The sequence below is a fragment of the Micromonospora sp. NPDC005206 genome (genome assembly GCF_040608175.1).
Classification (GTDB): Bacteria; Actinomycetota; Actinomycetes; order Mycobacteriales; family Micromonosporaceae; genus Micromonospora.
The window spans coordinates 56,897-169,738 of the sequence record NZ_JBEXHU010000001.1; the positions used below are offsets into that span (position 1 = coordinate 56,897).

General features: G+C 73.4%; 109 protein-coding genes, 2 pseudogenes and 2 riboswitches (2 of these 113 only partly in view). Of the genes and pseudogenes, 59 read left to right on the forward strand and 52 right to left on the reverse strand.

From position 1 onward, the window contains the following. Window positions 1-706, reverse strand: the 5' portion of a protein-coding gene (locus ABZU69_RS00265) for a TerC/Alx family metal homeostasis membrane protein (RefSeq protein WP_354962225.1). It extends 239 nt beyond the left edge of the window; only the first 706 of its 945 coding nucleotides appear in the window; its start codon is at window positions 704-706; its stop codon lies off the left edge, out of view. A gap of 135 nt (window positions 707-841) precedes the next feature. After that, window positions 842-1,375 carry a CBS domain-containing protein gene (locus ABZU69_RS00270; protein WP_354962226.1) on the reverse strand — a complete coding sequence of 178 codons (534 nt, stop codon included), beginning with the start codon at window positions 1,373-1,375 and terminating at the stop codon, window positions 842-844. Between the two features lie 190 nt (window positions 1,376-1,565). On the opposite strand from ABZU69_RS00270, the gene ABZU69_RS00275 reads away from it, so the two are divergent. Both ABZU69_RS00275 and ABZU69_RS00280 read left to right on the forward strand, forming a co-directional pair. Next, window positions 1,566-2,123, forward strand: a complete 558-nt coding sequence (locus ABZU69_RS00275) for a hypothetical protein (protein ID WP_354962227.1) — start codon at window positions 1,566-1,568, stop codon at window positions 2,121-2,123. Window positions 2,124-2,321: 198 nt separating this feature from the next. Further along, window positions 2,322-2,714, forward strand: coding sequence for an FKBP-type peptidyl-prolyl cis-trans isomerase (locus ABZU69_RS00280; RefSeq protein ID WP_354962228.1), 393 nt, complete (start codon window positions 2,322-2,324; stop codon window positions 2,712-2,714). Between the two features lie 63 nt (window positions 2,715-2,777). Here the strand turns inward: ABZU69_RS00280 and ABZU69_RS00285 are convergent, their stop codons facing one another. Further along, on the reverse strand, window positions 2,778-3,164 hold the full coding sequence (locus ABZU69_RS00285; protein ID WP_354962229.1) for an STAS domain-containing protein: 387 nt from the start codon (window positions 3,162-3,164) through the stop codon (window positions 2,778-2,780). A gap of 274 nt (window positions 3,165-3,438) precedes the next feature. On the opposite strand from ABZU69_RS00285, the gene ABZU69_RS00290 reads away from it, so the two are divergent. Further along, window positions 3,439-4,455 (forward strand): SMP-30/gluconolactonase/LRE family protein, encoded by a 1,017-nt coding sequence (locus ABZU69_RS00290; RefSeq protein WP_354962230.1) that lies wholly within the window; start codon window positions 3,439-3,441, stop codon window positions 4,453-4,455. A 123-nt stretch (window positions 4,456-4,578) separates the two neighbouring features. Here the strand turns inward: ABZU69_RS00290 and ABZU69_RS00295 are convergent, their stop codons facing one another. Beyond that, window positions 4,579-5,838 carry an Ig-like domain-containing protein gene (locus ABZU69_RS00295; RefSeq protein WP_354962231.1) on the reverse strand — a complete coding sequence of 420 codons (1,260 nt, stop codon included), beginning with the start codon at window positions 5,836-5,838 and terminating at the stop codon, window positions 4,579-4,581. 647 nt (window positions 5,839-6,485) lie between these two features. Here ABZU69_RS00295 and ABZU69_RS00300 point away from each other — a divergent pair. Both ABZU69_RS00300 and ABZU69_RS00305 read left to right on the forward strand, forming a co-directional pair. Then, window positions 6,486-7,442 (forward strand): sugar phosphate isomerase/epimerase, encoded by a 957-nt coding sequence (locus ABZU69_RS00300; protein WP_354962232.1) that lies wholly within the window; start codon window positions 6,486-6,488, stop codon window positions 7,440-7,442. Window positions 7,443-7,465: 23 nt separating this feature from the next. Next, window positions 7,466-9,568 (forward strand): PQQ-dependent sugar dehydrogenase, encoded by a 2,103-nt coding sequence (locus ABZU69_RS00305; RefSeq protein ID WP_354962233.1) that lies wholly within the window; start codon window positions 7,466-7,468, stop codon window positions 9,566-9,568. Between the two features lie 46 nt (window positions 9,569-9,614). Here ABZU69_RS00305 and ABZU69_RS00310 read toward each other — a convergent pair whose 3' ends face one another. The 4 genes from ABZU69_RS00310 to pdhA all read right to left on the reverse strand — a co-directional run bounded on the left by ABZU69_RS00310 (window position 9,615) and on the right by pdhA (window position 14,980). Then, complete coding sequence (locus ABZU69_RS00310) at window positions 9,615-11,291, reverse strand: right-handed parallel beta-helix repeat-containing protein (protein ID WP_354962234.1); 1,677 nt, start codon at window positions 11,289-11,291, stop codon at window positions 9,615-9,617. A 127-nt stretch (window positions 11,292-11,418) separates the two neighbouring features. Then, window positions 11,419-12,804: a dihydrolipoamide acetyltransferase family protein gene (locus ABZU69_RS00315; RefSeq protein ID WP_354962235.1), complete on the reverse strand. Its 1,386-nt coding sequence runs from the start codon at window positions 12,802-12,804 to the stop codon at window positions 11,419-11,421. Then, window positions 12,801-13,817: an alpha-ketoacid dehydrogenase subunit beta gene (locus ABZU69_RS00320; RefSeq protein ID WP_354962577.1), complete on the reverse strand. Its 1,017-nt coding sequence runs from the start codon at window positions 13,815-13,817 to the stop codon at window positions 12,801-12,803. Before ABZU69_RS00320 ends, ABZU69_RS00315 begins: the two co-directional genes overlap by 4 nt. Further along, window positions 13,814-14,980, reverse strand: coding sequence for a pyruvate dehydrogenase (acetyl-transferring) E1 component subunit alpha (gene pdhA, locus ABZU69_RS00325; RefSeq protein ID WP_354962236.1), 1,167 nt, complete (start codon window positions 14,978-14,980; stop codon window positions 13,814-13,816). The genes ABZU69_RS00320 and pdhA overlap by 4 nt, the downstream gene beginning before the upstream one ends. Window positions 14,981-15,086: 106 nt before the next feature. On the opposite strand from pdhA, the gene ABZU69_RS00330 reads away from it, so the two are divergent. Then, window positions 15,087-15,593 (forward strand): Lrp/AsnC family transcriptional regulator, encoded by a 507-nt coding sequence (locus tag ABZU69_RS00330; protein ID WP_354962237.1) that lies wholly within the window; start codon window positions 15,087-15,089, stop codon window positions 15,591-15,593. A gap of 34 nt (window positions 15,594-15,627) precedes the next feature. On the opposite strand, the gene ABZU69_RS00335 is transcribed toward ABZU69_RS00330, so the two are convergent. From ABZU69_RS00335 to ABZU69_RS00345, 3 genes are all read right to left on the reverse strand, one after another. Then, a complete protein-coding gene (locus ABZU69_RS00335) occupies window positions 15,628-16,617 on the reverse strand; it encodes a DNA primase small subunit domain-containing protein (protein ID WP_354962238.1) in 990 nt (329 codons plus the stop codon). Between the two features lie 96 nt (window positions 16,618-16,713). Continuing rightward, window positions 16,714-17,040: a hypothetical protein gene (locus ABZU69_RS00340; RefSeq protein ID WP_354962239.1), complete on the reverse strand. Its 327-nt coding sequence runs from the start codon at window positions 17,038-17,040 to the stop codon at window positions 16,714-16,716. A 212-nt stretch (window positions 17,041-17,252) separates the two neighbouring features. Continuing rightward, a complete protein-coding gene (locus ABZU69_RS00345) occupies window positions 17,253-17,483 on the reverse strand; it encodes a hypothetical protein (RefSeq protein WP_354962578.1) in 231 nt (76 codons plus the stop codon). A gap of 135 nt (window positions 17,484-17,618) precedes the next feature. Here ABZU69_RS00345 and ABZU69_RS00350 point away from each other — a divergent pair, with 135 nt between their 5' ends. The 5 genes from ABZU69_RS00350 to ABZU69_RS00370 all read left to right on the forward strand — a co-directional run bounded on the left by ABZU69_RS00350 (window position 17,619) and on the right by ABZU69_RS00370 (window position 23,101). Beyond that, window positions 17,619-18,350: a histidine phosphatase family protein gene (locus tag ABZU69_RS00350; protein ID WP_354962240.1), complete on the forward strand. Its 732-nt coding sequence runs from the start codon at window positions 17,619-17,621 to the stop codon at window positions 18,348-18,350. Beyond that, window positions 18,334-19,203 carry an NAD(P)H-hydrate dehydratase gene (locus ABZU69_RS00355; RefSeq protein ID WP_354962241.1) on the forward strand — a complete coding sequence of 290 codons (870 nt, stop codon included), beginning with the start codon at window positions 18,334-18,336 and terminating at the stop codon, window positions 19,201-19,203. Before ABZU69_RS00350 ends, ABZU69_RS00355 begins: the two co-directional genes overlap by 17 nt. A gap of 145 nt (window positions 19,204-19,348) precedes the next feature. Further along, a complete protein-coding gene (locus ABZU69_RS00360; RefSeq protein ID WP_354962242.1) occupies window positions 19,349-20,821 on the forward strand; it encodes a S8 family serine peptidase in 1,473 nt (490 codons plus the stop codon). 174 nt (window positions 20,822-20,995) lie between these two features. After that, window positions 20,996-21,481 carry a hemerythrin domain-containing protein gene (locus ABZU69_RS00365; protein WP_354962579.1) on the forward strand — a complete coding sequence of 162 codons (486 nt, stop codon included), beginning with the start codon at window positions 20,996-20,998 and terminating at the stop codon, window positions 21,479-21,481. Window positions 21,482-21,556: 75 nt separating this feature from the next. Then, a riboswitch (ZMP/ZTP riboswitch) is annotated at window positions 21,557-21,646 on the forward strand. Window positions 21,647-21,664: 18 nt separating this feature from the next. Next, complete coding sequence (locus ABZU69_RS00370) at window positions 21,665-23,101, forward strand: glycine hydroxymethyltransferase (RefSeq protein WP_354962243.1); 1,437 nt, start codon at window positions 21,665-21,667, stop codon at window positions 23,099-23,101. A 179-nt stretch (window positions 23,102-23,280) separates the two neighbouring features. Here the strand turns inward: ABZU69_RS00370 and ABZU69_RS00375 are convergent, their stop codons facing one another. Next, a complete protein-coding gene (locus ABZU69_RS00375) occupies window positions 23,281-23,541 on the reverse strand; it encodes a hypothetical protein (protein ID WP_089020799.1) in 261 nt (86 codons plus the stop codon). 263 nt (window positions 23,542-23,804) lie between these two features. On the opposite strand from ABZU69_RS00375, the gene ABZU69_RS00380 reads away from it, so the two are divergent. Together ABZU69_RS00380 and ABZU69_RS00385 are read left to right on the forward strand one after the other, a co-directional pair. Beyond that, entirely contained in the window at window positions 23,805-24,728 is a 924-nt protein-coding gene (locus ABZU69_RS00380; protein ID WP_354962244.1) for an aminoglycoside phosphotransferase family protein, read from the forward strand. 19 nt (window positions 24,729-24,747) lie between these two features. Further along, on the forward strand, window positions 24,748-25,152 hold the full coding sequence (locus ABZU69_RS00385) for an MmcQ/YjbR family DNA-binding protein (RefSeq protein WP_354962245.1): 405 nt from the start codon (window positions 24,748-24,750) through the stop codon (window positions 25,150-25,152). Here ABZU69_RS00385 and ABZU69_RS00390 read toward each other — a convergent pair. After that, window positions 25,149-25,562: a hypothetical protein gene (locus ABZU69_RS00390; protein ID WP_354962246.1), complete on the reverse strand. Its 414-nt coding sequence runs from the start codon at window positions 25,560-25,562 to the stop codon at window positions 25,149-25,151. The two genes, ABZU69_RS00385 and ABZU69_RS00390, sit on opposite strands and share 4 nt — an antisense overlap. A 343-nt stretch (window positions 25,563-25,905) precedes the next feature. Between ABZU69_RS00390 and ABZU69_RS00395 the strand changes: the two genes are divergently transcribed. Then, window positions 25,906-26,844 carry a sialidase family protein gene (locus ABZU69_RS00395; protein ID WP_354962247.1) on the forward strand — a complete coding sequence of 313 codons (939 nt, stop codon included), beginning with the start codon at window positions 25,906-25,908 and terminating at the stop codon, window positions 26,842-26,844. A gap of 395 nt (window positions 26,845-27,239) precedes the next feature. Here the strand turns inward: ABZU69_RS00395 and ABZU69_RS00400 are convergent, their stop codons facing one another. After that, window positions 27,240-27,578, reverse strand: coding sequence for an antibiotic biosynthesis monooxygenase family protein (locus ABZU69_RS00400; RefSeq protein ID WP_354962248.1), 339 nt, complete (start codon window positions 27,576-27,578; stop codon window positions 27,240-27,242). After that, window positions 27,575-28,741, reverse strand: a pseudogene (locus ABZU69_RS00405) (beta-ketoacyl synthase N-terminal-like domain-containing protein); the annotation flags it as partial. The gene ABZU69_RS00400 and the pseudogene ABZU69_RS00405, both read right to left, overlap by 4 nt. On the opposite strand from ABZU69_RS00405, the pseudogene ABZU69_RS00410 reads away from it, so the two are divergent. From ABZU69_RS00410 to ABZU69_RS00425, 4 genes and pseudogenes are all read left to right on the forward strand, one after another. Further along, window positions 28,731-28,904 (forward strand): annotated as a pseudogene (locus ABZU69_RS00410) (TcmI family type II polyketide cyclase); the annotation flags it as partial. The pseudogenes ABZU69_RS00405 and ABZU69_RS00410 overlap by 11 nt on opposite strands. Window positions 28,905-28,917: 13 nt before the next feature. Continuing rightward, a complete protein-coding gene (locus ABZU69_RS00415) occupies window positions 28,918-30,267 on the forward strand; it encodes an NAD(P)/FAD-dependent oxidoreductase (protein ID WP_354962249.1) in 1,350 nt (449 codons plus the stop codon). A 224-nt stretch (window positions 30,268-30,491) separates the two neighbouring features. Next, window positions 30,492-31,463 (forward strand): hypothetical protein, encoded by a 972-nt coding sequence (locus tag ABZU69_RS00420; RefSeq protein WP_354962250.1) that lies wholly within the window; start codon window positions 30,492-30,494, stop codon window positions 31,461-31,463. A 245-nt stretch (window positions 31,464-31,708) separates the two neighbouring features. Next, window positions 31,709-32,905 carry a low temperature requirement protein A gene (locus ABZU69_RS00425; RefSeq protein WP_354962251.1) on the forward strand — a complete coding sequence of 399 codons (1,197 nt, stop codon included), beginning with the start codon at window positions 31,709-31,711 and terminating at the stop codon, window positions 32,903-32,905. Between the two features lie 57 nt (window positions 32,906-32,962). Here ABZU69_RS00425 and ABZU69_RS00430 read toward each other — a convergent pair whose 3' ends face one another. Together ABZU69_RS00430 and ABZU69_RS00435 are read right to left on the reverse strand one after the other, a co-directional pair. After that, window positions 32,963-33,721, reverse strand: a complete 759-nt coding sequence (locus ABZU69_RS00430; RefSeq protein WP_354962252.1) for an Asp/Glu racemase — start codon at window positions 33,719-33,721, stop codon at window positions 32,963-32,965. After that, window positions 33,718-34,545 carry a hypothetical protein gene (locus tag ABZU69_RS00435; RefSeq protein WP_354962253.1) on the reverse strand — a complete coding sequence of 276 codons (828 nt, stop codon included), beginning with the start codon at window positions 34,543-34,545 and terminating at the stop codon, window positions 33,718-33,720. The genes ABZU69_RS00430 and ABZU69_RS00435 overlap by 4 nt, the downstream gene beginning before the upstream one ends. A gap of 248 nt (window positions 34,546-34,793) precedes the next feature. Here ABZU69_RS00435 and ABZU69_RS00440 point away from each other — a divergent pair, with 248 nt between their 5' ends. After that, a complete protein-coding gene (locus ABZU69_RS00440) occupies window positions 34,794-35,000 on the forward strand; it encodes a hypothetical protein (protein ID WP_354962254.1) in 207 nt (68 codons plus the stop codon). A 227-nt stretch (window positions 35,001-35,227) separates the two neighbouring features. Here ABZU69_RS00440 and ABZU69_RS00445 read toward each other — a convergent pair whose 3' ends face one another. From ABZU69_RS00445 to ABZU69_RS00465, 5 genes are all read right to left on the reverse strand, one after another. After that, window positions 35,228-36,730 (reverse strand): hypothetical protein, encoded by a 1,503-nt coding sequence (locus ABZU69_RS00445; protein ID WP_354962255.1) that lies wholly within the window; start codon window positions 36,728-36,730, stop codon window positions 35,228-35,230. A gap of 173 nt (window positions 36,731-36,903) precedes the next feature. Then, on the reverse strand, window positions 36,904-38,835 hold the full coding sequence (locus ABZU69_RS00450; RefSeq protein ID WP_354962580.1) for an amino acid transporter: 1,932 nt from the start codon (window positions 38,833-38,835) through the stop codon (window positions 36,904-36,906). Between the two features lie 252 nt (window positions 38,836-39,087). Next, window positions 39,088-39,489 (reverse strand): hypothetical protein, encoded by a 402-nt coding sequence (locus ABZU69_RS00455; RefSeq protein WP_354962256.1) that lies wholly within the window; start codon window positions 39,487-39,489, stop codon window positions 39,088-39,090. 396 nt (window positions 39,490-39,885) lie between these two features. Next, on the reverse strand, window positions 39,886-40,656 hold the full coding sequence (locus ABZU69_RS00460; protein WP_354962257.1) for a DUF5995 family protein: 771 nt from the start codon (window positions 40,654-40,656) through the stop codon (window positions 39,886-39,888). A gap of 135 nt (window positions 40,657-40,791) precedes the next feature. Next, complete coding sequence (locus ABZU69_RS00465; RefSeq protein ID WP_354962258.1) at window positions 40,792-43,692, reverse strand: AAA family ATPase; 2,901 nt, start codon at window positions 43,690-43,692, stop codon at window positions 40,792-40,794. A gap of 193 nt (window positions 43,693-43,885) precedes the next feature. On the opposite strand from ABZU69_RS00465, the gene ABZU69_RS00470 reads away from it, so the two are divergent. After that, complete coding sequence (locus ABZU69_RS00470) at window positions 43,886-46,369, forward strand: AAA family ATPase (protein WP_354962259.1); 2,484 nt, start codon at window positions 43,886-43,888, stop codon at window positions 46,367-46,369. Between the two features lie 213 nt (window positions 46,370-46,582). On the opposite strand, the gene ABZU69_RS00475 is transcribed toward ABZU69_RS00470, so the two are convergent. The 5 genes from ABZU69_RS00475 to ABZU69_RS00495 form a co-directional block, all read right to left on the reverse strand. Beyond that, window positions 46,583-47,149 (reverse strand): dienelactone hydrolase family protein, encoded by a 567-nt coding sequence (locus ABZU69_RS00475; protein ID WP_354962260.1) that lies wholly within the window; start codon window positions 47,147-47,149, stop codon window positions 46,583-46,585. A gap of 55 nt (window positions 47,150-47,204) precedes the next feature. Beyond that, a complete protein-coding gene (locus ABZU69_RS00480) occupies window positions 47,205-48,311 on the reverse strand; it encodes a nucleotide disphospho-sugar-binding domain-containing protein (protein WP_354962261.1) in 1,107 nt (368 codons plus the stop codon). 9 nt (window positions 48,312-48,320) lie between these two features. After that, entirely contained in the window at window positions 48,321-48,704 is a 384-nt protein-coding gene (gene paaI / locus ABZU69_RS00485; RefSeq protein ID WP_354962581.1) for a hydroxyphenylacetyl-CoA thioesterase PaaI, read from the reverse strand. 31 nt (window positions 48,705-48,735) lie between these two features. Continuing rightward, window positions 48,736-50,043: a phenylacetate--CoA ligase PaaK gene (paaK, locus tag ABZU69_RS00490; RefSeq protein WP_354962263.1), complete on the reverse strand. Its 1,308-nt coding sequence runs from the start codon at window positions 50,041-50,043 to the stop codon at window positions 48,736-48,738. Window positions 50,044-50,133: 90 nt separating this feature from the next. Further along, window positions 50,134-50,583 (reverse strand): MarR family transcriptional regulator, encoded by a 450-nt coding sequence (locus ABZU69_RS00495; RefSeq protein ID WP_354962265.1) that lies wholly within the window; start codon window positions 50,581-50,583, stop codon window positions 50,134-50,136. Between the two features lie 136 nt (window positions 50,584-50,719). Here ABZU69_RS00495 and ABZU69_RS00500 point away from each other — a divergent pair, with 136 nt between their 5' ends. From ABZU69_RS00500 to crcB, 4 genes are all read left to right on the forward strand, one after another. After that, entirely contained in the window at window positions 50,720-51,940 is a 1,221-nt protein-coding gene (locus ABZU69_RS00500; RefSeq protein WP_354962266.1) for an MFS transporter, read from the forward strand. A 152-nt stretch (window positions 51,941-52,092) separates the two neighbouring features. Next, window positions 52,093-52,851, forward strand: coding sequence for a class I SAM-dependent methyltransferase (locus ABZU69_RS00505; protein WP_354962267.1), 759 nt, complete (start codon window positions 52,093-52,095; stop codon window positions 52,849-52,851). Window positions 52,852-53,038: 187 nt separating this feature from the next. Next, the gene (locus ABZU69_RS00510) at window positions 53,039-53,530 is read left to right on the forward strand and encodes a CrcB family protein (RefSeq protein ID WP_354962269.1); all 492 of its coding nucleotides are present in this window, start codon (window positions 53,039-53,041) and stop codon (window positions 53,528-53,530) included. Then, window positions 53,527-53,889, forward strand: coding sequence for a fluoride efflux transporter CrcB (gene crcB / locus ABZU69_RS00515; protein ID WP_354962270.1), 363 nt, complete (start codon window positions 53,527-53,529; stop codon window positions 53,887-53,889). Before ABZU69_RS00510 ends, crcB begins: the two co-directional genes overlap by 4 nt. 94 nt (window positions 53,890-53,983) lie before the next feature. On the opposite strand, the gene cobO is transcribed toward crcB, so the two are convergent. Together cobO and ABZU69_RS00525 are read right to left on the reverse strand one after the other, a co-directional pair. Beyond that, entirely contained in the window at window positions 53,984-54,595 is a 612-nt protein-coding gene (gene cobO, locus ABZU69_RS00520; RefSeq protein ID WP_354962271.1) for a cob(I)yrinic acid a,c-diamide adenosyltransferase, read from the reverse strand. Between the two features lie 148 nt (window positions 54,596-54,743). Further along, window positions 54,744-54,873, reverse strand: a riboswitch (cobalamin riboswitch). 300 nt (window positions 54,874-55,173) lie between these two features. Then, the gene (locus ABZU69_RS00525) at window positions 55,174-55,509 is read right to left on the reverse strand and encodes a hypothetical protein (protein WP_074310459.1); all 336 of its coding nucleotides are present in this window, start codon (window positions 55,507-55,509) and stop codon (window positions 55,174-55,176) included. A 126-nt stretch (window positions 55,510-55,635) separates the two neighbouring features. Between ABZU69_RS00525 and ABZU69_RS00530 the strand changes: the two genes are divergently transcribed. From ABZU69_RS00530 to ABZU69_RS00545, 4 genes are all read left to right on the forward strand, one after another. Then, window positions 55,636-56,211, forward strand: coding sequence for an RNA polymerase sigma factor (locus tag ABZU69_RS00530; RefSeq protein WP_354962272.1), 576 nt, complete (start codon window positions 55,636-55,638; stop codon window positions 56,209-56,211). Further along, window positions 56,204-56,923 (forward strand): hypothetical protein, encoded by a 720-nt coding sequence (locus tag ABZU69_RS00535; protein ID WP_354962273.1) that lies wholly within the window; start codon window positions 56,204-56,206, stop codon window positions 56,921-56,923. Before ABZU69_RS00530 ends, ABZU69_RS00535 begins: the two co-directional genes overlap by 8 nt. Before the next feature lie 128 nt (window positions 56,924-57,051). Beyond that, window positions 57,052-57,546 (forward strand): hypothetical protein, encoded by a 495-nt coding sequence (locus tag ABZU69_RS00540; RefSeq protein WP_354962274.1) that lies wholly within the window; start codon window positions 57,052-57,054, stop codon window positions 57,544-57,546. Window positions 57,547-57,572: 26 nt separating this feature from the next. After that, on the forward strand, window positions 57,573-58,238 hold the full coding sequence (locus ABZU69_RS00545) for a hypothetical protein (protein ID WP_354962275.1): 666 nt from the start codon (window positions 57,573-57,575) through the stop codon (window positions 58,236-58,238). Between the two features lie 44 nt (window positions 58,239-58,282). On the opposite strand, the gene ABZU69_RS00550 is transcribed toward ABZU69_RS00545, so the two are convergent. Further along, complete coding sequence (locus ABZU69_RS00550) at window positions 58,283-59,179, reverse strand: aldo/keto reductase (protein ID WP_354962276.1); 897 nt, start codon at window positions 59,177-59,179, stop codon at window positions 58,283-58,285. Between the two features lie 73 nt (window positions 59,180-59,252). Continuing rightward, the gene (locus ABZU69_RS00555; protein ID WP_354962277.1) at window positions 59,253-60,518 is read right to left on the reverse strand and encodes an MFS transporter; all 1,266 of its coding nucleotides are present in this window, start codon (window positions 60,516-60,518) and stop codon (window positions 59,253-59,255) included. A 161-nt stretch (window positions 60,519-60,679) separates the two neighbouring features. Here ABZU69_RS00555 and ABZU69_RS00560 point away from each other — a divergent pair, with 161 nt between their 5' ends. Together ABZU69_RS00560 and ABZU69_RS00565 are read left to right on the forward strand one after the other, a co-directional pair. After that, complete coding sequence (locus ABZU69_RS00560; protein WP_354962278.1) at window positions 60,680-61,669, forward strand: LacI family DNA-binding transcriptional regulator; 990 nt, start codon at window positions 60,680-60,682, stop codon at window positions 61,667-61,669. Window positions 61,670-61,780: 111 nt separating this feature from the next. After that, window positions 61,781-62,482, forward strand: a complete 702-nt coding sequence (locus ABZU69_RS00565) for a phospholipase (protein WP_354962279.1) — start codon at window positions 61,781-61,783, stop codon at window positions 62,480-62,482. Between the two features lie 21 nt (window positions 62,483-62,503). Here the strand turns inward: ABZU69_RS00565 and ABZU69_RS00570 are convergent, their stop codons facing one another. Then, window positions 62,504-63,625: an FUSC family protein gene (locus ABZU69_RS00570; protein WP_354962280.1), complete on the reverse strand. Its 1,122-nt coding sequence runs from the start codon at window positions 63,623-63,625 to the stop codon at window positions 62,504-62,506. An 89-nt stretch (window positions 63,626-63,714) separates the two neighbouring features. On the opposite strand from ABZU69_RS00570, the gene ABZU69_RS00575 reads away from it, so the two are divergent. Next, window positions 63,715-64,653, forward strand: coding sequence for an AraC family transcriptional regulator (locus tag ABZU69_RS00575; RefSeq protein ID WP_354962281.1), 939 nt, complete (start codon window positions 63,715-63,717; stop codon window positions 64,651-64,653). 14 nt (window positions 64,654-64,667) lie between these two features. Here ABZU69_RS00575 and ABZU69_RS00580 read toward each other — a convergent pair whose 3' ends face one another. Next, on the reverse strand, window positions 64,668-65,297 hold the full coding sequence (locus ABZU69_RS00580) for a TetR/AcrR family transcriptional regulator (protein ID WP_354962282.1): 630 nt from the start codon (window positions 65,295-65,297) through the stop codon (window positions 64,668-64,670). 66 nt (window positions 65,298-65,363) lie between these two features. On the opposite strand from ABZU69_RS00580, the gene ABZU69_RS00585 reads away from it, so the two are divergent. Then, the gene (locus ABZU69_RS00585; protein ID WP_354962283.1) at window positions 65,364-66,527 is read left to right on the forward strand and encodes an FAD-dependent monooxygenase; all 1,164 of its coding nucleotides are present in this window, start codon (window positions 65,364-65,366) and stop codon (window positions 66,525-66,527) included. A gap of 19 nt (window positions 66,528-66,546) precedes the next feature. Here the strand turns inward: ABZU69_RS00585 and ABZU69_RS00590 are convergent, their stop codons facing one another. After that, window positions 66,547-66,969 (reverse strand): NUDIX domain-containing protein, encoded by a 423-nt coding sequence (locus tag ABZU69_RS00590; RefSeq protein WP_354962284.1) that lies wholly within the window; start codon window positions 66,967-66,969, stop codon window positions 66,547-66,549. Between the two features lie 66 nt (window positions 66,970-67,035). Then, window positions 67,036-67,311, reverse strand: a complete 276-nt coding sequence (locus ABZU69_RS00595) for a hypothetical protein (RefSeq protein ID WP_354962285.1) — start codon at window positions 67,309-67,311, stop codon at window positions 67,036-67,038. Between the two features lie 481 nt (window positions 67,312-67,792). On the opposite strand from ABZU69_RS00595, the gene ABZU69_RS00600 reads away from it, so the two are divergent. The 17 genes from ABZU69_RS00600 (at window position 67,793) to ABZU69_RS00680 (ending at window position 84,690) form a co-directional block, all read left to right on the forward strand. After that, window positions 67,793-68,476 (forward strand): DUF3153 domain-containing protein, encoded by a 684-nt coding sequence (locus tag ABZU69_RS00600; RefSeq protein ID WP_354962582.1) that lies wholly within the window; start codon window positions 67,793-67,795, stop codon window positions 68,474-68,476. Window positions 68,477-68,622: 146 nt separating this feature from the next. Next, window positions 68,623-68,967, forward strand: a complete 345-nt coding sequence (locus ABZU69_RS00605) for a hypothetical protein (protein WP_354962286.1) — start codon at window positions 68,623-68,625, stop codon at window positions 68,965-68,967. Window positions 68,968-68,978: 11 nt separating this feature from the next. Further along, window positions 68,979-69,587, forward strand: coding sequence for a glycine zipper family protein (locus ABZU69_RS00610; protein WP_354962287.1), 609 nt, complete (start codon window positions 68,979-68,981; stop codon window positions 69,585-69,587). Continuing rightward, entirely contained in the window at window positions 69,584-70,282 is a 699-nt protein-coding gene (locus ABZU69_RS00615; RefSeq protein WP_354962288.1) for a carboxypeptidase-like regulatory domain-containing protein, read from the forward strand. The genes ABZU69_RS00610 and ABZU69_RS00615 overlap by 4 nt, the downstream gene beginning before the upstream one ends. 23 nt (window positions 70,283-70,305) lie before the next feature. After that, window positions 70,306-71,544 (forward strand): phage tail sheath subtilisin-like domain-containing protein, encoded by a 1,239-nt coding sequence (locus tag ABZU69_RS00620; RefSeq protein ID WP_354962289.1) that lies wholly within the window; start codon window positions 70,306-70,308, stop codon window positions 71,542-71,544. Window positions 71,545-71,548: 4 nt separating this feature from the next. After that, a complete protein-coding gene (locus ABZU69_RS00625) occupies window positions 71,549-72,031 on the forward strand; it encodes a phage tail protein (RefSeq protein ID WP_089020755.1) in 483 nt (160 codons plus the stop codon). A 1,315-nt stretch (window positions 72,032-73,346) separates the two neighbouring features. Next, complete coding sequence (locus ABZU69_RS00630) at window positions 73,347-73,709, forward strand: hypothetical protein (protein ID WP_354962290.1); 363 nt, start codon at window positions 73,347-73,349, stop codon at window positions 73,707-73,709. Continuing rightward, a complete protein-coding gene (locus ABZU69_RS00635) occupies window positions 73,709-74,674 on the forward strand; it encodes a hypothetical protein (protein WP_354962291.1) in 966 nt (321 codons plus the stop codon). The genes ABZU69_RS00630 and ABZU69_RS00635 overlap by 1 nt, the downstream gene beginning before the upstream one ends. After that, window positions 74,671-76,266, forward strand: coding sequence for a contractile injection system protein, VgrG/Pvc8 family (locus tag ABZU69_RS00640; RefSeq protein ID WP_354962292.1), 1,596 nt, complete (start codon window positions 74,671-74,673; stop codon window positions 76,264-76,266). The genes ABZU69_RS00635 and ABZU69_RS00640 overlap by 4 nt, the downstream gene beginning before the upstream one ends. Beyond that, entirely contained in the window at window positions 76,266-76,604 is a 339-nt protein-coding gene (locus ABZU69_RS00645; RefSeq protein WP_354962293.1) for a hypothetical protein, read from the forward strand. The genes ABZU69_RS00640 and ABZU69_RS00645 overlap by 1 nt, the downstream gene beginning before the upstream one ends. Beyond that, the gene (locus ABZU69_RS00650; RefSeq protein ID WP_354962294.1) at window positions 76,601-77,035 is read left to right on the forward strand and encodes a GPW/gp25 family protein; all 435 of its coding nucleotides are present in this window, start codon (window positions 76,601-76,603) and stop codon (window positions 77,033-77,035) included. The genes ABZU69_RS00645 and ABZU69_RS00650 overlap by 4 nt, the downstream gene beginning before the upstream one ends. Further along, window positions 77,032-79,743, forward strand: a complete 2,712-nt coding sequence (locus ABZU69_RS00655; RefSeq protein WP_354962295.1) for a putative baseplate assembly protein — start codon at window positions 77,032-77,034, stop codon at window positions 79,741-79,743. The genes ABZU69_RS00650 and ABZU69_RS00655 overlap by 4 nt, the downstream gene beginning before the upstream one ends. Next, window positions 79,724-80,251, forward strand: coding sequence for a phage tail protein (locus tag ABZU69_RS00660; RefSeq protein WP_354962296.1), 528 nt, complete (start codon window positions 79,724-79,726; stop codon window positions 80,249-80,251). Before ABZU69_RS00655 ends, ABZU69_RS00660 begins: the two co-directional genes overlap by 20 nt. After that, window positions 80,248-81,177 carry a hypothetical protein gene (locus ABZU69_RS00665; protein ID WP_354962297.1) on the forward strand — a complete coding sequence of 310 codons (930 nt, stop codon included), beginning with the start codon at window positions 80,248-80,250 and terminating at the stop codon, window positions 81,175-81,177. Before ABZU69_RS00660 ends, ABZU69_RS00665 begins: the two co-directional genes overlap by 4 nt. Then, a complete protein-coding gene (locus ABZU69_RS00670) occupies window positions 81,174-81,635 on the forward strand; it encodes a hypothetical protein (RefSeq protein WP_354962298.1) in 462 nt (153 codons plus the stop codon). The genes ABZU69_RS00665 and ABZU69_RS00670 overlap by 4 nt, the downstream gene beginning before the upstream one ends. Before the next feature lie 20 nt (window positions 81,636-81,655). Then, window positions 81,656-82,411: a hypothetical protein gene (locus tag ABZU69_RS00675; protein ID WP_354962299.1), complete on the forward strand. Its 756-nt coding sequence runs from the start codon at window positions 81,656-81,658 to the stop codon at window positions 82,409-82,411. A gap of 50 nt (window positions 82,412-82,461) precedes the next feature. After that, window positions 82,462-84,690 (forward strand): hypothetical protein, encoded by a 2,229-nt coding sequence (locus ABZU69_RS00680; RefSeq protein WP_354962300.1) that lies wholly within the window; start codon window positions 82,462-82,464, stop codon window positions 84,688-84,690. Between the two features lie 12 nt (window positions 84,691-84,702). On the opposite strand, the gene ABZU69_RS00685 is transcribed toward ABZU69_RS00680, so the two are convergent. The 6 genes from ABZU69_RS00685 to ABZU69_RS00710 are packed head-to-tail and all read right to left on the reverse strand — an operon-like array spanning window position 84,703 to window position 90,577. Further along, window positions 84,703-85,554, reverse strand: a complete 852-nt coding sequence (locus tag ABZU69_RS00685; RefSeq protein WP_354962301.1) for a PmoA family protein — start codon at window positions 85,552-85,554, stop codon at window positions 84,703-84,705. Further along, window positions 85,551-86,180 (reverse strand): hypothetical protein, encoded by a 630-nt coding sequence (locus ABZU69_RS00690; RefSeq protein WP_354962302.1) that lies wholly within the window; start codon window positions 86,178-86,180, stop codon window positions 85,551-85,553. Before ABZU69_RS00690 ends, ABZU69_RS00685 begins: the two co-directional genes overlap by 4 nt. Continuing rightward, on the reverse strand, window positions 86,164-87,063 hold the full coding sequence (locus tag ABZU69_RS00695; protein ID WP_354962303.1) for a carbohydrate ABC transporter permease: 900 nt from the start codon (window positions 87,061-87,063) through the stop codon (window positions 86,164-86,166). The genes ABZU69_RS00690 and ABZU69_RS00695 overlap by 17 nt, the downstream gene beginning before the upstream one ends. Continuing rightward, window positions 87,063-88,046 carry a sugar ABC transporter permease gene (locus ABZU69_RS00700; RefSeq protein ID WP_354962304.1) on the reverse strand — a complete coding sequence of 328 codons (984 nt, stop codon included), beginning with the start codon at window positions 88,044-88,046 and terminating at the stop codon, window positions 87,063-87,065. Before ABZU69_RS00700 ends, ABZU69_RS00695 begins: the two co-directional genes overlap by 1 nt. A 31-nt stretch (window positions 88,047-88,077) precedes the next feature. Then, the gene (locus ABZU69_RS00705) at window positions 88,078-89,427 is read right to left on the reverse strand and encodes an extracellular solute-binding protein (RefSeq protein WP_354962305.1); all 1,350 of its coding nucleotides are present in this window, start codon (window positions 89,425-89,427) and stop codon (window positions 88,078-88,080) included. A gap of 19 nt (window positions 89,428-89,446) precedes the next feature. Next, window positions 89,447-90,577 (reverse strand): LacI family DNA-binding transcriptional regulator, encoded by a 1,131-nt coding sequence (locus tag ABZU69_RS00710; RefSeq protein WP_354962306.1) that lies wholly within the window; start codon window positions 90,575-90,577, stop codon window positions 89,447-89,449. 238 nt (window positions 90,578-90,815) lie between these two features. Here ABZU69_RS00710 and ABZU69_RS00715 point away from each other — a divergent pair, with 238 nt between their 5' ends. The 8 genes from ABZU69_RS00715 to ABZU69_RS00750 all read left to right on the forward strand — a co-directional run bounded on the left by ABZU69_RS00715 (window position 90,816) and on the right by ABZU69_RS00750 (window position 101,691). Continuing rightward, window positions 90,816-92,144: a Gfo/Idh/MocA family oxidoreductase gene (locus tag ABZU69_RS00715; protein ID WP_354962307.1), complete on the forward strand. Its 1,329-nt coding sequence runs from the start codon at window positions 90,816-90,818 to the stop codon at window positions 92,142-92,144. 24 nt (window positions 92,145-92,168) lie between these two features. Beyond that, a complete protein-coding gene (gene uxaC / locus ABZU69_RS00720) occupies window positions 92,169-93,602 on the forward strand; it encodes a glucuronate isomerase (protein ID WP_354962308.1) in 1,434 nt (477 codons plus the stop codon). Further along, window positions 93,599-94,903, forward strand: coding sequence for an enolase C-terminal domain-like protein (locus ABZU69_RS00725; protein WP_354962309.1), 1,305 nt, complete (start codon window positions 93,599-93,601; stop codon window positions 94,901-94,903). Before uxaC ends, ABZU69_RS00725 begins: the two co-directional genes overlap by 4 nt. Further along, on the forward strand, window positions 94,894-96,387 hold the full coding sequence (locus ABZU69_RS00730; protein ID WP_354962310.1) for a mannitol dehydrogenase family protein: 1,494 nt from the start codon (window positions 94,894-94,896) through the stop codon (window positions 96,385-96,387). Before ABZU69_RS00725 ends, ABZU69_RS00730 begins: the two co-directional genes overlap by 10 nt. A gap of 54 nt (window positions 96,388-96,441) precedes the next feature. Further along, the gene (locus ABZU69_RS00735; protein ID WP_354962311.1) at window positions 96,442-97,620 is read left to right on the forward strand and encodes a Gfo/Idh/MocA family oxidoreductase; all 1,179 of its coding nucleotides are present in this window, start codon (window positions 96,442-96,444) and stop codon (window positions 97,618-97,620) included. Between the two features lie 213 nt (window positions 97,621-97,833). Next, the gene (locus tag ABZU69_RS00740) at window positions 97,834-99,192 is read left to right on the forward strand and encodes a pectate lyase (protein WP_354962312.1); all 1,359 of its coding nucleotides are present in this window, start codon (window positions 97,834-97,836) and stop codon (window positions 99,190-99,192) included. A gap of 44 nt (window positions 99,193-99,236) precedes the next feature. Next, on the forward strand, window positions 99,237-100,853 hold the full coding sequence (locus ABZU69_RS00745; RefSeq protein WP_354962313.1) for a polysaccharide lyase family 1 protein: 1,617 nt from the start codon (window positions 99,237-99,239) through the stop codon (window positions 100,851-100,853). A gap of 115 nt (window positions 100,854-100,968) precedes the next feature. Continuing rightward, window positions 100,969-101,691, forward strand: coding sequence for an HD domain-containing protein (locus ABZU69_RS00750; protein WP_354962314.1), 723 nt, complete (start codon window positions 100,969-100,971; stop codon window positions 101,689-101,691). A 197-nt stretch (window positions 101,692-101,888) separates the two neighbouring features. Here the strand turns inward: ABZU69_RS00750 and ABZU69_RS00755 are convergent, their stop codons facing one another. The 4 genes from ABZU69_RS00755 to ABZU69_RS00770 all read right to left on the reverse strand — a co-directional run bounded on the left by ABZU69_RS00755 (window position 101,889) and on the right by ABZU69_RS00770 (window position 105,274). Further along, window positions 101,889-102,692 carry a BTAD domain-containing putative transcriptional regulator gene (locus tag ABZU69_RS00755; protein ID WP_354962315.1) on the reverse strand — a complete coding sequence of 268 codons (804 nt, stop codon included), beginning with the start codon at window positions 102,690-102,692 and terminating at the stop codon, window positions 101,889-101,891. Window positions 102,693-103,175: 483 nt separating this feature from the next. Then, window positions 103,176-104,168, reverse strand: coding sequence for a hypothetical protein (locus ABZU69_RS00760; RefSeq protein WP_354962316.1), 993 nt, complete (start codon window positions 104,166-104,168; stop codon window positions 103,176-103,178). 219 nt (window positions 104,169-104,387) lie between these two features. Further along, on the reverse strand, window positions 104,388-104,753 hold the full coding sequence (locus tag ABZU69_RS00765) for a barstar family protein (RefSeq protein WP_354962318.1): 366 nt from the start codon (window positions 104,751-104,753) through the stop codon (window positions 104,388-104,390). Window positions 104,754-104,824: 71 nt separating this feature from the next. Beyond that, window positions 104,825-105,274 carry a ribonuclease domain-containing protein gene (locus ABZU69_RS00770; RefSeq protein WP_354962319.1) on the reverse strand — a complete coding sequence of 150 codons (450 nt, stop codon included), beginning with the start codon at window positions 105,272-105,274 and terminating at the stop codon, window positions 104,825-104,827. Window positions 105,275-105,517: 243 nt separating this feature from the next. Between ABZU69_RS00770 and ABZU69_RS00775 the strand changes: the two genes are divergently transcribed. Then, a complete protein-coding gene (locus tag ABZU69_RS00775) occupies window positions 105,518-106,345 on the forward strand; it encodes a hypothetical protein (protein WP_354962320.1) in 828 nt (275 codons plus the stop codon). A gap of 122 nt (window positions 106,346-106,467) precedes the next feature. Here the strand turns inward: ABZU69_RS00775 and ABZU69_RS00780 are convergent, their stop codons facing one another. From ABZU69_RS00780 to ABZU69_RS00805, 6 genes are all read right to left on the reverse strand, one after another. Further along, a complete protein-coding gene (locus tag ABZU69_RS00780) occupies window positions 106,468-107,034 on the reverse strand; it encodes a hypothetical protein (RefSeq protein ID WP_354962321.1) in 567 nt (188 codons plus the stop codon). Window positions 107,035-107,099: 65 nt separating this feature from the next. Then, window positions 107,100-107,387, reverse strand: coding sequence for a transcriptional regulator (locus tag ABZU69_RS00785; protein ID WP_354962322.1), 288 nt, complete (start codon window positions 107,385-107,387; stop codon window positions 107,100-107,102). Continuing rightward, window positions 107,384-107,860: a hypothetical protein gene (locus tag ABZU69_RS00790; protein WP_354962323.1), complete on the reverse strand. Its 477-nt coding sequence runs from the start codon at window positions 107,858-107,860 to the stop codon at window positions 107,384-107,386. The genes ABZU69_RS00785 and ABZU69_RS00790 overlap by 4 nt, the downstream gene beginning before the upstream one ends. Window positions 107,861-107,927: 67 nt before the next feature. After that, window positions 107,928-108,875 (reverse strand): DUF559 domain-containing protein, encoded by a 948-nt coding sequence (locus ABZU69_RS00795; protein WP_354962324.1) that lies wholly within the window; start codon window positions 108,873-108,875, stop codon window positions 107,928-107,930. A gap of 188 nt (window positions 108,876-109,063) precedes the next feature. After that, entirely contained in the window at window positions 109,064-110,689 is a 1,626-nt protein-coding gene (locus ABZU69_RS00800; RefSeq protein ID WP_354962325.1) for an anibiotic ABC transporter, read from the reverse strand. Continuing rightward, window positions 110,686-111,618 (reverse strand): ABC transporter ATP-binding protein, encoded by a 933-nt coding sequence (locus ABZU69_RS00805; protein ID WP_354962326.1) that lies wholly within the window; start codon window positions 111,616-111,618, stop codon window positions 110,686-110,688. The genes ABZU69_RS00800 and ABZU69_RS00805 overlap by 4 nt, the downstream gene beginning before the upstream one ends. 111 nt (window positions 111,619-111,729) lie before the next feature. Between ABZU69_RS00805 and ABZU69_RS00810 the strand changes: the two genes are divergently transcribed. Further along, the gene (locus ABZU69_RS00810) at window positions 111,730-112,512 is read left to right on the forward strand and encodes a TetR family transcriptional regulator (protein ID WP_354962327.1); all 783 of its coding nucleotides are present in this window, start codon (window positions 111,730-111,732) and stop codon (window positions 112,510-112,512) included. A 38-nt stretch (window positions 112,513-112,550) separates the two neighbouring features. On the opposite strand, the gene ABZU69_RS00815 is transcribed toward ABZU69_RS00810, so the two are convergent. Beyond that, window positions 112,551-112,842: the 3' portion of an ABC transporter ATP-binding protein gene (locus ABZU69_RS00815; RefSeq protein ID WP_354962328.1), read on the reverse strand. It continues 1,502 nt past the right edge of the window; only the last 292 of its 1,794 coding nucleotides appear in the window; its start codon lies beyond the right edge, outside the window; its stop codon occupies window positions 112,551-112,553.

The following is a 112,842-nucleotide window of genomic DNA, read 5'->3' on the forward strand; positions in this document are numbered from 1 at the left end:
ACGCGGTGGCCGTCCAGACCAGGAAGGTGTTCGTGGTGATAGCCAGGATCGCCGCCACCGAGTCGATGGCGAAGACCACGTCGGTGGCCTCGATGGCGACGAGTGTCACCAGCAGGACGGTCGCCATCCGCCGGCCGTCGACCCGGGCGGTGAACCGGTCGCCGTGGTACCGAGGGTCGGTGGGGACCACCCGCCGGAACAGCCGGACCACCGGATTGCGCTCCGGGTCGACGTCCGGCTCCCCCCGCACCGCCAGCCGCCAGCCGGTCCAGATCAGGAAGGCGCCGAGCACGAACCCGGCCCAGGTGAGCCGGTCCAGCAGCTCGGCGCCGGCGAAGATGAAGAACAGCCGGAACGCGAGCGCCCCCACGACGCCCCAGAACAGCACCTTGTGCTGGTAGCCCGGCGGCACCCGGAAATAGCCGAAGAGCAGGGCGAAGACGAAGACGTTGTCCACCGAGAGCGCCTTCTCCAGCAGGTAGCCGGAGTAGTACGCGACCGCCGGGTCGCCGCCGAGGCCGAACCAGACGACCAGGCCGAACAGCAGGCCCGCGGCGATCCAGACGCCGCTCCAGACCAGCGCCTCCCGCAGCTCGATGACGTGGCTGTCCCGGTGCATGAGCACGTCCACCCCGAGCATTACGGCGATCACCGCGCCGACTGCCGCCCAGGCCCACAGCGGCACCGCGACCGTCGCCTCAGCCACCGGCGCCCCCCGCATCGACCCTGCGCACCGCCCGCCCGCACCGCCGGACGGCCGCTCCCGAGCCTAGGCGAGCGGCCGATCCCCCGGCGGCGCTCCGGCGAAGTCGGCACGCGCCAGCCGGGTTGGCGACGGTGCTCAGGCGACCGGCGTCACCTGCGCCGGATCGAAGGCGGTGTCGTCCGCCTCGTAGCCGATCGTGTTGGTCACCTGAACCACGCCGCTCACCTGGGCGGCGAGCCGCCCGGCGAGGTCGACTGCGGAGCGGCGGTCCAGCCGTCCGGCCAGGGTGACCTCGCCGTGGCGGACCTCGACGGTGACCAGGCCGTCCCGCACGGCGAGCACCCGGCGGAGCACCTCCTGCACCACGTCCTCGCGGATCTCGGCGTCCGAGCGCAGATGCACCCGCAGCAGGTCGGCGCGACTGACGATCCCGTCACGTCGGCGACGGCTCTCGAAGACCCGCCGCTGCGCCGGCTCGCCAGCGCGCTCGATCCGGTGCAGCAGGTCGGCCTCGGACACCACGCCCAGCACCCGGCGGAACCCGTCGACCACCGGCACCGCGCTGACCCCGTGACGCACCAGCACGTCCACGATCTCCCGGTACGGGGTCTCGGCCACCACGGTCGCGACCTCCCGGGTCATCACGTCACCCACCTGCCAGGTCCTCATCACGGCCTCCCTCTCGTCGTCCACCTCGGACGTTACGGCCGGACACCCGCCGCGGTCAGGGCCTCCGGGCCACGCCGCAGGGGTCGAAGGTCCCGAGCGGTTGCGGGTCCGTCGGCCCTGCCGGCGACGGCACGACCGGCGTCCAATGGAGATGCCACCGGGGAAGCGCGGTGCGAAGCAGAGAAGGGACGTGGAGACCATGGCCGCGACGATCGAGCGGATCAGCGCCGAGACCACCGCTCCGACGGCGGGCACCCCCCGCGAGAGCGCCGTCCGGTACATCCTGGCCGGCATCCGGCTGGCGCTCGGCTGGATCTTCCTCTGGGCGTTCGTCGACAAGCTGTTCGGCCTCGGGTTGGCCACCGAGTCGAAGAACGCCTGGATCAACGGAGGCAGCCCGACCAAGGGTTTCCTCACCTTCGGGGTCGCCGGTCCCTTCAAGGACGTCTACGCCGGGATCGCCGGGGCCGCCTGGGCGGACTGGCTGTTCATGGCCGGCCTCGCGGGGATCGGCGTCGCCCTGCTGCTCGGCATCGGCATGCGGGTCGCCGCCGTGGCCGGCGGGCTCCTCCTGGTGCTGATGTGGACCGCCGTCCTGCCTCCGGAGAACAACCCCTTCATTGACGACCACCTGATCTACGCCGCGGTGCTGGCGGTGCTGGCGCTGGTCAACGCCGGTGACACCTGGGGCCTCGGCCGGGTCTGGGCGCGGCAGCCGATCGTCCGGCGGATGCGCTGGCTCCGCTGATCCACACCGCACCATCCCCACGGCGGGCGTCACCACCGGTGACGCCCGCCGAGTCGTGCGGTCCGCCCGGCACCCGATGGATCATGGATCCGCCGGGTGTCGCCACGCCGTTGGCGGGTCCGCCGCACATCGGTGGGGTGCGATCCGGCAGGATCGACGGTGACCGGACACATCACCCAAATGGCAGGAGTTCCACGCATGAACCAGGCAGCAGGCGCCCGATCGGGCAAGCCCGAGGTGGGTCCGATCGAGGGTGCGCCGCCGGCCGACCTCGTGATCGAGGACGTCACCGTGGGCGAGGGCCCGCAGGCCCAGCCGGGCCAGCTGGCCAGCGTGCACTACGTCGGCGTGTCGCACTCCACCGGTGGCGAGTTCGACTCGTCCTGGAACCGGGGCGAGGCGTTCGAGTTCCCGCTCGGCGGCGGCCAGGTCATCGCCGGCTGGGACCAGGGCGTTGTCGGCATGCGCGTCGGCGGCCGGCGCCGCCTCACCATCCCGCCACACCTGGGGTACGGCGACCGCGGCGCGGCCGGCGCCATCAAGCCGGGCGAGACGCTGGTCTTCGTCGTCGACCTGCTCGGCGTGCGCTGATCGGTCCTTCAGGGGGGTCGCCGGTTCGGCCGGCGGCCCCCGCCGCCGGGCGGAGGGCGATGGTCAGGCGGCCAGCACCAGGTGCGCGGCCTCGACCTCCGGGCGACGCGCGGCCTCGACCACTCGGGCCGGCTCCAGGATCGGCATCACCCGGTGCAGGGCGGTGGCGCGCAGCACCCGGGCCACCACCGGGGTCGGATCGACCAGGACCAGCTGGCCGCCACGGGCCCGGACCCGCAGATGCGCGGCGAGCAGCGCGCGCACCCCCGCGGCGGAGAGCAGTCGCAGCTCGGACAGGTCCAGCTGGAGCACCGGGCGGGCCGGTGCGGCCCACAGGGCGGAGCGGAACGCGGCCACCGTGGCGATGTCGACCTCGCCGGTCACCCGCACCAGGACCACCTGATCACCCACGCTGACCTGCACGTCGAACCGGTCGCTGCCCTCACCCATGCCCAGAAATCTAGCCCCCACCCCCGACAGTTTCGCCCCTCCACGGAGTGATTCCGGGTACGTCCAGGGTCAGACCCCGAGGCCACCCCGATCCCCCTTACGGCGGAGGCCAGGGGTCCCCCCGGCCCCGCGCCCGACACGACGGGCAACATCGGCCTCGCCGCTCGACGCACGCGCCGACCACCGGGAGCCGGACGCCGTCTGCTCGACCTCCCCCGCGCCGCGCCGCGGTGGTGAGCCGGCCCGGCCGGCATCGGCGGTGGAGAATGGACCGATGCTGATCCCCCGGCCCCGGCCACCCCGGCTCATCCGGCCCGTCCGCGAGCAGGCCACCGTCCCTCCCCCGCTCACCGGGGCCTGGGCGGCCACCGACCGCCGGCTCGACCAGGTCGACCTCCTGCCCCTGCCCGACGGTGCCGTCGGTCCGGAGGACGTGCTGGTCGACCCGACCGGCCGGGTGATCAGTGGGGACGAGGACGGCCGACTCTGGTGGTGGCCGGCCGACGCGCCGCCCGGCACCCGACCCCGCCTGCTGGCCGAGACCGGCGGCCGGCCGCTCGGCATCGAGCTGGACCGGTCCGGTGCGGCGCTGATCGTCTGCGACGCGTACCGGGGGTTGCTGCGGGTCACGCCCGACGGAGCGGTACGCGAGCTGACCGGCACCGCGCCCCCGGTGCACCTGGCCAACAACGCGACGGTGGCCCGCGACGGCACCATCTTCTTCACCGACTCCTCCGACCGGTTCCCGGTCTCACACTGGAAGCGGGACCTGCTGGAGCACCGCCCCAACGGCCGGGTGCTCGCGCACGACCCGGCCAGCGGGCGCACCGAGGTCGTGGCCGAGGGGCTGTACTTCCCCAACGGCATCGCACTGACCCCCGACGAGTCGGCGCTGATGCTGGTGGAGACCACCACCCACCGGCTGCTCCGCGTCGAGCTGGGCGGCGGGGTGCGGGTGCTCGCCGACCTGCCCGCCTATCCGGACAATCTCTCCGCGGTGGGCGACGGAACGTACTGGATCGCGCTGCCCAGCCCGCGGGTGCCGATCGCCGAGCGGCTGCTGCCGCACCCGCGACTGCGCCAGCTCGCCGCCCTGCTGCCCGATGCGATGCAGCCGCAGCCGCGCCGCTACGGGCTGGTCGCGCTGGTCGACGGCGCGGGCACGGTCCGCCGGACGCTGCACGGCCCGACCGGGCACTACTGGATGATCACCGGGGTACGCCAGCACGGCGACCAGCTCTGGCTGGGCAGCCTGATCGGGCCCGGGGTGGCACGGGTACCGCTGGCCTGAACGCCCGGGCCGGCATCGTCCCCGGTGCCGGCACCCGCCGGCGACGTGTCCCCGGGGTTCCCGCACCGGGTCCGGGTCGGCCCGCCGCAATGGCGGGCCGACCCGGGGGCCGTCGGCGGTGTGTCAGCGGCCGCTGACCGAGGGCGCGGGTGCGGGTGACCCGCCGGCCACCGCTCCCGGGTGCGCCGGGGGCACTGGCGCCGGCCGCAGCCCGGGCGGCACCGGCAGGGCGCTGCCCCGGACGAACTCGTCCCAGCTCACGTTCCACGCCGTCCAGCCGTTGCCGGCCTGCAACTGCACCTCGGTGCCCTTCACGGTGACCAGGTCACCGACCTGGGTCACTCCCATCAACCAGTCCGCCGCGGTGGCGGCGACGTTCGTGCACCCGTGCGAGACGTTGGTGCTGCCCTGGTCGCCCTCCGACCAGGGGGCCGAGTGGATGAACTCGCCGCCCCAGGTGAGTCGCTGGGCGTCATCGACGTCGACCACGTAGCCGCCGTCCGGCTCACCCCGGGTGTCGAACGTGGTCCGCTCGTGCTTCTCCATGATCACCATCTTGCCGCTCGAGGTGGGTGTACTCGCCTTGCCCAGGCTGACCGGGATCCGGCGGACCTGCTTGCCGTCGCGCAACACGGTCATCTGCTTGGTGTCGTTGTCGATCTCCAGCGCGACCTGCCGTCCGATCTTCGAGGTCGCGGTCCGCTCGGCGTCGCCGACCCGGTCCTTGCCGATCGGCAGGCCCTGCAGACCGGCCCGGACGCTGATCGTCGTCCCCGGACGCCAGAAATCGGGCGCCCGGTAATAGGCCTGAGTCCCGTCCTCCAGCCACGACCAGGCACCGGGCTGCGGCGGATTGGTCTTCACGAACAACCGTCGCTGCACGTCCGCTCTGGCCTCTTTCGGAATTCCCGGGTCGAACGCCACGGTTACCGGCATCGCCGTGCCGTACGTCCGGTTGCCGACGAAATAGAGCGTGCTGGTGATCTGCGGTTTGGTGGATTTGGCCATCGTGCTGAACGTGGTGGTTCGGGTCGTCGTGGCGCCCGAGTCGCCGGTCGCGGTCACCTCGGCGGTGTACGTCCGCTTCGGTTGCAACGGCGCGCTCGGCACCCAGCCGGAGCCGTCCTCACGGGGCTCGGCCGCGATCTGCTTCCCCTTGTCGTCCGTGAGCCGCACACCGGTGACCCGTCCGCCCTTGACCACGGTGCCCACCTCGGCGCTGACCGGCACCTCCCGCGCCTTGTCGCCCGGCGTCACCGTGAGCTCCGGCGGAGCGGCGTGCCGCTTGCCCGACGCGTCCCGATCCGCGGTGCACCCTCCCACAACCAGTGGTACGGCTGCGATGGTTACCGCCAACAGCGTCAATCGCCGCCTCAACGTCATGTTTCAGTCCCCCCGTTTTCGGCTTCCCTCCGCCATATTCTCGCCGCCTCGATCGGCGTGCCCATCCCATTCGGAAATAATCGGCGGCCCATTTATCGGCGCATTTTCCGGCGCTGAGCCAATTGGCGAAACAAAGGCATGACCGGCCCGGTCTGAGCGACACCGACCGACTCCGGCCGACCCGACCCGGGTCGTCCCGTCCGACCCCGACCACCACGATCTTGCACGTTCTGCCATCGTTGCGCGGGCTTTCGTCCCTGACCCGACGGGCAGGGATCCGGCCGTACGGCACCCGACTGCGCCGGGGTGGCGTCGGCGCAGGGAGGACGAGGTCAGGGCAGGTGACGCATCACGAGGATGGACTTTTGTCGCCTGGAGCGAAACTTCTGCTGATCGAGACGAAGCTTTGCCTTCGTCCGGAGGCAAGGGTAAGGTCGCGAATCAGATAGAAGGTTGCCCATTCGTCGATCGCCTCGCCGCCACCCGCCGGGTCGCCGTGTTCTGCTCCCGACAGGTCCGGGCCGCACCCGCGCGCCGTCCGTCATCGTCCCGCCGGATCCCCGATCCGGCCGGTTCGGCGCGCCCGGAGGCGGCAGCCGGTCGACCTCCGCCGACGGCGTGCCAGCCGTCAGGAAGGGACCACCACCATGGATCAACAGACCAACGGACCGGAGTCGGCACCGGCCTCCGAGCCGGTCAGCCGGCGGGGCCTGCTCCGCGCCGCGACCGTCTCCGCCGCCGCCCTCGGCACCGCCGGCCTGCTCGCCGGCCCGGCCGCCGCCACGCCGGCCGGACATACCCACGGTCGGCGCCGGGTGCCGGTGGACCGGATCAGCATCCAGCTCTACACGGTGCGCGACCAACTCGCCGCCGACCTGCCCGGCACCCTGACCGCACTGCGGCGGATCGGCTACCGGCGAGTGGAGCACGCCGGCTTCGTCGGGCGTACCGCGGCGCAGTTCCGGGCCGCGCTGGACGAGGCGGGGCTGCGGTCCACCTCCGGGCACACCGGCATCCCGCAGCCGTTCGACGCCGCCACCTGGGAACGCGCCCTCGCGGACGCGAACATCCTGGGCTGCAAGAAGATCGTCCACCCGTACTTCGGTCGCGACCCAGAGGGGCGCCCGATCCGGGACCCCGCCGTCTACCGTGCCCTCGCCCGGGATCTGAACCAGGCCGGCCGGCTCGCCGAGCGCGCCGGGCTGGACTTCGGCTACCACAACCACCAACTGGAGTTCGTGCCGCTGACCGACGGGTCGACCGGCTTCGACATCCTCACCCGGCAGACGGACCCGCGACTGGTCCACTTCGAACTCGACCTCTACTGGACCTGGCGGGGCGCACACGACCCGGTCGACGTGATCCGGGCCAACCGCGGCCGGATCCGCCAGGTGCACGTCAAGGACCTCGACGTCGAGGGTGGCTTCGCCGACCTCGGCGACGGCGTCATCGACTTCGGACGGATCTTCGCCCACGAACGGGAGGCGGGCATCGAGGAGTACATCGTGGAACGCGACGACGCGGGCACCCCGCCGCGCGCGCCCGCCGACGCCCTGGACACCGCCCGGGTCGGCTTCGACTATCTCGCCTCACTCCGGTACTGACGACCACCTCGGGGGACGACCTGATGAACAGGACCGCATTCGTGTCCGCCCTGCTGCTGGTGACGGCCGGCCTGGCCGCGCCACCGGCGGCCGCCGCGCCCGCGCCGGCCGCGGCGCCACCGGACAGCAGCTTCCAGAAGGTGACACTGAACGACTTCCCGGGCGAGCCGATGAGCCTCGCCGTCCTGCCCGACCTGCGGGTGCTGCACACCTCCCGCACCGGCGAGGTCCGCATCCACGACCCGCGCACCGGGCTGAACACCCTCGCCGCCGACATCCCGGTGTACGAGCACGATGAGGAGGGGCTGCAGGGGGTCGCCATCGACCCGAACTTCGCCCAGAACAAATGGGTCTACCTCTACTACTCGCCGCCGCTGAACACCCCGGTGGACGACCCGGCCACCCCCGACGTCAACGAGGGGGACGCGCCGCTGGTCGGCACCGAGGCGGACTGGCAGCGGTTCCGGGGGGCACTGCGGCTGTCCCGGTTCAAGCTGGACGGGATGAAGCTGAACCTCGGCACCGAGCAGCAGATCATCGACGTGCCCACCGACCGGGGCATCTGCTGCCACGTCGGCGGTCAGATCGACTTCGACAGCAAGGGCAACCTGTACCTGTCGACCGGTGACGACACGAACCCGTTCTTCTCCGACGGTTACATCCCGATCGACGAGCGGGCCGACCGGAACCCGGCGTTCGACGCCCAGCGCACCTCGGCCAACACGAACGACCTGCGCGGCAAGCTGCTGCGCATCCGGGTGCAACCCGGCGGCGGCTACAAGGTGCCGGCCGGCAACCTGTTCAAGCCGGGTACGGCACAGACCCGCCCGGAGATCTACGCGATGGGGCTGCGCAACGCGTTCCGGTTCGCCGTCGACCGGCGCACCGATGACGTCTACCTGGGCGACTACTCCCCGGACGCGTCCTCGTCCAACCCGGGGCGCGGGCCCGCCGGACACGGCCGGTGGATGCTCATCGACAAGCCGGCGAACTACGGCTGGCCGTACTGCGTGACACCGGACATCGCGTACCGCGACTACGACTTCGCCACCGGCGAGTCCGGTTCGACGTTCAACTGCAAGCGCCCGGTCAACGACTCACCCCACAACACCGGGAAGCGGCAGCTGCCGCCGGTCGAGCAGCCACAGGTCTGGTACCCGTCCGCCGCCGCCGGGGAGTTCCCGCAGCTGGGCACCGGCGGCATCGGCCCGATGGGCGGCCCGGCGTACGACTACGACGGAACCAGCACCTCGCGGACCCGGTGGCCGGCCTACTACGACGGTGTGCCGCTGTTCTACGAGTGGACCCGGGACTACATCAAGGAGTTCCGCCTCGACTCCGACGGCGACGTGAAGGACATCCGGCCGGTGGTGCCGTCGCTGGTGGTGGACAACCCGATGGACATGGAGTTCGGCCCGGACGGCGCGCTCTACGTGCTGGAGTACGGCGACGGCTACTTCGCCGAGAACCCGGACGCCCAGCTGTCCCGGATCGACTTCGTCCGGGGCAACCGGACGCCGATCCCGAAGATCAGCGCGGACCCGACCGCCGGTCAGGCGCCGCTGACCGTGACCTTCTCCAGCGCGGGCACCACCGACCCGGACGGTGACGCGCTGCGTTACGCGTGGGACTTCAACGCGGACGGCTCGGTGGACAGCACCGAGGCGAATCCGGCCTGGACCTTCCAGGAGAACGGCGCGTACACCCCCACGCTGAAGGTCACCGACCGCACCGGACGCTCCGCCGCGGCGACCCTGCCGCTGCTGGTCGGGCCGCGCGCGCCGATCGTCGAGTTCGTCGCCCCGGTGGCCGGGCAACCCTTCCAGTTCGGGCAAACGGTCGCGTACCAGGTGAAGGTCACCGATGACCTGCCGGTGGACTGCTCCCGGGTGAAGGTCACCTACGTCCTCGGCCATGACGAGCACGGGCACCCGCTCTCCTCGGCGACGGGGTGCTCCGGCACCATCGCCACCTTCGTCGACGGTGGGCACGGCGGTGCTGACAACCTCACCGCAGTCTTCGTGGCGGAGTACACCGACGCGCCGACCGAGCCGGGCGTACCGCCGCAGACCGGCACGGCGACGGTCGTGCTGGATCCCGACCCGGTGGCCGGTCTGGCCGGCTGACCGGTCCTGACGACGGCGGCGGCCGGTGCACTCCGGCCGCCGCCGCTCAGCCCCAGTCGCTGTCGTCGTGGTTGTCGCGCCAGCGGCCGCCCACCGGCGGGGTGTCCAGCCGCAGCCCCTCGTCGGCGTTGCCGCCGAGGTCGTTCCCCTCGACCCGGCAGTCGACGCAGCTGCCCCGCTCGGTGATCCACAACCCGTTGGTCTGGGTCCGGCTCTCACGGTTGTCCCAGATCCGGTTGCCCCGGATCGTCGCCGAGTCGCACGCCGCGTCGATGGTGATGCCGGCCCGCCGCGCGGGCGCCGGGGACAGCTCGTACCGGCAGCCCGGCGGCGGGATGTCCCCGCTCCATGCGCTCAAGGCGTCGGGGCGGACCGGGGCGAGGGTGAGCTCGTCGCCGGTGTTCGAGGCGACCAGCGCCACGGATCGTCCGACCCGCAGCACCTTGCCCCGGTGCCCGTCGTGCGGCCAGTCGGCCGCCCGGTCCACCAGGGACCGCTCGCTGTAGCGGACCGTCTCGCCAGCACCGCCGGCCGCCTGCGCGAACTGCCGGCCGTTGTTGCGGATCCGGTTGTTGAGCAGTACCGCGTCGACCATCGGATGGTCGACCCGGACCGCGTCCAGTCCATTGCCCCAGAACTCGTTGCTCTCGATCACCACGTCCCGTGCCGGGCCCTGGTAACCGCGCCCGAGGTCGTGCCCGTGGTAGCCGTTCCGGCCGTTGTCGCTGATCCGGTTGCCCCGGATGGTGTAGGGGCCAGAGGTGTTGCCGATGCTGATCCCGTCGCCGATGTTGCCGTCGATGACGCAGTCGGTGAGCAGCCCACCCCGACCGGCCACGCCCGCGGTGCCCTCGGCCGAGACGTCGAAGCCGGCCTCCAGGTTGTCGGCCATCGTGCACGCGGAGACGATCAGCCCGTCCGCGCCCCAGTCGGAGATGCCGAACCGGTTGCCCTGACTGTGGCAGCCGATGATGCGGTACCCCCGGGGCGGGGACCAGTAGTCCTTCTGGAGTTCCAGGAAGATCCCGTTGGTGCCGTTGGCCAGGGTGGTGGAGTTGACGATGGTCAGCCGTTCCACCGCGCCCCAGCCGCCGATGCCCACGCCGATTCCCGCGCCGCCGATCTGCTCGCCGTTGTCCAGCCGGCCACAGCCGACCACCACCACACCGTCGATCAGGCTGTCCTGCAGGAAGTCGCACCCCAGCCCGGTGGCCGCGGTGTGGTGGATGTAGAGGTTGCGGAAGACACCGCGCACCACGTACTGGAGGCCGAGGCCCTTGGCCAGGTAGTTGTACTCGGCCATCGCCACCCCGGAGCCGTCGATCTCGAAGTCGGCGAAGGTGCAGTCGGCGATGTGCCGGTCCCGGCCCGCGCCGTGCTGCAGGACGGTCCAGTACGCCAACGGGGTCGGGTCGACCCGGTTGCACTCGTTGCTGAGCAGGAACCGGGTCGCCGCCGGCCCGGCCCCGACCAGCGAGACGCCGCTGCGCCACACCGTGCCGGCGTCCCGGATCGAGTAGATGCCCGGTGGGCAGTAGATGACGCGGGCCCGCCCGTCCGCCGCGTAGCCGTCGCCGAGCCGGTCCACGAGGGCAGCCAGCGCCGGCTGGTCGTTGGTTCGGCCGTCGCCGCACAGCCCGTACTCCCGCGCGTCGCAGTGCAGCGGCGCGCCGGCCGAGGCGGGCCGTCGCTCCCGGAACGCGTTGGGTACCTGGTACGCCACGAACCGGCTCCCTTCGACGCGGCGGTGCACTCCGCGGGGCCGACTTCCCGGTGACACGTTGGGGAAACCCCGGGCGTGCGCCGGCCCCGGCGCCGCACGGGCAGCGCCGGGGCCGGGGTACGCCGGGTCAGACGGCGGCGATCAGCAGCGCCGGCCGCTCCACGCAGTCGGCGACGTGCCGCAGGAAGCCACCGGCCACCCCACCGTCGCAGACCCGGTGGTCGAAGGTGAGGCTGAGCTGGGTCACCTTGCGCACGGCGAGCTGCCCGTCCACCACCCACGGCTTGTCCACGATCCGCCCCACGCCGAGCAGTGCCGCCTCGGGATGGTTGATGATCGGCGTGGAGCCGTCCACGCCGAACACCCCGTAGTTGTTCAGGGTGAAGGTGCCACCGGTCAGCCGGGCCGACGCAAGGGTGCCCGCCCGCGCCGCCGCGGTGGTGGCCGCGAGTTCCGCGGCCAGCTCGGCGGTGGTGAGCCGCTGGGCGTCGCGCAGCACCGGCACCAGAAGGCCCCGGTCGGTCTGCGCGGCGATGCCCAGGTGCACCCCGGCGGACTGGACGATCCGCTGGGCCTCGGTGTCGACCCGGGCGTTGAGCTGCGGGAACCTGCGCAGCCCGGAGAGGCAGATCCGGGCCAGCAGGGCCAGGATGCTCACCGGCGCGTCCGGCGTCGCCGCGTTGATCGCGGCCCGGGTCTCCAGCAGCCCGGTGGCGTCCACGTCGACCCAGATGGTCACCTCGGGGATCTCCCGCCGGCTGCGGGAGAGCTTGTCGGCGATCGCCTTGCGGACGCCGGTGAGCGGGACGATCACATCGCCGTCGCCGCCCGGGATCACCGTCGCGTGCGCGTCCGGCACGGCCGCCAGCCGGGGGGCGGGCGCGGCCAGCGCCGCCTCCACGTCCGCGCGACGGATCACCCCGCCGGGCCCGGTGCCCCGCACCGTGCCCAGGTCGATCCCGCGCTCGCGGGCCAGCCGCCGGACGATCGGTGAGATGACCAGGGCGGCCGGGGCGGTCGTGCCGGCCGGGGCGCCGCCGGAGGACGCCTCGGTGCGGCCCGCCGGGCTGCCCGCGGCGGCCGGACCGGAGACATCGCCGGACGCGACGTCGGTGGGCTCGGGGGCCAGCGCCAGCCGGGGTCGGCGTCGGCGTCGGGTCGTCCCGCCGTGCCCGGTGCCGTACCCGATCAGCACGTTGCCGGAACCCGCGCGCTCCTCCTCGCGGTAGGTGGCGTGCCCGGCCGGCTCGGCACCGCCGTCCAGGGGCGCGATAGTGATCAACGGCTGGCCGACCGGACGGACCTCACCCGCCGCGCCGTGCAGGGTGACCACCCGCCCGGCGTACGGGCAGGGCACGTCGACGACCGCCTTGGCGGTCTCCACCTCGACCACGCTCTGGTCGACCGTGACCACGTCGCCGACCGCGACCCGCCACTCGACGATCTCCGCCTCGCTCAGCCCCTCGCCCAGGTCGGGCAGGAGGAAGACCTGCGTCCGCTCGACCGTGGTCATGCCGCGCTGCCCTGCATCGACCAGCGCGGGTCCGGCTGGTCGTCCCACTGCAACCGGGCCACCGCGTCGAGCACCCGGTCCACCCCGGGCAGGTGGGTGTGCTCCAGCATCGGCGCCGGGTACGGGATGTCCAGCCCGGCCACCCGCAGCACCGGGGCGTGCAGCGCGTGGAAGCAGCGCTCCTGCACCCGGGCGGCGATCTCCGCGCCGACGCCGGCGAACCCGGGCGCCTCCTGGATCACCACGCACCGGCCGGTGCGCCGGACGGAGGCGGTGATCGTGGCGTCGTCGAACGGCACGATGGTGCGCACGTCCACCACCTCCAGGTCCCAGCCCTCCTCGCGGGCGGCGTCGGCGGCCTCCAGCGCGACCGGCACCGCCGGCCCGTACGCCACCAGGGTGGCGTCGCGCCCGGGCCGGCGCACGACCGCCCGGCCGAACGGTTCGGTACGCGCCGGCAGCTCCGCGTCGGCGCTGGCGAAGTAGAGCTTCTTGGGCTCCATGAAGACCACCGGGTCCGGGTCCTCGATCGCCTCCCGCAACAGGGAGTACGCGTCCTGCACGGTCGCCGGGGTGACGACCTTCAGACCCGGGGTGTGCGCGTAGTACGCCTCGGACGAGTCGCAGTGGTGCTCCACCCCGCCGATCCCGCCGGCGTACGGCACCCGGATGACGATCGGCACGCTCAGCGCGCCCCTGGTGCGGTTGCGCAGCTTCGCCACGTGCGAGGCGATCTGCTCGAAGGCCGGGTACGCGAACGCGTCGAACTGCATCTCGACCACCGGCCGCAACCCGGACATGGCCAGGCCGACGGCGAAGCCGACGATGCCGGCCTCGGCGAGGGGGGTGTCGAAGCAGCGCTTCTCGCCGAACCGGGCCTGCAGGCCGTCGGTGATCCGGAAGACGCCGCCGAGCTGGCCGACGTCCTCACCGAAGACGACCACCCGCTCGTCGGCGGCGAGGGCGTCGGCGAGCGCGGTGTTGAGGGCCTTCGCCATGGTGGTGGCCATCAGGCGTCACCCTCCTCGTCGTGCGCGGCGGCCAGCTCGGCGCGGACCTGCTCGCGCTGCTCCAGCAGCTGCGGGGTGGGCTCGGCGTAGACGTGGTCGAAGAGGCTCAGCGGGTCGACCGCGGGCTGCTCGTTCATCCGGGTCCGCAGGTCCGCCGCGTACGCCTCGGCCTGCTCGGCGATCTCGGCGACCGCCGCGTCGTCGAGCACCCCGCGCGAGCGCAGGTAGGTCTCCAGCCGGGTGACCGGGTCCCGGTCCCGCCAGGCGTCGACCTCGGCGCCGTCACGGTAGCGGGTCGCGTCGTCGGCGTTGGTGTGCGGCTCCATCCGGTAGGTGTGCGCCTCCACCAGGAACGGCCCCTTGCCGGCGCGGGCGTGCTCCACCGCGCGGGTGAGCACGGCGAGCACCGCGACCGGGTCGTTGCCGTCGACCTGCTCGCTGGGCACGCCGTAACCGACGCCCTTGTAGGCCAGCGACGGCGCCGCGGTCTGCCGGGACAGCGGGACGCTGATCGCGTACCGGTTGTTCTGGACGAAGTAGACCACCGGCGCCTTGAACACGGCGGCGAAGTTGATCCCCTCGTGGAAGTCACCCTCGCTGGTCGCGCCGTCGCCGATGAAGGCCAGCGCCACCGTGTCGCGCCCCTGGTACACCTCGCCGTGCGCCAGCCCGGCAGCGTGCACGCACTGGGTGGCGAGTGGCGTGCACTGCGGTGCGGTCCGCATCGCGGCCGGGTCGTAGCCGCAGTGCCAGTCGCCGCGCAGCAGGGTGAGCACCTCGACCGGGTCGATGCCCCGGGCGACCAGTGCCATCGACTCGCGGTAGGTGGGGAACACCCAGTCGGTGTGCCGGACCGCGAGCACCGCGGCGACCTGGCACGCCTCCTGTCCCCGGGAGGACGGGTAGACGGCGAGCCGGCCCTGCTTGGTCAGCGCCGTCGCCTGGGTGTCGAACCGGCGGCCGAGCACCATCCGGCGGTACAGCTCACGCAGCGCCTCGACGGGCGGCTCCGGGTAGTCGGTGCGGGCGGGCAGCGGGGTGCCGCTCGGGTCGAGCAGGCGGACGGGCTCGGCGTCGGGCAGCAGCGGGCGCGCCGGGTCGGGCGGGGTGGCCGCCCGACGGGTGCGCGGGGATGCCCTGCGGACCGCCTGGGGAGTGGTCGTCACGGCGGAACCTCCTGGGACGTGTGGTGGGCCTATGCTTCCGCCTGTCGGATGATTGACTCAAGATCCAGGTGGAAGGCGGGACGGTTGGCATGCAAAGGGCGCATCAGTGAGCCAGGAAGCCACCGACGGGGCGGGCCGGGCGACCGGATCGGGACGATCGGCCCGACCCCTGGACGAGGTGGACCGGCGGATCCTCGACGAGCTGGTCCGTGACGGGCGGACCTCGGTGCGCACCCTCGCCGAGCGAATCCACATCTCCCGCACCAACGCGTACGCCCGGGTGGAGCGACTGCTCCGCGACGGAGTGATCACCGGTTTCCGGGCCCAGGTGGCGCCCGTGGCGGCCGGCCTGGGCACCTCGGCGTACATCGCGCTGACGATCGAGCAGAACACCTGGCGGGAGGTTTCCGCGGAGCTGGCCCAGGTGCGCTACATCGAGCACGCCGCGCTGCTCGGCGGCGACCACGACGTGCTCGCGCTGGTCCGCGCACCGGACAACGCCGCGCTGCGGGACGTCGTGCTGGGCCGGGTGCAGAGCATCCCGGGGGTGCTGTCCACCCGCACCTGGCTGGTCTTCGAGGAGTTCGACGGGGCGGGCAGCCCCTGGGCGTGAGGTGCAAGGAAGGGTCCCCTATTAACGCCTGGCGTTAATAGGGGACCCTTCCTTGCCGCTCCGGCGAGGCCTCCAGCCCCTCCCGGTCGGCCAGCTCCAGCAGCGGCTCCAGCGAGTGCCGGTCGCCGTCCAGGCCGGCGTGTGGGTCACCCCGCTCCGCGAACCGGGCCGGCACGGAAAGCACGTCGAAGTCCTCCGGGCGGGCGTCGTCCAGCTCCGCCCAGTCCAGCGGCGCCGACACCAGAGCCTGCGGCGTGGGCCGGATCGAGTACGCCGACGTCACGGTGTGGTCCCGGGCCATCTGGTTGTAGTCGACGAAGACCGGCTTGTCCCGCTGCTCGCGCCACCAGGTGGTGGTGACCAGCTCCGGCAGGCGACGCTGCATCTCCCGGCCCAGCGCGAGCACCGCCCGCCGGCACTCGCCGAAGCTCCACCGCGGCTCGATCGACAGGTAGACGTGCAGCCCCCGGCCTCCGGTGGTCTTCGGGTAACCGGTCATGCCCAGCTCGGCGAGGAACGCCCGCACCTCGTGGGCCACCGGCACGACCTGCGCGAACTCGACGCCGGGCATCGGGTCGAGGTCGATGCGCAGCTGGTCGGGGCGCTCCACGTCGGCGGCGGTCACCGGCCACGGATGAAAGCGCAGCGTCCCCAGGTTGGCCGCCCAGATCACCACGGCCAGCTCGCTCGGCGCGACCTCGTCGGCGGTACGGCCACTGGGGAAGGTGATGTGCGCGGTGCGCACCCACTCGGGCGCGCCCGCCGGCAGCCGCTTCTGATAGAACGCGTCACCCCGGTTGGTCTGCCGGGTGGCGATTGTTGCGCCCTCGAAGACGCCGCGCGGCCAGCGTTCCAGCATGGTCGGCCGGTCCCGCAGCGCGCGCAGGATGCCGTCACCCACCGCCAGGAAGTAGCGGACCACGTCCAGCTTGGTCAGCCCGCGCTCGGGGAAGTACGGCTTGTCGGGGCTGGAGACGCGGACCAGCCGCTCCCCCACCTGGATCTCCTCCGCTGCCGTGGCCACGCCCACGAGGGTACGACGCCGGCGGGCTCCTCGCGGTCATCGACCGGAGACGAGCAGGGCGCGACGCGGACCGATCTGCCCGGCCCGCGGGCCCGGTCAGGTGACCAGGAGGACGCCGACCAGGATCAGCGGCAACCCGACGAACAGGAAGATGCCGACGCCGGTGAGCACCCGCCCGCCCCCGGCCTCCTCGCGCTCCGGCGCGAGCCCGAAGGTGGCACGCGGGCCGAGCATGCCGATCCGGCTCAGCGTCAGGTCGCCGGTCACTCCGAACAGCGCGCCCACCACCATCAGCGCGATCCCCAGTCGGCCGGTGTAGTCACCCCCGTCGACCGCCACCCAGACCGCTGCGGCGGCCCCGACCAGAACAGCGGCGATCAGGAACAGCAGCAGCGCTTCGCGCAGACCCCGGACGACCGTCATCGTCGATTCCACCCCTCCGTCTCGGGGCGGCCCGGCCGTCCCGGACGGACATTGTGCCCCATCGACCTCCTGCGGCGCTGTCCCGAACCGGACCGGACCGCGCGGCATCGAGGGGATCGCCTGGACGTGGGTCGATGTGCCGTCGGGGGTCAGCGCGGCGGATGCCGGTCATCGACCGGCATCCGCCCGCACCCGGGCGACATTCGCCGCGGTCAGCGCTTCTCCTGCTGCATCCGGGACATCAGCATCTGCTTGCCCTGCTCACCCGCCTTGCGGCTGTTTTCCTGGATCAGGCGGAACCAGTTGGCCAGTTCACTGTCGCCATGCTGCTCGGCGTCGGCGATGTACGTGTCCATCCGGTACACGTTCTCCAGTGACATCTGCAACGCCCGGATCAAGTCGTAGTTCTTGTCCTTCACCGGGCTGATCTGCTCCTTGACCATCGTCGCCACGGCGCACCTCCCCTGTCGGCTCGCGTTGAAGCCCACGCTTACCCAACCGAGTGGCGTTCACGCCCGACCCCCGACCTGCGCCGGTGGCGCGGTTACCCGGCAGCCGGGCCGGGTAGGGGGTGCCGCATGGCCGAATTGGCAACCTTGTGGATCATCCGACATGGCGAGAGCACCGCGAACGTGGCGGCAAGCGAGGCCGAGTCCTCCGGTGCCGACCTGATCGGGCTCACCCACCGGGACGCCGACGTGCCGCTCTCCCCCACCGGCCAGGAGCAGGCCCGGGCCACCGGCCGCTGGCTGGCCGGGCTGCCCGCGGACCGGCGCCCGGACGTGGCGGTGGTCTCGCCGTACCTGCGCGCGGTCTCCACCGCCGAACTGGCACTGCACGGCACCGGGGTGCCGCTCAGCCGGGACGAGCGGCTGCGCGACCGGGAGCTGGGCATCCTCGACGGGCTGACCGGGCACGGGGTGCGCCGGCGGTTCCCGGACGAGGCCGACCGCCGCGCCCGGCTGGGCAAGTTCTACTACCGGCCGCCCGGCGGGGAATCCTGGACCGACGTGGCGCTGCGGCTGCGGACGCTCCTCGGCGACCTGCGCCGGGACCATGCCGACCAGCGGGTGCTGCTCTTCGGCCACGACGCACTGGTCTTCCTGCTGCGCTTCCTGGTGGAGGGGCTGACCGAGCCGGAACTGATGGCGCTGACCCGCGAACACGTGATCGCCAACTGCTCGATCACCCACTGGTCGGTCGACACCGACGGCCGGCTGGCGCTGGCCGGGTTCAACGAGGTGGGCCACCTACGCCGGCAGGGCGCCCGGCCGACCAGGGAGGACGAGGTCCATGCCGAGCCGGTCTGAGGTGAAGGTGATCACGCCGGGGCTGCTGCGGAACTGGGAGCTGCCGGTCCCGACCGGCGGCAAGGAGAGCCGGGGCACCGTGCTGGTGGTCGGCGGCTCCCGTTTCACCCCCGGGGCGGTGCTGCTCGCCGGGGTCGCCGCGTTGCGCGCCGGCGCGGGGGTTCTCCAGCTCACCGCCGCCGAGTCCACCGCTGCCACGCTGAGCGTCCAGGTGCCCGAGGCGCTGGTGATCGGGCTGCCGGAGACCCCGACCGGCGCGGTCGCCGCGGACCGGGACGGCCAGCTCGGCGAGTTGATCGGTCATGCCGACGTGGTGGCCCTCGGGCCGGGGCTGAAAGGGATCGACGAGACGCGCGAGCTGCTGCACCCGGTCCTGGACGCGGCGGGGCCGCGCACCCCGCTGGTGCTCGACGCGTACGCCCTGGGCGCACTCAGCCACGAGCCGGGCCTGCTGGTCGGCTCGGGGCGACCGGCGGTGCTGACCCCGAACGTCACCGAGGCCGGGCACCTGCTCGGCCGCGACCCGGGCGACGACCTGGACGCCGAGGCGGCCGAGCTGGCCGTCCGGTACGAGGCGGTCGTCTCGCTCTACGGCCACGTGGCCACCCCGGACGGGCGGCGCTGGCGCGAGGAGAGCGGCGACGCCGGGCTGGGCACCTCGGGCAGCGGGGACGTGCTCGCCGGGCTACTGGCCGGGCTACTCTCCCGGGGCGCCGAGCCGGCCCAGGCCGCCTGCTGGGCGTCGTTCGCGCACGCGGTGAGCGGCCAGCGGCTGATCCCCCGGTACGGCCGGATCGGCTTCCTGGCCCGGGAACTGCTCGACGAGATCCCCCGCACGCTGGCCACGGTCTGACACCTTTCGTCCCACCTGCCGGGGTGTGTGTAACGCCACACCGACCGTCCGCGCTCGACTACCAGAGACGGGCATCCCGCCCGCCCTCGGCCGGTCACTCCCCGCCCGGGAGCGCACCGGTTGGTCCCCGCTCCTGGGAGTCCGCGTGAAAAACCTCCGCAACAAGACACTGGCCGCCGCGTCCGCGGTGACGCTCGGGGTCGGTCTCGCCGTCACCGGCGCACAGGCGCCGGCCACGGCCGCCGGCCCGGACACGACGTTCCTGGTTCTCGCCCCGCAGGGCGCGGCGAACGACAGGGCCGCTGCCCGGGTGGCCGCCGCCAAGGGCACCGTGATGGCCAGCTACGAGCAGATCGGTGTGCTCGTCGCCCGCTCCAGCAACCCCGACTTCGCCACCGAGGTGGCGGGAGCCGGGGTCGAGTCGGTGGCCGCGACCACCGGGCTCGGCACCGCTCTCGACGAGGGCGAGACCGTGGAGGTCTCCGCCGCCGACCTCGCCAGCGCCACCGGTGACCCGACCGCCGAGCCCCTGTTCGGCCAGCAGTGGGACATGCCGATGATCGGCGTCCCGCAGGCCCACGCCGTCACCACCGGAAGCGCGGACGTAGTGGTGGGCGTGCTGGACAGCGGCATCTCCTCCAGTCACCCCGACCTGGCCAGCCAGATCGCCAAGGACAAGAGCACGTCCTGCCTTGGCGGCGTCGTCGACACCACCGAGGCGGCCTGGAACCCGACCACATCCGATCACGGCACCCACGTGGCGGGCACCATCGCCGCCGCCATCAACGGCGTCGGCGTCACCGGCGTCGCCCCAGGCGTCAAGGTGGCCGCCGTCAAGGTGGTCAACAACGACGGCTTCATCTACCCCGAGGCGGCGGTCTGCGGCTTCCTCTGGGCCGCCGAGCACGGCATGAAGGTCACGAACAACAGCTACTACATCGACCCGTGGGAGTTCAACTGCCGCAACGACGCGCGCCAGCGACCGGTGTGGCAGGCCGTGCAGCGTGCCATCCGCTATTCGCACAGCAAGGGCGTGCTCAACGTCGCGTCCGCGGGCAACTCCAACGTCGATCTGGCCCACAAGACGGTCGACGCGGGCAGCCCGAACAACGGGACGCCCGAGGTGCGCGACATCAACAGCGCCTGCCTCGACCTGCCGGCCGAGGCGCCGGGCGTGGTGACCGTCTCGGCGGTGGGCCCGACCGGGGAAAAGAGCTACTACTCCTCGTACGGCCAGGGTGTCGTGGACGTCACCGCTCCGGGTGGTGACACCCGGTTCCGCACCCAGGGTGCCCAGTCGACGCTGACCGACGGCATCCTGTCCACCACCTTCAACACGGCGACGCGGACCAACGGCTGGGGCTACAAGCAGGGCACCTCGATGTCCGGCCCGCACGTCGCCGGCGTCGCGGCGCTGGCGGCCTCGGCCCACCCGGACATGTCCCCGGGCCAGCTGGCGTCGTTCCTGGAGCGCACGGCTCGGGCGCAGAGCTGCCCCGCGGGTGTCTACAACCCGGTCCCGCTGCTGGGTGCCGTCTACGACGCGACCTGCTCCGGCGGGGCGCGGAACGGCTTCTACGGCGCGGGCATGGTGAGCGCGTACGGCGTGGTCCGCTGACCAACGGTACGACCAGTGTGGGGCCCGGCGCTTCGGCGCCGGGCCCCACCCGTTCAGGGTAACCCTGTTTCCGCAGTTCATCCCTCGGGTACGGGATCGACACCAGACGAGATCCAGGGAGGTCATGCCGGTGTCGACCGATGCCATCGTCCTGCTCAAAGAGGACCACAAGGAATCGTCCTGCTCAAAGAGGACCACAAGGAGATGCGCCGCCTGTTCAAGGCCTTCCAGGATGCCGAGGAGGGGCCGGCGAGCCAGCGGCAGAAGCTGGTGGGCCAGATCCTGGAGGCTCTGACGGTGCACACCTACCTGGAGAACGAGGTGATGTACCCGGAGATCCGCCGGCTCCTGCCCGACCTGGAGGACGACATCCTCGAGTCGTACGAGGAGCACCACGTCGCCGACCTGCTCTGCTTCGAGCTGGCCAGCATGGACGCCGACGACGAGCGCTTCAACCCCAAGACGACGGTGCTGATCGAGAACGTGACGCACCACGTCGAGGAGGAGGAGCAGGAGTGGTTCCCCAAGGTGCGCGAGCAGCTCGGCCGTAAGCAGCTCCAGGAGATCGGCGAGAAGATGATCGCGCTGCGCGCGGACGCGCCGCGTTCGCCCGGCGAGCCGAAGGCGATCAAGAAGGCGATCGATGCCGTGACCGCTTGAGCGGTGCTCGACCAACCACCCCGGCGGTCGCGTCCGGAGGTCGGCCGGGCGGGCCCGGGCCGGCCCGGTAGGATCGGCGCGGGCCGTTACTGGCGCGTGGGGATGGAGAACCATCGGGGAGCGGCCCCGTCACGAGGACGTTTGCCGAGCGCCTGGGCCTTCCGCACGTCTGTAGGAGGTCGCATGTCGCGCAACGCCGAGTCCACCGCATTCCGGAGTGCCCTTGAGGTGATCCGGGCTGTCGAGCCGCGGGTGGCCGACGCCATCGGCGCCGAGCTGACCGATCAGCGGGAGTCTCTCAAGCTCATCGCCAGCGAGAACTACGCCTCCCCGGCGACCCTGCTCGCGATGGGCAACTGGTTCAGCGACAAGTACGCCGAGGGCACCGTCGGGCGCCGCTTCTACGCCGGTTGCCAGAACGTCGACACCGTCGAGGCGCTCGCCGCCGAGCACGCCCGCGAGCTGTTCGGCGCGGCGCACGCCTACGTGCAGCCGCACTCGGGCATCGACGCCAACCTGGTCGCGTTCTGGGCGGTGCTGGCCGACCGGGTGGAGTCCCCCGCGCTGAAGAAGGCGCAGGTGCGTCAGGTCAACGACCTCACCGAGGCCGACTGGTTCGCGCTGCGCCGCGAGCTGGGCAACCAGCGGATGCTCGGCATGTCGCTGGACGCCGGCGGCCACCTCACCCACGGCTTCCGGCCGAACATCTCGGGCAAGATGTTCGACCAGCGCAGCTACGGCACCGACCCGGCGACCGGCCTGATCGACTACGACCGGGTGGCCGAGGCGGCCCGCGAGTTCAAGCCGCTGATCCTGGTCGGCGGCTACTCGGCGTACCCCCGGAAGGTGAACTTCCGGATCCTGCGGGAGATCGCCGACTCGGTCGGCGCCACCTTCATGGTCGACATGGCGCACTTCGCGGGCCTGGTGGCGGGCAAGGTGTTCACCGGCGACTTCGACCCGGTGCCGCACGCGCACATCGTCACCACCACCACGCACAAGTCGCTGCGCGGCCCGCGTGGCGGCATGGTGCTCTGCCAGCCCGAGCTGGCCGACCAGGTGGACCGGGGCTGCCCGATGGTGCTCGGTGGCCCGCTGCCGCACGTGATGGCCGCCAAGGCGGTCGCCCTCGCGGAGGCCCGCCGCCCCGACTTCGCCGACTACGCCCAGCGGATCGTGGACAACGCGCAGGCCCTCGCGGAGGGGCTGCTGCGCCGGGGCGCGAAGCTGGTCACCGGCGGCACCGACAACCACCTGGTGCTGATCGACGTGTCCGGCTACGGGCTCACCGGCCGGCAGGCCGAGCAGGCGCTGCTGGACTCGGGCATCGTCACCAACCGCAACTCGGTCCCGCACGACCCGAACGGCGCGTGGTACACCTCGGGCATCCGGGTCGGCACCCCGGCTCTGACCACCCGGGGCCTGGGCACCGCGGAAATGGACCAGACCGCGGAGCTGATGCACACGGTGCTCACCCAGACCACGGCCGGCGCCAACGCCGACGGCACCCCCTCGAAGGCCAAGTACACCCTCGACCCGGCCCTCGCCGACAAGATCGCCCGCCAGGCCACCGAGCTGCTGGCCCCCCACCCGCTCTACCCCGCCATCGACCTGGCCTGACGCTCAGGCTGGTCGCCGCGCCGGGCCGCCTCGATCACGGTGGGTAACGCCGTCGGTGGCGCTCGCTCGGACGAGTGCGATACCTCTGAGTCATCGATATGACTTAGAGGTATCGCACTCGCGGAACCGACCTGGCCGACACCGGCCGGCCCCGCACCGGTCTGGCGGGCGGGCGCGCCTCAGGCTAGGGGGCGCTTGAGGTGGTAGCGGTGAACCTCGGTGCTGCCCTGGACGTTGTTCACGTCCTCGGCGGCGGAGACCAGTTCCCAGCCCTCCCGGCCAACCCGATTGAGGTGGGCGATGGCGGTGTCACCGAAGGCGGTGATGTCCCTGCGCGACCCGTCCGGCGCGTACCAGACGAACGAGACGTGAAAATTGCGGCCCTGTCCCTGATAGCGGCGGACGAGCAGGGCGTACTCCCAGGCAACCATGCGGCCCATTATGACCGCCGCCGGCTGCCAGCGCGCAGCTCGGCGGGCGGCCGACCAGCACCTCGGCTGCGCCCAACGCGAGCGCCCGCACCAAGACGTCCACTGTTACCACCACCGTCCGGCAACCCGCCGCGACGACCCGGTCCAGCAGGTCGCGGACCAGTGCCCGCCCACGTCGATGATGGGCTTCGCAACCCGCACCCGCCACCGACCCCAGCCGTCCGGCGTAAAGTCGGTTGCGGACCTAGTCCGGTCCCCGCAGGCTCGGGCGGATGAACGCACAGGACCTCCCCGACGTACCCGACACCGACGACGCCGTGGCCGGCCGGATCGACGAGGCACTGGTCCGCCGCCTGGTCGCCGACCAGTTCCCGCACTGGGCCGAGCTGCCGGTACGCGCGGTGGAGGTCGACGGCTGGGACAACCGCACCTTCCACCTGGGCGACGCGATGACCGTGCGGCTGCCCAGCAGCGAGGGGTACGCCCTCCAGGTCGCCAAGGAACAGCGCTGGCTGCCGGTGCTCGGCGAACGGCTGCCACTGGAGGTGCCCACCCCCCTGGCCCACGGTCGGGCGGGCGCCGGCTACCCGTACCCGTGGTCGGTCTACCGATGGATCGACGGACGGACCGCCCGGCCCGAGCGGATCGACGACCTGACCCGATTCGCCACCGACCTCGCCGGCTTCCTGCGCGCCCTACGGCGCGGCGACGCCACGGGCGGCCCCACCGCCGGCCGGCACAGCGCCTGGCGGGGCGCGCCGCTGTCCACCTACGACGCCGAAACCCGGGCCGCGATCGAAACGCACCGTGACCAGCTACCCGTCGCCGCCGTCAACGACATCTGGCAGGCCGCCCTCGACGCCACGTGGGCCGGGCCGCCGGTCTGGTTCCACGGCGACGTCGCGGCCGGCAACCTGCTGGTCCGCGACGGCCGGCTGGCCGCCGTCATCGACTTCGGCTGCTGTGGTGTCGGCGATCCCGCCTGCGACACCGTGATCGCCTGGACGCTGCTGCACGGCCCGAGCAGGGCCGCCTTCCACGACGCGCTCGACGTCGACGCGGCCACCTGGGCTCGCGGGCGCGGCTGGGCGCTGTGGAAGGCGCTGATCACCCTGGACAATCCGGAGCCGGCCAAGGCGGCCGAAGCCCGACACGTGCTCGGCCACCTGCTCGCCGAGCACACCGTGGCCCGCTGACTCCCCGTACGGTGTGGACATGGCAAGCTGGGAGGACGCCCGCCGGATCGCGCTCGCACTGCCCGGGACCACCGAGCGGGCCTCGTACGACGGGCTGCCCGCCTGGCGGGTGCGGGACAAGGCGTTCGTCTGGGAGAGGCCGCTGCGGCGGGCCGACCTGGCCGCCCTCGGCACCGCCGCGCCCGACGGGCCGATCCTCGGCGTCCGGGTGCCCGACCTCGGCGTCAAGGAGGCCCTGCTCGCCGACGACCCGTCGGTCTACTTCACCACCCCGCACTTCGAGGGCTACCCGGCGGTGCTGGTCCGGCTCGACCGGATCGGCGTGCCCGAGCTGACCGAGGTGATCACCGAGGCGTGGTACGCCCGCGCCCCCAAGCGGCTCGCCGCCGCCCACCGCGCCCAGCAGGAGCCGGCCGGCGGCTAGCTCGGCGGGGTGCGGCAGATGCACGCGATCGTCTTCGACCTGGACGGCACGCTGATCGCCTCCACGTCAGCGGCCGGCCAGGGCCGGGGTGGCGTGTTCGGTGCCGCAGCGCGGGCAGCGCAGCTGGACCTCGGCGGCCCCGGGCGCCCGTAGCCGCTGACCGCAACCGCAGGTGAACACCGGCCGGGCCGCCCGCAGGTACTCGTGAAGGCCAGCAGGGACAGCACGAAGACCGCCCGCACCCCGCCAGGCGCCCAGCGGGCCACGCCGTACCCGCCGCAGCGCGGGCAGTTCGGCGTGGCGCGGTGCGGCACGGACCGCAGCGCCTTCGGTGCGAGCCACTCGACCAGTCGCTTGAGGATCTCCTCGACCATCTTGGTCGCCATGGTCTGGAGGAACGAGCTGAGCACTGACGCCACCTCCGGCCCGCATCGCCACGACTCCGGCCCACCGCAATCGTGACCGGCCGGCGCCATCAACCCGCCCCAGCGCGCCGACGCCGCCGCACGGGCGACATCAATCCGACGGTGCGAGCCACACCCGGCCGGGGAGTTCGTCGCGCGTTCGTCTCGTGGCCGTGCGGGCGTCGGCTGGGGCGGCTAGCGTCGGCCGTCGTCCCCCCGCTCCGGGCCCGTCCGGCCGGCCGGACGGTCGGCGCGGGTCCGGAGCACCGCCGGCACCCGCGGAGCGGGACCGGGCACTGGCCGGCGCCCGGAACGTCCCGCACTCCCCCACGCCAGGAGGCCGCCGCGCATGACGTCGTCACCCACCCGCCGCACCACCGCCGAGGTCACCGCCGTCCACCGGATCGGCGACAGCGCGCCGCACAGCGCCTTCACCGACCTGGTCCGGTACGCCGGGAGCTGGTTCTGCGTCTTCCGGGAGGCCCGGACCCACCTCTCCGGGGACGGCGCGATCCGGGTGCTGACCTCCACCGACGGGCGGTCGTGGACATCCGCGACGGTCGTCCGCCAGCCCGGGACCGACCTGCGCGACCCGCGCTTCGTCCTGCGGCCCGACGGGCGGCTACAGCTGCTGGCGGTGGCGGCCACCGGCGAGACCACCAAGGCGTTCCAGACGGTGACCTGGCTCTCCGTGGACGGGCACGCCTGGGGCGATCCTGTCCCGGTCGGCGAGCCGGGCGTCTGGGTGTGGCGGGCGGCCTGGCACGACGGCGCGATGTACGGCGTCGGCTACGCCACCAGTGAGCCACGGTTCGCCCGGCTCTACCGCAGCGGGAATGGCATCGACCTCCAGCCATGGGCGCCGACGCTCTTCGAGGGCGGCTACCCCAACGAGTCGGGGCTGGTCTTCGACCCGGACGGCACCGCCATCTGCCTGCTGCGCCGCGACGGTGACGCCGCCACCGCGCAGCTCGGCCGCGCCTGCCCGCCGTACCGGGACTGGAGCTGGATCGACCTGGGTGTCCAGGTCGGCGGGCCGACACTGCTCCGGCTGCCCGACGGGCGGCTGCTAGCTGGGCTGCGCCTGCTCGACGGCGAGGTGCGCACGGCGGTCTGTGCCGTGGACCCGGAGCGGGGCGAGCTGACCGAACTTATCGCGCTGCCCTCCGGCGGCGACACCAGCTACCCCGGCCTGGTCTGGCACGACGACCTGTTGTGGGTCAGCTACTACTCCTCCCACGAGGAGCGGACCTGCGTCTATCTGGCCGAGGTCAGCCTGACGGGCTGAGCGACCGCTCGGCCAGGCTGTCGCCCGCCTGGCGGTCGGGGCCGGGTGGTCGACCCGGTGCAGCGGGCCGTTCACTGCGTGGCTGCCGAGGGCAGCGCGTCAGCCGAGCGGACCACCTTCCCGGTGGTGGTGCGGGGCGACTGGTCGAGCGGGCGCGTGATCACCGCCCAGCGTCGAGACCGTCACGTACACCTGTCAGGGTGCTGCGAGGAACTTTACGACGCCTATCGAACGCATTGCCAGATGCAAGTGGCTGGATCGAACCGACGGCTGGCAGGATTGCCGGCAGGCCGTTCCACCGGCAAGATCGGCCGCGTATGTTGCCAGGGCGTCACCGCCGGTTGACGCAGCGGCAGACACCGCGCCACGCCATCGCGGCCACGGACCGAGCGCGCTCATCCCGGCGACGCTGGAGCCAGGGCGGGGGTGGGGGTCTCGGCGTGGATGTGGAAGCGCAGCGAACGGGCGTCGGTGAAGCACTCCCGCATCGGGCGCACCAGGTCCCGGTGCTCGTGGCTGCGCTCCCAGTTCTCGAAGTCGGCCAGGCTCGCCCACTCGCTGGTGATCAGCCACTGCTCCGGGTCCGTCGACGAGCGGCAGACCTGGTCGACCAGATGCCCCGGCACCCCGCCGGCGACCAGATGCCGGACCGCCTCGTACGCGGCGAGGAACTGCTCGGTGCGTGGCGCCGGCACCCGCACCAGGAACACCACCCGGGCCCGTTGCTCAGTCATGGCGTCTCTCCCCTCATCGGCGCGGCCCCGCGCAGGACCAGCGCGCTGTTGAATCCGTCGAAGCCCCGCGCGCAGACCAGCGCCAGCCGGCTGCGCGGCCGGCGGTGCTCACGGAGGAAGTCCAGCTCGCACCCGTCGGCCACCTCGTCCGGGCCGGCGGAGGCGGGCAGCGTGTCGCGCGCGAAGGCGAGCAGGGCGGTGGCCACGTCCAGCGCGGACCCGCCCTGGTACGCCCGCCCGGTCAGCGGCTTCTGGGTGGTGACCGGGGGCGGCCGATCGGCGAACACGGCGCGCAGCGCCTCGGCCTCGCTGCGGTCGTAGCGGGGCACACCGAGCGCGTCGGGCAACACCACGTCGATCCCGGCCGCCGCGACGCCGGCCCGGTCCAGGGCCAGCCGCATCGCCCGGGCGTACTGGGCCGGGTCGCCGGCGCTGTCCGCGGTGGTGTGCGCGGCGTCGTGGGTGGCGCCCCAACCGCTCACCTCGCCGTAGACCCGGGCGCCCCGGGACAGGGCGTGCCCCAGCTCCTCCACCACGAACACCGCGCCCCCCTCGGCGGGCAGGTAGCCGCTGGCCGCGGCGTCGAACGGCCGGTACGCCCGCTCCGGGTCCGCGACGTCGCTGAGCAGTCCGGAGCGCAGCTGGCAGGCCAGCGCGTACGGGCTCAGCGGGCACTCGGTGGCACCGGCGATCACCACCGGCGTGCCCCGGCGCACCGCGCGGGCGGCGTGCGCCAGGCTGTCCAGCCCGCCGGCGGTCTCCGCGACCAGCACCCCGCTCGGGCCCTTGAACTGGTGGTGGATGGAGAGCTGCCCGACGCTGGCCGCGTAGAACCAGGCGATCGACTGGTACGCCCCGACGGTGCGCGACGGGCCGCCCCACAGCCGTTGCAGCTCCCGCTGGCCGAACAGGTTGCCCCCCGACGAGCTGGCCAGGGTCACCGCGTAGCCGTACGGGTCGGGAGCCCGCTCCGGCAGCCCGGCGTCGGCCAGCGCCAACCGGGTGGCGGCGAAGCCGAGATGCGTCCACCGGTCGGTCTGCACCAGCTGCCGGCTGTCGGCGTACCCGTCGGCGGCGAAGTCCGGCACCTCCCCGCCGAAGCGGGTCGGGTAGCCGGACGGGTCGAACAGGGTGATCGGCCCGGTCCGCCGGGTGGACCCCCTCGCCGCCGCCCGCAACCACCCGCTCTTCCGGCAGGTCAACGAGCGGCTCTCCGCACACACCTCGCCGTACCTGCCGACCTGGCGCTCGCCCCGGGACGCCATCGCCGGTTGCTTCTATCGCTGGGACGCCGCCGAGGCCCCCGCGGCGCACCCGGCCGGCTGAGCGGACGGTCGACGTGTCCGCGCCGCCACCGCACGTCCTGATCATCGGCGCCGGCACCGGCGGGCTGTGCCTGGCACACGGGCTGCGCCGCGCCGGGATCAGCGTCGCCGTCTACGAGCGACACCGCCACCGCGCCGAGGGACTGCTCGGCTATCGGGTGGGTATCGGTCCGACCGGTAGCCGGGCACTGCGGGAGTGCCTGCCACCGGAGCTGTTCGCCACCTTCCTGGCCACCTGTGCCCGGCCGCCGCGCTACTTCAACGTGGTCACCCAGCGGCTGCGCCAGACCGCGTCGTTCGAGCTGCGACCGGACGCCGACCCGGTGCACACCGAGCACTCGGTGGCCCGGATGGTGCTGCGCCAGGTGCTGTTGACCGGCCTGACCGACGTGGTGCACTTCGACAAGACCTTCGTCGAGTACGAGCAGCGCGACGACGGGACGGTCACCGCGTACTTCGCCGACGGCAGCAGCGCCACCGGCGACCTGCTGGTGGCGGCGGACGGCACGCACTCGGCAGTGCGCCGCCAGTACCTGCCGCACGCGGCCACCCGGGACGCCGGCACCATCAACATCGCCACCCGGATCCCGCTGACCGCGCAGACCCGCGACCTCGTCCCGGAGCGGGTGCGCCAGGGCATCTCGCTGATCTTCGGCGCCGGCGGGACGATGGGCGTGCTGCACGTGATGGAGTTCAAGTGGGACGCCGAACGGGCGATCAAGCCCGGCGTCGACGACGCCGACGCCGCGCTGCTGCGGAACTGGCCCGGCCTGTCCCACGACACCACCACCGACAACATCAACCTGATCATCTGGAGCGCCGCCCGCCGGTTACCGGCCGACGTCATGCAGCGCCGTGGCGAGGACCTGGTGCGGGTAGCCCTGGACCTCACCCCGAACTGGCATCCGCATCTGCGCGAGCTGTTGACCCGCGGCGACCCGGACAGCGCCCTGCCGATCAGGGTCGCCACGTCCGAGCCGGTACCGCCGTGGAAGAGCAGCACGGTCACCCTGCTCGGCGACGCCATCCACACCATGACACCCGGTCGCGGGGTGGGCGCGAACACCGCGCTGCGCGACGCCCGACTGCTCTGCCAGCAGCTCACCCGCGCCGTCGCCGGCGACAAGACGCTGTTGCAGGCGGTGGCCGACTACGAGGCGGCGATGGTGCCGTACGGCTTCGCGCGCGTCAGCGGGTCGCTGAACCGCAGCGGCACCAACGGCGACGACCGGATGTACCGCCCGGTGGTGGGTCGGCTCGCGCTGCTCGGCGCGCGCGGCTACTTCGGGGTGACCAGCCGGGTACCACCGCTGCGTCGCCGCTTCGTCGACGACTTCCACACCTACGAGGGCGACCAGGACTGATCGCGCACCGCCCCGGTCCCGCCGATCCGGGCCCGGCGTTCCGACGCCGGCCCGGATCCGTCGCATCCGCCGCGACACTGTGTCACCCGCCGGGCACCCGGCGCAGAGACCGTCCCACCAGTACCGCCCCCGACCGAGCCTCCCTGTCGTCGTCAAAGCGCATGTGCAAAGCTGCGGCGAGTTTTTCTCGTGACTTTTCCGACGAGGTGAGAGGGAGGTTCGCCGTGGAGTGGTCTATCGGACACTCGCTGATAGTGGTACTGGCGCTGTTGCTGGGCCTGGCCGCCGGGCGGTTGCTGCGTGGCCGGCAGGGCGTACGGGCCAGCGGGCAGGGTCCGTCGATCGTGGACGGCGACCCCGTCGCCGGCCTGGCCGTGGTCACCACGCCGCCGCCGGCGGCCACCACCGACGAGGCCCGGCCAGCGGCGACCGTCGACCCGGCGCCGGCCGCGGTCGCCGACGAGCCGGCCCCGGTGGACACGGTCAGCGCGCCGGCCGCGGTGACCACCGACGCCACGCCGGACGGTCCCACCCCGGCCGACGCCCCGAGCACCACCGACCCGGCCGACATGGCGCTGACCGACGCCCCACCGGCCAGCCCTGCCGCCGACGCGGACGACCTCCGGCCCGAGCCCAGCGCAGAGCCGGAGCCGGTCGCGGTCGAGGAGCAGCCCGCCCCGGCGACGGTGATCGCTCCCCGCCAGCCGGGGGACGACGACGTCCGACCCACCGACGCGCCGCACGCCGACACGACGCCGGCCGAGGCCGTGGACACCGAGGTCACGGCTGTCGACACGACGTCGGCGGAGGCGCCGGTGACCGGTGCGCCGGCCGACGTCGACGCGGAGCCGGTCCGGGCCACGCCGCCGGTCCGGCCGACCGCCACCGCCACCCGGCCGGTCCGTCCGGTGGCCGACACCGCGCCGAGCGGCGCCGACACCGACCAGGAGGGCCCGGCCGACGACTTCCGCCGGATCCAGGGGGTCGGGCCGAAGATGGCGGCCGCGTTGCAGGCGGCCGGCGTGCGCACCTACGGCCAGCTCGGCGAGTTGGACGAGCCGGCGTTGCGCGACCTGATCCGGGCCGCCGGCCTGCGGGCCGCGCCGGGCCTGGCCAGTTGGCCGCAGCAGGCCCGGGTGCTGGCCGGCGCCGGTGACGAGATGGCCGCCGTGCTGCCGGGCGACGCCCGGGGCTGACCACGGATACCGGGCCCCGGCGGGCCGTCCTCGCAGGACGGCCCGCCGGGGCCTGATTCCTCCTCGGCTTCCAGAAAACCGGCCTGTCCCCGCGACCGGGACGCCCCGACTTCGCGGAAACCGAGTCGATCGCCCCGGTCGGGGGAAGACCGGACGATCGGCGGGTGACGTCGTCGGCTGCTCGCTACCGTCGGTCAGGTTGGGCCGGACGGCCCGCCACGTCGACGGCACCGCAGGAGCAACCCGTGCACTTCGCCGCGCCGGGGCCCGGGTCCCGCCCCCCGATGCGCGACCCGGAGGCCCCGCGCCGGGTGACGCTGCTCGAACTCTTCTTCGACCTGGTGTACGTGGTGGCGCTCGCGCTCATCTCCCGGACCATGGTCATCGGCCTCGACTGGCAGCGCGCCGCGGAGGCGCTGATCCTGCTGTCCGCCGTCTGGTGGACCTGGGCGATCACGACCCTGGTCACCGACATGTACGACCCGGAACGCAACGAGATCAAGTTGCTGATCACCGCGGTGATGTTCGGCGCGCTGCTGATGACCACCGCGATCCCGGAGGCGTTCGGCGCCCGGGGGCTGGTCTTCGCCGTCACCTACGTGGCGATCCACCTCGGCCGGGGGCTGTTCCTGATGCCCATCGTGCGCCGCGAACCGCAGACCCAGCGTCGGGCGGAGCGGATCTTCGTGTGGTTCGCCGTGTCGGCGATCCCCTGGATCATCGGCGGGTTCGTCAGCGACAACGCCCGGATCCTCTGCTGGGCCCTCGCGCTCGCCATCGACTACGGCGGTTTCCGGCTCGCGTACCCGGTGCCCGGCCTCGGCGTGGTGCCGGAGCAGCAGCGCAACGTCACGGCGGAGCACCTCTCCGAGCGCTACCAGCAGTTCTTCATCATCGCCCTCGGCGACGCCATCCTGACCATCGGCACCATGTTCAGCCTGGCGCACTCCGAGGTGGTGAACATCGGGGCCTTCGCGGTGGCGTTCCTGACCACCCTGCTGCTCTGGCGGATCTACGTGCACAAGTCCGGCGAGCTGCTGCCGGTGGCCATTCAGGCGTCCAGGGAACCGAGCAAGTTCCTGTTCACCGCCCCGTACACCCATCTGCTGATGGTCGCCGGGGTGGTGACGACGGCCGCCGGGTTCCACCTGGTGCTGCACGAGCCGCCCGGGCGCACGCCGCCGGCCTGGCTGGCGGTGATCCTGGGCGGCCCGGCGCTGTTCCTGGCCGGCCGGGCCTCCTTCGAGTACGAGGTGTTCAGCCGGGTGTCGCTGTCCCGCCCGGGCGGTCTGCTGGCGCTGCTGACCATCGCACCCGCGGCGCTGTTCGTGCCGCCGGTCCTCGCCTCCCTGGGAGCCATGCTGGTGCTGGCCGGCGTGGCGTACGCGGATTTTCGGCGCAGCCGTGGGAAGCCGCCGGAGGCCCCCGCCCCGCCGCACTGAACCGACCGCTCGGCGGTACCGCCGGCGCGGCCCGGTCGTCGGATGGTGGGGTTCCGGTCAGCGCGGCACCGCCCCGGCCAGCAGCCGACCCGCGTCCGGCACGTACGGCTCGACGCCCAGGCCGGTGAGCAGTTGATGCACGGTGGCGGTGGCCGCGGTGAGCACCGGGCGGACGAGACGGGCCTCGACCTGCGGCACCGCGGCCAGCGACGGCAGCTGCACACAGGCGGAGAGGACCACCGCGTCCACGTCGGTCACGTCCAGCCGGTCGGCCAGCTCCACCAGTTGCTGGGTGGGGATGCGGCCCACCGCGACGTTGTCCGGCTCGCTGAGGCTCACCGCCTCGGTCACCCGCACACCGTGCCCGGCGAGGTAGCCGGCGACGGTCGCGGTCAGCGGGGGCAGATACGGCGCGATCAACGCCACCCGGCGGGCACCCAGCGCGCGCAGCCCGGCGACCAGCGCGCCCGCACTGGTCACCACCGGCATGCCGTGCCCGGCGCGGCCGGCCGCCCGACCCAACCGCTGCTCGGCACGCTCGTGCGCGCCGGGACCCTCGCACATCACCGCCACCAGGCAGGCGTACGCGAGCACGTCGCAGCGGGCGTCGGCCAGCTCGGCGGCGCACCGGACCGCGGAGCGGTTCATCCGGGCCAGTTCGTCGGGGGTCACCTGGTGCAGCCGTACCCGGCTGGCGTGGGTGGTGAAGTGGACCGTCGGGTCGACGGTCTCGCGTCGGCGCAGCATCACCGGGATCTCGGTCTCCATGGTGGTGTTCGAGCTGGGCACCACCAGGCCGATCCGGTAGCTGCTCACACCAGCGCCCCGGCGTACCCCCGGACCTGCAACCGCTGCCTGGCGGCGTCGCCCAGACGCACCTGGAGGCCGAGCGGCGCGGCGGCGCGGCGCACCTCGTCCAGGTGCAGCGAGCCGTGCCGGTCCACGGTGAGCACCGGCGGTTCCTCCAGTTCGCCCTCGGGGGCGTGGAAGGAGAGCAGGGTGACCGACGTGGTGAGGTACCCCGGGTAGGCGGCACGGGCCGCCGCCTCGTCCCGGTGGGCGAGCACCACCAGGTCGTCGAGGTGGGCGAAATCGGCGGCGAGGCCGCCGGCCTTCCAGTGCGCGGGTTCCTCGGCCGCGCCGGTGAGGTACCGGGACCGGTTCGCCGAGGTGATGTAGAGGTGGTCCGACCCCGTCTCCGCGAGCGCTCGTTCGAAGAAGGCGTTGGACGGGCAGGTCAGGCCGGGCGCGATGACCTGGGTGGTGCGCAGCCCCTGGTCGAGCTGGGTGAGGTGTTCCGGCAGGCGGTCCGCCGCCGGGCCACGGAAGCCGAACGGCCCGGCGCCGTAGAGGGCGTCCATCAGGGCCCGCACCCGGCCGACCGGCAACCGGGGTGAGATGCGGGACCAGTCGAACATCGCCGGGATCCGGCCGACCGCGGTGGTGATGCTGCCGACCTGGTGGACAGGGCGGCCCTTGGCCAGGTTGACCCGGCGCACGGTGGCCGCGTCCGGACGGGTCACGATGACGTAGAAGTTGGCGAAGGCCGCCGCGACGACCGCGCCGCCGGCGAGCGCGCGGGCAGCGACCGCGACGTCCTCGGGGCGGTCCAGGTACAGGGGCGGTGTCGGGGCGTCCATGAGTCCTCCTCGGCGGGGGCCGTGAGGCAGTTCTACGTCGGAGGACCGGTGTGACGGCCGGTCCGTCGTCGATCCGATAGCCGGCTCGCCCTACCCGGTGCGGGTGACCGATGCCAGGGCTGTACCGACGGCGGCCGGTATCGGCCGGACGGACGATCCGCAGGGTCATCCGTCCGGCAGTTAGCGGCTCGGCCCGATTGGGTACAACGCCTGCACCTCGAACCACCACATTCCCTCAGGAGGCAGCGATGCGCGGCACCTCGATACTCGGAGTCATCGTCGTGATCTGGTTGTTGATCGGCGCGATCGCCGCCGGCCAGCGGGGCTACTACGGCGGCGACGACACCAACTGCGCCGAAGCCGGCACGATTCTGGTCACCATCGTGGCCGGACCCCTGAACTACATCGGCGCGAACCCCAAGGTCGACTGTGAGTTGCCCGAGCCGTCCAAGTAGGACTGGACGTCGGCCCGCGCCCCGTTGGGGCGCGGGCCGTTCGCTGTCCGGGCGGCCGTGGGGGTCGGTCCTCCCCCGGCTGTCCCGTCGCGCGTCGGGCGGAGCACACCACGTACCGCATCCTAGGAGGCTGGTTTGCACGCGGTGAGCGGATGACACCGGCCGCCCGGACGATCGCGACGATCGTCCGGGCGGCCGGCTGCGCACGGTGTGCGCGCGGTCCCGACTCAGCGGAAGCAGTGCGCGATCGGTACCGCGCTGCCCTTGCAGTTGGTCGGCTCGTTCTCGACGACCACGCTCTCGTCGTCGATCTTGACCTGGGCGTGCTCCCCGAAGATGCCGCCCGGCTTCACCGTGGCCGCGTTCCGGGTGACCTTGCTGGTGTAGATCGCCACCGAACCCTGGGTGGCGTAGACGCCGCCCTTGGACGTCGCGCCGACCGCCTCGTTGGCGGTCACGTCGCTGCCGCGCACCAGCAGATTCGACTTGGCGGCGTAGATGCCGACGCCGATGCCGTGGGTGGTGTTGCCGTCGACGACGCTGTCGTCGAGCGGCAGCAGGCCCTGCACCGTCGAGATGCCGCCGCCGTTGACGGTGGCGGTGTTGCCGCGGATGGTCATCCTTCGCATCACCAGCACCGCGTCGGAGTTCGCGGCGCCACCGCCGATCTGTGCGGTGTTGTTCAGCAGCTCGGTGTCGGAGACCTTGGTCCGGGCCGAGAAGCTGGCCAGGCCGCCGCCCTGGCTGGCGCTGTTCTGCGCGAAGGTGGTGCTCTCCACCTCGGCCGCGCCCCGGTAGTTGCCGAGCCCACCGCCGTAGCCGTTGGCGCTGTTGCGGTGGAACTCGGAGCGCTTCAGCGTCAGCACACCGCCGTTGAGCAGGCCCCCGCCCTTGCCCGCGGCGCCGGACGCGCTGTTGCCGATGAACGTGCAGTCGGTGACCACCATGTTGCCGTCGTTGAAGATCCCGCCGCCGCCGCCCTCGGGAGACAGCGACGTGCTCTGCGTGACGGTGACCCGCTCCACCACGGCGGTGGCGCCGTGCACGACGTGCACGCTGCCGCCCTCGATGGCCGAGCGGCCGTTGTGCAGCTCCACGTCGCGCAGGGTCAGCTCGCCGCCGTCGCGGACGGTGAAGAAGCGGAACGCCGCGGCCTGGGCGTCGCGGGCGATGGTGGCGCCGGCGCCGTCGATGGTGATGGGTTGGTAGATCACCGGCGGGCCGGCGGTGTCGTCGGCCGGGTTGTGCGGCGGCGCGTCGGCGTCGCCGGGGGTCTCCGCGGCGTCCGCCGTCTCCCGCGCGTCGCGGATTCCGCCGTCGTACTGGTCGGTCTCGTGGAACGCCTCGGTGAGGGTGTACCGGCACTTCGGCGCGAGCCGCAGCTCCGCGCCGCCCTCGGCGTTGGCCGCCACCAGCGCCGCCACCAGCTTCGCCGCGTCGCAGGGCACCGACACCACGCCGGCCTTGCCGGTCCCCGGGGTGTCCGGACGGGCGGGCTCAGCTCCGTCGCGGCCCTCCTCGCGCTCCGGCGCGGTCCGGTCGTCGTCCCGGGACGCCGCGGTCAGCCGGCCCAGGCCCGGGAGGGACATGTCGCGGTCGGCGGCGGCGGCGACGCCGGCCACGCCGGCCGCTCCCACCACCAGGCTCCCGGCCAGGAACCCGCCGGCTACGAACCATCGGGACCGCCGTCTGGGTCGTGCCGAACGATCTCCACCTCGGTATGTGGACATCAAGGTGCCTGCCTTCCTGGCTGCGTGAACGTGACCGCGCGCCGATTCGGGCGCGGGGGGATCGACGCGCCGTCGACCACCAAAGGCCCCAATAACGCCGCAATACGGACAGGCAGGTGTGAACGTGAAGAATGCCGCCATTCATCTTCAAAGTTCGCCGGATCGCGCCTCGATCACCCGCCGACGTGGATGCCGGGCCGGCGCAGCGGGTCCGGCTCGGTACGCCGGATGATCTCCCGTACCACCGGCGGGGTGTCCCCACGGCCGAGGATCAGATACCGCAGCAGGTGCGCGATGGGGCTCCCCTCCGACCACTCGAAGTGCGCATGTGGCCGGACCCGGGTGGCGTCACGCAGGGCCAGCAGGATGGCGGCGATCGCGTTGGGCGCGGCCGGACTGCTGGCCCGCAGCACCCGGAAGCCACCCACCTCGACCCCGTGCACCCGCAACACCTGACTGAACTCCGAGGGGTCGACCACGTCGATCTCCAGGAACAGCACGTCGGCGGCGCCGGGCACCGGGTTCATCCCGCGCTGCGCCCGTTCCTTGACGGTGTACTCCTTCACCGAGCCGCTCTGCCGCTTGTTCGCGATCAGGTGCAGCTGCCCGTCGTGGGCCAGCGACTCGGTGATGAACCGGCGGGCCGGCTCGTCGAACTCGATCCGCTCGGCGCGCAGCTCAGTGGTCCGGGTGACCCGGGAGACCAGCGAGACCCCGATGATGCCCAGGATGAACAGCGCCGAGATGGTGATCCCGTCCGGCTGCTCGATGACGTTCTCCACCAGCGCGTACAGCAGCACGAGGGTCAGCACGGTGAAGCCGACGGCGGCGGTGCGCCGGTGGCGGCGGACCGCGGAGATGGTCACCGCCACCGCGCCGGAGACCATCATCGCCAGGATGCCGGTGGCGTACGCTCCGGCCTGGGCGTTGACGTCGGCCCGGAAGGCGATGGTGAGGGCCACGCTGACCAGGGTGTAGACGATCACCACCGGGCGCACCGCCCGCGCCCACTCCGGGGCCATGCCGTACGAGGGCAGGTAGCGGGGCACGATGTTGATCAGGCCGGCCATCGCCGAGGCGCCGGCGAACCACAGGATGAGCACGCTGCTCACGTCGTAGACGGTGCCGAAGAGCTCACCCAGGTAGGTGTGCGCCAGGAAGGCCAGCGCACGGCCGTTCGCGGCGCCGCCCGGCCGGAACTCCTCGGCCGGAATGAGCGCCGTGGTCACGAAGGTGGTCGAGATCAGGTACACCGACATGATCAGCGCGGCGGTGGTGAGCAGCCGGCGGGTGTTGCGGATCCGCGCGGCCAGCCGGGCCTGCGGGTCCGGCCCGTGGGCCGCCACCAGCGGCATCATGCTGACCCCGGTCTCGAACCCGGACAACCCCAGCACCAGCAGCGGGAAGGCCAACGCGGCGGTGAGCAGCACGCCGCCCGGCCCGCCGCCGTCCGCGGTCACCGCGGTGGTCCAGTCCGACACGATGCCCGGGTCGGCCACGATCCGGGTCAGCGCGACCAGCACGATCACCGCGTTGAGCAGCAGGAAGATCGCGACCAGCGGGATGGCCACCACCACCGCCTCGCGGAAGCCGAGCAGGAAGACCCCGCCGAGGATGAGCAGCAGCGCCACGGTGACCACCACCGGGACGAAGCGGCCGTGCAGGGCTTCCGGCAGGTACGGGTTCTGCAGCAGGTGCACGGTGGCGTCGGCCGAGGAGAGGGTGATCGTGATGATCCAGGAGGTGGCCACGAAACCGAGCAGCACGAGCACGAAGATCTTGCCCCGCCAGAACGGCAGCAGCCGCTCCAGGATCGCCACCGAACCCTGTCCGTTCGGGCTCTCGTGGGCGACCCGCCGGTACATCGGGAGCATGCCGAGCAGGGTGAGCGCGACGATCAGCAGCGTCGCCAGCGGCGAGAGCGCCCCGGCGGCCACCGCCGCGATGCCCGGCAGGTACGACAGGGTCGAGAAGTAGTCCACGCCGGTCAGGCACATCACCTGCCACCAGGCGTGCGCCCGGCTCTGCCCCTCGATCGCCTCCGGGCCGGGCGGCTGCACCTGGTGCTGAAAGAGCCACCGGCGCAGCGGGCTGGCCGGCGGCATCGGCCGGACCGGGCTGGCCACCCGTTCGGGCACCACGACACCTTGCCGGCCGCCCCGGTGCGGACGGGCCGGGTCGCGGGCCGCGCGCAGCGCCGGGTCCGGGCCGGTGGCCTGGTGGCGGCGCCCGCTCCAGCGTCGCGGTTTCCCCCGGTGCTCGTCAGCCATCGCCCGTCCCACGCTCGCAGGTCCTGCTCAGACGGTAGGCGGTACCGCGCGGCGGGACCGGCGGAACCGGGCAGGCCGGTGGCCTGCTCAGGGCAGGTCCGGGCCGGCGAGCAGCCGAGCCAGGGCGGGCGGATCGGTGATGGTCACGGTGGCCGCCGGATGCCGGGGCCACCCCCCGGGCGCGATGGCCGGCACCGGTACGCCGAAGCGGAGGCAGACCCCGCCGGCGGTACTGCTGCCGAAGCTCACACCGCCGTCTGCCAGCGACACGTGCGGGCCGATCGCCCGCCACCAGCGGTACGGGCCGCTCACCTCGACGCCGGTCACGTTGGCCCGGTCGGTGTACAACCGCCACGGCCCGTACCGAATCAGAAGATCCCGGTCGGTGACGGTGACCCAGGCCGTCGCCGGCCGGACGCCCAGCAGCGCCAACGCCGGGCGGAACACCGGGTCGAAGCGGAACGGGAACCGGGTCGCGGGGCCGGTCATGGCGCACCGGGACGGACGGTGGGTCGCGGCACCGGGCCACCCGGCCTCAGTGGGCCGGGCCGCGCGGGCCGGGGTCGGGCGGCGGGCCGGCGCCGGGCCAGGACGGTCATGGCGCGGGCGTACCCCGTAAAGGCTCGGCGACACCCCCCGTCCGGACGGATCTCCCGCCACCGGCGACGCGGCCCCTCCCCGCCAGCTCCCCCACCGCCGGCCGACACCCCCCGGGCCGGCCGACGACGGCAGACGGTCGACACCCCCCGGGGTCGGCCGGCTGTCACCCGGAGCCGACCGCATTCCGCAGGCGGCGTCGCGGGGTGGGTGGAGCTGGCGGGGCGGGACGCGTCCCCGCGCTCCGCCGCCCCCCATCGGGCGGAGCGCGGGGACCCCCCGTCCCGGCTACTGCAGGAACGCCCCCAGGGGCGAGAGCAGCAACCGGCCGAGCGCCGCGGCGTTGTCGTCCAACCGCGTGCGCTCACACTCGCGGGCGTCCGGATCGTGCCGGCACCGCCAGATCTTCTGCGCGTTGCGCCAGGCGACATCGCGGGTGTACTCGACCAGTTCCCCCTGGTACCAGTCGTCGATGTCCCCGTTGAGCATGTCGATGAGCAACTGCCACCGCTCCAGGTAACCCCGACGAAGGCCGGGGATCTTGTCGGCGAAGATGTTGTTGATCTCGAGGTAGTCGTGGTGCTGGTCGCTGCCGTCGACCGGCTCCGATTCCAGGTGGTCGAACGTGGTGACCAGGGCGAACGGCAGATCGAAGTTGATGTGCGCGTTCACACCGGCCGCAGCCGACGGCAGCGGGCGGGCGTCCGGCCCGCGCATCCGCTCGAACAGGCACGACCACGCCCTCGGGGTGCCCGGGCTGGAGTCGGTCCACAGTCGCATCGCGTCGAAATACCGCGCCGCGAACTCGACGTCCAGCCGGGAGAGGAAGACCGGGTCGACGAAGCGGTCGTCGTACAGCCCGTCCAGGACGCTGCTGGTGATGGTCAGGTAGAGCTTGTTGAAGTCGGCCAACGGGCAGCTCTCCTCCAACGGAGGCAGCCGCACCAGCAGGTCCTGGAGCTTGGTGAGGTGATCGACAACGGCCGGCACGTCCGCCGGATGGTCGGCGAGCAGGTCGACGATATCCCGGTGCACGGGCCCCCAGACCGGTTCGGTCATCTCTCCTCCATGGTGGTCCGCGGCACCCCCGTGCCGCCGTCGACGGTGCTCAGCCTTTCAGCCGACATCGACCGCCGGATCAGTAGAACGACGTATCCCGGCGCGCACAGGCGCGCCGACTGACCGACCGGTCGATCAGCCGCGCCGACCGCGCAACTGGATGGCGGTGGCCTGGACACGGCTACGGACCTGGAGCTTGTCGAAGATGTGCGACACGTGCACGCCGATGGTCCGCTCGCTGATGAACAGCCGCTGCCCGATCTCCTTGTTGGTCAGTCCCTCGGCGACCAGGACGAGCACCTCCCGCTCCCGCGCGGTGAGCGCCGCCAGCTCGTCGTCGACCGGCTCGGCCGCGGCCGCGCCCCGCGTACGGTCGGTGGCCTCGTGCTCCTCCAGCGACACCCGGGCCCGCCCGGCCAGCTCGCGGATCTCGGAGGTCAGCGGCACCGCGCCCAACCCCTGCGCCACCCGGTACGCCTCGCGCAGCAGCTTGGCGGCCGTGGCCACCCGACTGCGCCGCGCCAGCAACGCCTCGGCCTGCCGCAGCCGCGAGTACGCCGCCGGGTAGGGGTGGTTGCGCCGTTCCCACTCGGCGACCGAATTGGCCCACAGCTCCGGGTCGCTGCCGTCGAGTCGGCTCACCTCGGCGGCGCAGAGCGCCAGGAAACCGTCCACCACCGATCGCACCGGACGGGCCGCGGACGCGCTCTTGCGCGCCACCCGCTCGGCGACCTCCCGCAGCCGGCGCACCGCCGTCGGGTCGACCGCCACCGTGCGGCTGGCGTGCGCCTCCGCCTCGGCGCGCAGGCCGTGCCAGACCAGCGCGGAGAGGATGGTCACGTCGTCCGAGCGGCTCTCGGTCAGGCCGCGCTGCACCGCCTGCCGCGCCACGTCGTGCCGGCCCTCCCACATCGCCAGCCCGGCGCGCAGGGTGAGCAGGGGGATGACGTGCCGGGCCCCGCCGCCGGCGAGCACGGTGGCCACCGCGTCGAGGTCCCGGTCGGCGGCGTCGATGTCGCCGTAGCCCACCGAGAGCCGGCACCGGGCCAGCAGCAGCTCGACGGCGTCCGCCCCGGACGGGCGGTGCCGGAGCGCGGCGGCGACGACCTTCTCGGCCTCGGCCCACTGGCCCACCCGGAACAGCCCGTTGGTGGCGATGGCCAGCAGCCGGGTCTCCCAGGTGCGGCCCAGCCCCAGTTCCGCCACCCGTTCGGCGCCCCGGCGGGCCACCACCACCCCCTCCTCGAGGATGTTCAGCGGACCGGTGAGCAGCTCGGCCAGGTGCAGGTACGCGCAGGCCACGTCCTCCGGCCGGCCGGCGCGCTCGGCGGTGTCGAGCGCCTGGCGCATCACCGCCAGCCCGGCGTCCGGGTCTTCCAGGTAGGCGTCGCTGAAGCCGAGCGCCGAGCTGGCCAGCACCACCTCGGTGGTGGATCCCTCCACCGTGGCGGCCAGCGCCAGCGCCTCCCGGGCCCGCCGGCCGGCGTCCGCGTACCGACCAAGGTGCAGCAGCAGCTCGGCCAGGTGCGCGGCGGCGGTGGCCCGCTCACCCGGGGAGCAGTCGGCCGCTTCCAACGCCCGCTGGTACTCCTCCTCGGCCAGCGCCGAGCGCCCGGCGGCGGCCAGGTAGCGGGCCCGGCGGATGTGCAGCGCGCAGCTCGGCTCGCCGCCCCGCACCACGGCCAGCTCCTCCAGCAGGGCCAGCGCCCGGGCGTGCTCCCCACAGTGGTGGGCCGCCTCGGCGGCGTGCCCGAGCAACTCGACCCGGTCCACACCCGGCGTGCCGGGGTCGCCGGCCAGTTGCAACGCCGCCGACCAGTGCCGGTGCGCCTCGGCGTAGCCGTGCAGCCGCTCGGCCTCCTGCGCGGCGGCCACCGCCGCCGGCAACGCCCGGCCCGGCTCGCCGGCCAGCCGCCAGTGGTGCGCCAGCCGGGCCTGGTGCAGCTCGGCCGGCGCGGCGGTCAGCGCCTCGGCGTAGCGACGGTGCAACCCGGAACGCTCGGCCGGCAGCAGCTCGTGCGCCAGGACCTCAGCGACGAGGCGGTGCCGCAGCCGGTAGCCGTCGTCGGCGCCGACCAGCAGCCGGTGCGCCACGGCGGCGCGGGCCGCCTCGATCAGCTCCTCCTCGGGCAGCCGGAGCACCTGGGCCAGCAGCCAGTGCTCCACCGGCTCGACGCCGGCGGCCACCGCGTGCACCACCGCGTGCGCGTGCTGGGGCAGCGCGTCGACCCGGGCGAGGAAGATCTCCCTCAGCGTCTCGGACAGCCCGTCCCGGCCGTCGCGCAGGTCGCGGGCCAGCTCCTCGATGACGAACGGGTTGCCGCCGCTGCGCTGCCACACCTGCTCGGCCGCGTCGGCGGTGAGCTCCCGGCCGACCACCGCGGCGGCGAGCCGTTCGGTGCCGGCGCGGTCCAGCGGGGACAGGTCGAGCACCCGCACCGTACGCAGTCGACGCAGCTCGGTGAGCACCCGGCGCAACGGGTGTGCACCCTGCAACGACTCGGCGCGGACCGCGGCGAGCACCGAGAGCTGGAGGTCGCCGAGCCCAGCCAGCAGGTAGAGCAGCAGCTGACGGGTGCTCCGATCGACCCACTGGAGGTCGTCCAGGATCAGCACCAGCGGACGGCCCTCGGCGATCAGGTGCAGCCCCCGGGAGACCCGTTCCAGCAGCGCGCCCGCGCCGTCCGGGCCGGCGGTCTCGTCGGCGAACATCTGCAACAGCCCCCGCACAGCCGAGGACGTGCGGGCGTGCGAAGTGGACAGGTCAGCGTCGAAGCGCCGCAGTGCCTGCAACAACGGGTGCAGCGGGGAGGCGTCGCCGATGTCCAGGCAGCTGCCGGTGAGCACCAGCGCGCCCTGGTCGCGCAACCCGGCGCCGATCTCGCCGAGCAGCCGGGTCTTGCCCACACCGCTCTCACCGGTCAGGAAGACGGCGGCGGTCTGCCCGTGCGCGACGTCACCGAGCAACGCGGACCGAACCGTCTGCACCAGCTCGGCCCGGCCCACGAGCGGTGCGGTGTCCACATCGCTGGCCATGGCACGCAGCCTAATCACACGCCCCCGTAACGTTCTACGGCCATCTGCCGCTTGTGGTACTCCTCGCGTCGACATTGCGACTAAAGGTTGCGGGTGGCCGACATACGTCGTTCTGCCGATCCCCCGTCAGCCCAGGAATGCCAATCTCCGAGGGTCGTCAGCCAGCAACGGGAGAAGGGCCGGTGCGATACCCATGACCACCATCATCACGCAGCGGACCATCGCCCCGCACTGGCCGGTGCCGGAGGAGCGACGCACGGTGACCGTCCTCTTCGTCGACATCGTCGGCTCCACCGCACTGGTCGACCGGCTGGACCCGGAAGACGTCCGAGCGCTGCAACGGGCCTACTTCGCCACCGTCGCCAGTGTGCTACGCCGCTGGCACGGGGTGGTCGAGAAGTATGTCGGCGACGCGGTGATGGCTCTGTTCGGCGCGCGGCACTCCGACGGCTTCGACGCGTACCGGGCGGTCCGCGCCGGGCTGGAGATCCAGGCCGCGCTGGACCGCCGCCCGGTGATCGGTGACATCGCGCTGCGGGTGCGTGTCGGCGTGGCCACCGGCGAGGTGGTGGTCGACCTGGGCAGCGCCGTCAACGGCGGTCACGGCGTGGCCAGCGGCGCGGTGATCACCGCGGCGGCCCGCCTGCAGGAGTACGCGCCACCCGGCGCCGTCGCGCTCTGCGCGGCCACCGCCCGGGCCACCGCCGGCCTGATCGCCCAACGCCAACTGGCACTGGTGCCGGTCGCCGGGCGGGTGCCGCCGGGCCCGGTCTGGCACGCCGTCGGTCCCGTACGCCCGAGTGCCGACCCGCACGACGGCCCGCTGATCGGCCGCCGTCGCGAGCTGGCGACCGTGCGGGACCAGCTGAGCCGGGCGGTCCGCGAGCACAACCCGCGCTGGGTGTCCCTGGTCGGTCCGACCGGAAGCGGTCGTAGCCGGCTGCTGCACGAGCTGACCACGTCGCTGACCACGGTGGACGGGGTGGCGGTGCGCTGGTGCGTGGCGACCTGCCAGCCGTACCCGGACCAGGTGCTCGCGCCGGTCGCGGACCTGCTCCGCGGGCTCACCGGGATCCGTCACGGTGACGGCCCGGCGGTGATCCGCGACCGGTTGACGGCGACCCTGACACCGTTGCTCCCGCCGGCCCGGGTCGCTGCGGCGGTCCCGGCGCTGGAACGGCTGCTGGCCGCCCCGGACGGCTCGGTGGCCGCGCTGGCCGGCGCCGCGTCCTGCCGGGACGCCCTGCTGCGCCTGGCCGCCCATCGGCCGCTGATCGTCGCCGTGGACGACCTGGACCGGGCCGCACCCGCGGTGAGCCGGTTCCTGCACGCTCTGTTCACCGCCGCCACGGCACGCGGGTTGCCGCTGGCCGTGGTCACCCTGCACCAGCCGCACTGGGCCGACACCCGACCCGGCGCGGCCCGCCGGGTGGCGGTCCGGCCGCTGGCCACGGTGCAGAGCGGCCGGCTGCTGCGTCTCCTGCTGACCCGGGCCGGGCAGCCGGTGGCCCTTGTCGACCGGCTGCTGCCGGTGGTGGGCGGCCGTCCCGGGCACGCGACGGCGTACGTGCGTTCCATCGTCGACGGCGCGGACCCGGCTGCGCTCCCGCTGCCCGACGACGTGCGCCGGGCGGTCGGCGCGGAGCTGGACCGGCTCGACGGCGAGCGACGGGCGGTGCTGATGGCCGCTGCCACCCTGGGCGGCGTGGCCACCGGCGCGGCGGTGGACCGGGCGCTCGGCTGGACGCCGGGGCGGTCCGCGCCGGCGCTGCGCGGGCTCGTCGCCGCCGGGCCGCTGATCCCCCGCCGCGCCGGCGGGTACGCGTTCGCCGCGCCCGCGCTGCGCCGGGTCGCCGCCGAGCGGCTGCCCCGGGCGCTGCGGGCCGTCTTCGCCCGCCGCGCGGCCGACGGCGCTCATGCCGACGTCACCTACCCCGACGCGATCGAGCAGAACGCCGGCTCCGCCCCCGACCGGCCCGCCGCGGTCGGCGCCGCCTCCGCCGCACGCCACGCGGACGCCCCTGCTTCCGCCGCACGCCACGCGGACGCCCCTGCTTCCGCCGCCCACCACGCGGACAGTCCCGCTTCCCCCGCACAGCGCGCGGACAGCCCCGGCTCGGCCGCACGCCACACGGACACCCCTACCTCCGCCGCACACCGCACGGATGCCGCCGGCCCGGTCGCCGGCCGCGCCAAGATCGTGCCCCTCGATGCCGCCCGATCCCGGACCCACCGCCTCGACGCCGCCGTCGCGGCACTGACCGTGACGCGGCCGGCCGCCGCAACCCACCCGGCGGGGCCGCGCCGGCATCCCGGCACGCCGGCGACGGCCCTGCCGCCCCGGGTCGGCCGTCCGGCGCCCGCGCGGCGGTTCCGGACGACCGCCCCGGCGGGCGACGTGCCGCCGGTCCGATCCGCCGCCGCCCTCGCCCCGGCCCGCGCGGGGCGGGCGAACGCGCCGACGCCGCGCTCCATCGCGCGTGGTGACCGGAGCCCGGAGGTGGGCCGGACGCTGGCACCGGTCCGCGCGGCACCCGCCGCACCCGAGTCGTCCGGGCTGCGGCCCACGCGCCGGCGCGGCGCGCTGACCGTCGTCCGTGCTGCGCCCGGCGTGGCGCGCGCCGTACCCCGCCCGCCGTTGATCCATCCGCTGGGCGGCCTTGCCGCGTCCGCGTGACCGTTCTGGCGACGATTGCGCAAGGGCCCTCGCCAGGCCTCGCGATCCAGCCGACGACCACCGTCGTGCCGCCCGCCCACTGGCCGCCACACCGCCTGCCCGGCGGCGCCGGCAGCCGTCGACGTCTGGGGTGACCTGGGCAACGGTGCCTCAGCGGGAGTGCCCTGGCCACGAAGGTGCGCAGCTGGGTCGCCGCGCCGACGGGTCCGACGCTCAGGCCGTGGCGAGGAAGGCCAGCACCCGCGGCCAGGTCGCCGCGGCGGCGTCCGGGGCGTACTCGGCGAGGTCCGGGTCGGTGAACAGGTGCCCCGCGCCCGGGTAGCGGAACACCGTCAGGTCGGCGCCGACGTCGGTCATCTCCCGTTGCCACTCGTCGACCTCGTCCGGCGCGTCGTACGGGTCGGGGTCGGCGAGGTGCAGCTGTACCGGCAGCCCGGCGCGGGCGGCTTCCGGCGCGCCACCGGTGCCGTGCAGCAGGAGCAGACCGGCGGTGTCGGGGCGCTCGGCCAGCAGCGCCCCGGCCACGCCGGCGCCCATCGAGAAGCCGGCGAGCACGGTCTCCGCCGGCAGCTCCCGCAGCGCCGCGCGGGCCCGGTCGAGCACCACCTCCTGGCCGATCTTGTCGAGCAGCGCGAAGCCCTCCTCGACGGTGTCGGTGGCCTGGACGCCGTAGAGGTCGGGCGTGACGACCCGGTGCCCGGCGGCACGCAGCCGGTCCGCGGCGGCGCGCACGGCGGGCCGCAGCCCGTACACGGAGTGGAACAGCACGACGTGTCGCATCCGGTCATCCTGCCCCAGCTGGGCGGGCGTGCGAGGTGGGCACGCGGGGCGGCCGTCAGACCAGCGCGGCCAGCCGGGCCACCAGTTCGGACGGCGGCGGCATCGCGGCGATCTCCCGGCCGACCTGCCCGGCCGCGGCCCGCAGGCCGTCGTCGGTGAGCAGCCGGGTCAGCGTCCGCGGGGTGATGTCGCGGGGGCGTAGTGCCAGGCCGGCGCCTCGACGGGCCACCAGCTCGGCATTGTGCCGCCGGTCCCCCGGACCGACGGTGGCCAGCTGCGGCAGGCCGGCGGCGAGAGCGCCGAACGCGCTGCCCGCCCCGCCGTGGTGGACCAGCGCCGCGCTCGCCGGCAGCGCCTCGTCGAGCGGGATCCAGTCGACCACCCGGACGTTGCCGGGCAGCGCACGGGTCGAGCGCGGGTCCGGCCGGACCAGCACGATTTCGGCGTCCACCCGGGCGGCGGCCGCGACCACGGCAGGCATCGGCCCCCGGTCGCCGGGGCCGGTGAGGGTGCTGCGGGTGACCAGGATCCGGGGCCGCTCACCCGGCTCCCGCAGCCAGGCCGGGAGCTCGCCGCCGCCGACGTAGGACGTGTACCGCATCGGCCAGCCGTCCTGCCTGGTCACGCTGGGCGGGGCGACGGCGAGGGCCGCGGCGGGCGGCGGCAGCTCGGTCAGGTCGTGCCGGCGCAGCGCGGCGCCGAGTCGGGCGGTGGTGGCGCGGACCAGGTCCCGTCCGTCGAAGAGGGCGTTCTCCTGCCGGACCGCCGGCACGCCCAGCCGGGCGGCGGCCACCGCGCCGGCCACCGCGAACGGCTCGTGCAGCACCAGATCCGGACGCCACCGGGTGGCCAGCGCGACGATCGGGTCGGTGAGCTGGTCGTTGAGCGCCCCGAAGAGCAGGCCGGCGCCCCGGGTGCCGGCCGTGCCGGCCAGCTCGGCGCGGGCGACGAGCGGGTGGCGCGGCAGCACGCGCAGCGCGATCCGGCCGAAGTCGAAGCCCGGCGCGATGTCGTGTACCGGCAGGCCGGCGTCGGCGGCGGCCAGGCCGCCGCCACCGGTCGCCAGCAGCACGTCGTGGCCGGCGTCGCGCAGCGCGACGGCGAGCGGCACCAGCGGGAAGACGTGGCCGACGAGCGGCGCGGAGACCACCAGGACACGCATGGGCGGATCCTATGTCGACGGTGGCGACGCCGGTGTCCGGCTGCGGCCCCGGAACTCGGCGACCACCTCGCCGTCGTCCCGGGTGACGGTGACGTCGTAGATGCCGCTGCGGCCGTAGCGGGTGCGCTCGGTGGCGCGGGCGGTGAGCAGATCACCGGCGCCCGCCGGCCGGACGAAGGTGATCTCACCGCCAGCCGCGACGGTCACCGGGCCCCGGCTGTTGCAGGCCAGCGCGAACGCGGTGTCGGCGAACAGGAAGACGAAGCCGCCGTGGGCGATCGCATGACCGTTGAGCATCCCCTCGGTCACCCGCATCCGGGCCACCGCCGCGCCGTCGCCGGCCTCGACCAGCTCGATGCCGAGACCGCGCGAGGCCACGTCGGCGGCGAACATGTCGTACGCCGGGTTGCGCTGTTCCGCCACGTCAGCCGGCCCGCCGCTGGTCGACGATTCGCCGCATCTTGCCCACCGAACGCTCCACCGCGTCCGGGGCGAGCACCTCGACCGCCACGCTCACCCCGATGGTGTTCTTCACCAGCTCCACCAGGGTCGCGCCGGCGCGCTCGGCGGCGTCCACGGCGACCTCGGCCCGCCGCTCCACCCGCACCGTCAGGGTGTCCAGCCGGCCCTGCCGGTCGAGTACGCACTGGAAGTGCGGCGACAGCTGCGGGGTCCGCAGGATCAGCTCCTCGATCTGGGTCGGGAAGAGGTTCACCCCGCGCACGATCATCATGTCGTCCGTCCGGCCGGTGATCTTCTCGATCCGGCGCATCGGGCGGGCGGTGCCGGGCAGCAGCCGGGTCAGGTCCCGGGTCCGGTAGCGGACGACCGGCATCGCCTCCTTGGTCAGCGAGGTGAGCACCAGCTCGCCCTGCTCGCCGTCGGGCAGCACCGCGCCGGTGAGCGGGTCGATGATCTCCGGATAGAAGTGGTCCTCCCAGAGGTGCAGCCCGTCCTTGGTCTCGACGCACTCGGTGGCCACACCCGGGCCCATCACCTCGGAGAGCCCGTAGATGTCGACCGCGTGGATGTCCAGCCGGTGCTCCATCTCCCGGCGCATGTCCTCGGTCCACGGTTCCGCGCCGAAGATGCCCACCCGCAGCGAGGTCGCCCGGGGGTCGAGGCCCTGGCGCTGCATCTCGTCCACGATGGCCAGCATGTAGCTGGGCGTGACCATGATGACCTCGGGTTCGAAGTCGCGGATCAGCATGACCTGGCGTTCGGTCATGCCGCCGGAGACCGGGATGACGGTGCAGCCCAGCTCCTCGGCCCCGTAGTGCGCGCCGAGCCCGCCGGTGAACAGCCCGTAGCCGTACGCAACGTGCACGCGGTCGCCCGGACGGCCGCCGGACGCGCGGATCGACCGGGCCATCAGCCGGGCCCAGGTCCGCAGGTCGTCGCGGGTGTAGCCGACCACAGTCGGCCGGCCGGTGGTGCCGGAGGAGGCGTGCAGCCGGGCGACCCGCTCGCGGGGCACGGCGAACATGCCGAACGGGTAGTTGTCCCGCAGCTCCGCCTTGCCCGTGAACGGGAAACGGGCCAGGTCGTCGAGGTCGCGGCAGTCGTCGGGATGCACCCCGGCCGCGTCGAACGCCCGACGGTAGTGCGGCACGTTGTCGTACGCGTGCCGCAACGACCAGCGCAGCCGCTCGCGTTGCAGGGCGCGCAGCTCGTCGATGCCGGCGCGCTCGATCGGCTCCAGCTCCTCGGGACGAGGGGTGCGATCCTGCATCGCCTGCCTCCTTCGTGCGACGGGCCCGGCCGGGCTCCGGGTACCGTACGCCCGGCCTGGTGGGCCGACCATCGCCGCCCCGGAGTGGAGTCAGCGGGCGGTGGGCAAGCGGTGCAGCGCGGCCACCAGCGGGGCCAGCTCCGGGGTGGCCTCCCCTTCGGCCAGTGCGGACGTCAGCACCTCGTCGTGGGTGGGTCTGGCGTGAGCGAGCAGCTCGGAGCCGGCCGGGGTCAGCTCGGTGTAGATGCCGCGCCGGTCGTCGGCGCAGAGGATCCGGGTGAGCAGGCCGCGCTGTTCCAGACGGGTGACCAGGCGGGTGGTCGCGCTGCTGGAGAGCGCGGCGGCGCGGGCGAGTTGGCTCATCCGCATGTGCCAGCCGTCCTGTCGGGAGAGCGCGTCGAGCACCGTGTACTCGACGACGGACAGGTCATGGGTGGCCTGCAACGCCCGCTCCAGGGACGTCTCGATCAGCCCGTGCAGGGCGGCGAGGGTGCGCCAGCCCTGCGCGCGGATCTCGACCGCGTCGTCGGCGATGCCCATGACGGCCTCCTGGGATGTGATCTGACCGGCCCCAGGCTACCACGCTTGCGCCTATATGAAGCGCGTGCAACTATCTCGTTGTTGGCGCGGGTAGTTGCACGCGCCGAATATCTGACCCCTCCCCGATGGGAAGACCATGCCCGTACGCCCCACGTCCATGCCGCCCGGCCTGATCGCGCTGGCCCTCGGCGCCTTCGGCATCGGGCTCACCGAATTCGTCATCATGGGTCTGCTGCCCGAGGTGGCCGCCGACTTCGCGGTCACCGAGCCGGTGGCCGGCTGGCTGATCTCCGGCTACGCCCTCAGCGTGGCCGTCGGCGGGGTGGCCCTCACCGCCGCGGTCACCCGACTGCCCCGCAAACCGGTCCTGCTCGGGCTGATGGTGCTCTTCATCATCGGCAACCTGCTCTCCGCGGTCGCCGGCGACTACGGCGTGATGATGGCCGGCCGGATCGTCGCCGCGCTCTGCCACGGCGCGTTCTTCGGCATCGGCGCCGTGGTGGCCGCCGGACTGGTCGCGCCGGCCCGCCGGGCCGGCGCCATCGCGCTGATGTTCGCCGGGCTGACCATCGCGAACGTGCTCGGCGTCCCCTTCGGCACCCTCCTCGGCCAGCACGTCGGCTGGCGTTCGACGTTCTGGGCGATCACCGGCATCGGGGTGGTCGCGCTGATCGGGCTGGCCCTGCTCATCCCCGGCCGCGGCACCGTCGACGCCCAACGCCCGGCCGGTGGGCTGCGCGGCGAACTGCGGGCCTTCACCCACCCGCAGGTCTGGCTCTCCCTGGTGATCACCGTGCTGGGCTTCGGCGGCATGTTCGGCGCGTTCACCTACATCGCCTACACGCTCACCGAGGTCAGCGGCTTCGCCACCAGCGCGGTGCCATGGCTGCTGGTCCTCTTCGGCGTAGGGCTCTTCGTCGGAAACCTCCTCGGCGGCCGGGCGGCGGACGTGTCGCTGTCGCGCACCCTGATCACCGTCCTGGCCGTACTCACCGTGGTGCTCGTCGGGTTCGCCCTGACCGCGTCGAGCCCGGTGCTGACCGTCGCCTCGCTGGTGCTGATGGGCGCGTTCGGCTTCGCGACCGTCCCGCCGCTGCAGATGCGGATCATGCGGTACGCGCACCAGGCGCCCACCCTCGCGTCGGGCGCGAACATCGCGGCGTTCAACCTCGGCAACGCGCTGGGCGCCTGGGTCGGCGGGGTGACCATCGCCGCCGGGCTCGGCTACACCGCACCGATCTGGGCCGGCGCCGCGCTCACCCTGGCCGGCCTCGGTGTCCTACTCGGGGCGCTCCGGCTGGCCCGCCGCAGCGGGGCGCCGACGGCCGACGCGGACCTGGCACCGACCGCGGCCTGACCCGCGGCGGCAGTCGCGCGAGAGGAGAGCCGGGCCGCGCGGATGACCGACCCGGCTCCCCTGTGATCATCGCTCTGCCATGTTCTCGCAATTGCAAGTTATGTGCAACAAGGTCTGGACAAGTGTCTCGTTCGGTAACTAGCCTGATCCATATGACTCCTTACATCACGGATCCGTCGGCGTGGCAGGAGAGCTGGGACCGCCAGCAGGAGGCGTACCTACCGGACCGGGAGCACCGGTTCGCCGCCATGCTCGACGCCGTCGACGCGGTCCGCGACGGCCGGCCGCCGCGCGTGCTCGACCTGGCCGGCGGCACCGGCACCATCTCGCTGCGGGCGTTGACGCGTTTCCCCACCGCCGAGGTGACCCTGCTGGACCTCGACCCGGCGCTGCTGGCCATCGCCCGCGCCTCGCTGAACGACCGGGCCACCGTCGTCACCGCCGACCTCGGCGCCCCCGAATGGCGATCCGCCCTGCCTCACGACGAGTACGACGCCGTGCTCACCGCCACCGCGTTGCACTGGCTGCCGGCCGAGCGGCTCGGCCGGCTCTACGGCGAGGTCCGCGATCTGCTGCGGCCGGGCGGGATCTTCGTCAACGCCGACCACATGCCCGACGACACCCTGCCGGAGCTGACCAAGCGGCTGCTCGACCGGGCGCGGGACCGGCGGGCCGCCCGGTACGCCGCCGGGTCCGTGCTGTCGTGGTCGGACTGGTGGGACCGGGCCGGCGCCGATCCGGTGCTCGCCCCGCTGGTCGCCGAGCGGCACGCCATCTACCCGACCGGGCACAGCCCCGAGTGGAACCCCCCGGCCTCCTGGCACCTGGCCGCGCTGACCGCGGCCGGCTTCAGCGAGGTCGGCACGGTGTGGCGCGGCGGCACGGACGCCGCGGTCGCCGGGGTGCGCTGACCCACCAGCCCCGCCGGCCGGCGTCTGCCGCGCCGGTCGGCCCGGCGCTCGGTGGGTGGACGATATGCTGACGCCGGAGCAGGAGCGCTCCCGGCGGTGGGGCCCGCCGTCCCGGGGACACCGGGAGAACCGCGACGCCGCTCGCCAACGGTCCCTGCCAGTGACACCGTGCTGGTGGGGAGGCATCATGTCCGGACCGCTCGACCCGCGTACCGACCCCGACGTCGACCTGCGCGTCCCCGTCGACCGTGGCGAGCTGAAGGCTCATCCCGCGGCGGTGCTCGCGGCGATCGCGGCGGGCGGGGTGCTCGGCGCGCTGGCCCGGGCCGGCCTGCAACACGCCCTCCCCCACGCGCGGACCGGTTTCCCGTGGGCGACCTTCGGCATCAACCTGACCGGCTGCCTGCTGATCGGCGTCCTGATGGCGGTGCTCGGGCACGTCGGCGGCGGTCGACCGCTGGTCCGCCCGTTCCTCGGGGTCGGGGTGCTCGGCGGGTTCACCACCTTCTCCACCTACGCCGTGGACGTGCAGCAGGCGGTGGTCGCGGGCGCCCCGGTCAGCGCGCTGGCGTACCTGGCCGCGACGGTGCTCGGCGCCCTGGTCGCGGTGTGGCTGGGTGACGCCGCCGCCGCTCGACTGCTCGACCGGGACCGCGACGACGGGCGGGCCGTCCGGTGACCGTGCTGCTCATCGTGCTCGGGGCGGCCGTCGGCGCGCCGCTGCGCTACCTCACCGACCGGGCCGTGCAGGCCCGGCACCACTCGGCGTTCCCGTGGGGGACGTTGACCGTCAACGTGTTCGGATCGCTGCTGCTCGGCGTACTCGTCGGGCTGCCGGCCGGCCCGGCGGTCAGCGCGCTGCTCGGCACCGGCTTCTGCGGCGCGCTGACCACCTACTCCACCTTCAGCTACGAGACGCTGCGGCTGACCAGGACCGGCAACCGGCTCCTCGCGCTGGCCAACGTGCTGGGCAGTGTGACCGCCGGGCTCGCCGCCGCGACCGTCGGCTACGTCCTCGCCCGGGCCCTGACCGGCTGACCCGTTCCCGGCCAGCGGAGACCGCTGCGGCCGTCCGGGCCGGCGCGGTCGTCGCCCATCGGGCGGGGCAGCGGCCACGACTCGGCGGCGGCGCTCACCACTCGATGCCCTTCTGGCCCTTCTGGCCGGCGTCCATCGGGTGCTTGACCTTGGTCAGCTCGGCCACCAGGTCGGCGGCGGCCACCAGGCGCGGGTCGGCGTCCCGGCCGGTGATGACCACGTGTTGGAAGCCGGGACGGTCGGCCAGGGTGGCCACCACCTCGTCGACGTCCACCCAGCCCCACGTCATCGGGTAGGTGAACTCGTCCAGCACATACAGCCCGTAGCGCTCGGCGGCCAGGTCGCGTTGGATCTGCCGCCAACCCTCCAGGGCGTCCGCGGCGTGATCGGCGTCGCCGCCACGCTGGATCCAGGACCAGCCCTCGCCCATCTTGTGCCACGCCACCGGCGCGCCGTGACCGGTGCGCTCGTGCACCTCGCCGAGGGCCCGGAAGGCGTTCTCCTCCCCCACCCGCCACTTGGCGCTCTTGACGAACTGGAACACCCCGACCGGCAGGCCGGCTGCCCACGCCCGCAGCGCCAGCCCGAAGGCGGCGGTGGACTTTCCCTTCATCTGTCCGGTGTGGACCATCAGCAGCGGCCGGTGACGTCGCTGCCGGGTGGTCAAACCGTCGGCGGGCACCGTGCTCGGCTTTCCCTGCGGCATCAGGCGGTACGACCGGGGCCGGGTGCGGCGGTGGGTGCGGCGGAGCGCCCGCCGAGCGGATCATGACGGTGTCCGTCAATGAAAGAGACGCCGTGCGTCATCGGGTCCTCCTCGGGTGTCCACGCCCTGGGGTACATCCCGACGGCCGAAGTATCCTGGCTTCCGAATCGACGCTCTCCCCCGGCCTTCCAACCGCAGACACGCGGCCGTGACTCACGAGGGGGGATCGCTCCCCGGTGACAGTGGCGGGACCGCGTCGGAATCACACCGACTTCCTTCACTGCCGTCAGGCCGCGAATGCTGCCACACCCGTCCGTCGCCGGTCAACGCCGACCCCGGCCTGGCCAGGCGAATGACTCTCATCGATATCTGGCGGTTGAGGCGTGCTCGGACGCCGCATCGGAACGCCCCGGGTCAATGCGACGCGTCCTTTGCTCTGCTTCAGCCAGCGCAACAGTGACGACGCCTTTTCGTTGCGCCCGGGTAAGCAGAGCAAAGGGTGCGCACACGTCCTCTGGCCTGCCCCGATCGCCCGGTGGGACGGCGGCTCACGGCCACCTCGACGGACGCGGCCACGCTCACCGGGCGTGGCGTTCCGGGTGGGCACGGCTCCAGGTGCGCATCCGTTCCGGGTAGCCGGTGCGGGCCGCCTCGTACAGCGGCACCGCGTGCTTGCGGGCGATGGCGCCCGCCGCACGCGGGGTGCCGGTACGGCGACGGATCCACTCGCCGTCGTGGGCGATCGCCACCACCGTGGTGTCGGTGGCGGTGGTCTCCGGCTCCAGGTAGAACTCCACCCCCCGCCGGCTGGCGATGAACGCCTCGAGCGCGGCGAGGTCGTCCCGGGTCGCCTCCCGGTCCAGCTTCGTGGGGGTCGCCTCGGCGCCCCGGGCCCGCCGACTGAACCAGCCCATGACCGACTCCTCTCCTCGACGCCCATCCAGTGCACCACCGTTTCCTGGCAATACGCTGCACGCCGGGTGAGAGTGGGCTGACCGAGCCGCGGCTGGAACCCGCAGCGCGTGAGCGGTGTCATGAAGGTGACCCAACCGGAGGTACCCCTGGACGACGACGTGCTCGTCACCCGCGCTCGGGCAGGTGACCTGGAGGCGTACGACCTCCTGGTCGCCCGGCACACCGCGTCCGCGTACCGGACGGCGGTGCTACTCGGCGCGGGCTCGGACTCCGAGGACGTCATCCAGGAGGCCTTCGTGAAGGGGTACCGAAAGCTCTCCCGCTACCGGGCGGAGTCGTCGTTCCGCTCGTGGCTGCTGGCGATCGTCGCCAACGAGACCCGCAACCTGCACCGGTCACGCACCCGCCGCGACGGCCTCGTCCTGCGGGCCGCGGCGGCGAACCCGGCTTCGGAGATCGCCGAGGACGACGCGGTCGGCGCGGTCCTCGCCGGGGAGCGCCGCGCCGTGCTGGTGGACGCTCTGCGCCAACTGCCGGTACGCGACCGTGAGGTGATCGTCTGCCGGTTCTTCCTCGATCTCAGCGAGGAGGAGACGGTGGCGACGTTGGGCTGGCCGCGGGGCACGGTGAAGTCGCGGACGTCCCGGGCATTGGCGAAGCTCCGCGGCTTGCTCGACCGCGAGGAGGTCCGGAGTGGATGACCTCGAGAGGGAGCTGCGTGGCCTCTCCACCTGGCTGGAGACACCCGACGCGCCCGACGTGACCACGCGCGTACGCGCTCGGCTCACCGAGCCCCCGTCCCGGCGGCGTCGGTGGCGCGCCTACGCGGCGGCGGCGCTCGTCGCCCTGCTCGTGGCGGTGCTGCCACCGGGACGGGCGGCCCTCGCCGACGCCGTCGCGGGGCTGCTGCGCTTCGCCGGAGTCACCGTTGTCACGTCGCCCGACCCGGTGCTGCCCACCGGCACCCCGTCGCCGTTGCCCGCGCAGCGAACCGCGGCCCTGGATGAGGCGCAACGGGCGGTGCGCTTCCCGATCCGCCTACCGGCGAAGCTCGGTCCGCCCGAGCGGGTGCTGGTCGCCGATCCCGACGACACGGGCGCCTACCGGGTGGCCACGCTGCTCTACCACGGGGGCGCGCTGCGCATCGACGCCTTCGATGGTCGGCTCGACCTGGCGTTCCACAAGCAAACCAGCCGGCCGGGAGCGGAGTGGGTCCAGGTCGACGGCGACTTCGCCGTCTGGGTCGGCGGCCCGCACGTCCTGGCCTACGTGGATCGCACCGGACAGGTCCGGATGGAGACCGCCCGGCTCGCCGCCTCGACCCTGATCTGGCAGGGGGCCGACGCGAGCTACCGGCTGGAGGGCGACCTCACGAGGGCCGAGGCGATCGAGATCGCCGAATCGCTGGACTAGGCGTACTCCCAGGAAAGCTCGGACGGGGAACTTGGCGGGCGCGTCCGGTGTCTTGATGGTGCGAGGACGTTCTGACTCATCGACAGGTATTCGGAAGGGGCGAGATGGGTGCATGGGGCAGGTTGCTGATGGGGTCGGTGCTCCTGCTGACGGCGTGCACGACGGCCGGCCGGTCGGCCACGCCGGTCGACGCGCCGACCAGCACGACCTCCGCGACCGCAGCGACGGGTTGCGGCCCGCGGATCGAGACGGGGTCCCTGCCCGACTGGGCGGACGCCGGGTTCAGCGGGGACGCCCGGGTCCCGCACGTCTTCGGCGCGAAGGGCGACATCGTGGCGGTGCTGTTCGCTCACCCGCTCGCTCAGGTCAGACAGGACGGGTCGAACAACAAGATCCTCTGGGTCTCCCGCCCTGCCTCGACATCGTCCGAGACGACGTCGCCGAAGGCCCTGGCGATCACCGCGACGCTGTACGGCACCGACACCAGGGTGACCCGCGAGGTCGCCGGCGGTCCGGGTCCGTCGATCATCGACATGCCGCACGCGGGTTGCTGGAAACTCGAACTCCGCTGGTCCGGGCACACCGACACGATGGATCTGGTCTACACCGACCGGCTGCCCTAGACACGTCGCCCCCTAGGCTGCGGGACGTGCCCAAGGACGTGCGGGAGGCGGCGGCCCGTAACAACGCCGAATGGTGCGACGTGGTCTGCGGCAGCCACGGGCTGGCCGGCCGGACCGACGCGGACGCCTGGTCGGTCCCCCGCCGCTCCCCAACCTGGTACCCGGACGCGGTCACGCTGCGCCCCGGCGTCGACGTCGATGCCCTGCTGGCCCGGATCGACGCCAGGCCCGGCGCCTCGGTGAAGGACAGCTTCGCCGACCTCGATCTGTCCCGGTACGGCTTCCGGGTGCTCTTCGACGCACAGTGGATCCACCGACCACCGCTGGATCCGCCCACCGGCGCTCCGCTGACCCCGGTCACCACGCCGACGGAACTCGCCGTCTGGGCGGCGGCGCACGGCGGCGGGTCGCTGTTCCGGCCGGCACTGCTGGCCGACCCCGGGGTACGGATACTGGCCCGGTACGACGACCGGGGCACGGTTCTGGGCGGCGCGGTGGTCAGCGGCGACAGCGCGTACGGGGTCTCCAACCTGTTCTCCCACACGGTGGACCCCCGCGAGATCTGGCACGGCGTCCTCGCCACCGTGCCCCGGGTACCACTGGTCGGCTACGAATCCGGCCCTGACCTGACCCCCGCCCTGACAGCGGGCTTCACCCAACAGGGCCCCCTCCGAGTCTGGCTCCGCGACTGACCCACCCCTCCCCCACCCCCCGGTGATCATGGAAGACGGCGGGGTCAGCCGAGCAGGGTCAGGTCTTCGGGGGTCAGGTGGAGGGCGGCGGCCGCCACGTTCGCCGTGAGGTGCGCCGGGTCGCCGGTGCCGGGAATGGCCAGCACGTGCGGCCCCTGGTGCAGGGTCCAGGCCAGGCGTACCTGGTGCGGGGTGACGCCGTGGGCCCGGGCGACGGCGTGCACGGCCTCGCCCTGCTCGGCGCTCGCGCCCGCCTCCCGGCCGGTGCCGGCCAACGCGAAGAACGGCACGTAGGCGATCCCCCGCTCGCCGCAGGACCTGACGAACTCGTCCTGTTCCCGGTAGGCGTCCACCCCGTAGTTGTTCTGCACGCAGACCACCGGCGCGATGTCCGCCACCTCCTCCAACTGCCCGGGCCGGACGTTGGAGAGCCCGAGGTGCCGGATCAGCCCGGCGGCGCGCAGCTCGGCCAGGGCGCCGAAACGCTCGGCCAGCGGCACCGGGCCCGGTCCCCGGCCGAGCCGCAGGTTCACCACGTCCAGGCGGTCGAGGCCGAGCCGGCGCAGGTTCTCCTCCACCTGGGCCCGCAACCGCGCCGGGGTGACCGCCTCGGTGAAGCCGCCCACCGGGTCGTACCCGAAGCCGACCTTGGTGGTGATCACCAGATCCTCGGGGTACGGGGCGAGCGCCGCCCGGATCAGCTCGGTCGCGTAGCGCGCCGGGCCGGTGCCAACCCCCAGGGTCCCGCCGGGCGAGACATAGAAGGCGGCGGTGTCGATGTGGTTGACGCCCAGCTCCACGGCGCGGCGCAGCAGCGCGATCGCTCGGCCGCGGTTCGGGTTCGCGGTGATCCGCATGGAGCCGAAGCCCATCCGGTGCACGGCGCGGTCGCCCAGGGTCCAGCTGCCCGCCGCGGCGGCGGTGATCAAGTCGGTTGGCATCGGGCGACCGTAGCCAGCCGGGGCGCGCGGCGCAGTCGGCCATGCGCCCGATACCGCTCGGCGGCGTTCCGGGTTAGATTTTCTGTGCTGGCGAGGTCGGTCCGGCGGCGCCCGGCGGGCGCAGCACCGGCACCAGCGCCAGGGTCGGCAGCAGCAGCAACGGCACCACCAGCAGCGCCTGCAGGATGCCGACCCGGTCGCCGAGCAGCCCCAGCAGCGGTGGCCCACCCAGGAACGCGGTGTAGCCGATCACCGCGACCACGCTCACCCGGACGGGCGCGTGCGCCTCCTCGTCGGCCGCCGCGCTCATCCCGACCGGGAAGCCCAGCGACGCGCCGAGCCCCCAGAGCGCGACGCCGACGATGGCGACCGGCCCCGAGCCGGCCAGCACGGCCAGGCCCGCGCCAAACGCGGCGAGCAGGACGGTGCTGGTGAGCACCGGCACGCGACCCCACCGGTCCAGCGCGACCGTGCCGGCGGTGCGACCGAGGGTCATGCCGACGACGAAGACGCCGAAGACCACCGCGCCGGCCGCCTCGCTCAGGTCCCGGCCGTCGACGAAGGCCACTGCCAGCCAGTCGTTGGCGCTGCCCTCGGTGAACGCCGCCACCAGCACGAAGAGCCCGATCAGCAGGGTGCGCGGCTCCCGCCAGGCGGCGAGCTGGGCGCGGCGGCGAGCGCGCGGGCTGGCGTCCGCCGTACCCTGCGCCTCGTCGACGACCGGCTGGGGCAGGAACGACCGGGCGCCGAGCACGGTGCCGGCCAGCACCACCACCGCCACACCGGCGAGATGCGCGCCGACGGGCAGGTCGAACCGGGCCGCCCCGGCCCCGAGTGCCGCGCCCGCCACCGATCCGAGGCTCCACGCCGCGTGGAAGCGGGGCATGACGGTACGCCCCAGGCGCCGCTCCACCGCCGCACCCTCGACGTTCATCGCCACGTCGCAGGCGCCGGAGCCGTAGCCGAACGCGGCCAGGCCCACCGCGACGACGACGACCGAACCGGCCACCGTGGCACCCAGCCCGGCGACGGTCAGGCCGACCGCGACCAGCACGGTGGCCAGCGTCACGGTGCGGGCCGCGCCGAGGCGCTGGGCGAGCAGGCCGGAGGTGGGCATGGCGAGCAGCGCGCCGATGCTCATCGCGAGCAGCAGCAGGCCGAGCCGGCCGGCGGAGAGGTCCAGCGCCTCGCGGACCGCCGGCACCCGGGAGAACCAGCTGCCGACCGCCAGCCCGTTGAGGGTGAAGACGACGGCCACGCCGTTGCGGGCGGTCCGCACGGCCCGGGAGGGCGCCGGGGCGGTGGCCGGGGGGACGGGCGGACTGGTGGCGGCGCTCACGGGGACGGTTCCTCTTTCTCGGGGTGATCTCCTGGCACGATCGCACACCTGAGAGCGCTTCCACCACAACCGGGGTGACCGCCCTTACCGCCGGTGGCCCAGCCGGGGCATGATGCCGGGCAGGCGTCCGTCCGCCGGACGGCTGGTCGGGGGAGGAAACCATGACGGCAGCCGCGCACCGGCCGGCCACGCTGGAGGACGTCGCGCGGGCCGCCGGGGTGTCCCGGTCCACGGCGTCGCGGGTGATCGCCGGGACCGGGTTCGCCTCGCCGTCCGCCCGGGAGCGGGTCGCCGCGGCCGCCGACCAGCTCGGCTACGTGCCCAACCCGGCCGCCCGGGCACTGGTCCGCGGCGGGGGCGTACGGCTGGTGGTGGCGGTCGCCGGGCGCAGCGCGGCGGTGCTGGACGACCCGTACGTGCACCGGGTGGTCGGCTCGGCGGCCCGGGTCTGCGCGCCGGCCGCCATCGGGGTGGCGCTGCACTGGCTGCCGCTGGGCGAGCCGAACAGCCTGGACCAGCTCGCCGGCGACGGCAGCGTGTGCGGGGTGGTGCTGGTGAACACCACCGAGGATCTGCTGGACGCCGTGCCCCGGTCGCTGCGCGGCCGGGTGGCCTCGATCGGCATCGGCTCGGCCACCGTCCCGTCGTTCGACGTCGACAACGCCGCCGGCGCCGAGGAGGTGCTGCGCCACCTGTACGCCGGCGGTCGCCGCCGGATCGCCATGGTGGCCGGCCCCCGGTGGCTGCCGTGCTCGCAGCGGCCGGTGCAGGCGTACCGCCGGCTGATGCGCCAGGCGGGGCTGCCGGAGCGGGTGCTGCCCGGTGACTTCACCGCGGCGCGCGGCCGGGCGGCGGCCGACGAGGCGTTGCGGCGCTGGCCGGACCTCGACGCCGTGTACGCGATCAGCGACGAGACCGCGTTCGGGGTGATCGCGGCGCTGCGCGAGGGTGGGGTGCGGGTGCCGGGCGACGTCGCGGTGGCCGGCTTCGACGACATCCCGCTGGCCGGGATGACCGCCCCCGCGCTGACGACCGCGAGCCACCCGGTGGGCCGGATCGCCACCGCCGCGGCCACGGCCGTGCTGGACCGTCGTCCGACCGCGCCGGTGACCCTCTTCCCGTCCGCCCTGGTGGCCCGCGACAGCGCCTGACCCGATCCAGGCCCTTCGCGCCGGCGGCACCTGACCCACTGCGGGCGGTTAACCGGTGGCGGGCCGGGTAACCGCGGCGCACACCCCGCCGACAGCGAGGAACGGTGACCCGTGTCCGAACTCAGGCCGCCGCGGCAGGAGCCGGCGGGCGTTTCCCGCCCCGGCCGGTTGACCGCCCGCGCCCACCCGCCGGTGGCGCCGGCGCCCGCCGGGCTGGTGCCGCTGAGCGCCCCCGGCGGTGGGCTGTTGGCGATGGTGTACGCCCCGGAGCCCGCCGCCGACGACGCCGCGTACCGGCTGGTGGTGCTGCTGCACGGGGCGGGCGGCTCCGCGCGGCAGGGGCTGGACCTGCTGCTGCCGGTCGCGGACGCGCACCACCTGCTGCTGGTCGCCCCGCAGGCGGCCGCCAGCAGCTGGGACCTGATAGCCGGGGGCTTCGGGGTGGACGTGCGGCGCATCGACGAGCTGCTGGCCAGCGTCTTCGACGGCTACCCGGTGCGCGACGTGACGTTCGGCGGGTTCTCCGACGGCGCCTCGTACGCGCTCTCGCTGGGCCTGACCAACGGCGACCTGGTCGACGCGGTGCTGGCCTTCTCCCCCGGTTTCGCCGCGCCGCCGGCCACGCACGGCCGGCCGCGGATCTTCGTCGCGCACGGGGTGGACGACCGCGTCCTGCCGATCGACATGTGCAGCCGCCGGCTCGTCCCGCACCTGCACGACCTGGGCTACGAGGTCACCTACGAGGAGTTCCCCGGCGGCCACGAACTGCCCACGTCGATCCGGCGGTCCGCCACCACCTGGCTGACCACCTGACCCCGACCGCTCGGGTGCGGGTCAGACCGGGGGAAGACCGAGGGCGTCGTCCACCCGGGTGAGGACGGCGACGTCGTCGTCGGGGTTGACGCCGCGCAACAGGTCGATGGCCGTGGCCCGGACCTGGCCGATGATCATGGCGAGTGGGAGGGTCTGGGTCGGACCGAAGAGCTGTCCGACGGTGCGCACCGCGGCCAGCGCCGACTCGTCCGCCCGGCTGGCGTGCCGGTCGGCTGCCTCGTCCCGCCCGTCCAGGTCGGCGGCGAGGGCCGCTCCGGCCTCCCGGACCGCCTCGGCCAGCGCACGTAGCGCCACGCCCAGCTCGGGCGGCGCCGGGGACTGCAGCCGGCTGAGCGTCACCCCGGCGCGGGCCAGCACGCGGACGTTGCGTACCGCGTAGTCAATCTGCCGGATCGACTCGTCCACCGACCGCAGCCGGCCGATGTGCCGGCGCCGGCGCACGTTGAGCCGCAGCGCCTCGCCGGCCGCGAGCACCCCGTCGCGCAACCCGTCGACCCGGGCGTCCATGCCCCGCGCCCGGACCAGCGCGGCGACCGCGCCGGGCTCGTCGCGACGATCCAGCGCGTCGGCGATCCCGTCCAGCAGCCCGGCCAGTTCGTCGAAGGTCCGCCGCACCTCGGCGACCAGCGGGGCCAGCGGGTGCCGGGCGTCGACCAGCAGGCTGACGGCGAGCGCGACCGCGCCGCCGATCAGCGCGTCGACGAAGCGGAACGGCACCAGCGACCCGTCCGGCGGTGCGACCACCACCAGGTAGAGCGCCGAGACCGCGGCCTGCACCAACGTCACACCGGTGGCGCCGAGGGCCGCCGAGAGCAGGATGGTGAGCAGGATGACGGTGAACACCGTCCAGGTGGTGCCCGGGCCCAGCGCCTGCACCACCAGATCCGCGACCAGCACCCCGGCGGCGACACCGAGGACGACCTCGACGGCCCGCCGGATCCGTTGTCCCCGGGCCTGGCCGAGGACGATGAGCGCCGCCGCCGGAGCGAAGAATGGCTGCGGGTGCCCGACCAGCCGGGTGGCGAGCAGCCAGGCCACGGTCGCCGCGACGGTCGTCTCCAGCACCGGCCGCCAGTCCCGCCGCAGCCGGTCCCCGGCGACCCGCAGCCCCCCGAACCGCACCTTCGCCCACCTCCCGCACCCGGTCACCGGCACCGCGCCGGCGTCTGGCGGCCGCCGGAGCGCCCCTCGCGATCGTCTACCATCGCGCCATGGACCCCCTCACCGGGCTGCTCGACGGTCCCCGGGCCCGGGGCGCCTTCCTACTCCGCTCGGTGCTCGACCCGCCGTACGCGCTACGGATCGAGGACCGGGCGCCGCTCACCGTCGTGGCGCTGGTCAGCGGCACCGCCTGGCTCGTACCCGACGACGCCGCCGCGGCGGCGCTGCGCCCCGGCGACGTGGCGGTGCTGCGCGGGCCGGACGGTTACCTCGTCGCCGACGACCCGGCCACCCCACCGCAGGTGGTGATCCACCCCGGTCAGCGCTGCACCACCCTGCGCGGCGAGCCGCTGACCGAGTCGATGGCGCTGGGCGTACGCACCTGGGGCACCGGCCCACGCGGATCGACGGTGCTGCTGACCGGCACGTACCAGTTGCCCGGCGAGGTGAGCCGACGGCTGCTCAGCGCGCTGCCACCGCTGCTGGTGGTCCCCGCCGACGAGTGGCGCAGTCCGCTGGTCCCGCTGCTGGCGCAGGAGGTGACCCGGGACGCCCCCGGCCAGGCGGCGGTGCTGGACCGGCTGCTGGACCTGCTGCTGATCGGCGCGTTGCGTACCTGGTTCGGCCGCGGCGACGCGGCGCCCGGCTGGTACCGGGCGGCCGGCGACCCGGTGGTCGGCCCGGCCATGCGGCTGCTGGAGAACGACGCCGCCCGAGGGTGGACGGTCGCCGCGCTCGCCGCCGAGGTGGGCGTCTCCCGGGCGGTGCTGGCCCGCCGGTTCACCGAGCTGGTCGGTGAGCCGCCGATGGCGTACCTGACCGGGTGGCGGCTGACGCTCGCCGCGGATCTGCTGCGCGAGCCCGACGCCACGCTGGGCGCGGTGGCCCGGCGGGTCGGCTACGCCACCCCGTACGCCCTGAGCACCGCGTTTCGTCGGGTCCGCGGGATCAGCCCGAGCCAGCACCGGATCGGCGCCACCGCCGGCTGATCGCGCCAGCGGGGTCAGCTGCCGGTCAGGGCGTGCAGCAGGGTGCGAACGGCGGCGGTCAGGTCGGCCCGGCTGGCCGGGCTGCCGGGCGCCGGGGCGGTGAGCGCGCCGGCGCCGACCAGCCGGTCGAAGAGCAGCCCGTCCACGAACGCGACGAACTGGTCGCCCTGCCGCTGGGGGTCGGGGGCGCCGGCCCGGGTCAGCAGGTCGCGGGCCTGGACCCGCAGGCCGGTGCCGTGGTGCAGGATGCCGCGCAGCTCGGGGCGGTGCACCGCCTCCAGCAGGCAGGCGTAGCGGGCCAGGGTCCGGCTGCGTCCGGTGCTCAGCCAGCGGTCGAGCACCTCGGCGACGCCGGCGGCGAGCCGGTCGAGGTCGTCACCGTCGAGCCGGGGGCCCGGCGTCGGGGGTGGCGGGCCGGTCGGCAGGTCGTACACCTCCAGGTCGGCCCGGTCCCGTTCGGCGAGCCGTCCCACCACCGCCTCGATCAGCGCCTGCCGGGTCCGCAGGTACGCGGACGTGGTGCCGGGCGGCATGTCGGCGCGACCGTCCACCGCCCGGTGCGTCAGCGCTCGCATGCCGCCGTCGGCGATCAGCTCGATGGCCGCGTCGGCCAGCAGCGCGATCCGGTTCGTCCGGGCCGTCACGCACCTCCCCCTTCCGGTGGTCCGCAGGTAGTATCACTCTTCTACAACTGTAGAAAGGTGGTCGACATGGACGACCCGCACGCGGTGGTGGTCGGCGCCGGGATCGGCGGGCTCAGCGCGGCGCTCGCCCTGCACCGGCACGGATGGCGGGTCACCGTCCTCGAGCGCGCCGCCGAGCTGCGCGAGGTCGGCGCCGGGCTGACCCTGATGGCGAACGCGCTGCGCGCGCTGGACGCACTCGGCCTCGGCCCGGCCCTGCGCCGTGGCGAGCACGCCGAGGCGCCCGGCGGCATCCGCGACCGGCACGGCCGGTGGCTGTCCCGGGTGGACGCGGCGGAGATGACCCGCCAGCTGGGCACCACGGCGCTCGGCGTACACCGGGCCACCCTGCACCGCATCCTGCGCGAGGCGCTGCCGGCCTCGTCGCTGTTGACCCGGGCGGAGGTGGAGCACGTCGAGCCCGGCCCGGACCGCGCCGAGGTGCGCTACCAAGGGCCCGCCGGCCTGCAGACGCTCGCCGCCGACCTGGTGGTCGGCGCCGACGGCCTGCGCAGCCGGCTGCGCGCTCAGCTCTGGCCGCAACACCCCGCCCCGGTGTACGCGGGCTCGACGGCCTGGCGGGCCGCCATCGCGTTCCCCGACCCCGTCCCGGCGGCGATCAGTTGGGGCCCGGCGGCCGAGTTCGGGATGGTGCCGCTCGGCGCCGGCCAGGTCTACTGGTACGCCGCGCTCACCGCCCCGCCCGGCGGCCACGCCCCGGACGAGTTGGCGGTCGTCCGGGAACGCTTCGGCGACTGGCACGCGCCCATCCCAGCGCTGCTGGCGGCCACCCCACCCGGGGCCGTGCTGCGCAACGACATCCACCACCTGGCCACACCGCTGCCCTCCTACGTGCGGGGGCGGGTGGCGCTGCTCGGCGACGCCGCCCACCCGATGACGCCCAACCTCGGGCAGGGCGCCGGCCAGGCGATCGAGGACGCGGTCGTGCTCGGTGCGGTCTGCGCCGGCGGCGCCGAGGGGCTGCCGGCCGCCCTGGCGGCGTACGACCGGCAGCGTCGTCCCCGTAGCCAGGCCATCGCCCGGGCCGCCTTCCGCGCCGGCCGGTACGGCCAGCAGCTCCGCAACCCCCTCGCCGTGGCGGTGCGGGACGCCGCGTTGCGGCTCACCCCGGCCCGGGCGGCACTTCGGGGCATGGCCCGGTACGCCGACTGGCGGCCTCCAGGGGGCTGAACCGGTCCCGGCGGTCGTTTCAGCCGGCGGTGGCCGCGCCCGCGTACTTGGGTGAGGCGAGGAACCGGGTCAGCACCTCGACGGTGCCCGGTGTGTAGGGACGGCCGTCGAGCACCTCGTCGCGGGGCACGAAGACCATCGCTGCCCCCTCGCCGAGCACCACGTCCTCCTGCCGGGCCCGGGTGCCGCCGATGAAGTAGTGCTTGACCCGCTCCAGCTCCGGCAGCGGCTGCACCGCGAACGGGCGCAGCGGCCCGTCTGCGCGCAGGCCGGTCTCCTCCCACAGCTCCCGCTCGGCGGTCTGCTCCGGCGTCTCCCCCGCCTCGCCATGCCCGCCGGGCAACCCCCACACGTTGGGGTGGTAGCGGGCGTTGCCGTCGCGCAGTTGCAGCAACAGTTGCCCGTCGGGATCCACCAGCAGCACGCACGCGACCACCGTCATCCAGTCAGCGTAGACCCGGGCCGGTGGCCCTGTCGGGTAGGCGCTCGCGCGGTGGAAGGTGTCCGATCATCGACGGCCTTCGCGACCGGTTGTAGCGCCGGGACGAGTCCCGTAGGCCCGCTCCCCCACCGCCACCAGCCGCGCGGGTGGCGGCATCGCCGAGCATTCCGCGCAGGCCGAGGCGTACGCGGTCGCGGCGTCCACGCCGAGCCGCCCGGCGAAGGCGTACTCGTCGGCCAGGGTGATGTCGAAGATGGCCGGGTCGTCGGTGGGCGAGCACGTCCGCCCAGCCGGCCAGCCCGAGCCGCTCCTCGGCGTCCACGATGGGCTCCAGGTGGACATGCAGCTCGATCTTCGGGGTGTGGAGCTGGGCTGGCGTCATCGTGGTGCTCCCGGGTCCGGTCGACGGGGCACCCAGCCTGTCGCACCCCGGCCCCGGCCGGCCTCCCCCACAGAGGGATCTCCGGCGTGAAAACCGCGATGGGCCCAAAACTCCAGGGTAATCATTTCTGCCGCCGCCGGCCTCGGCCGAACATGACAGCACGCCGGTAATATCGGCGACTGCGTTGTGACTGATCGCTGACTGCTCATGGTGAACGCGATCACACACACTGAGCGCATGAACAGGAGAGTCAACCGCGGTAAGGCACTCCGCGTCGCGGTGTGTCTCCTCCTTCTCGCCGTTCTGAGCGGCTGCATTCAGGACGGTCGAGGGCGCAGTGACCTCGTCCGGCACGCACCGCCAACGCCCGATATCGTTCTACCAGTATTTCCGGGACTAGAACGACCCGTGTTCACCCGATTCTGGGCCGCTCAACTCAACATGGGGCTCACCGTCAACACCGACGACACAGTCGACGGGCAGCTGCTGCTGACTGCTCACAGGTCCCGGCTGGTCGCCTGGAACAAGACCATGCCGGCGGCCATCGCCGAGTTGCGCCAGAACATCCCCGCGCTGCCGCCCGGCGAGGAGTCCGGCTACGAGGACAGCAATCTCTTCGGCACCCAGATCAGTTACCGCAAGGCGCCGCTGGCGACCTTCGACAGCGAGAGCGTCAAACTGGTCCGGGACGGCGATTTCTACCGATTCACGTTGCCGCTCGACCCGAAGAAGTACGGCGGAAAAATGGCCGAGCAGAATCCGCAACAGCAACAGGCTTTCCTCAAGTTGATGTCGTTCGAGATCTCGGTGACATTTCCCGGCCGGGTGATCGATTCCAACGGCACCGTCAACGGCCGGTCGGTCAGCTGGAAGGTGGACTCCAACCAGGACAAGCCGACCGAGCTGCGGGCCGTCGCCGAGGCGCCGCCCCGACCGTCGGCCTCGCCGGTCGCCGCCGCCGACGGAGGCGGGTTCCCCTGGCTGCTGATCGTCGGCGGGTTGCTCCTCCTGCTGCTGCTCGCCGCGGTGGGCGTGTTCCTGCTGCGTCGCCGCCGCCCGGCGGCGCCGGCCGCACCCGGCCCGACCTCGCCGGGCCCGCCCGCCGGCGCGCCCGGGCCCGGCTGATCCATCCGGTGGCCGGCCCCGCCGGCCACGCCCGGCACCGGCCGCCCCGCCACGACGGCGACCGGCCCCGGTGCTCCCACCACGGGAGCACCGGACCTCACCACCACCACATCCCGGTCGCACCATCGCAGAAAAGGGGGATCGCCATGAACGATCTCTTCACCTGGGCCGCACTGGGCAGCCTCGCCGGCGCGAGCGCCGCCACCCTGCTGGCCACCAACGTCATCGGCGGGCTGATCGGCCCCAGCGGCGACAAGCTCCGCAAGTGGATCGCCATCGGCATCGCGCTCCTGCTGTCCTACGTGACCGCGGCGTTCGCCGACGACGCCGGCGGCGAGAAGTGGATCATCGCGTTCTTCAACGCGCTGGTCATCTTCTCCGCCGCGCTCGGCGTCAACCAGATTCCGCCCGGCAACCGGCAGGCGACCCAGGCGTCGCCGACCCAGCTCGCGCAAGGTCGTGAGCCCCGCATCCTCCGCTCCTGGGTCTGAGGAGTGACATCATGATCTTCGGAATCATCAGCGCGGCCGTCCAGGTCGGCTTCGGCGCCCTGTTCGGCCTCCTCGTCGGCGGCCCGATCGGCCTGCTGATCGGCGCCGTCGTGGGCCTGCTGGTCGGCGCGGCCTTCGGCTGGGCGGTGGCCTCCGCCGGGGTGTACGCGGCGGACGCCCGCGGCGTCTTCCTCTTCGTCGTCGACCACACCTGGAGCCTGCTGAACACGGTCGTCGGGGCCATCTACCTGGCCGTGCACCTGCTCTTCGGGCACTCGCTGGACCGGCCCACCTCGCAGGGCAGCGGCCGGGTCAGCGTGGTGGAGGGGGTCTCGCCCCGCTACGCCACCACCATCGGCACCGTCTGCGCCGGCTCCAGCTCCGGCATCCAGCGGCACGAGGACGTGCACATCTTCCAGGGTCGCCTGCTCGGCCCGCTCTACATCCCGCTGGTCCTGGCGAACTACGTGCTGTTCACCATCGCACCGGTGTGGCTGCTCTACCACGACCACACCAACGCGCCGATCAACCGGTTCACCCGGTACTTCGAGATCGGCGTCTACCCGCACGTGTGGAACGAGGCCATCGCGTACCGGATCCAGGGGACGCCGCCGCGATGAGCACCGACGGGCGCGGACCGATCGAGACGGCGACCGCCGAGTTGGCCGCCTGGCTGACCAACGCGGCCGGGGAAGCCGTCCCGATCGGCCCGCCCCGTACCGACGGCGACGCCGCCGGGCTCACCCTCTGGCCGATGGAGCTGCGCCCGGCGCGGCAGACCCGCTCCAGCGGCGCGGTCCGCGAGCCGTACCGGTTCACGGTCCGCTACCTGCTCTGCGTGACCGGTCCGGCCGGGCTGGACCGGCTCGACCGGGTGCTCACCGCCGCGACCCGCGACGGTCGCTACCCGGTGGTGCTGGAGGCCGGTGCGGCGCCGCTGTGGACCGCGTTCGGCACCGCGCCACGCCCCGGGCTGCTGATCGACGTGCCGACGCAGGTGGATCACCCGACCCCGGCCGCGCCGCCGGTGCTGCACCCACTGCGGCTGAGACAACTGGAGTCCCGCACGCTCACCGGCCGGGTCGTCGGCCCCGAGGAGCAACCCCTCGCGGAGATGCGGGTCGAGCTGCCCGGCACGTCGTCCGTCACCCGCACCGATCCCGACGGCCGGTTCCTGATCGTCGGCGTACCGCACGACCCCGAGCACCCGGGCCCGGTCCGGCTCCGGCTGACCGGGCGCGGGCTCGTGCTCACCGCCGAGGTCGACCCCGCCGAACCCGACATCGTCATCGTCTGCGCGCCACCGACCCGCTGACGCCCACCCGCACAGGAGGACCGATGCCCAGCTACTTCTCCCCCGGCATCTACGTCGAGGAGGTCCCCAGTGGCGCCCGACCGATCGGACCGGCGAGCACCAGCATCGCCGCCTTCGTCGGCATCGCCCCGGACCGCTCCGCCCAACTGGGCAAGGCGGTGCCGGTCAACAACTGGACCGAGTTCCTGCGGCTCTTCGCCGGCGGGGAGCAGGCGGAGAGCACCGCGCTGGCCCGGGCGGTCTTCGGCTTCCTGGACAACGGCGGCGCCCGCTGCTGGGTGGTCAACGTCGGCGAGGGCGGCGCGATCACCGGCACCGGGCAGCGGCGCGGCGGCCTGCAACTGCTGGAGGCGATCGACGAGATCTCGATCATCGCCGCCCCCGGCTTCAACGACGTCGTGGCGCACGAGGCGCTGCTGAGCATGGCCGAGCGGACCCGCACCATGGTGGCGATCTGCGACCCGGCGCCGGACATCGACGACATCTCCGCGTTGACCCGCGTCGCCACGCCGTCCTCCGGCAAGCCCCCCAAGCCTGCCGACGGCGCGGGCAGCGGCTCGGGTGGTCCTGGTGGCTCGGGCGGGCACGAGGGTGCGGCGTACCGGCCCCGGCAGTCGGAGTTCGGCGCCTTCTACTACCCGTGGCTGCGCGTACGCGACCCGATCAGCGGAGAGCTGGAGCTGACCCCGCCGAGCGGTCACCTGGCCGGCATCTGGGCCCGCACCGACGCGCTGCGCGGCGTGCACAAGGCGCCGGCCAACGAACCGGTACGCGGCGCCGTCGACCTGGGCTACCTGGTCACCCGACCGGAGCACGACGTGCTCAACCCCAAGGGCGTCAACGTGATCCGCTACTTCGCCGGTGAGGGCATCCGGGTCTGGGGCGCCCGTACGCTCGCCGCCGAGGCCAGCGAATGGCGCTACCTCAACGTGCGCCGGCTCAGCATCGCCATCGAGCAGGCCATCGCCAACGGCACCCGGTGGATGGTCTTCGAGCCCAACGACTTCACCCTCTGGCGCTCGATCCGGCGCGACATCGGGGCGTTCCTGACCCGGGTGTGGCGCGACGGCGCGCTGCTCGGACGCAGCCCCGAGGAGGCGTTCTTCGTCAAGTGCGACGAGGAGACCAACCCGCCGGACGTCCGCGACGCGGGCATGGTGATCGCCCACATCGGCATCGCCGTCGTCAAGCCCGCCGAATTCGTGGTGTTCAAGCTGAGCCAGTGGGCCGGCGGCACCGAGACCGAGATGATCGGAGGCTGACGACATGCCCACCACAGCCACCCCGCAACCGGGTGCCCCGGTCGACCCGTACCGGGCGTACAACTTCCGGTTGCTCATCAACGGCGTCACCAACGGCCACTTCACCGAGATGAGCGGTCTGGAGGTGAACATCCCCGGCCAGCCGTACCGGGAGCACGGGCTGGGCCGGATGCGGATGGTGCCGGGTCAGGCGGAGTACGAGCCGGTGACGCTGCACTTCGGGCTCACCGCGTCCCGGGAGCTGTGGGACTGGGTGCACGCCACGGCCCAGGGCACGCTCAACCGCCGCAACGTCTCGGTGGTGCTGCTGGACTCCGTCGGGACCGCCGAGGTGCTGCGGTGGAACCTGATCGACGCCTGGCCCACCCGGTGGCGCGGGGCGCACCTCAACACGCTCAGCCACGAAATCGCCATCGCATCGCTGACCCTGCGCTACGAGGGCCTGGAGTTGGAGACCGGCGGTGCCACCGCGCCGACGCCCGCGTAGCTGGCTGGCCGGCCGGCTGCGCTCGGCGGCCGGGGCGGTGCAACGCCTGGCCGGGCGCGTCGAATCGGCCGGCGCGACCGGGCACCGGCCGTCGGACGTCCGTGCGGATGCGCCACGCCGCTTCGGGGAGCCACCCCAGCACTGGTTGGACCTGGTGGCCGCACACGCCCCCGGTCTGCTGCAGGACCTGGACCTCGACGGGCCGCCGGCCGGGCACACCTCGACCGGCCCGCCCGGTGACGGTACGGACGAACACAACGGCCGGGAGGATGCGGTCCGTGGCGCCGGCGGTGGGGTGACCGGGCCCGTCCCGGGCTCGGACCGTCACCGGTCCACAGGCGACCCGTCGGGTGGGTTCGGGAGGTATGACGCTGCTGAGGTCAGTGGTCCGGCCAGCGTCGACGGCCCGGACGCCAGCTCATTCCGAGGTCCTGGTGCGGGCGTGTTCGGAGTGTCCGGTGCGGGTGATGGATCCGGCGGGCCCGGAGCCGGCGGTGGATTCAGCGAACCCGGTGCCGCCGGCCGGTTCGGGGGGCCGGAGGGTCGGCGGGCGACCGGTGCGTCCAGGGTCCGGGACGGCGGGTCAGGGGCAGCTGGTGGACTGGCCGATGCTGGCGCTCCCGGCACCGCCGGGGTGTTCGGCGCGGGGATGGAGTTCGGGGCGCCGGGTGGCCCGACGTCCGGCGGGCCGACGCCAGCCCGACTGCGCTTCCGCCGTGGGTTCGCTTCGTCGGACGGGCCGGGTGCGGCAGCAGGGTCGACCACCCCGGCGGGATCGGCGGCCGGATCGGGTGCCAGCTGGGGGCTCGGTGGATCGGCGCGACGGGCTGCTTCCGGCGGCGTTGCCGGCTCGGGTAGGGACGGACCGCCGGGATCTGGACAGGCGGGGGAAGTCGTTGCGCCAGCCCGGCCGATGATCCGTCCTGCGGTCCCTGGCCCACTCCACTCACCCGCGGACACCACCCCCGCACATGTCCGACCTGAACACCCCACCACGCCGTGGCCCCCCGGGTCGGGCCGGATCTTGGACGATTTCGGCCCCTCCAGGGGCACTTTCCCTCCAAGATCCGCTGCCGGATTCCAGCGTGGGCCGGATGAACGGGGCAGCGACCGGTCCATGGCGGTCGGGAACGGACACTCGGCGGGAACGAGCCGCCTCGGGAGGCGCGGCGACGGATTCGAGGCCGGCCGGAACGGGTTCGACATTGGCGGGGACGGGTTCGACGTCGGCCAGGGTGCCCTGGGGACAGGCCGTGGTCGAGGGGGGCGGCCGGGCGTGACTTGGGCGGCCGGCGACGTACCTCGCGATCGGCACGTGGGCGAGGCCGACGAGCGAGCCGGGCGGACCGGCCAGGTGGGTGCGCGGCTCGCGACGGGTGGTGGCCCGCTCGACGTGGCCCGCGCGGCCGGCAGCGGGCCCTGGCCGGCCCTGCCGGACGATCCGGCGTGGCCCGGGCACCCGTCCGGCGGGGCGGCGTTCACCGGCGGGCCGGACGCGGCCATCGGTGGAGCGCGGACCGCCGGGTCGGGGCGCGGCCCGGTCGGCGGAGGGTGGTCGACGGTGACCGGTGATCTGTGGCCAGCGCTGCCGGACGACCGGCTGCTGTGGACGGTGCCCGGGACGGCGCTGGACGCCACCGACCTGGGCCGGCTGGAGCGAGAACAGGCGGGCGACTGATGGAGCGCGTCGCCTTCCTCATCGACTCCTCCGGCGAACGGGTGGACTGCCTGCTCAACCCGGAGACCGTGCAGGTGACCCGGCTCGCCGGGGTACGCCATCGGGCGGCCGCCGGCGGCCAGCTCACCGGGGCCGGGCTGGCCGACGACCCGCTGGTGTTCACCGGCGGCGGCCGGACCGAGCTGGTGCTCGACCTGCTCTTCGACGTCGACTTCGTGGAGACGCAGATCCGTCCGGGTGACGTACGGGCGCTCACCCGGCCGTTGTGGATGCTGGCGGAGAACTCCACCGCCGAGCACGGGTGGCTGCGGCCGCCGCTGGTCCGGCTTGTCTGGGGCAAGACCTGGAACGTGCCCGGCGTGATCATCGCGGTGGCCGAACGGTTCGACGCGTTCACCGGCACCGGGTCGCCGCGACGCTCCTGGCTACGGCTGAAGCTGGTCCGGGCCGCCGAGACGGCCGATCAGGCGGAGGCCGGCTTCGCCGAGGAGCTGGCCGCGGCGAGCACCCCGACCGCCGCCCCGGGCAGCGCGGTGGTCGCCGCCGGTGACGGCGCCGCCGAGCCCGGACGCTCCGGGGTGCGCTTCGATCTGCTGGCCAACGACGCGCTCGGCTCACCGCTGCGCTGGCGGTTGCTGGCCGAGCACAACCGGATCACCGATCCGCTGGCCGTGCCGGCCGGCACCACCCTGGCCGTCCCGCCGGCCGGCTCCCCGACCGGCGGCTCCCCGACCGGCGGGTCGACGCTGGTCGGGGCGGTGGCCGGGATGGCCCGAGCGGTGGGTGCCGGCGCGTCGTTCGTGGGCGCCTCGGTCGCCACCGCGCCAGCGGCCTGGGCGGCGGCGACCGGAACGACGCCGCCCGGCCCAGCACCGACCGGCAGCAGCCCGGGCAGCGCCAGCCCGGGCGGCAGCAGCCCGGGCAGCACCGGACCGGGCGGCACCGGGCCGGGCGGTGCGCCGTGACCAGCGTCGCGCCCCGGGCGCTGACCGTCCTGCTCGACGGCGCCGAGCTGGCCGGCGCGGCCCGCCAGCGGGTCTGCTCGCTGCGGGTGGCCGCCCGGCTCGACCAGCCCACCCAGGCCGAGCTGGTGCTGGCCACCACCGCTGGGAGCGGCGCGTTCGACCCCGCGGTGCGCCCCGGCACGGCACTCGACGTGCGGCTCGCCGATCACCCCGACGCGCTGTTCACCGGGGAGGTCACCTGCGTGGAGGTCGAGTACGCCGCCGACGGCGCGGCGGTGCTGCGCCTGCGGGCGTACGACGCGCTGCACCGGCTGCGCAAGCGACAGGATCTGCGGGTGTTCACCTCGGTGACCGCCGCCGAGCTGGCCCGGGAGCTGTGCGGCGAGGTCGGGCTGACGGTGACGGCGGAGACCGACGGGCCGCGGCTGGAGCGGCTGCTCCAGCACCGGCACAGCGATCTGGAGCTGCTGCGCGAGGTGACCGGCCGGGCCGGGCTGCACCTGGCCGCCGACGGTGACGGGGTCCGGCTGATCACCCTCGCCGGATACGGGCAACCGGTCGCGTTGGCCCTCGGCGCGGGCGTGCACACCCTGCGGCTGGCCACCAACCTGGACCAGGCCAGCGGCGCCAACGCGGCGCTGGGCTGGCATCCCCAGCGGGCCGAACCGATCAGCCAGCAGGCCGACGATGCGCGCTGCGGCCGACCGGCCGGTGACCGGCCGGACCCGGCGGACGTGGGCGCGGACGGGGTACGCACGGCGGTCGACCAGCCCGGCCGCAGCGACGACGAGCTGGCCGCGTTGGCCCAGGCGCGGCTGGACACCCGCGCCGCCGCGCTGGTCACCGCCGAGGGGGTGGCCGAGGGCGATCCGGCGCTGCGGCCCGGCCGGCGGATCGACCTGACCGGCGTGCCCGACCCGGTCGCCGGGGCGTACGTGCTGACCGAGGTGGTGCACACCGTGGACGGCAACGGGCACCTGACCCGGTTCTCCACCGTGCCACCGGCCGCGCCGCCCACCGCGTCGACCGCCGGGGCGGTGGTCACGCTCGGGACGGTCACCGACGTCGCCGACCCGGACGGGCTGGGCCGGGTCCGGCTGACCCTGCCGGCGTACGGGGACCTGGACGCCGGGTGGCTCGGCGTGCTCTGTCCCGGAGCCGGACGGGGCAAGGGCCTCGTCGCGCTCCCCGACCCCGACGACACCGTGCTGGTGGTGCTGCCCGGCGGCGAGCCGGCCTCCGGCATCGTGCTCGGCTCGCTGTTCGGGGCCGTCGAGCCGTACGACGCGGGCATCGACGACGGCCGGGCCCGGCGCTGGACGCTGCGTACCGCCGGAGGGCAGTCGATCGTCGTCGACGACGTCCAGCGCAGCCTGCGGCTGGCCACCGAGGGCGGCAGCTGGCTGGAGCTGACCCCCGACCTGGCCACCCTGCACGCGGCGACCGACCTGGTGATCTCCGCTCCCGGCCGGGCCATGGTGGTCCGGGCCCGCAGCGTGGACTTCCTGCACGCCGAGTCGACCGAGGACCCGACCACCGCGGCGGAGCGGGCCCGCGCGCTCGCCCGCGCACACCACGAAGGAGGCGGCTGATGCGCTGGATCCACCGCGACTCGGTGATCACCTGCGACCACGACGGCCGGGTCGAGAACCGGCCCTCGCAGCGGTGGGTGACCGTCACCGGCGTGCCGGTGCTGGTGGACGACGACCCAGAGGGACGGAAGATCATCGCCTGCCCGAACTACGGCCCGACCATCAAGCCGTGCACCACGACGGAGAGCCTGCGCGTCGGCTACAGCGACTGGCTGCGGGTCGACGGGCAGCGGGTGGTGCTGTCCCACCTGGAGGGGTTCACCAACGGGACGCCGCCCAACGCGGTCCATCACACGGTGCGCGACCCGCGCCAGCGGTTCCTGGGGGCGGACCGGTGAGGGCCTTCCGCTTCGTCGGCGCCGGCTTCGACGCGGGGCGCAGCGGCGGCCTGGCGCTCACCGCGGCCGGTGGCCTGGCCATGACCGAGGGCGACGAGACCGTACGCCAGGCGCTGTTCCTGCTGTTGTCGACCACGCCGGGCGAGCGGCTGATGCGGCCCGGGTACGGCTCCCGGTTGCATCGGCTGATCTTCGCGCCCAACGACGACACGACCGCCGGGCTGGCCATCCACTACGTGCGGCAGGCGATCGCCCGCTGGGAGCCCCGGGTCGAGGTGATCGACGTGGACGCCGGGCCGGATCCGGACGACGCGTGGCGGCTGGTGATCCGGCTGGACTACCGGGTGCGGGCCAGCCTGACCCCCGGGCAGCTGGTCTTCTCCGTGGACCTGCTCCCGATCGACGAACCGGCACCGGGAGGACCGTCATGACGCTGCCCGTGCCGCACCTGGACGACCGCGCGTTCCTCGATCTGGTCACCGAGGCCCGCGAGCGGATCCGCCAGTCCTGTCCGGCCTGGACCGACCTGTCGGCGCACGACCCGGGCATGGCGCTGGTGGAGGCGTTCGCGCACCTCACCGAGGTGATGATCTACCGGCTTAACCAGTTGCCGGAGAAGGCGTACGTCTCCTTCCTGAACCTGCTCGGGGTGGCCCGGCACGCGCCCACCGCGGCCTGGGCGGACGTCCGGTTCACCCGCAGCGGCACCGACCGGGGCGCGGTGCGGATCCCGGCCGGCCTGCGGGTCGCGGCGGCTCGCGGCGCCGACCCCCGGCCGGTCGTGTTCGTCACCACCGAGCCGGCGCTGCTGCCCGCCGGAGAGACCTCGGTGACTGTGCGGATGCACCACTGCGAGCCGGTCGAGGCGGAGCTGCTCGGCACCGGCACCGGTCAGTCGGGCCAGGTGCTGCGGGCGGCCCGGGCCCCGCTCGCGCACACCGCCGAGCCACTGGACCTGCTGCTCGGGGTGGAGGTGCCGGCCGGCACCGTGGAGCTGGGCGCGGCGGCGCGCGAGCATGACGGCCGCACGTTCGAGATCTGGCGGCCGGTGGACAGCTTCGCCGGGGTCGGCCCGCAGGCCAAGGTGTACCTGGTGGACCGCTGCTCGGGGACGGTCACCTTCGCCCCGGCGCTCGACCTGCGGCCCGCGGCCGGACCGGCCCACCCGGCGACCCCCGGCGATCCCGCGCCGACCGACCCGACCGCTCCCGCCGACCCCCCGGCCGCACCGGGTGGCCCGGCGCGGTCGCCGGTGACCGTGGCCGCGGTCCCGCCGGCCGGACGGCAGATCCGGCTCTGGTACCGGGCCGGCGGCGGGCCTACCGGCAACGTGGCCGCCGGCACGCTGACCAGCCTGCGCGACCCGCTGCCCGGGATACGCGTCGACAATCCCGCGCCGGCGGCCGGCGGCCGGGAGATGGAGGCGCTGGAGTCGGTGCTGCTGCGCGGCCCGTACGAGTTCTTCGCCCAGCAGCGCGCGGTCACCGCCCGCGACTTCGAGGTGCTGGCCACCAGCTCCGGCGCGGTGGCCCGGGCCCGGGCGTTCACCCGCGCCGCCGTGTACAGCTTCGCCCGGCCGGGCGAGGTCGAGGTGGTGCTGGTGCCGTACGTGCCGGCGGAGGCCCGGCCGGGTGGCCGGCTGCCGGTGGCGGTGCTGCGCGAGCACGAGGTGCCCGAGGCGCGGCGCCGGGTGGAGGCGGACCTGGAACAGCGGCGGATGGTCGGTATCCGGTCCCGGGCGACCTGGGCACGATTCAAGGCGGTGTCGGTGCGGGCCCGGGTGGTGGTCCGGCGGGAGGAGGACGTTGACGCGGTCCGCCGGCGGATCCACGACCGGCTGCACCAGACGCTGAGCCCGCTGCCCACCGCGCTCAACCCGACCGGCTGGCCGTTCGGCGAGCCGCTGCGGGCGTCCAACGTGTACCGGCTGCTGGAGCACGCCGAGCCGGGCGTGCGTTACGTCGAGTCGGTGCGGTTCGTGGTCGACGAGGCGCCCGACGCCGAGGTGCGAGCCCTCGCCGTCGACCAGTACCAGCCCCGCACCTGGTACGCCGGGCGGGGCCCGGTGGTGTTCCGCTCCAGCAACGCGGGTGCGGGTTGGGAGCCGACCGGCCGCTTCGACGGCGAGACGGTGCTGCGGGTGGCGCCCGCCCCGGCGCCGACGCGGCCGGGCATCGTGCCGCGTCCCGGCTCGGTGGCCGTGGTGACACTGCGTGCCTCCGGCGGCTCCCGGGTGCACCTGAGCACCGACCTCGGCGAGACGTGGTCACTGCTGACCGACCTGGATTCGCGGATCTCCGACGTGGCCTGGCTGGATCGCGACGGCGCGGGTGCGCTGCTGGTGGCGACCGACACCGGCCTGTACGAGGTGTCCCTGCTGCCCGGCGCGGTGCCGTTGCAGATCCTCGTCGACCCGTCCGACGCCGACCGGGGGTTCTACGCGGTGCGCGCGTTCGTCTCCGAGCGGGGCGCACCGGGCGTGGCGGTGGCCGCGCAGGCCGGTTTCGGGGTGTACCTGTCGACGGCCGGTGGCCGGCCGGGCAGCTTCGCCCACGTCGGTCTCTCCAATGTGGACAACCGGGTGCTGGCGGTGCAGTACGACGGCCCGGCCACGCTGCTGTGGAGCGGCGCCGGCGAACCGGACCCGAAGAAGCCGGGCCAGGGCTGTCACCGCACCCGGCTGTTCGAGTCGGACGTGCAGTGGCAGTCGGTGCAGGCCGGCTGGATCGGCGGCACCTGTCGGGATCTCGCGTTCGCCGGCTCGCTGGCGGTGGCGGCCACGCAGAGCGGCGGCGTGCTGCGGCTGGACACGCTGGCCGCGCAGCCGCAGTGGCAGTCGGTGTCGGTCAACTGCGGGTTGCCGCTGCGCGACCGGACCCGGTTCGTACCGGTGGACGCCATCGCGGTGAGCGGCCATGCCGCCGGCAGCGGAGCGGCCGGCGCCGACAACCAGCCGGCGGAGCGGCTGATCCTGGCCGGCGGCGAGCGCGGCGTGTACCGCAGCGCCAGCGCGGTGGACTGGACCGCCAGCGCCAACCAGGCCACCGCCGACGTGGTGACCGTCCCCGACACCTGGCTGCTCTGCTCCGGCGAGCACGACATCGAGGTGGTGCGGCAGGATGCGACGCTCGGCGATTGAGCGGCTGCTGCCCGCCGCGTACCAGCGGGCGTGCGTGCCGGGCAGTGTCCTGTGGGCGCTGCTGGAGGTGATGGAGGGGCTGCACGCCCCGGACGAGGCGATCCTCGCCGAGGTGGACGCCCTGTTCGACCCGTACCGGGCACCGGACGGGCTGGTCGTGCAGCTGACCCGCTGGGTGGCGATGGATCACGTGGTGGCCTCGCCCCGCCCGGACGCCCCGCTGCCGCTGCCGGTGGGCCGGTTGCGGGACCTGGTGGCCAACGGCGCGCTGCTGGCCCGGTGGCGCGGCACCCCGTACGGGATGTGCAGGGCCCTTGAACTGGCCACCGGGCTGCGCGGTTTCGCGATCGACGAGCCAGCGGAGCAGCCGTTCCACGTCGTGGTGCGGGTGCCGGCGGCCGCCGCGGACCAGCTCGCCGTCATCACCCGCATCGTCGAGGCGGAGAAGCCCGCCTCGACCACCGCCGAGATCGTCGTCGCAGTCGTCGTCGCAGAGGAGTCGTCATGACCACCGAATGGGCGGTCGTCGCCGCCGCCGAACAGTTCACCCTCGACCCGCGCAACAGCGGCGAGCTGACCTTCACCGTCTCCAACCCGGGCAACGCGCCGGACACGGTGGTGTTCGACGTGGCGCCCGGCGACGGATCCCAGCGGTCCTGGTTCACGGTGACCGAGCCGCAGCGGGTGGTACCCGGGCAGGGCTCCGTCTCGTTCCTGGTCAAGCTCGCCGTGCCGCCGGGCACCCCGCCCCGGCGCTACGACATGACCGGGTTCGCGTACTCGGCGAACACCGCGCCGGAGGAGAGTTCCCGCTCGAGCGGCCGGGTCACCTACGAGGTGCGGGCCGTCGCCCCGCCGAAGCGGACGCCCTGGCCGTGGATCGCGGCCGCGGCGGCGCTGGTGCTGGTGGTGGTGACCGTGGGGGTGGTGCTGCTGACCCGTGGCGGCGAGCCGGCCCCCGGCGAGCCGCGGGTGGTCACCGTCGAGGCGGAGAGCCTGGTGGACGCGGCGGTGGTGGAGTCGCCGCGGACGAGCGGGGCAGCCGTGGTGGCGCAACCGAACTGCTGCGGCGTGACCTGGTCGGGCGGCAAACAGCTGTTCTTCCAGGGGTTGGCCATCGGCGACCAGGTGACCGTGACGGTGCAGATTCCGGCGGATGCCACCTGGCGCTTCGCGGCGGTACGCACCACCTCGTTCGACTACGCCAACACCGTCTTCTCCATCGACGGCACCCAGATCGGCGGGGCGTTCCTCGGTTTCACGCCGACGGTGCAGAAGACGGAGTTCCTGGACGTCGGCACGGTCCGGCTGACCAAGGGCCCGCACCGCGTCACGTTGGTCGTGGTGGGCAAGACGCAGGGCACCAACCGCTACTTCGCGGGCGTCGACGAGATCCGGTTCAGCGAGGTCGCGCCGCCGGCCGCCGCGCGATGAGCGGCCGGCAGAAGGCGCTGCTGGGGCTGCTCGCCGTCCTGCTGGTGGCGCTGTTCGTGGGCGCGGTCGGCACGGGCCGCGACGACCGGGGTGATCCGGGGGCCCGGCACGGGCTGGTCGACCGGCTGGGTGCGCTGGGCGGCGAGCGTTCCGCGGTGGACCCGGCCACGGTCAGCGCCGACTGCGCCGAGCAGACCGGCCGGCTGGTCTTCTCCGGCAGTTGTCTGGTGCGGGTCGCCGACCCGGGCGGACTGCGCACCCTGGTGCTGCGCAGCGCGCAGCCGTTCACGGTCGTCGCGTCGGCGCCCGGCGACGCGGACCTCACCATCCGCGACGAGGTCGAGCCGGCGTCGGACGGCACCGGCGCGGTGGCGAAGGTCGCCGTCGACGAGGCCACCGAGGTGGCCGTGATCTGCCCGGGCCTGGGTGGCTGCACGGTCACCGTGGCCGCGTCCTGATCCGAGAGGAAGGTGCCGACGTGGGTGACCTGCGCAAGCCGTTCCTGCTGCTGGCGATGCTCGCCATCGTCCTGGCGATCGGGGTGGAGCTGGGCGCCGGGCTGCTGCTCGGGGGCGCCGACGCCAGCGCGGCGCTGTCGGACAGCGCCGGCGCGCTGGACGTCGAGCTCGACGACGTGTCCGGGGTCAGTGAGCCGTCCGGTCGGGGCACCGGCTACCTGGCGTTGATGGACGCGGTGGCGGTCTGGAGCACCGGGCTGTTCTGTCTGGGTCTGCTGCTGCCCGAACGGATTCAGGGCCGGGTGCAGGGTGTCGCCAGCCTGATCTTCTCGATCATCCTGATCATCGTCGGGCTGATCGCGTTGCTCATCGCGTTCGTGGAACTGATGATCATGGTGTCGCTGTTCCTGGCCGCGCCGTTCGGCACGCTGGCCTACCTGGCCCTGTGGGGGTTCTTCCCGGTCGGCGAGGCGGCGGTGCTGTTGGGCTTGGTGCTGCTGCTGAAGCTGGTCTGGGCCGGGCTGCTGGTGCTGGCCCAGCCGCGCTTCCTGCAGAACAAGGGCCTCGTCCTGCTGATGCTCACCACCCTGCTGTGCACGGTCGTGCTGGAGTTCCTGCACAACCTGGTGCCGGTGATCCTGGTCAGCATCGTCGACGACGTCGCGGCGGTGGTCTTCGCCATCGTCGCCATCATCTGGGGGCTGGTACTGCTGATCGGTTCGATCCCCGCGATCGTCAAGGCCGTCCGGGTGACCGCAGCCCTGCCCGCCCGCTGACGTTCGCGGTATCGGCAACGGCCCGGCGGATTGTCTGTGACCCTGACGGCGTGGACAGGACGCCGGGATGCGACGCGGTGGAGTTGCGCGTACACGGCATCTCCGGGGTGACCGCGGAACGGATCCTCGACCACCCGATCGTGGTCCGCGTCGCCGGTGACACGCACGCGGGTTTCTTCCGGCCCCGGGCGGGGAGCGGCACCGCCGGCGGGGCCACCGCCGGGGTCGCCGTCGAGGCGTACCGCTGGGGTTCCCTGACCGCAGGCGCGGCGGTCCGGACGGCCTCGATGCTGCTGTTGCTGCCCTTCATGCTGGGTAACCTCGCGATCTGGCTGCGCCCCCCGGGGCGTGACCGGTGGGCGCTGCTCAGCGTGCTGTGCCGTCTGCTCGCCGGCACCCTCACCGCCACGTTCGTGCTGGCGATCACGGGCGTCACGCTGGACCTGGTCGGCTGGCAGTGCGTGCCGTACCCCGGCTGCCGAGCCAGCCGTCCCTACCTGGCCTGGCTGTACGCGCTGCCGTCCGGCCCCCGGCTGGCGCTGTTGTCGGTCGTCCCCCTGCTCGCGCTGCGGGTCGTCTGGGCGATCAGCATCCGGTCGGCGCGGGCGCTCGAAGGGTTCAATCCACCGGCGGCGCCGCCGCCCTCCGACGGCCGGGTCGAGGGCCTCGCCGACGCGGGTTTCTGGCACGAGCAGACGATCGGGTGGCTGCGCCAGATCCACGTGGCGCTCGGCGTCGGCACGCTGAACCTCAGCCTGCTCGGAGGCATCTCATCGGGCGGGGCCACACCGGGACACGTCGCGCTGTTCGTGGCAGCGGGCGGGCTGCTCGCGTTCTGCGTGGTCCTGCTCTGCCTGCCCACGCCGCCCACCTCGGCTGGTGCCCGGCGGGTCCTGCTCCCGCTGTGGGCGGCCACCGTGGCGGTGAGCGTGCTGTGCCTCGGCTCGGCCGTGCTCGCCGGTGCGGCACCGTCGGGCTCGGGCACACTGCCCGGGTACGAGAGCGCCGCCGCCGGGGTGGTCGCCGCGCAGGGCGTCCTGCTCGTCGTGCTCACCGTCGTCACGTACGTCCGCCAGCGTGAGGTCCGCACCGACCGCCCGTTCCTGCGCGGGCTCGGCGCCCCGATCATGGCAGCGGCCGCGGTGAGCGTCGGTGCGGCGTTCACCGCCACCCTGGTCTACCGGGTCGCCGACGCCCTCGACCACGGCGACATTCCCGACCCGATCCGGCCCAACCCGCCGACCGTCGGCCCGCTGGAGCCGCCGGTCGCCTACTGGTGGGCGGCGCTCGCCGGGCTCGCCGCGCTGCTCATCGGCGCGGCCGTCACCTCGGCGACCCTCCTGTTCAGCCGACGGCGACGACGGCGGATGGCGACACGTGTCGTCGAGCGGGACTACCCGGACGTACCGTCGGACGACGCGCACCGGCTACGGATGGTCCGGGAGACCATCGCCCGGTCCCGGGTCACCGAGGAACTGGGACCGATGCTGATCGCCTTCCTGCTGATCGCGTCGCTCGGGTTGGCGACCGTCGCCCTCGACGTGATCGGGATCGGCCCCACCCAACTCGCCGCCCACGTCGGTGGGAACGGAGGCGCGGTGGCCCTGCTGACGGCGTATGTGACCGACGCGGGTGTCTGGGTGATCAGCCTGCTGGTGATCGGCCTCCTGATCCTCGGCTTCCGCGCGTACCGGTCGTCGCAGACCCGGCGGGTCGTGGCGGTGCTGTGGGACCTCGGCACCTTCTGGCCCCGCACGGTTCATCCGTTCGCGCCGCCCTGCTACGCCGCCCGCGCCGTCCCGGAGTTGGCGAAGCGCGTCACCGGGCTCACCGCGCACGGGCCGGTGATCCTCTCCGGGCACAGCCACGGCTCGGCTCTGGCCGCCGCCACCGTCCTGCAACTACCGCCGTCCGCGCTGGCCCGGGTATCGCTACTGACCTACGGCTCGCCGCTGCGGCGCACCTACGCACGGCTCTACCCCGCGTACCTGGGATCGCAGACCCTCTGTGATCTGGGCGAGCGGATCGGGTGGCGCTGGCGCAACCTGTGGCGGGACACCGACCCGATCGGCGGGCCGATCTTTCCCCCTGACGCGGGGGCGCCGCCGGCCGGCGACGTCGCGGCGGCCGGCGACGTCGACATCCGGCTCCGCGATCCCCGCAGCCTGACCGTCGACCCGACGGACACCGTGCCACCGCCGATCGAGCGGCACTGGCCGTACCACACCCAGGGCGCGTACCAGGCGGCCGTCCGCACGCTGACCGACCGCTCCCGCTGACCGTCTCCGCCGTCACGTCCCCGCGCCGACCAGGGCGGCGGCCCCGTCCCGGTCGAGTGTCCCGTCGATGACCCACACCGGGTACCGGCCGTGCCGGGTCCCGCCGGCCGGCACCACGGCCGGGCGATCGAACGCGAACGCCACGCAGACCCCCGGATACATCGCGGTCCGCACGAACCACCGGTCGCCCGGGCCGAGACCCGCGAAGACCAGGGTGTACGCCCCACCGCCCGGCCCGGTGCCGGTCAACGCGACCCACGGCGCCGCGCTGCCGTTGACCGCCTCCTCCGCGATGGCGTCGGCGGTGAACACGACCGGTTCGCCGTCGGCGGCGGCCCGCCAGAAGAACCCGCCGTAGCCGGCCCCACCGGGGCGACCGTTGGTGGCCGGGCTGCCCAGGCACACCTCCCGATCGGCGGGGGCGGTGAGAGCGGTGTCCAGGTCGAGCCGCCAGACCTCCGGTGCGAGCATCGACGCGGCGAGGCGCCGACGCTCGGTCAGCAGCACCTGGCCGTGCGGGTCGCGCCACTCCAGCCGGTGTTCCAGCCGGTCGGCGGCCCGCTCCGACCAGCCGGTGTGCGCGATCCGCCCGTGGTCGTCGCGCCAGGTGTAGCCGACGTCGCGCACGTAGGTGCGCCCTCCCCAGAGGTTGCTGCCGTTGACGTCCTGCACGGCGAGGGAGGCGCCGAGGTGCCACACGTGGTCGGCGGGCAGCGCGTCGGTGACGACCGTGCCGCCCAGGGTGCGTACCGGGTGCAGATACGGCCGTGGACCGTGCCGCGCGTCCAGCGCCGGGTCGACCACGTACCGGGCCACCTCCGTTCCGTCGACCAGCAGCCGCGCGGGATCGTGCCCGGCGCTCACGGCAGCTCCGGATGGGCGGGAACCGGCCGGCGGCCGGCGACGGCGTGCAGGGCGGCCACGGTGTAGCCGGCGAGGACCGGCACCGCGACCGGGGTGATCAGGACGGCGAGCAGCCCGGCCAGCGCGGTCACCCCGGTGAGCGCGGCCCAGCGGATGGGCGCGTCGAGGCAGGCGCGGGCGGCGGACCGGGCCGCGGCCCGCCACCGCCCGCCCCCGTTGCCGCCCACCTCGACGACGACCAGCCCGGCGTACCCGGCCAGGCCGGCCGCGACCAGCGCGGTCACCAGCAGCGCCGGCGGGCCGCCCGGCACCCGGCCGGTGGCCAGCGCCGCCAGATCGGCGGCGAGCAGTCCGGCGGCGGCGAGCGCGAGCAGGCTGACCGGCATGCCGGGCAGCACCGACCGGCCGAACCGGCGCAGGGTCGTCCGCGCCATCGGCCACGTGCCGGTACGGGTCCAATCGTGCACCGCCGCGCTGGCGGTGCCCGCCGCCGCGGCGACGGTCAGCAGGGGTGCCGCCGCCAGCACCAGCAGGATGCCGAGCAGCGCCAGGTCGGCGGCGTCCCGGACGACGTCGCGCCAGTCCCGTCGCCCGGCGGTGTCCGCCCGCTCAGCCCTTGATGCCACTGGTGTTGATCCCCTCGACGAGCATCCGCTGGAACGCGACGAAGAACAGGAAGACCGGCAGCAGCGACAGCACCGACATGGCGAACATCGGCCCGACCGCGCTCTGGCTGGTCGAGTCGATGAACAGGGTCAGCGCGACCGGCACGGTGTAGTCCTCCAGTTGGGAGAGGAAGACCAACTGCCGGAAGAAGTCGTTCCAGGTCCAGATGAACGAGAAGATCGCCGTGGTGACCAGCGCGGGTCGGCTCAGCGGCAGGATGATGTGCCGGAAGATGCCGTACGGGCCGGCGCCGTCGATTCGCGCCGCCTCGTCCAGCTCGCGCGGGACGCCCCGCATGAACTGCACCATCAGGAAGACGAAGAACGCCTCGGTGGCCAGGAACTGCGGGATCAGCAGCGGCAGGTACGGCCACTCGCCGCCGACCAGGCCCAGCGTCCGGAACAGGATGTACTGCGGCACGATCAGCACGTGCTGGGGCAGCAGCAGCGTGCCGATCATGACGGCGAACCACATGCCGCGCAGCCGGAACCGCAGCCGGGCGAAGGCGTACGCGGCCAGCAGGCAGGAGATCCCGTTGCCGACGACGGTGAGCAGGCTGACCATGGCGCTGTTGAGGAAGAACCGGCCGAAGCTGACGTCGAAGTTGGACCACCCGGCGGTGTAGTTGCCCGGGGTGAACCGCTCGGGCAGCAGCCCGACGTTGTTGACGATCTCCTCCTGGGACTTCACCGAGGTGCCGATCATCCAGATCAGCGGGTAGAGCACCACGGCGACGATCGCCACCAGGATGAGCAGCCGCAGCACGGGCCGACCGCCGGGCCGTCGGCGCGCGCTCGGTGCTGCTCCGGTCGGCGCAACGGCCGTCGGGGTCACCGTCACCATCACCGGTCCTCCCCGTCGGAGTAGTGCACCCAGAACCGCCCGGTGCTGAACAAGATCGCGGTGATCACCGCGATGGCGAGCAGGAACACCCAGGCCATCGCCGAGGCGTAGCCCATCTCGAGGTCGGTGAAGCCGGTGATGTAGAGGTTGAGCGTGTACATCAGGGTGGAGTCGACCGGGCCGCCCGTGCCGTTGCTGAGCACGAACGCGGCGGTGAAGCCCTGGAAGCCGTTGATGGTCTCCAGCACCAGGTTGAAGAAGATCACCGGGGAGAGCATCGGCAGGGTGACGTTGCGGAACTGGCGGAACCGGCCGGCCCCGTCGACCGAGGCGGCCTCGTAGAGTTCGGTGGGCACCTGCTTGAGCCCGGCCAGGAAGATCACCATCGGCGCGCCGAACTGCCAGATGGCCAGCACCATCAGCGTCTCCAGGGCCCAGTCCGGGTCGTTGACCCACGGTTTGCCCGTGATGCCGAAGAGGCCCAGCAGCGAGTTGAACGCGCCGTCGCGGTTGAACATGTTGACCCACACGATGGCCAGCGCGACACTGCCGCCGAGCAGTGACGGCAGGTAGAACAGCCCGCGGAACAGCCCGACCCCGCGCCAGGCCCGGTTGAGCAGCAACGCCACGCCGAGCGCCGCGGCCAGCTTCAGCGGCACGGCGATCAGCGCGAAGGTGAGGGTGACCCGCACCGCGTGCCAGTACGACGGGTCGGCGGTGAACATCCGCTCGTAGTTGGCCAACCCCACCCACTCCACCTCGGAGAACGGGGTGAGGATGTCGTAGTTGGTGAAGCTCAGGTAGAGCGACAGCAGCATGGGGATCGCCGTGACGCCCATCAGGCCGATGAGCCACGGCGACAGGAAGACGTACCCCGCCAGACCTTCGCTGTGCCGGAGGCGTCCGGGCCCACGCCTCTCGGCATGGGCCCGGGCGGATCCGGGGCCGCGTCGGGTCGGGTCGGGCGCCGTGGTCAACGCCACGAACTGCTCCTCTCCTCGCCTTGCGGGTCGGTCAGGCGATGGCGGACTTGGCCGCCTGCACGAACTGGGCGGCGGCCTCGGCGGGGGTTGCCCGGCCGTACTGCGCGTTCTCGGCGGCCTTGATCAGCTCGGACTTGACCTTGCTGTGCCCCTTGATCGGCACCTGCGGCGACTCGCCGAACTTCTGGGTCAGCTCCGCCTCGACCGCGATGGACTGCTTCATGGCCGGGTCGGTGGTGTCGTCACTGACCACCCGACGCAGGTCCAGGTTGGACGGCAGGCCGCGGTCGGTGCCGAGCAGCGATACCGCCTCCTGGTCGTTGTTCAGGAAGTTGATCACGTCGACCGCGACATCCTTGTTCTTGCTGCCCTTGAACACCGACCAGTACATCGAGGCCCGGGCCCACTGCGCGCTCGGGTCACCGGGGTAGGCGATCACGCCCAACTCGTCCTTGGTGTTCTTCTTCAGGTCCGGCATCTGGTTGGCCCAGACCCAGGAGGTCGCCGACTTGCCCGTGACCACCAGCTGCTTGGTGACGTCACTGGAGTTGCCCTCGTGGATGACGTCGGCGGTCGGGGTGGCTTTGCGGTCCCGGGCGCCCTTCCAGAGGTCGAACCACTTGGTCACATCCTCGGCGGTGAAGCCCAGTTCGGAGCCCTTGTAGAGATCCTTGCCCTGCTGGCGCAGCCAGACCCAGAGCGCCTTGTAGTCCGCGCTCGGGTCCTGGGTGCCGGGTACGCCGGTCTTCTTCGCAACCTCCTCGGCCCAGGCGATGTGCTGTTCCCACGACATCCCGGTGGTCGGCTCGGGCAGGCTGTTCTTGGTCAACAGCGTCTTGTTGTAGACCAGACCCTGGGTGTTCTCCCCGGCGGCCAGCCCGGCTAGCTTGCCGTCGACCACGCCGTACTGCCAGAGGCTCTTGGGGAACTTGGAGGTGTCCAGCTTGCCGGACTCCTGGTAGGACGTCAGGTCGAGTGTGGTGTTGCGGGCCGCGTACTCGGCCAGGTAGTTGTCGTCGATCTGGAAAAGGTCCGGCGGGTTGCCGCCGGCGGTGAGCGTGGCCAGCTTGTCGAAGTAGCCCTGGTTGGCCTGCCAGGTCTTCTCGAAGGTCACGTTCGGGTGCTTCTTGGTGTAGAGAGCCAGCGCGTCCTCGGTCAGCTTGGCCCGGGCGTCGCCGCCCCACCAGAAGATGGAGAGCTTGACCGGAGCGTTCGGATCGGCGGCGGGGTCGTCGTCTCCGCCGCAGGCGGCGGCGCCGAACATCAGCGGTGCGGCGACCGTCACGGCGAGCAGGCCACGCAGCAGGCGCCGCCGAGGCAGCGCGGTACGGTGACTGCGCCCGACGGACGCGTCAGTGGTGGGGGGCGTTGCGGGGTGCATGTGCGCTCACTCCTCGGCATTAGGAGGCGACGGCGTCACCGGTGGCCGCGGTCGGGATGCCCGGGCCCGCAGGGCAATGCGGGTCCGGGCCACGCGGCGCGGCCAGGGGACGTGCCGGTCGGGCGTGCGGGCCCGGGCCGGTCGAGTCGCGGATGACCAGGTCGGTCTGGAGCATTACCTGTGCGGTGGTACGACGGACGCCGAGCGCTGTGCCGGCACCCAGCCCTCGCGCACCGCGCGGTGACTCGGTGTCCTGTTGCAGCAGCATGTCGACGGCCGTCCGGCCGGCGGCCCCGGTGGGTGTGGCCACCGTCGTCAGTTTGGGGCGGGTGAGCCGGCTCAGGGCGATGTCGTCGACCCCGACGACGCTCACCTCCTGCGGCACCCGGACCCCGAGCGCGTCCAGCCCCTCGATGAGGCCGATCGCCATCAGGTCGTTGTAGGCGAGCACCGCGGACACGCCGCTGCGCCGCACCTGCTCGGCGACCGCGGACCCACCGGTCTCGGTCGGCGCGTTCGGGCCGAGCAGGGTCAGCTCGGCGCCACCCGCCCGGGCGGCCGCGCCGGCGGCTCGGCGCATCTCCCGGTTGGTCCACGAGCTGCGCGGGCCACCGAGCAACGCGATGCTGCGGTGCCCCAGGCCGACCAGGTGCTCGATCGCCGCCCGGGCGCCCTGCCCGACGTCCATCAGCACGCAGGGCAGGCCGGTCACCTGGCGATTCACCACCACCAGCGGCACCTCACGGCTGAGCTGCTCGATCAGGCTGTTGCTCATCCGAGGACTGCACAGCAGCACCCCGTCCACCTGCTTGGCCAGCGCGTGGACCAGCTCCTCTTCCGCGGTCGGGTCCTCGTTGGTGTCGGCCACGAAGACGTGGTAGTCGCGGTGCCGGGCCTGGCTCTCCGCCGCCTTGATCAGCGGCGGGAAGAACGGGTTCGCGATGTCCGCGATGATCAGCCCGATGTTGTGCGTCCGCCCGGTGATCAGGGCTCGTGCGGCCCGGTTCGGCCGGTAGCCCAGATCCTCCGCGCAGGCCAGCACCCGGACCCGGGTCTCCGGGTTGACCAGGTGCGGAGCGGAGAAGGTGCGGGACACGGTGGAGATGTGCACACCGGACGCCCGGGCGACGTCCCGGATGGTGACAGGCACGGCGGCCCCTTCGTCCGATGTGGTGGCGGTCACGTGGGTGTGGCCAATTAATGCAAACGGTTGCTCCAGTGTCAACGGTGAATGGTTACGGCTTTGTTGCGTCCGCACTCCCCCTGGTGACCTAATGCCTCGCAAATACGGACATTAACCGCCGATTACGTCGTCGTCGTTGACGCCGTCGGATCGACCGTGATTACTTCACTGCAAACCTTTGCAGGATCACCGGGGAGGCGACCGCATGTCACCGAGAGCGGACGGCCGGGTCCGGTACGCCGTCGTGGGCACCGGCGCGCGGGCGGAGATGTTCGTCCGGGCCCTGGTGCTCGACCACGCCGACACCACCGAGCTGGTCGCCTTCGCCGACGTCAACCAGGCCCGGATGGACGCGCACAACCGCTGGCTCACCGAGCTGGGCCACCGCCCGGTGCCCACGTACCCGGCCGGCGACTTCGCGGCCATACTGGACAAGGAGCGCGTCGACGTCGTCCTGGTCACCAGCGTCGACGTCACCCACGACGAGTACGTGGTGGCCGCGCTGCGCGCCGGCCGGCAGGTCATCACCGAGAAGCCGATGACCGTGGACGCGCCCCGCTGCCGGCGGATCCTGGACGCCGTGGCGGAGACCGGCGGTCGGGTGACGGTCGCCTTCAACTACCGCTACAACCCGCTGCACGAGCAGGTACGCCGACTGCTCGCCGACGGCGCTGTCGGCGAGATCGGCTCGGTGCACTTCGAGTGGCTGCTCGACGTGCGGCACGGCGCGGACTACTTCCGCCGCTGGCACCGGGAAAAGGCCGTCTCCGGCGGGCTGATGGTGCACAAGGCCAGCCACCACTTCGACCTGGTCAACTGGTGGCTGGACGCCACCCCCGTCGAGGTGTACGCGGCCGGGCGGCTCTTCTTCTACGGCGAGGACGGCCGCCGGCACGGCTACGCCCGCGACTACGACCGGGCGCACGGCTCCCCCGCCGCCGTCGACGACCCCTTCGCGCTGCGGCTGGACGGGCACCCTCGACTGCGTGAGCTCTACCTCGACGCGGAGGCCGACGACGGCTACCAGCGCGACCGCAACGTGTTCGCCCCCGGGGTGAGCATCGAGGACGACATGGCGGTGCTCGCCCGCTACTCCACCGGCGCCACGATGACCTACCACCTCACCGCGTACGCCCCCTGGGAGGGCTATCGGGTGATGGTCAACGGCAGCCGGGGCCGGCTGGAGCTGGAGGTCACCGAGAACGACTTCGTCGACCGGGGCACCGCCGGCGCGGTCAAGGGCGCCGCGCTGCACGGTGCCGAGGCGCCGGCCGAGGGCGGCGGCGCGACGCTCACCCTGCGCCCGTTCTGGGAGCCGCCCCGACAGATCCCCGTCGAGGGGCGCACCCGGCACGGACACGGCGGCGCGGACGCCCGGATGACCGGCGTGCTCTTCGGGGGTCAAGCCGACCCACTGGACCGCGCCGCGACCGCCGACGACGGCGCCCTGGCCCTGCTCACCGGCCTGGCCGCCAACCTGTCCTTCGAGACCGGTCAACCGGTCCGGGTCGCCGACCTGCTCACCCCCCGCTGACCCACCGACGAGGAGCCCATCCCCGTGCCCACGTTCGACAACACCGACCTGCTCCTGCCGCCCGAACCCGGCCAGCGCGCGCTTGCCCGGGAGCTGTACGCCCTCGCCGCGGAGCAACCCATCATCTCGCCGCACGGGCACGTCGACCCGGCCCTGCTCGCCGAGGACCAGCCGTTCCCCGACCCGGCGCAGCTGCTCATCGTGCCCGACCACTACCTGACCCGGATGCTGCTCAGCCAGGGCGTACCCCCGGCGGACCTGGGCGTGCCCACCCGCGACGGCAGCCCGGTGGAGACCGACGGCCGGAAAATCTGGCGGCGCTTCGCCGCGCACTGGCACCTGTTCCGGGGCACCCCGTCTCGGCTCTGGCTGGAGCAGACCTTCCGCACCGTGTTCGGGGTGCACACCCCGCTCGGCCCGGCCACCGCCGACACCCTCTACGACGAGCTGGCCGCCCGCCTCGCCGAACCGGACTTCCGACCCCGAGCGCTGTTCGAGCGGTTCGGCATCGAGGTGCTGGCCACCACCGAGTCTCCGCTGGACGACCTCGGGCAGCACGCCAAGCTCGCCGCCGACGGCTGGGGCGGGCCGGGCGGGCGGGTGGTCACCACCTTCCGCCCGGACGACGTGGTGGACATGGAGTTCGACGGCTGGTCGACCAACGTGGACCGGCTGGGCGAGCTGGCCGGGGAGGACACCGGCACGTACGCCGGCTACCTGGCGGCGCTGCGGGCGCGCCGGGCCGCGTTCATCGCCGCCGGCGCTACCTCGTCGGACCACGGCCACCCCACCGCCCGCACCCTGGACCTGGCCCCGCAGGAGGCCGAGCGTCTGTACGACCGGGGCCGGCGAGGCGAGGCCGACGCTGCCGACGCCGAAGCATTCCGAGCGCACATGCTGATGGAGTTCGCCCGGATGTCACTCGACGACGGCCTGGTCATGCAGCTGCACCCCGGAGCGATGCGCAACCACAACCGCTGGCTGCACGCCCGGCACGGCCGCGACGTCGGCGGGGACGTCCCGCAGGCCACCGAGTACGTGCACGCGCTCGCCCCACTGCTGGACCGCTACGGCAACGACCCCCGGCTGCGGGTGGTGCTCTACACCCTCGACGAGGACACCTTCACCCGCGAGCTGGCGCCCCTCGCGGGCGGATACGCGGCGCTGCTGCTCGGCGCGCCCTGGTGGTTCCTGGACTCCCCCGAGGTGCTGCGCCGGTTCCGGGAGACGGTCACCGAGACCGCCGGGTTCTACAACACCACCGGGTTCGTCGACGACACCCGGGCGTTCTGCTCCATCCCGGTCCGCCACGACGTGGCCCGCCGGGTGGACGCCGGCTTCCTGGCCCGACTGGTCGCCGAGCACCGGCTTCGGATGGACGAGGCGGCCGAGACCATCGTCGACCTGGCGTACCGGCTGCCCAAGCGGGTCTTCAACTTCGGGGAGGCTGACCAGTGACGGTGCGGATCACCTCCGTCGAGGTGCACGACGTACGGTTCCCGACCGCCGCGCGGGGTGACGGCTCCGACGCCGTCAACCGGGGCGACTACTCGGCGACGTACGTGGAGCTGGGCACCGACGCCGGGCCGACCGGCGCCGGCTTCACCTTCACCAACGGCCGGGGCAACGAGATCACCTGCGCGGCGGTCCGCGCGCTCGCCCATCACGTCCTGGGGCGCACGATCGAAGAGATCGCCGCCGAGCCGGTGGCGTTCTGGCGTTCGCTCAGCGCCGACGTGCAACTGCGCTGGCTGGGCCCCGAGAAGGGCGTCATCCACATGGCGACCGGGGCGCTGGTCAACGCTGTCTGGGACCTGCGGGCCACCCTGGCCGGCAAGCCGATGTGGCGGTTCCTCGCCGAGCTGCCCACCGACGACCTCGTCGCCAGCGTCGACTTCCGGCACATCACCGACGCGCTCACCCCGGACGACGCCGCAGCCATCCTCGACAAGGGATCAACCGGAGGGGATGGCCGGCTCGCGGAACTCAAGCAGATCGGTTTCCCTTCGTACACCACCTCCGTCGGCTGGCTGGGCTACCCCGACGACAAGGTGCGGGCGCTGACCCGGCAGGCGTACGACGACGGCTGGCGGGCGATGAAGATGAAGGTCGGCGGCCCGCTCGCCGACGACCTGCGCCGGGCACGGATCATCCGGACTGAGATCGGCCCGGACGCGCTGTTGATGATGGACGCCAATCAGGTCTGGGACGTCGACGAGGCGATCACCGCGATGACCGTGCTGGCCGAGGTGGACCCGTACTGGATCGAGGAGCCGACGCACGCCGACGACATCCTCGGCCATGCCCGGATCGCCCGCGCGGTCGACGAGCTGACCAACGGCCGGTGCCGGGTGGCCACCGGTGAGGTGGCGGCCAACCGGGTGATCTTCAAGCAGCTGCTCCAGGCCGAGGCGATCGGCGTGATGCAGATCGACGCGTGCCGGGTCGGCGGGGTCAACGAGGTCCTGGCCGAGCTGCTGCTGGCGGCGAAGTTCGGGGTGCCGGTCTGCCCGCACGCCGGCGGCGTCGGCCTCTGCGAGTACGTCCAGCACCTGGCGATCTTCGACTACCTGCGGGTGGGCACCGGCCTGGACGGGCGGATGATCGAGTACGTCGACCATCTGCACGAGCACTTCGTCGACCCGGTACGCACCCGTGGCGGCCGCTACCTGCTGCCCGAGCGGCCCGGCTACAGCGCCACCATGAAGCCGGCGTCGATCGCCGAGTTCCGCTTCCCGGACGGCCCGGCGTGGCGGTGACCGACGGCGCCTCCCGGCTCGGCCTGGGAGTGCTGCGCCGGCTGCCCGCCGCGGCCCGACCGCTGGTGCGTCCGGGCACCGTGCCGACCGGTGTCGTACACCTCGGTCTCGGTGCGTTCCACCGGGCGCACCAGGCGGTCTACACCGAGGCCGCGATCGGCGCGGCCGGTGGCGACTGGGGCATCCTGGCGGTCGCCCCACGCAGCACCGCCCTGGTCGAGGCGCTCGCCGCGCAGGACAACCTGTTCAGCGTCAGTGCCCTGTCCGCCGGCGGCAGCGCCACCCGCGTGATTGGCGCGCTGAGCGGGGTACGACACGCGGCCAGCGACCCGGACGCCGTAGTGGCGCTCTTGGCCGACCCGGCGGTGCGGGTGGTGACGCTGACCGTCACCGAGAAGGCGTACCAACTCGACCCGGTGACCGGCCACCTGTGCCCCGACTCGGCGCTCGCCGCGGACCTGGCCGGCGGCCGCCCGCCGAGCACCGTGCCGGGGCTGCTGCTGCGCGGGCTGGCCGCCCGGGCCGCCGCGGACGCCGGGCCGGTGGCGCTGGTCAGCTGCGACAACCTGCCGGCCAACGGGCGGCGGCTGCGTGGCCTCGTCGACCAGGCGGTCGGCCGGGCCGTCGGGGTGCCCGCCGGGCTGGTCGACTGGGTGGCCGGCAACGTCACCTGCCCGGGCACCATGGTGGACCGGATCGTGCCCGCCAGCACTCCGGAGACGATCGACGCGGCCCGCCGGGCGCTCGGCGTGACCGACCTGGCGGCGGTGGCTGCCGAGCCGTACGCGCAGTGGGTGATCGAGGACGACTTCCCGGGCGGGCGGCCGGGTTGGGAGCACGCCGGGGCGGTGCTGACCGGCGACGCCGGCCCGTGGGAGCGGTTGAAGCTGCGCACCCTCAACGGCGTGCACTCGGCCGTCGCGTACCTGGGGGCGCTGGCCGGCCGGGAGACGATCGCCGACGCGCTGGAGATCCCGCACCTGACCGACGTGCTGCGCCGGCTGATCGCCGAGGAGGTGGCGGCCAGCTTCACCCCACCGGACGGGGTGCGGGTGGTCGACTACGGCGAGCAGGTCCTGGCCCGGTTCGGCAACCCGGCGATCCGGCACCGCACCCTCCAGGTGGCGATGGAGGGCTCGCAGAAGCTGCCGCAGCGGGTCCTGCACACCATCGCCGACCTGCGCGCGGCCGGGCGGTCCGCACGCTGGGCCGCGCTGGTGGTGGCCGCCTGGTTACGTTTCGCGCTGGGCCACGCCGACGACGGCCGGCCGCTGCCGTTCCAGGATCCTCTGGCCGAGCCGATCCGGGCCGCGCTGGCCGCCGGCGCGCAGAGCGCGGCCGGCGCGGTGGACGCGGTCTTCGCGCTGCGCGAGGTCGTCCCGGCCGAGGTGGCCGAGGACGACGAGGTACGGGCCGAGGTGACCGGCTGGCTGACCGCACTGTCGCGGCACGGCGTCGAGGCGACGCTGGCAGGTGCCCGGTGAACGGGCCGGCGCTGGCAGGCGCCCGGTGAACGGCCCGGCACTGGCAGGTGCCCCGTGAACGGGGCGGCAGCGCCGACCCGGGTAGCGGTGATCGGGGCGAACGGGCACGGCCGGTGGCACCGGCGGGTCATCGCGCCGCTGCACGCCGCCGGTCGGCTGCGGCTGGTCGCCCTGGTCGACGTCCGGCCGGTGGAGGTAGACCCGGACGCGCCGGTGCCGCCCGGGGTGGACGTGTTCATCGACCACCGCGCGATGCTCGCCGCGACGCGCCCGGAGGTGGTGGTGATCTGCACCCCGCCACACACCCACCTGCCGATCGCCCGGGACGCCCTGGCCGCCGGCGCGGACCTGCTGCTGGAGAAGCCGCCGGTGCTGTCGCTGACCGAGCACGAGGAGCTGACCACGGCGCTGGCGGCGGCCGGTCGGGTGGCCCAGGTCGGTTTCCAGGCCCTCGGCTCGGCGGCGCTCACGGCGCTGACCGACGCGCTGGCCGCCGGCCGGCTGGGCACGGTCACCGGCATCGCCACCGTCGCCGCGTGGCAGCGGCCGGACGGCTACTACGCCCGCTCCCCGTGGGCCGGTCGCCGGAGCGTGGACGGCCGTCCGGTGCTGGACGGCGCCCTGGCCAATCCACTCGCGCACGCGGTGATGCAGTGCCTGGCGGTCGCCGAGGCGCTCGGCGGTGCGCCGCCGTGGCCGGTCGCGATCGAGGTGGAGCGCTATCGGGTACGACCGATCGAGGTGGAGGACACCGCGGTGCTGCGGGTCCGGTTCCGCGCCGGGCCGCCGGTGCTGGCCGCGGTCACCCTGGCGGCGGAGGAGTTCGTGGCGGGCGAGGTGGTGGTCACCGGCACGGCGGGCCGGGCGGTGCTGGAGTATCCGACGGACCGGTTGCGCCTGCCCGGGGACGTGGTGACCCGCCGGGTCCCCGGACGGCGGGGGCTGCTGGAGAACCTGCTCGCCCACCGGGCCGACCCGGTGGGGGTGCCGCTGATCGCGCCGCTGACCCGTACCGCCCCGTTCACCGCGCTGCTGGACGCGCTGCGGGCCGCGCCGGAGCCCCGACTGCTCGACGGCGAACTCGTCTCCGTGGTGGGCGACGGCGGGGAGCGGGTACGCCACCTGCGGGACGTGGTCGACGTGCTGCGCCGGGCGGCCGAGCGGGGGTTGCTGCCGGGTGAGCTGGCGGTGCCGTGGGCGGTGCCGGCGTACCGCGCGGAGCTGGCGGGATAGGAGGCGACGGCAACCGGAGTGCAAACACCGCCCGGACTCGTTCGGGCCGCATCGGACGGATCCCCGGATACCCGACCCGCGACGGTCGGGGCAATGCCGGTCGAGCCCGACAACTGCAACATTCCTGCACACATCACATATTGACTCTCATAAATCTATGAACCTACCGTTCCTGGTGACTGCCGAACCACCACCAGCGAACGGGAAGAATCGATGCGCAGAGTCCTCACCGCCGCTGCGGTGACCGCCCTCCTGCTCGGTGCCGCTCCGGCCGGCGCCGCCCCCCGCCCCGACCCCTCAGGCGCCGCCGACCGGCTGTCCCGGGCGGCCCACCACCTGGGCCGGCAGGTGCTGCCCGAACGCGACGGCTGGGCGGCCGAGGGCACCGGGACCACCGGCGGCTCGGCGGCGACCCCCGAGCGGACCCGGGTGGTCCGCAGCCGGGCCGAGCTGGTCGCCGCGCTCGGTGGCGACAACGCCAGCAACGCCACCGACGCCACCCCGAAACTCATCTACGTGGACGGCGCTGTCGACGGCTTCGAGGGGCCCGACGGCACGCCCCTGAGCTGCGCGGACCTGGCCGACCCGGAGTACCGGCTGGACGCCTACCTGGCCGCGTACGACCCGGCGGTGTGGGGCCGGGTGCCGCCGGCCGGGCCACTGGAGGAGGCCCGGGTGCGCTCGGTGGCCAGCCAGACCCGGCAGACCCAGCTCAACGTCGGCTCCAACACCACGATCGTCGGGCTGCGCGGCGCCCGGTTGACCGGGCTCACCCTCATGATCGACCGGGCGTCGAACGTCATCGTCCGCAACCTGACCTTCGTGGACGCCCGGGACTGCTTCCCCGCCTGGTCACCGACCGACGGCGAGGCCGGCAACTGGAACAGCCAGTACGACCAGATCTCGGTACGCCGCAGCGAGCACGTCTGGGTCGACCACAACACCTTCACCGACGGCGACAACCCGGACAGCGCCCAGCCTACCCACTTCGGACGGCCGTACCAGGTGCACGACGGTTCGCTGGACGTCACGCACACGGCCAGCCTGGTCACCGCCTCCTGGAACCGCTTCATCGGGCGCGACAAGCTGATGCTGATCGGGTCGTCCAACACGGTCGGCCCGGACGTGGGTCGGCTGAAGGTCACCCTGCACCACAACCTGTTCGACGGCGTCCTGCAACGGCTGCCGCGGGTGCGCTTCGGCCAGGTCGACGTCTACAACAACCACTACCGGCTCGGCGGGGACGACTTCCAGTACGCGCTCGGCGTCGGCGTGCAGTCCGCGCTGTACGCCCAGGACAACTTCTTCACCCTGGACGCGGCGGTCGACCCGGGCGACCTGCTGTACGACTGGGGCGGCACCGCGCTCACCGAGCGGGGCACCTGGGTCCGCCAGGGCGGCGGCCCGGCCCGGCCGGTCGACCTGCTGGCGGCGTACAACGCGGGCCACGACCCCGACCTGGGCGCCGACGCCGGCTGGACGCCCACCCTGCGCCGCGGCCCGGTCCTGCCGGCGCCGCTCGTCCCGCTCCTGGTCGGCCCGCTCGCCGGCGCGGACCGGCTGCCGGTCTGACCGACCGGCCGCCACCCCACCCCACCCCACCCCGAGGAGATCCCGTGCGCATCCCGCACCTACCCCGAGCGGCGCTGGCCGCGGCCGGCGCCGGCCTCACGGCCGTCGCGCTCGCCGCCGGCGTGACCACCGGCGCCCGGGCGGCCACCCTGTTCGGCGACACCTTCGACGACGGCAACGCCGACGGCTGGTCCAAGTCCGGCGGCGACTGGTCGGTGGTCACCGACGGCACGCCGGCCTACCGACAGGCCAACACCGGCAGCGAACTGGCCCGGGCGTTCGCCGGGCAGACGAGCTGGACCGACTACCAGGTCCAGGCGCGGGTCAAGCCCCTGTCGTTCAGCGGCGCCAACCGGCTGGTCGCGCTGGCCGCCCGCTCCGGCAGCGCCACGAAGATGTACCGGCTCGCGCTGACCAACGCCAACCGGGCCGAACTCCAGGTGGTCAACGGAAGCTCCATCACCGTGCTCGGCTCGACCGCGCTCACCGTCACCACCGGCACCTGGTACACGCTGCGCCTGGAGACCGCCGGCAGCACCGTGCGCGGCTTCGTCAACGGCGCGCAGGTCGGCGCCGGCACGGACACCGCGTACGCGGCCGGCCGGATCGCGCTGGTCACCGCGTACGCCAGCGCGGTCTTCGACGACGTCGCGGTGGACGGCGCCGGCGGCGGACCGACCACCCCGCCCACCACCACGCCACCGCCCACCGACCCGCCACCGACCGACCCGCCGCCCACCACCCCGCCGCAGACCGGACTGGCCGGATGGGCCACCCAGAACGGCGGCACCACCGGTGGTGCCGGCGGCGGCACGGTGACCGTCACCAGCGCGACGGCGCTGGCCAGCGCCGTCGCGCTGCAGGGCGACGCGCCGGCGACCGTTCGGGTGAACGGCACCTTCAGCTGCTCGACGGAGATCCGCAGCGGCTCGAACAAGACGATCATCGGAGTGGGTGCCAGCTCCGGATGGTCCGGCTGCGGGCTCAACCTGCGCGACGTCAGCAACGTCATCGTCCGCAACCTGAACATCTCCAGGGTGCGGGCCGGGGTCGGCAACGGTGACGCCATCCACATGGACAACGCCACCAACGTCTGGATCGACCACAACGACCTGTCCAGCGACACCACCAGCGGCACCGACTACTACGACGGTCTGCTGGACATCACGCACGGCTCGAACTACGTGACCGTCTCCTGGAACAGGCTGCACGACCACGTCAAGTGCTCGCTCGTCGGGCACAGCGACAGCAACTCCGGCGAGGACACCGGCCGGCTGAAGGTGACCTACCACCACAACGCGTTCAGCAACTGCTTCCAGCGCAACCCGCGGGTGCGCTTCGGCAACCCGGTGCACGTGTACAACAACTACTACGTGAACACGGCCAACCCGTCCTACAGCTACGGCATCGCCACCACGAACGGCGCCGGCGTGCTGGTCGAGGGGAACTACTTCGAGAACATGACCGACCCCACGCACGTCGGCGAGGGCTCCTCCCCCACCGGCAACCTGGTGGCCCGCAACAACCAGTTCGTCAACTCGGGCACCCCGCAGACGGCCGGCTCGGTGGCCGTCATTCCCTACCCGTACACGATGGACGCCGCGAGCGGCGTCAAGGCGACGGTGACCGCCGGCGCCGGCACCGGACGGATCACCGGCTGACCCCGACCGCCCCCACGACCGGGTCGACGCCCGCACGGCGTCGGCCCGGTCCGGTGCGGTCGGGTCGGCGACGCACGGGACCATCAACCTGGTGAAGATCGGCTATAAGTGACGCATGGACTTCCCGCCGCACCTGGGCAGCATGCCGATGCACGCGATCACCGAGATCCACGGCGAACCGGGCCTGCTGGAACGCTTCCGGTTGGAGATCCACCAGTTCGACGACGCCGCCCGGGCCCGGCTGACCGCCGCGCTCGACCTGGCCGCCGACCTGCACCGCGACGACCGGCGGGTTCGCGAGCCGTACCTCAACCACCTGCTGCGGGTGGCCATCCGGTTGATGCACCACTACCAGGTGCGCGACGTCGACGTGATCGTCGCCGGGTTGCTGCACGACGCCGTCGAGGACCACCCGGCCGAGTTGGCCGACGGGGGCGGCGACCCGCGCGCGGGAGCGCTGGCCACGCTGGCCACCCGGTTCGGGCCGCGGGTGGCGACGCTGGTCGCCGCCGTCACCAACCCGGTGTACGACCCGCAGCGCGACCGCAACACGCAGTACCGCGAGCACCTGAGGGTCAGCCTGGACCGGGAGCCCTGGGCGCGGGTGATCAAGGTGTCGGACTTCACCGACAACGGGGTGGGCGTGATCCACACCGTCGGGCCGAAGGTCGTCTCCTCGGCGATCAAGTACCGGCCACTGGTGCCGCTCTTCCGCGACCTGATCGGCCGGCCCGACACGCCGCTCTCACAAGCGGTGAAGCGACACATCTTCAGTCAGCTCGACCTGGCCGAGGAGCGGTTCAGCGCGATCCTGGACCAGCCCGTCCACCCGAACTGACCGGCCGGCATCGCCTTCATCGGCCCGGTCGGGGCTCGCGGTGCACCACCTCGCGGCCGGCGGATCAGCGTCGAATCCGGGGCGGGGTGCGCCCGATGGCGATATACCTCTGAGTCATAGATATACCCGTGAGGTATATCGGTCTGCCGCGAGTCCCCGCCTCGTCCGTCTGCGGACCGCGTGGTCCGGGTGATCGACTACCGTGCGACCCGCCCGGCTGGCTCCACTGATGCGCCCTCATCCGAGTGCAGACCGCTCCGCACCAGGTGCGCCAGCCAGGGTGTCGGGGCGACGCCGAGCTCCCGGCCCAGGTCCGCACGGAACAGCTCGAATCGGCGTACCGCCTCGTTGATGTTCCGCTCGGCCAGGTGTACGGCGATCAGCGTCCGGGTGGCGCTCTCCCGCAGCGGCTCCAACTGCACGGCGGTCAACGCCACCTGCACGGCCTCGCTGAACCGGCCCTGCGCGGTGAGCCGCTCGGCGAGCGCCTCCAGCGCGTGCAGCTGCGTCTGGCGCAGCCGTTCCCGCTCGGTCAGGACCCAGTCGTCGTACCAACCCGGCAGCAGCTCGCCGGTCGCCAACGCCGGCACTCCGTCGCCGGCGCTCACCGGCGACCCGCCGGCCAGCAGCGCGGCCGCCGCCGCACCCAGGGCGGCCACGTCGCTGGTCACCCCGGCGGCCAGGGACAGCCGGTCGTCCTCCTCCAGCAGCGGCTCGGGGGTGACCCGGTGCAGTCGCCACAGCATGGTGCGCAGGTTGGCCCGGGCCCGCTCCTCGTGCGAGCCGGGCCAGAGCGTGCCGGCGGCCTCCGCGCGGGCGCACCGCTGGCGTACCCCTAGGTAGGCCAGCAGCCGACGGGCGCCCTGCGGCACCGCCACCGGCCGACCCTCGCGTTCCAACCCGAACCCGCCGAGCAGGCGCAACGCGTACCGGGGAGGCGGCCCCGCGTCGGCCTCGGGTGCGCCGGCGCGGAGGTCGTGTGTTACCTCGTGAACAACCATGCCTGCGCCCTTTCGCACCCGATCGTACCGTGGCAGTTCCACGCTCGGGTGTGGACGGTCGACGCGCCAGCGCTGTGTCGTCACACCGACCCGGCGAGCGGCGTGGAGCAACCGTTCGCCGGAGTCGGTACCGGCCGTTCAGCGCAGCTTGCTCAGCGTCTGGGCGTAGCCGGTCCACTCCGCGGCGTCTCCGACGTCGGCGCGCACCTGGGCCTCCTTCATGATGGCGAGGACCTGCTCGGTCGGCGCTTCGGCCAGCTTGCCGAGCGTGCTGATCCCGGCGCGGGCCAGCGCCGCCCGGGCGTCTTGCCCACCACGGCGATGACGCCCGGCGAGCGCTGGGCCAGCGGCGCCGGTGGCGGCACGATCCGGACCTCGATGAACGGGAATGCTGCTGTCGGTGCCACGGGTCCTCCCGGACGGAGTTGCTGCTGCGGTCGGTAGGCGGCTCCCGGCCGCTGCGGCGTCCTGCGGCCGGGAGTCTCAGGTGTTCACGGCGGCCAGTCCGATGCCACTGCGGGCGAGCCACTGGCCGGCCCGCGCGAACCGGGCGGCCCGCCGCTGCGCGTCGGTGCCGCTGTCGCCGCCGGGCCAGCCGTCGTCGTCGAACGTCTCGATGGGAACCACCCAGACGGCGACGACCCGGTGCCGCCGCCGGACGGCGTCCGGGGCGGGCACGTCCAGCCCCAACTCCTCGGCGCGCGCCCGCACCAGGCGGGTCTCGACGAGCAGGTCGGCCAGGGAGAAGCCCCGGTCGCGGACCAGTACGGCGGCGGCGAACGGCAGCGGGCGCGGGGTCGGTGGGGCGGCCGGCGGGGCCGCGTAGCGCAGCTTGACCGTGGCGCCGGCGGCCTGACCGCGCATCCGCGCCACCAGGTCACCGGCGTTGGCGGCGCCCACGCCGGCGAGCAGCCGGTCCAGGTGCACGTCGGTGAACGCGGCGGGCTGGTGCAGCCCGGCCCGCAGCCGGGTCACCAGCCGGGTCCGGCGCTCGGTCTCCAGCTGCGCCGGGTCGGCCGGCAGCGCGCCAAGGTCGGCGATGATCTGCGGGTCGACGTCGAAGGCGGGAACCGCGACGTCGAGGTCCTCGACCCGGTCCCGGGCGGCGCTGGTCCGCACCACGAGGCTGCCCCGCCAGAGCGCGTCGATGCGCAGCGCCGAGCCACCGAGACCGTGCAGGCTTACCCGCAGCTCGGTCCGGGTGGTGCCGCCGGAGCCCAGCCACTCCCCCTCGGCCAGGGTGACCGGGGCGGCGGCGAAACCGAGGGTCAGCTCGTCGAAGACCGCCGCGTACGGAGGCCCGACCGGCATCGCCTCGGTGTCGTACGCGGCCTCCACCAGGTGGGCCAGCGACGCGTCGTCGAAGACCGCGGCGCGGGTGCCCGGATCGGCCAACCGCACCAGCACCCCGTCGACGAAGTCCACCGCACCGGCCTCCCCGCTGCCCGCGCCGGTGCACAGTGCCCGGCTCGGCACGAGGATCGCGAAGGGCGCGTCACCCGACCGTCACCGCCACCGTCGCGCCCCGGAGCGACCCCGACTGTCGGGATGTACGCAGCCGCACAGCGGGGCGGCGTGACCGGGCCGCGGTGTTGCCGAGAAGCGTTATGACTCAGAGTCATTCTTATACCTCTGAGTCATAACGCTCGTTGGGCCATACGCACCCCGACCCGGCCGCCCTCCGTGAGGTGGTGGTCAGGAGAGCGAGGCTTCGTGCAGGACGACGCGTAGCGGATGCGGTGCGGTGGTGGCGACGTCGCCGAGAACGGCGAGCAGCAGGGCGTACTGGCCGGCCGGCTCGTCGGCGAGCAGCTGGCCGGCGTCGTTGATCAACAGGGTGAGCGGGCCGGCGTCCAGCCGGTCCCGGAGCACATCGGCGAGGGCGTCCCAGGTGCTGCCCAGGTGGGCCGGCAGGGCCAGCGCGTCGGTCAACGCGGCGAAGAACGCGGGCCGGGTCCGGCTCGCCCCACCGGCCAGCACCGACGCGCCGGGTACCTCCGGGGCGCCGCCCCGGCACACGGTCAGCCAATCGGGCGTCCGACCACCGTCCTGGTCGACCATCTCCCGTACCTCCTGATCTGGCCTGAGCTGACGGCGGGACCGGCCGCGGTGACCAGCCGGCCCCGGGTCGGTCAGAGCCGGTAGAAGTCGGTGTAGTGGTTGGGCGAGAACCAGGTGACCCCAGTGCTGCGGTTCACCACGATCCGGTACGCGTCCCGGGCGGCGCCCTGGGTCCGCGGGTACACGTCGTACTCGTAATAGGTGGCGTTGGTGGGCAGTTGACCCTCGTAGTTGTAGAACCGGCCGCCGGCGAAGTTGGATTTGCCGCCACTCCAGGAATACCAGGCGCGGATGGTCGGGAAGCCCTTGGCGGACCATCCCGAACGGGCGGTACGGGCATCCGCGCAGCGGCTGATGGTGCAGGAGCTGTAGACCGCCGCCGAGGCGGAGTCGGTCAGTTGGGGGGCCACCACGGACGGGCCGACCAGAGCGGCCGCGACCATGGCGAGGAGCAGGGCGAGGGTGGTGGTACGCCGGCGGATCGCGCCGAGCGTGGCCAGCGGGGACACGAGGGTGGACACAGGCTGCCTCCAGACCATCCGATCCATCGATCCGCATCACTGTCGGATCGGAACCAGTCTCATCGTTGACAGTCCCCCGGCAACAGTCCTCGGCGCGCAAACTGCTCCACAATGTTCGGTGAACCCCCGGGCAATCCGTCTTTTCGCTGGCGCAGCGGTGCGGGCTCGTGGCGGCGTGGCGGCGGACATATCGGTCACGGGTTGTTAGCGTGAGATGGAGATCCGTGACGATGGAGGGGTGGCATGACGGACGCCCCCGACGGGACGCCGAAGCCCGCGGATCGGTGGCGACAATGGGGTACCCGCGGGCTGATCGTCACCCGGGACGCGAGCGTCACCGGTTGGCGCTGGTGGACGCGGACCTGGGACCGACTGGTCGCCGCGCTCCAGGACGAGGCGCCCGTGGGGCCCGGCGCAGCAACGGCGCCATCCGGCCCGCTCGTCGAGCAGCGCCACGTGCCGCGGCTGATCGCGGTTCCAGCCCGCGGGTACGTGTACTCCTTCTACGTCCGCGCCACCTTCGCCTGGTCGTCGCCGAAGAGCCTGCGGGCCGAGGTGCTGAGCTGGTACGTGCGGTACTTCCAGCCGAACGCGATCCAGCGGCTGACCCGGCTCGCCGCCGACGCTGCCCGGGACCTGGCGCCGAACCGGGCAGGAGACCTCGAACTGGCATTGCAGCGGGCGCTCGCCGACGACCCTGTCTGGCGCTACCAGCGGGGCGACATCGTCATCACCTGCCAACCCGACGCATCCGTCCGGCTCGACGAGCGGATCATGCCGGCGCTCCAGCCGCACATCGACCGGCTGGTCAAACTCGAGTACCAGTTCGACGAGCAGCTTCGGCGGGCCCGATACGCCGAGGAGCTGAGCCGGCGCTGGGCGGAGATCCTGGCCCAACACGCCAACGTAACCGGCGACCAGGACTTCGCCGACGCCCGCGACCACATGCTCACCGCGCAGAAGGAGGCCGCACGCTGGATCAGCGAACTCCTTCACCACCGCTCCACACACCCCACCGACCCGATCCCCTCCCCCTTCATCCCACCCCAGCCGAACCGCCCCAGCCCCTGATCCGCCGCCCTTCCCGACCCTGACTGGCCCATCTCATCCCTCGGCCTTGCGTCCTCGGGGTGGCCTTGCCGGGCGCCATGACGCCGCCGCCTCGTCGACGGTGCAGCCAGTTGGCAGCCGTTTCAGGCGGCTCGGACGTCACGACCCGAGCTGCCAAGCAGTGCCTTCCGCAGTGCCGCTGACTGCTCCACCGATCCACCCCGGACGCCGAGACTCTGCCGGGCCGCCCGGTAGTAGCCGTCGCGGGCCTCGTTGACCCGGGTGAGCAGCTCGGAGATGTCCTGCGGCGCATCGACGATCCCCCTCGCGAGCCGTTCGACCTGCCAGACCGCGTCCCGCCAACCGGCGGCAGCGACGACCGTCGGCTCGTCGCCGAGCAGCAGCAGGTTCTCCCAGACGATCGTGCGTCGGGCGTCCGCCTCGGCCAGCCGAGCCAGGCCGTCCTCGCGGTCGATGGGGTGGCTGTGCGATCCCGGCCGGTGGTCGGCCGTCATCCGCAGCGCGATGGCGTGACTCTCCTTGATGGCGTGCGCGTAGTCAACGTACGCGTCCAGCCGCCGCTCGTCCCAGCGGACGCTCTGGCTCCGCCGCCACCGCGCCCGGTCGGCCAACGAGGTGGCGAGGATCGTGCCCAGGGTGCCGACCAGTACGCCGAGGAGCGCCGGAAGCTGCGTCAGAAGGGTGCCCACGCCGCCGAGGCTGCCAGCACGGAACAAGCCCCGCCAGCCCCTACCCGGTGTGCCGCACACGAACGCTATGCGTCGCCGATCAGTGCTCTCAGTGCCGCGCAGTGCTGTTCGTAGGCCTTCTGCCCGGCCTCGACTATCCGATAGGTGGTACTGCCCCCACGGCCACGACCGACCTTCGTCGAGGCGACATAACCAGCCGCCTCCAACGTTGACATCTGCTTGGACAGATCCGACTCAGTGATCTGCAGGTGGTCCTTCAGGAACCGGAACGAGACCGAAGGGGCGTTGGCCAGGACGGCCATGGCCGCTAGGCGCTTGGGCACGTGGATGATCGGGTCCAGTCCGTCGATCATCGCAGGCGTGCCCGCGTCCTGGCGGCAGCCGCGGCATACCGCCGCTCGTAGACGGCCAGGCCTACCGTCACGAGGACGAATGCCGCCCCGGCGGCAGCCGGGACGCCGACCAGCCACCAGACGAGCCCGACGACGAGAGTGACCACGGGTAGGGCAGCAACGTATTCGCGCCACACTGCGGCGATCTCGGTGGGCGGCGTTCCCTTGCCCGGCATCGGGAGCGCGCCGTGCCGACGCCGCATCCAGACGACGAACAGGGCCTCGACGGCGATCAGGACGGCGAGCGACGCCACGAACAGGACAGCATTCTCACGCCACCAGACGAACGTGCCGATCATGGCGGCGGCCCAGGCGCCAACGGAGGGCGCGTACCACCAGGGGGTGGGCGGATAGTTCACGTAGGGCGCGGCGGCACCGCGCTCGGCCGCTGTGAGCTGCTCCTCCACACCAATACTTTCCATGGCGGAAAGCATAGGCGAACACTTTCCACTTGTGCAAGTTATGGGTCCAACGCGCTGGCCGGCGCGGATGCCCGAGTCATCAGCCCCGGAAGATGCGGGTCGCGAGGATGGCCAAGGTTTCGCGGCGTACCGCGGCGACCTCGCGCACCAGGCGACGGTGGGCGAAGCGGACCACCAGGATCCCGGTGGTCGCCAGCAAGGCGTCCCGGCGCAGGTCGATCTCCCGCTGGTGGGGGTCGCCGTGGGTGGCGGCCCCGTCGAGTTCGATGTTGACCCGCTCCCGCTCGGCGAACATGTCGAGGTAGATGGTGCGTCGCCCGAGGCGCATGGGCACCTGTCGGCGGAACGCCGGCATGCCCGGGCCGGTGAAGACGTGCTCGTGCCCCCAGATCTCCAGCGGGCTGCGGCAGCCGTCGGCGAGCCTGGTCAGCAGCCTTCGCAGCGCTGCCCGATCGACCAGCTTCGGCGCACCATCCAGGGCCTCGGCCAACCGCTCGGGCGTGGTCAACCAATTGTTGACCGCCTGGATCACCGGTGCCCGCCGCTCGCTGTGCGGCAACGCCGGCCATGAGTCGATGAGGGCCTGCTCGAGCCGGGTGACCGTCAGTCCGCGTCGGATCACCACGTGCGGCGGGCTGATGACGAAATCCCGGCGCCGATGCACGACCAGTCCGGGTCGGGTGCGCAGGCTGGCGCTCGCCGGTGTGCTCAGGTGCACCAGGTCACCGACAGCCTGCGGGCACAGTCCCCACGCGCCCAGCGCGCTGAGATGACTGAGTGCGCCGCGGCCGTCAGCCCAGGCGAGAGCCGCACGCTGCCCCAGGGCAGGGTCGAGCCGACTCAGGGCAGGACCATCGGAGCGACCATCGACCAGGTGCACCGCCACGAAGACCTCGGGCAACACCCGCACCAGGTCACCGTTACGGCACGCCTGATCCAGCGTCCACTGTGGCACCACCTGCGTGGCCGCTCCACGCGTCACCAGCCCTGCGCCCAACTCCACCAGTTCCCGAAGCACCGAGTTCACGCCACGAACCGTGCAGCCCCACGCCAACCTCCCGCAACCAGTCACCCCTGCCCCTGTGCACACCCACCAACCTGTGGACGACGCCCCTCGCCGCTCGATTTCTGCTAGCCGCACCGATCGGTGGCAGCTCAGCGGGGAAGGCGTCGGCGTGTCGAGTTGCTCAGCTGCCAACGATCACGAAGAGCAGGTCAACTCGGGACGTCGCGGTGGCGGAAGGCGGCGACGCCGACGGCGAGCAGCGCCGCCGCCACCGCGGCGAGCACCACGAGAGGCAGCACCGCCGGGTCGACCGCGGGCACGGACGGCACATGGGTGTACGGCGAGACGTTGAGCGCGACCTGCGGCAGCTCCAGCACCGCGCCGAGCTGCCCCAGGAGTAGGAAGACCAGCAACGCCGTCCAGGAGAGCACCACCGACAGGCGGGGCAGCAGGCCGAAGAGCGCGGTCACCACCCCGGCCACCACGAGCAGGGCCGGCAGCCGCAGCAGCGCGGCACCACCCAGCGCGATGGCCTCGCCGAGCGGGTCGCCGGTGACCAGGCCGTAGCCGAGCCCGGTGGTCAGGCCGGCGAGCAGCAGCAGGGCGAGCGCGCCGAGCGCCGCGGCGAGGACCTGGGTGCCGAGCCATCGGGTACGGCTGACCGCCGTGGCGAGGGCGGCCTCCAGCACCCCGTCGGCTTCGTCGCCGCGTACCCGGAGCAGGGCCTGCACCACGTACGCCCCGATGGTCAGGGCGAAGAGCCCGAGCATCGCGGCCAGGTACGCGTCGACCAGGTCGGCTCCCCCGCCCATCGCGTTGATCGCCTCGGCGGCGGCCGGATTCTGCTCGATCATGGCGTTGAACTCGTCGGCGGCGACGCCCATCGAGACGCCGAGCACGGCGATGCCGACCGCCCAGCCGAGCAGGGTGCCGCGCTGCATCCGCCAGGCCAGCCCGGCCGGGCTGAGCAGCCACGCCGCACCGTTCGCGGGCTTGCGCCGGGGGGCGACCAGCCCGGCGCCCTGGTCCCGCTGCTCCGCGAGGGCGTACGCCAGCGCCACCCCGGCGAGCAGCAGCGCGACGGGCAGGGCGAGCACCCACCAGCGTTCCCCGCCGAAGGCCCGCACCTGGTTGCCCCAGCCGAGCGGGGAGAGCCAGGACGGCCAGGCGCTCTCCACCCGGGTGCCGTCGGCGCTGGTGTCGCCGAGCACGTCGCCGGCGGCGCGCAGCACGAAGGAGAGCCCGACGACGGCGGCGGCGAGCGCGTTGGCGCCCCGGGAGCTGACCGAGACCTGCGCGGTGACCGCGGCGACGCCGGTGAAGGCCACCCCGACGCCGCCGACCGCGCCGGCCGCCGCGACGGAACCGGCCAGCGGCAGACCTGCGCCGGTGAGGGCGACGGCGAGCAGCGCCGCGGCCGCCACGTTCGCCGCGACCACGACCAGCAGCGCGGCGGTGAGCGGCGCGTACCGGCCGACCACCGAGGCACCGAGCAGCTCGGCGCGCCCGGTCTCCTCGTTCTGCCGGGTGTGCCGGATCACCGCGAAGGTGCTCAGCAGCGCGATGATCAGGGCCAGCGTCACGTACGTCTCGGCGACCACCACCGCACCGACGTCGGTGCCGGCGATGGGGCCGTTGAAGGCCCGGGCGACCAGGCTGGACGCGGACGTGGCGGCGTAGCCCTGACGGGCCGCCTCGTCGGGGTAGATGCCGGCGACGCTGCCGGCGAGGGCATAGCCGAGCAGGGGCGTGCCGAGCACCCAGATCGCGAGGCGGATCCGGTCGCGGCGCAGCACGAGCCGGGCCAGCCGGCGGGTGCCGGTGAGGGCGGTCACCGGACACCGGCCTGCTGGACTTGCGCCGACTCGGGGTCGGCGGTGGCGCGGCCGTCGCCGTAGTGGCGCAGGAACAGCTGCTCCAGGGTGGGCGGGGTGCTCGTGAGGGCGCGGACGCCGAAGTGGATGAGCTGCCCGAGCAGCTGGTCGAGGTGCGCCGGCTCGACCTCCAGGTGGGTACGCCCGTCGACCTCGCGTACGTCGTGCACGCCGGGCAGCGCGTCCAGGCCGGTCACCGGGCGGGCCGTCTCGACGATCACCGCCGTGCGGGTGAGGTGGCGCAGCTCGGCCAGGCTGCCGGACTCGACGGTGCGACCCTCGCGGATGATGCTGACCCGGTCGCAGAGCGCCTCGACCTCGGCGAGCACGTGGCTGGAGAGCAGCACGGTGGCGCCGGCCTGCTTGATCCGCCGCACCTCGTCCTGGAACACCGCCTCCATGAGGGGGTCGAGGCCGGAGGTCGGCTCGTCGAGCACGTACAGCTCCACGTCGGAGGAGAACGCGGCGACGATGGCGACCTTCTGCCGGTTGCCCTTGGAGTACGTGCGGCACCCGCGGGTCGGGTCCAGATCGAAGCGTTGCAGCAGCTCGTCGCGGCGACGACGGTCGAGGCCGCCGCGCAGCTCGCCGAGCAGGTCGATCGCCTCCCCGCCGGAGAGGTTCGGCCAGAGGCTGACGTCGCCCGGCACGTACGCCAACCGGCGGTGCAGGCGCACCGCGTCGCGCCAGGGGTCGGCGCCGAGCACCCGCGCCTCGCCGGAGTCGCGGCGGAGCAGCCCGAGCAGGATCCGGATGGTGGTGGACTTCCCGGATCCGTTGGGCCCGAGGAAGCCGTGCACCTCCCCCGCCTCGACCCGCAGGTCGAGCCCGTCGAGTGCCCGGATGCCGCCGAACGTCTTGACCAGGTTGTCGATCGAGATGACGGGCATCGCCCCTCCAACTATTGGATGCGTCGACCGTCCCCACTGTACTGACCGTCGGTCAGCACAATCAACGGTGACGTCAGCCACCGGGTCAGGACGCCGGTTAGGCTGGCCGGCATGACCGCCGATCCCGCGGACGACACCCGCAGCCGGATCCTGCGCGCCGCGCTCGACCTCTTCGCCGAACACGGCTACCAGCGCACCTCGCTGCGGCAGATCGGCGAACGGCTGCGGTTGACCAAAGCCGCGATCCTGTACCACTTCCCGGCCAAGGAGCACCTGCTGGCGGCGCTGGTCGAGCCGCTGCTGGCCGACCTGGAGGCGCTGCTCGACGCGGCCCAGGCGCAGCCCACGGAGCAGGCCCGGTGGACGGTGCTGGAGGGCTGGGTGGACACCATGCTCGCCCACCGCCGGCCGCTCGGCATGCTCTTCCACGACATCGCGCTGGTCGGGCGGAACGACACGTACCACCGGTTGATGGGGATCGCGATGCGGGCCAACGACCTCATCGCCGGACCGGACGCCGGGCGCCGGGAGCGGGTCCGGGCGGTGCAGGCGGTCGCCACGTGCAGCGACCCGATCGTCTTCTTCACCGACGTGCCCGACGAGGTGCTGCGCGCCGACATGCTCGACGGCGTACGCCGCCTGCTGGCGGGGCCGGCGGCGGCCGCTGCGGTCCCGGCGGGCGCGGCCTCAGGGTCCGGGCGCTCGCCGGATGCGACCCTTGGCACCGACGCGGGTGACCGTCGGCGGAGACCGGGCCGGCCGCGGGCGATGGGCCGGGAGCAGGTCGAGGTGGCCCGGCGGATGCACGCGGCGGGCACCCACTCGGTGGACGCCATCGCCGCCGCCCTGGGCGTCTCGCGGGCCACCGTCTACCGCCACCTGGACGCCGAATAACGAGACGGTTTTAGCGACGGTTTCGAGACGGTTGTGAGTCAGGCGGCCAGGGTGGCGTAGCGGCCGTTGCGGTGCAGCAGGCTGTCGTGGGTGCCAGCCTCGACGATCCGCCCGTGGTCCAGCACCGCGATCTGGTCGGCGTCGCGCACTGTGGAGAGCCGGTGCGCGATGGTGATCGTGGTGCGCCCCTCGGCGAGCACGTCGAACGCCCGCTGCACGGCCCGTTCGGTTTCGGTGTCCAGCGCGCTGGTGGCCTCGTCGAGGACCAGGATGCGCGGGTCCCGCAGCAGCGTGCGGGCGATGGCCAGCCGCTGCTTCTCACCGCCGGAG

Coding starts and splice junctions, on each gene's coding strand:
- ABZU69_RS00615 (WP_354962288.1), top strand. CDS start 69,584: ATGAGCACCGACGGGCGCGGACCGATCGAGACGGCGACCGCCGAGTTG.
- ABZU69_RS00715 (WP_354962307.1), top strand. CDS start 90,816: ATGTCACCGAGAGCGGACGGCCGGGTCCGGTACGCCGTCGTGGGCACC.
- ABZU69_RS00480 (WP_354962261.1), bottom strand. CDS start 48,311: ATGCGTGTCCTGGTGGTCTCCGCGCCGCTCGTCGGCCACGTCTTCCCG.
- ABZU69_RS00350 (WP_354962240.1), top strand. CDS start 17,619: ATGGCCGAATTGGCAACCTTGTGGATCATCCGACATGGCGAGAGCACC.
- ABZU69_RS00625 (WP_089020755.1), top strand. CDS start 71,549: ATGCCCACCACAGCCACCCCGCAACCGGGTGCCCCGGTCGACCCGTAC.
- ABZU69_RS00645 (WP_354962293.1), top strand. CDS start 76,266: ATGCGCTGGATCCACCGCGACTCGGTGATCACCTGCGACCACGACGGC.
- ABZU69_RS00755 (WP_354962315.1), bottom strand. CDS start 102,692: ATGGTTGTTCACGAGGTAACACACGACCTCCGCGCCGGCGCACCCGAG.
- paaK (WP_354962263.1), bottom strand. CDS start 50,043: ATGCAGGATCGCACCCCTCGTCCCGAGGAGCTGGAGCCGATCGAGCGC.
- ABZU69_RS00495 (WP_354962265.1), bottom strand. CDS start 50,583: ATGGGCATCGCCGACGACGCGGTCGAGATCCGCGCGCAGGGCTGGCGC.
- ABZU69_RS00610 (WP_354962287.1), top strand. CDS start 68,979: ATGATCTTCGGAATCATCAGCGCGGCCGTCCAGGTCGGCTTCGGCGCC.
- ABZU69_RS00660 (WP_354962296.1), top strand. CDS start 79,724: ATGCGACGCTCGGCGATTGAGCGGCTGCTGCCCGCCGCGTACCAGCGG.
- ABZU69_RS00315 (WP_354962235.1), bottom strand. CDS start 12,804: ATGACCACGGTCGAGCGGACGCAGGTCTTCCTCCTGCCCGACCTGGGC.
- ABZU69_RS00695 (WP_354962303.1), bottom strand. CDS start 87,063: ATGGTGACGGTGACCCCGACGGCCGTTGCGCCGACCGGAGCAGCACCG.
- ABZU69_RS00775 (WP_354962320.1), top strand. CDS start 105,518: ATGACGGACGCCCCCGACGGGACGCCGAAGCCCGCGGATCGGTGGCGA.
- ABZU69_RS00805 (WP_354962326.1), bottom strand. CDS start 111,618: ATGCCCGTCATCTCGATCGACAACCTGGTCAAGACGTTCGGCGGCATC.
- ABZU69_RS00460 (WP_354962257.1), bottom strand. CDS start 40,656: ATGACCGAACCGGTCTGGGGGCCCGTGCACCGGGATATCGTCGACCTG.
- ABZU69_RS00445 (WP_354962255.1), bottom strand. CDS start 36,730: ATGTCCACATACCGAGGTGGAGATCGTTCGGCACGACCCAGACGGCGG.
- ABZU69_RS00505 (WP_354962267.1), top strand. CDS start 52,093: ATGACTCCTTACATCACGGATCCGTCGGCGTGGCAGGAGAGCTGGGAC.
- ABZU69_RS00385 (WP_354962245.1), top strand. CDS start 24,748: ATGGCAAGCTGGGAGGACGCCCGCCGGATCGCGCTCGCACTGCCCGGG.
- ABZU69_RS00550 (WP_354962276.1), bottom strand. CDS start 59,179: ATGCCAACCGACTTGATCACCGCCGCCGCGGCGGGCAGCTGGACCCTG.
- ABZU69_RS00655 (WP_354962295.1), top strand. CDS start 77,032: ATGACGCTGCCCGTGCCGCACCTGGACGACCGCGCGTTCCTCGATCTG.
- ABZU69_RS00440 (WP_354962254.1), top strand. CDS start 34,794: ATGCGCGGCACCTCGATACTCGGAGTCATCGTCGTGATCTGGTTGTTG.
- ABZU69_RS00510 (WP_354962269.1), top strand. CDS start 53,039: ATGTCCGGACCGCTCGACCCGCGTACCGACCCCGACGTCGACCTGCGC.
- ABZU69_RS00470 (WP_354962259.1), top strand. CDS start 43,886: ATGACCACCATCATCACGCAGCGGACCATCGCCCCGCACTGGCCGGTG.
- ABZU69_RS00400 (WP_354962248.1), bottom strand. CDS start 27,578: ATGACTGAGCAACGGGCCCGGGTGGTGTTCCTGGTGCGGGTGCCGGCG.
- paaI (WP_354962581.1), bottom strand. CDS start 48,704: ATGTTCGCCGCCGACGTGGCCTCGCGCGGTCTCGGCATCGAGCTGGTC.
- ABZU69_RS00450 (WP_354962580.1), bottom strand. CDS start 38,835: ATGCCGCCGGCCAGCCCGCTGCGCCGGTGGCTCTTTCAGCACCAGGTG.
- ABZU69_RS00295 (WP_354962231.1), bottom strand. CDS start 5,838: ATGACGTTGAGGCGGCGATTGACGCTGTTGGCGGTAACCATCGCAGCC.
- ABZU69_RS00435 (WP_354962253.1), bottom strand. CDS start 34,545: ATGGACGCCCCGACACCGCCCCTGTACCTGGACCGCCCCGAGGACGTC.
- ABZU69_RS00455 (WP_354962256.1), bottom strand. CDS start 39,489: ATGACCGGCCCCGCGACCCGGTTCCCGTTCCGCTTCGACCCGGTGTTC.
- ABZU69_RS00605 (WP_354962286.1), top strand. CDS start 68,623: ATGAACGATCTCTTCACCTGGGCCGCACTGGGCAGCCTCGCCGGCGCG.
- ABZU69_RS00305 (WP_354962233.1), top strand. CDS start 7,466: ATGAACAGGACCGCATTCGTGTCCGCCCTGCTGCTGGTGACGGCCGGC.
- ABZU69_RS00300 (WP_354962232.1), top strand. CDS start 6,486: ATGGATCAACAGACCAACGGACCGGAGTCGGCACCGGCCTCCGAGCCG.
- ABZU69_RS00635 (WP_354962291.1), top strand. CDS start 73,709: ATGGAGCGCGTCGCCTTCCTCATCGACTCCTCCGGCGAACGGGTGGAC.
- ABZU69_RS00705 (WP_354962305.1), bottom strand. CDS start 89,427: ATGCACCCCGCAACGCCCCCCACCACTGACGCGTCCGTCGGGCGCAGT.
- ABZU69_RS00340 (WP_354962239.1), bottom strand. CDS start 17,040: ATGACGGTCGTCCGGGGTCTGCGCGAAGCGCTGCTGCTGTTCCTGATC.
- ABZU69_RS00380 (WP_354962244.1), top strand. CDS start 23,805: ATGAACGCACAGGACCTCCCCGACGTACCCGACACCGACGACGCCGTG.
- ABZU69_RS00590 (WP_354962284.1), bottom strand. CDS start 66,969: ATGACGGTGGTCGCGTGCGTGCTGCTGGTGGATCCCGACGGGCAACTG.
- ABZU69_RS00370 (WP_354962243.1), top strand. CDS start 21,665: ATGTCGCGCAACGCCGAGTCCACCGCATTCCGGAGTGCCCTTGAGGTG.
- ABZU69_RS00280 (WP_354962228.1), top strand. CDS start 2,322: ATGAACCAGGCAGCAGGCGCCCGATCGGGCAAGCCCGAGGTGGGTCCG.
- ABZU69_RS00600 (WP_354962582.1), top strand. CDS start 67,793: ATGGGGCTCACCGTCAACACCGACGACACAGTCGACGGGCAGCTGCTG.
- ABZU69_RS00540 (WP_354962274.1), top strand. CDS start 57,052: ATGGGGTCGGTGCTCCTGCTGACGGCGTGCACGACGGCCGGCCGGTCG.
- ABZU69_RS00740 (WP_354962312.1), top strand. CDS start 97,834: ATGCGCAGAGTCCTCACCGCCGCTGCGGTGACCGCCCTCCTGCTCGGT.
- ABZU69_RS00355 (WP_354962241.1), top strand. CDS start 18,334: ATGCCGAGCCGGTCTGAGGTGAAGGTGATCACGCCGGGGCTGCTGCGG.
- ABZU69_RS00670 (WP_354962298.1), top strand. CDS start 81,174: ATGAGCGGCCGGCAGAAGGCGCTGCTGGGGCTGCTCGCCGTCCTGCTG.
- ABZU69_RS00525 (WP_074310459.1), bottom strand. CDS start 55,509: ATGGGCTGGTTCAGTCGGCGGGCCCGGGGCGCCGAGGCGACCCCCACG.
- ABZU69_RS00270 (WP_354962226.1), bottom strand. CDS start 1,375: ATGAGGACCTGGCAGGTGGGTGACGTGATGACCCGGGAGGTCGCGACC.
- ABZU69_RS00395 (WP_354962247.1), top strand. CDS start 25,906: ATGACGTCGTCACCCACCCGCCGCACCACCGCCGAGGTCACCGCCGTC.
- ABZU69_RS00290 (WP_354962230.1), top strand. CDS start 3,439: ATGCTGATCCCCCGGCCCCGGCCACCCCGGCTCATCCGGCCCGTCCGC.
- ABZU69_RS00285 (WP_354962229.1), bottom strand. CDS start 3,164: ATGGGTGAGGGCAGCGACCGGTTCGACGTGCAGGTCAGCGTGGGTGAT.
- ABZU69_RS00345 (WP_354962578.1), bottom strand. CDS start 17,483: ATGGTCAAGGAGCAGATCAGCCCGGTGAAGGACAAGAACTACGACTTG.
- ABZU69_RS00465 (WP_354962258.1), bottom strand. CDS start 43,692: ATGGCCAGCGATGTGGACACCGCACCGCTCGTGGGCCGGGCCGAGCTG.
- ABZU69_RS00595 (WP_354962285.1), bottom strand. CDS start 67,311: ATGTCCACCTGGAGCCCATCGTGGACGCCGAGGAGCGGCTCGGGCTGG.
- cobO (WP_354962271.1), bottom strand. CDS start 54,595: ATGCCGCAGGGAAAGCCGAGCACGGTGCCCGCCGACGGTTTGACCACC.
- ABZU69_RS00620 (WP_354962289.1), top strand. CDS start 70,306: ATGCCCAGCTACTTCTCCCCCGGCATCTACGTCGAGGAGGTCCCCAGT.
- ABZU69_RS00785 (WP_354962322.1), bottom strand. CDS start 107,387: ATGATCGACGGACTGGACCCGATCATCCACGTGCCCAAGCGCCTAGCG.
- ABZU69_RS00560 (WP_354962278.1), top strand. CDS start 60,680: ATGACGGCAGCCGCGCACCGGCCGGCCACGCTGGAGGACGTCGCGCGG.
- ABZU69_RS00765 (WP_354962318.1), bottom strand. CDS start 104,753: ATGGTCGACCAGGACGGTGGTCGGACGCCCGATTGGCTGACCGTGTGC.
- ABZU69_RS00790 (WP_354962323.1), bottom strand. CDS start 107,860: ATGCTTTCCGCCATGGAAAGTATTGGTGTGGAGGAGCAGCTCACAGCG.
- ABZU69_RS00750 (WP_354962314.1), top strand. CDS start 100,969: ATGGACTTCCCGCCGCACCTGGGCAGCATGCCGATGCACGCGATCACC.
- ABZU69_RS00665 (WP_354962297.1), top strand. CDS start 80,248: ATGACCACCGAATGGGCGGTCGTCGCCGCCGCCGAACAGTTCACCCTC.
- ABZU69_RS00375 (WP_089020799.1), bottom strand. CDS start 23,541: ATGGGCCGCATGGTTGCCTGGGAGTACGCCCTGCTCGTCCGCCGCTAT.
- ABZU69_RS00585 (WP_354962283.1), top strand. CDS start 65,364: ATGGACGACCCGCACGCGGTGGTGGTCGGCGCCGGGATCGGCGGGCTC.
- ABZU69_RS00575 (WP_354962281.1), top strand. CDS start 63,715: ATGGACCCCCTCACCGGGCTGCTCGACGGTCCCCGGGCCCGGGGCGCC.
- ABZU69_RS00810 (WP_354962327.1), top strand. CDS start 111,730: ATGACCGCCGATCCCGCGGACGACACCCGCAGCCGGATCCTGCGCGCC.
- ABZU69_RS00475 (WP_354962260.1), bottom strand. CDS start 47,149: ATGCGACACGTCGTGCTGTTCCACTCCGTGTACGGGCTGCGGCCCGCC.
- ABZU69_RS00500 (WP_354962266.1), top strand. CDS start 50,720: ATGCCCGTACGCCCCACGTCCATGCCGCCCGGCCTGATCGCGCTGGCC.